Below are 111,756 nucleotides of genomic sequence, written 5' to 3'. Positions count from 1 at the left end.
CCGCCCCGCCGCTGCGGCGGGGGCTTGTCGTCGGAAGGGATCTTCACTCATGAGAGTCGGAAAATCCGAGCGGAAACGGTGTTTTGTGGGCTTACTCACCAATCAGCCGTTCGAGTGAACACCCTTCTGTTCGAGCACGTGTTGGGGACACCGGTGAGGCCCGCACCTGCGGTGACAGGACTCATCCGGCCTTCGGTCCCCGCGTGTTGCGCAACTCGGAGGGGTCGCGGAAAGGAGCCAGGAATACGCCATCGGGGGGTACACCATCCGGTCCGTTTGAGTCGTGAACTGGACGCCGCGGGGCTTCGGCGCCTGCGGGCTCGTCGATGCCGGTCCGTCAACTTCCGGATGGGGGCGGCACGGTGACCCGGGCCGCCCGTCGCTCGCCGTCGAGCACCCGCAGCGCCTGGGCCAGCGTCGGGGCGTGCACCTCGCTCTCGCCCCGCTGATGCATGAGCGCGAGGGCGTCCCGCAGGGCCTCCGCCTTGCCGACCAGCGCCTGAGCCGCCCTCAGGCCCCGATAGGTGTCCCCGGGACGGGACGGATTGATACGGCCGACCAGGTCGACCACGTCGAGATAGCGGTCGATCAGCTCGGCCTCGGCGCGGGTCAGCGCGGGCAGCGGGGGAAGATCCGGGATCATCGGCCGCTCACCTCTCGCCATGCGTCGGGCGCGCGGTCCTGCGGCTCGGCACGATCCGGTCGATCAGCCCGTAGTCCCGCGCCGCCGGGGCGTCGAGGATCGTGTCGCGCTCGACGTCCGCCGCCACCCGCTCCGGGCTCTGCCCCGTGTGCCGTACGAGCATCTCCTCCAGGATCCCGCGGGTGCGGACCAGTTCCGCGGCCTGGACGGCGAGATCGCCGGTCCGCCCCTCGACCGGCTCCCGGATCGCCGGCTGGCCCAGGAGCACGCGCGCCCCCGGCAGCGCGAGCCGCTTGCCCGGGGTCCCGGCGGCCAGCAGCACCGCCGCGGCCGCCTCCGCCCGGCCGAGGCAGACCGTCTCGACGTCGCAGGTCACGAACCGGATCGTGTCGTAGATCGCGGTCATCGCGCCGAATGAGCCGCCCGGGGAGTTGATGTACAGCGAGATGTCCTGCTCGGGCGCCTGGTGTTCGAGGTACATGAGCTGCGCGGTCACATCGCTCGCCGAGGTGTCGTCGACCGGGGTGCCGAGGAGGACGATGCGCTCGCCGAGCAGCTTCGCGTACGGATCCAGGGTCCGGCGCCCCGCGCTCGTGCGTTCGGTGAACTCGGGCAGGACGGAGCGTGCGGACGGGCTGTCCATGGCGCGCCTCCTCAGGTCGACGTCTGTAAAAAATGTACAGGACGTACGTCGACGGGGAAGGGGGCCATGCTGAGAGCGAAACGGCGGATGCCTCGGCGGCCCGGCGGCCCGGCGGCCCGAGGGCGTCGCGTACGCCCGGCCAGGGGGATCTCGCGCCCCGCGGAGTGCGCGAGGCCCGGTCTAAGCTGGACGTCATGGCCTACGAGATTCCGGTGACGCAAGCCAGGGCTGAGCTCGCCGAACTGATCAACCGCGTCGTGTACGGCGGTGAGCGCGTCGTCGTGACGCGGCACGGCAAGCCGCTCGTCGCCCTGGTCTCCGCGGCCGACCTGGAGCGCCTCGAAGAACTCCCTGACCCCGCCGACGGCCAGGTGGTCAGCTCGCTGTCCAGCGTCCGTGACGTGGCCTCCGGGCCCCGCGAGCGCCAGCGGTTCGGCATCGCCGCGGAACACCGGGGGCCCAGCGCCTCGTAGCCGCTCGCGCGGTTTTCCGGGCGGCTCCCGTGGTGTGCGTGGTGCGCCGCCGTATACGGTCCGGCCCTCGGCGGTCCCAGCGCGTCCCGGTGCGCCCCCGCGGTCCCCTCGGCCGGAACCGGCCAAGCGGGACGGTGTCGCGGACCCGAGCGGCTCCTCCGGACCGGCCCGGACGCGATCACAGGCTGGTTAACGTCCTCGAAACTCCGGCCAACTAGCGTGCCCCTCCACGCCACCAGGGGTTTCGGTGGCCGCGGCCACCGGGCCCCGCACGGTCCGGAGCGAGGATGTGAGGTGGGACGTCGTGCAACTGACCCCGCACGAGCAGGAGAGGCTGCTGATCCACGTGGCGGCCGATGTCGCCGAGAAGCGCCGGGCCCGCGGGCTGAGACTGAACCACCCCGAGGCGGTCGCCCTGATCACCTCGCACATCCTCGAGGGCGCCCGTGACGGCCGTACCGTCGCCGAACTGATGTCCTCCGGGCGCAGGATCCTCACCCGGGACGACGTCATGACGGGCATCCCCGAGATGATCCACGACGTCCAGGTCGAGGCGACCTTCCCGGACGGCACCAAGCTGGTCACCGTCCACGACCCGATCGTCTGACGGGGGAGAACACCGTGATTCCGGGAGAGATCCTCTTCGCCGACGGACCCGTCGTGTTCAACGAGGGCCGTGAGACCACCCGCCTGACCGTCCTGAACGCCGCCGACCGTCCCGTTCAGGTCGGCTCGCACTACCACTTCGCCGAGGCCAATCCCGGCCTGGACTTCGACCGCGGCGCCGCGCGCGGCAAGCGGCTAAACGTCGCCGCCGGCACCGCCGTGCGCTTCGAGCCCGGGATCCCCGTCGAGGTCGAACTCGTCCCGATCGCCGGCGCCCGTGTGGTGCCCGGACTGCGCGGGGAGACCCGGGGTGCCCTGGATGCCTGAGATCTCACGGGCCGCGTACGCCGATCTGTTCGGTCCGACCACCGGCGACCGCATCCGGCTCGCCGACACGGACCTCCTGATCGAGATCGAGGAGGACCGCTCTGGCGGGCCCGGTCGCGCCGGTGACGAGGCGGTGTTCGGCGGCGGCAAGGTCATCCGGGAATCCATGGGCCAGGCACGCGCCACGCGCGCCGAAGGCACCCCGGACACCGTCGTCACCGGCGTCGTGATCGTCGACCACTGGGGGATCGTCAAGGCCGACGTCGGTATACGCGACGGCCGGATCTCGGGCATCGGCAAGGCCGGCAACCCGGACACCATGGACGGGGTCCATCCGGACCTGGTGATCGGTCCCGAGACCGAGATCATCGCGGGCAACGGGCGGATCATGACCGCGGGCGCCATCGACGCCCACGTCCATCTGATCTGTCCCCAGATCGCCGACGAGGCCCTCGCCTCCGGCATCACCACGCTCGTCGGCGGCGGCACCGGCCCCGCCGAGGGCTCCAAGGCGACCACCGTCACCCCGGGGCCCTGGCATCTGGCCCGGATGCTGGAGGCGATGGAGGGCTATCCGGTCAACTTCGGGCTGCTCGGCAAGGGAAACACCGTCTCGCACGAGGCGATGCTCTCCCAGATCCGGGGCGGTGCGCTCGGGCTGAAGATCCACGAGGACTGGGGCTCGACGCCCGCCGCGATCGACGCCGCGCTCACCGTCGCCGACCGCACCGGCATCCAGGTCGCCATCCACACCGACACCCTGAACGAAGCCGGGTTCGTCGCCGACACCCTCGCCGCCATCGCCGGACGCGGGATCCACGCGTACCACACGGAGGGCGCGGGCGGCGGGCACGCGCCGGACATCATGTCCGTGGTCTCCGAGCCCCACGTCCTGCCCAGTTCGACCAACCCGACCCGGCCCTACACCGTCAACACCGCCGAGGAACACCTCGACATGCTGATGGTCTGCCACCATCTGAACCCGGCGGTGCCCGAGGACCTGGCCTTCGCCGAGTCCCGTATCCGGCCGTCCACCATCGGGGCCGAGGACATACTCCACGACCTCGGTGCCATCTCGATCATCTCCTCCGACTCCCAGGCGATGGGCCGTGTCGGCGAGGTCGTGATGCGGACCTGGCAGACCGCCCACGTCATGAAGCGGCGCCGTGGCTCCCTGCCGGGCGACGGCCGCGCGGACAACCATCGAGTGCGTCGCTATGTCGCCAAATACACGATCAACCCGGCGCTCGCGCAGGGGCTCGCCCGCGAGATCGGTTCGGTGGAGACCGGGAAGCTGGCGGACCTGGTGCTGTGGGAGCCCGCGTTCTTCGGGGTCAAGCCGCACCTGGTCGTCAAGGGCGGCCAGATCGCGTACGCGCAGATGGGCGACGCCAACGCGTCCATCCCGACACCCCAACCGGTGCTGCCCAGACCGATGTTCGGTGCCATCGGGCGGGCTCCGGCCGCCAACTCGTTCAACTTCGTGGCGCCGCTCGCCATCGAGGACGGACTGCCGGAGCGGCTCTCGCTGGGCAAGCGGTTCGTCGCCATCGAGTCGACGCGGGCGGTGACCAAGGCCGACATGCGGGAGAACGACGCCCGGCCCGAGGTGCGGATCGACCCCGACAGCTTCGCCGTGCACATCGACGGGGAGCTCGTCGAGGCGACTCCGGCCGCCGAACTGCCCATGGCCCAGCGTTACTTCCTCTTCTGATGTCCCGGGCGGCACTTCTCGTCCTGGCCGACGGCCGCTTTCCCGCCGGAGGGCATGCGCACTCCGGCGGGGCCGAGGCCGCGGTCAGGGCCGGGCGGATCACCGACGGGGCGAGCCTGGAGGACTTCTGCCGGGGGCGGCTGCACACGAGCGGACTCGTCTCGGCCGCGCTGGCCGCCGCGGGTGCGCTCGGGTCCGATCCGGTGGCCCTGGACGCGGCCGCCGACGCCCGCACACCCTCGCTCGCCCTGCGGGTGGCCGCGCGCCGTCTGGGCCGGCAGCTCGTCCGGGCGGCCAGGGCGACCTGGCCCTGTGCCGAACTCGACGCGCTGGCACGGGAGTTCCCGAAGGGGGCGCATCAGCCGGTCGTGCTCGGCGTGACCGCGCGGGCCGCCGGGCTCGGGCCCGAGGACGCCGCGTACTGCTCCGCGTACGAGTGTGTCAGCGGGCCCGCGTCGGCGACGGTGCGGCTGCTGAGCCTCGACCCGTTCGACGCGACGGCCGTGCTGGCCCGGCTCGCGCCGGAACTGGACGTCGTCGCCCACGCGGCGGCGAGTGCGGCGCGACGGGCTCTCGACGAGGGGTTCGACGTGCTGCCCGCGGCGTCGGCACCCCTGCTGGAGATCGGTGCCGAGGCGCATGCGGCCTGGCCGGTACGGCTCTTCGCGTCCTAGGCCGTGTCCGAACCTCCGGCCCCGAACCCGATCCCGAACTCGACCGACACTGGAGTCAGCGTGCATCTCGATCACCCTCACGGCGGGCCGTCCGCGGTCAGTGCCGACGCTCACCGGCCCGACGGCAGGCGCCGTGCCCTGCGCATCGGGCTCGGCGGCCCCGTCGGCTCCGGGAAGACCGCGACCGTCGCCGCGCTCTGCCGGGCGCTGCGCGACGAACTGTCCCTCGCCGTCGTCACCAACGACATCTACACCCGCGAGGACGCCGAGTTCCTGCTGCGGGAGGCCGTCCTGCCGCCCGAGCGCATCACCGCGGTCGAGACGGGCGCGTGCCCGCACACCGCGATCCGGGACGACATCTCCGCCAACCTCGAAGCGGTCGAGGACCTGGAGGACGAGATCGGGCCGCTCGACCTGATCCTCGTGGAGTCAGGCGGCGACAACCTCACCGCGACCTTCTCCAGGGGACTGGTCGACGCGCAGATCTTCGTCATCGACGTCGCGGGCGGCGACGACATCCCGCGCAAGGGCGGCCCCGGCGTCACCACGGCCGACCTGCTCGTCGTGAACAAGACGGACCTCGCGCCGTACGTCGGCTCCGATCTGGCGCGGATGGCGACCGACGCCAAGACCCAGCGGGCCGAACTCCCTGTGATCTTCCAGTCGTTGCGCACCGAACCCGGTGTCACTGCGGTCGCGGGCTGGGTACGGGAACGGATCGCGGAGTGGACCGCGTGACGACGGCGGGCATGCGCGCGACCGCCCGGATCGAGGCCGCCGCCGACGGACGGGGCGGAACCTCGCTGCCGGTGCTGGACGGTGAGGGACCCCTCGCCCTGCGCCGCGTCCGCGGCAGTGCGCCCGAGGCGCGCGTGATGCTGGTCGGAGCGATGAGCGGACCGCTCGGTGGTGACCACCTCGCCGTCGAGGCCCGGGTCGGACCGGGCGCGCGGCTGAGGGCCGGCTCGGCCGCGGCCACCATCGCCCTGCCAGGACAGGCCAAGGGCGAAGCGCGCTACGACGTCCGCCTCCACGTCGCCGACGGCGGCGAACTGTGCTGGCTGCCCGAGCAGTTGATCTCCGCCAAAGGCAGTGAGCTGACCGTCACCTCGTGCGTCGACCTCCGGGGAGCCGCCCGGCTCGTCTTCCGTGAGGAGCAGGTGCTCGGGCGGGTGGGAGAGGACCCCGGACGCCTCACCAGCCGCCTCACCGTGCGCCTCGACGGACGGGCCCTGCTCGACCAGGAGTTGGTCTGCGGTCCCGGTGCCCCTGGTGGCTGGGACGGTCCCGCTGTCCTGGCGGGCCACCGGGCGCTCGGGCAACTCGTCGTCGTACGACCGGAATTCGTGAAGAACACGCCGGCCGCACGCCCGCTCGGGGAGTACGCCGCCCTCACCCCGCTGGCCGGACCGGCCGTGCTCGTGACGGCGCTCGCCCCCGACGCGCTGCGGCTGCGACGCCTGCTGGGCGAAGCGATGCGTGAACTCACGTAGCGTCAATTGTGCGCTGGGGAAGGTGAATTCACGTCTTCTTCACCGCTCACCGGAACACGGCATACCGGCTATCGGATTGGTAAAGAACACCGGTCGCGTCTGTTCTCAGGGACCTCACAGCCGAAAGGATCCCCGTACCAATCGCAATGATGTACGGGGAGGTCACACTTGAGGTCCAAGAGACCGACGAAACGAGTGGCAGCGTTCGGTTCGGCCGGCGTGCTCGTCACGGCGACCCTGATAGCCGGAGCCGTCGCGGCGCCGTCGGCCACCGCCGACTCGCGGCACGGCCAGGGCTACGGCCAGAACCGTGAGCAGCGTGGAGCGGCCGTGGCCGCCGAGCGTGCCGCCAAGGCCGGGATCGACTGGCAGGACTGCCCGGCCGACTGGGGCTTCGAGAAGCCGATCCAGTGCGGCTGGGTGAGCGTGCCGCTGGACTACGCGCACCCCTACGGCAAGCAGCTCAAGCTGGCCGTCGACCGCATCGGCAGCACGGGTACCAAGGAGGAGCGCCAGGGCGCGCTCGTCTACAACCCGGGCGGTCCCGGTGGCTCGGGCATGCGCTTCCCGCGCCGTGTCACGACCAAGAGCCCCCTGTGGGTGAACACCGCCAAGGCGTACGACTTCGTGGGCTTCGACCCGCGCGGCGTCGGCCACTCGGCGCCCATCTCCTGCATCGACCCGCAGGAGTTCGTCAAGGCGCCCAAGGCGGACCCGGTCCCGGACTCCGTGGCCGACAAGCTGGCGCAGCGCAAGCTGGCCGCGGAGTACGCCGACGGCTGCGCCGAGCGCACCGGCAAGGCCGTGCTGGCGCAGATGACCACGCCCAACACGGCGCGCGACCTCGATGTCATCCGGGCCGCGCTCGGTGAGAAGAAGCTCAACTACCTGGGCGTCTCGTACGGCACGTACCTGGGAGCCGTCTACGGCACGCTCTTCCCGGGCCATGTGCGCCGCATGATCGTCGACAGCGTCGTGAACCCGTCGCGGTCGAACATCTGGTACCAGGCGAACCTGGAGCAGGACATCGCCTTCGAGGGCCGCTGGAAGGACTGGGAGGACTGGGTCGCCAAGAACGACGCGTCCTTCCACCTCGGTGACACCCGCGCCAAGGTGCAGGACCAGTGGCTGAAGCTGCGCGCCGCCGCGAAGAAGAGCCCGCTGGGCGGCGTCGTCGGCCCCGCCGAGCTGATCTCCTTCTTCCAGAGCGCCCCGTACTACGACTCCTCGTGGGTGCCGGTCGCCTCGGTGTTCAGCAAGTACGTCGCCGGTGACACCCAGGCGCTCGTGGACGCGGCGTCCCCCGACCTGTCGGACACCGTGGGCAACATCTCCTCGGAGAACGGCAACGCCGTGTACACGGCCGTCGAGTGCACCGACGCGCAGTGGCCCACCAGCTGGAAGAAGTGGGACCGGGACAACACGAAGCTCAACGCCCAGTACCCGTTCATGACCTGGGCCAACGCGTGGATGAACCTGCCGTGCGCCACCTGGCCGGTCAAGCAGCAGTCCCCGGTGGAGGTGAAGACCGGCAAGGGCCTGCCCGCCGTCCTCATCGTGCAGTCCACCAATGACGCGGCCACCCCGTACCCGGGTGCCGTCGAGCTGCACAAGCGCTTCAAGGGCTCCCGCCTGATCACCGAGCAGGGCGCGGGCTCGCACGGTGTGACCGGTCTGGTCAACCCGTGCATCAACGGGCGGGTGGACTCCTACCTGCTCACCGGCAAGACGGACGCCGCCGACGTGACGTGCACCCCGCACGCCATTCCGCAGCCGTAGTCCCGACAGCACGAAGGGGGCGGCCGGGAGACCGGCCGCCCCCTTCGCCGTGTACGGCGCGGGCGTCTGTGACCTGTGGCCTCAGCTCATCGGCATCTTGGGGAACCTGCGCCCCGACTCGGCCTTCCGCTCGGCCTCCTCGGCCTTGACGACGGCCGCGTACTGGTCGACGTACTCCTGCTCGGACAGGGACAGGATCGCGTACATGATCTCGTCCGTGATGGCGCGCAGGACCGCCTTCTCCCCCTCCATCCCGGCATAGCGCGAGAAGTCGAGGGGCTTGCCGAAGCGGATCACCACGGGGTGGATCCGCGGGAGCTTGCGGCCCGGTGGCTGGGCCTCGAAGGTGCCGATCATCGCGCAGGGAATCACCGGGGCCTGGGCCCGCAGGGCCATGACCGCGACGCCGACCTTGCCCTTGTAGAGCCGCCCGTCGTGCGAACGGGTGCCCTCGGGATAGATGCCGAGCAGCTCGTCCTTGCGCAGCACTCCGAGGCCCTCGCGGATCGCGGCCTGGCCCGCCTCCTTGCCGGAACGGTCCACCGGGATCTGCCCGATGCTGCGGAAGAACGCGGCGGTCAGCCGCCCCTTGATGCCGGGTCCGGTGAAGTACTCGGCCTTCGCGAGGAAGGTGATCCGGCGCTTCAGGATGGCCGGCATCAGGAAGTGGTCCGCGAAGGACAGATGGTTGCCCGCCACGATGGCGGGACCCGACGACGGTATGTGCTCAAGGCCCTCGATCCGAGGCCGGAAGACCAGCCTCAACAGTGGACCCAGAAGCACATATTTGAGCACGTGATAGAACACTGGGGCGCTCCTCTTTTTCCCCTGGGGAGCGATCAGTTTAGGCGCGGCCGTCGCCGGGCGTAACCGCTGCGGTGTCACTCTCTGTGGCCTCTTGGCCGGTATCAGACCCCTTGCGTCAGAACTTTCTCAAGAGAACCGAGAGCCGACCGGAGTTCCTCGGCCGTGATGGTGAGCGGCGGCGCGAGACGGATGGTCGAGCCGTGGGTGTCCTTGACCAGAATCCCCTCGTCCATCAGGCCGCGGCTGATCTCCCGGCCCGTGCCGATGGACGGGTCGATGTCGACGCCCGCCCACAGCCCCCGGGACCGGAAGCCCTCGACGCCCCGGCCCACCAGAGCTGTCAGCCCCTCCCGCAGGACCACGCCGAGCTCGGCCGCCGCGCGCTGGTACTCACCGGTCTCCAGCAGTCCCACGACCGCCGAGCCGACCGCAGCGGCCAGCGGATTGCCGCCGAACGTCGAACCGTGCTCGCCGGGCCGCAGCACCTCCAGCACGTCCCGGCGCCCGACGACCGCGGAGACCGGCACGATGCCGCCGCCGAGCGCCTTGCCGAGCAGCAGCAGGTCGGGGACGACCGACTCGTGCTCCACCGCCAGGGTGGTGCCGGTGCGGCCGAGGCCGGACTGGATCTCGTCCGCGATGAACAGGCAGCCGGCACGCCGGGTCAGCTCGCGGACGCCGGCGAGATAGCCGTCGTCCGGGATGACCACGCCCGCCTCGCCCTGGATGGGCTCGATCAGCACCGCGGCCGTCGTCTCGTCGATCGCCGCCTCCAGCGCGGCCAGGTCGTTGTACGGCACGACCCGGAAGCCGGGCGTGAACGGCCCGAAGCCCGTGCGGGCCGTCTCGTCGGTGGAGAAGCTGACGATCGTGGTCGTACGGCCGTGGAAGTTGTCGGCCGCCACCACGACGGTGGCCCGGTCGGGCGCGACGCCCTTCACCTCGTACGCCCATTTACGGGCCACCTTGATGGCGCTCTCCACCGCCTCGGCGCCCGTGTTCATCGGCAGCACCATGTCCAGGCCGGTCAACGCGGCCAGGGACTCGGCGAATCCGGCCAGCTGGTCGTTGTGGAAGGCCCGCGAGGTCAGGGTGAGCCGGTCCAGCTGGCGGTGGGCCGCCTCGATCAGCACCGGGTTGCGGTGGCCGAAGTTGAGGGCCGAGTAGCCCGCCAGCATGTCGAGGTAGCGGCGCCCCTCGACGTCCTCGACCCAGGTGCCCTCGGCGTGCGCGACGACCACCGGCAGCGGGTGGTAGTTGTGCGCCAGGACGGGCCCCTCGGCCCGGATCAGTTCCTCGGAGCTGCGCGCACCGGCGCCGGCGGGAGCGGTCGTACGGGCGGGAGCGGTCATGAACGGATCTCCTGTGTGCAGCACTTGATGCCGCCGCCGGCCTTGTGGAACTCCGACAGGTCGACGGGGACGGGGACGTAGCCGTGGGTCACGAGCTGGTCGGCGAGGGCCTCGGCGCGCGGCGCGATGAAGACATGACGGCCGTCGGACACGGAGTTGAGACCGAAGGCGAGGGCGTCCTCCCGGGTGGCGAGCACCGCGTCCGGGAACAGCCGGCCCAGCGCCTCGCGGCTGCCCGGCGAGAACGCCTCCGGGTAGTACGCGATGTTGTCGTCGTCGAGGACGAACAGGGCGGTGTCCAGGTGGTAGAAGTGCGGGTCCACCAGTCGCAGACCGATCACCGGGACGCCGAAGAACTCCTGGACCTCGCGATGGGCCTCGGGCGTGGTGCGAAAGCCCGTGCCGGCGAGGATGTAGCGGCGCGTCGGGACGAGATCGCCCTCGCCCTCGCACACCGACTCCGGACGGTAGACGTCGAAACCGGCCGTCTTGAACCAGGTCTCGTAGGCCGTGGACTCGGGGCGGCGCTCGGGCGCGTGGAAGGACGAGCCGAAGACCCGGCCCTCCAGGACGAGAGCGCAGTTCGCGGCGAAGACCATGTCGGGCAGACCGGGGACCGGCTCCGCGGAGTCGACTGTGTGGCCGTGGGCGCGATAGGCGCTGATCAGCGCCTGCCATTGAGCGCGCGCGAGTCCCGCGTCCACCGGGGTGTCGGGACGCATCCACGGATTGATCGCGTACTGCACGGCGAAGTGTCTGGGTTCGCAGACGAGAAAGCGCCGGGGGCGCGGCACACGGCTTTCGGACACAGAGAGGTTCCTCCGCTTCCTGCGGTGTCATCTGGTGGGATGTCTCAACGGTAAGAAGCGGGGGACACGGGCGACAAGCGACAAGAGCTGCGCGTATACGCAACACTGCTGCGTGATCGGCCCGGTCAGCGCACGTTTCCTGCGTCGTCCGGGGCGGCCTGGGTCGCTCCCGCCTCCGGGGCCTCGGGCAGCAGATGGGACAGCACCATGTAACTGATCGTCTTCCGGATGAACGGCTCCACCCGGATGCGCTCCAGCACCTCCTCGAAGTGCTCCACGTCGACGGCCCGCACATGCAGCAGCGCGTCCGCGCCCCCGGTCACCGTCATCGCCGCGGTGATCTCCGGATGGTTGCGCACCACCTCCGCCAGCCGCCGGGGCGGCGCCGCGCCCTCGCAGTACACCTCCACGTACGCCTCCGTGCGCCAGCCGAGCGCCGCGGGCTTCACCGTGGCCGTGAACCCGGTGATCACACCCGTCTCGCGCAGCCGGTCGACCCGGCGCTTGACCGCCGTCGCGGACAGTCCGATCGCCGCGCCGATCTCCGCGAAGCTCGTCCGGGCATTGGCCATCAGGGCTGTGACGATCTTGCGGTCGAGCTCGTCGAACATCGCGGGCTTGCTGTTCATTGCCGCACTGTATCCAGCGGCGACCGCCGGCCGGCCGGGCGCGAGGAGCGTGTCCGGCACATGTCCAGCCGCGCGAATCGCTCCTACACTCCACTCTCATGCTGCGCGCGCTCGCCGTCGACGACGAACAACCCTCCCTCGAAGAGCTGTTGTACCTGCTGAACGCCGACCCCCGGATCGCCGGCGCCGAGGGCGCGAGCGACGCGACCGAGGCGCTGCGCCGGATCAACCGGGCCCTGGAGAGCGGACCCGGTGGACCCGAGGCCATCGACGTCGTCTTCCTCGACATCCACATGCCCGGCCTGGACGGGCTCGACCTGGCCCGGCTGCTCGGCGGGTTCGCCCGGCCGCCGCTCGTCGTGTTCGTCACCGCCCACGAGGGCTTCGCCGTCCAGGCCTTCGACCTCAAGGCCCTGGACTACGTCCTGAAGCCCGTACGCCGCGAACGGCTCGCCGAGGCGGTCCGGCGGGCCGCCCAACTGCGGGACACCACACCCCTGATCCCCGTCCACGAGCCCGACCCCGACCACATGTCCGTCGAACTCGGCGGAGTGACACGGTTCGTGGCCGTCGAGGACATCACCCACGCCGAGGCCCACGGCGACTACGCCCGGCTCCACACCGCGCAGGGCAGCCACCTGGTGCGCATCCCGCTGTCCACCCTGGAGGAGCGCTGGCGCTCCCGCGGCTTCGTCCGCATCCACCGTCGCCACCTCGTCGCCCTGCGCCACATCGGCGAACTCCGCCTGGACGCCGGTACGGTGAGCGTCCTCGTCGGCTCCGTCGAACTCCAGGTCAGCCGCCGGCACGCCCGCCAACTGCGCGATCTGCTGCTGCGCCGGACCACGAGCTGAGGAGCACCGCGTGCCGCAGGACCCCACCGAACGCCGCGTGGTCGTCACCGGAGTGCCCCGGCGCACCGGCCGGACCCCCGGCCCCCACCGGCCGCGGGCCGAGATCGACGAACAGACCACACTCGGACACACCTACGTCCGGTCCCTGATGCGCAGTCAATTACGAGCGGCCTGCTCGACGTTCGCCGTGCTGATCCTGCTCGTCGGACCGCTGCCCCTGGCCTTCGCCGCGATGCCCGACGGCGCCACCCTGGAATGGGCCGTCCTCGGCTTCTGCCTCTACCCGCCGCTGGTGCTGCTGGCCCGCTGGTACGTACGGCGGGCGGAACGCAACGAGAAGGACCTCGTGCGCCTGGTCGAGGACCGCTGAACCGTGAACGAGAACTACTCCGTCCCCGCCGTCGCCCTCGTCGTCGTCGCGACCGTCCTGGTCGGCGCGTTCGGGCTGCGCATCTCCCGTACCACCTCCGACTTCTACGTGGCCTCCCGCACCGTCGGCCCCCGGCTCAACGCGGCCGCGATCAGCGGCGAGTACCTCTCCGCCGCCTCCTTCCTGGGCATCGCGGGACTGGTGCTCGTCCAGGGGCCCGACATGCTCTGGTACCCGGTCGGCTACACCGCCGGCTATCTCGTGCTGCTCCTCTTCGTCGCGGCACCCCTGCGCCGCTCCGGCGCCTACACCCTGCCCGACTTCGCGGAGGCCCGGCTCGGCTCCCGGGCGGTCAGACGGCTCGCCGGGGCCTTCGTCGTCGGTGTCGGCTGGCTCTATCTGCTGCCCCAACTCCAAGGAGCAGGACTGACGTTGGCGGTGCTGACCGACGCGCCCGACTGGTTCGGCGGAGTCCTGGTCGCCGTCGTCGTCGTGGCCACCGTCGCCGCGGGCGGCATGCGCAGCATCACCTTCGTCCAGGCCTTCCAGTACTGGCTGAAGCTCACCGCCCTGCTCGTCCCCGCGCTCTTCCTGGTCCTCGCCTGGCAGTCCCACGGCGCACCCCGCGACGCCTTCGGGGAACCACCGGCCTTCCGCGCACAGCGCCTCGTCCGGGTCGGCTCCACGCTCGACCTGGTGCTGTCAGGGCCGCTCACCGTCACCGCCACGGGCACCGTCGACGGGCGGCGGTACGAGGACGAGCGCGTCAAGCTCCCGGGAGGCAGCCACCGCATCGCCGGCGGCACCCGGCTGACCTTCGACCGGGGTTCCCCGGTCCCGGCCGCGGAACGGGGCGGCGACGCCACCCTGTCGACCTCCCCGTCCGCCGGACACGGGGAACGCCCCCTCTACGCCACCTACGGACTGATCCTCGCCACGTTCCTCGGCACGATGGGCCTCCCGCACGTCGTCGTCCGCTTCTACACCAGTCCGCACGGCGTCGCCGCCCGCCGCACCACCGTCGCCGTGCTCGGGCTGATCGGCTTCTTCTATCTCCTGCCGCCCCTCTACGGGGCGCTGGGCCGGCTGTACGCCCCCGAACTCAGCCTCACCGGCGACGCGGACGCCGCCGTGCTCCTGCTGCCCGACAGGATGATCGGCGGCGTCAGCGCGGACCTGCTCGGGGCGCTCGTCGCGGGCGGCGCCTTCGCCGCGTTCCTCTCGACGGCGTCGGGACTGACCTTGGCGGTCGCGGGCGTGCTCACCCAGGACGTGCTGCCCGCCCGGGGCGTACGGCACTTCCGGCTCGGCACCGTCCTGGCCATGGCCGTACCCCTCGCCGCGAGCGTGCTGGTCGGCGGGCTGCCCGTCGCCGACGCGGTGGGACTGGCGTTCGCCGTGTCCGCCTCCTCCTTCTGCCCGCTGCTGGTCCTCGGCATCTGGTGGCGGCGGCTCACCCCGCCCGGGGCGGCGGCCGGAATGCTGGTCGGCGGAGGCGGGGCCCTCATGGCCGTCGGCGCGACCATGGCGGGATACCCCGGGACGAGCGGTGCCCTGCGCACACTGCTGGCCTGGCCCGCGCTGTGGTCGGTGCCGCTCGGATTCGTGACGATGGTGCTGGTGTCGCTGGCCACCGCCGCCCGCGTACCGGCCGGGACGGAGGCGATCCTCGCCCGCTTCCACCTCCCGGAGGAACTCACCGACGACCAGGTCAGGGCCGCGGCGGGCGGAACCGCGGGTGCGGGTGCGACAGCCGGGACGGTGAGCGGGTGAGCGGGTTCGTCGCCGGTCTGTGCGTGGCCGTCCTCCCGCTGCTGGCGGCGGGATTCTGGCTCGGCCGGCACACCGCGCGGCCCGAGAGCTCGGGAGGACTCGGCACCCCGGTCGAGCACGCCACCTTCCAGACGCTGCACACCGCCTCGCTCGCCGCGCCCCCGCTGCGCGCCGGACTGACCGAGGAGACCGCCCGCCGGTCCGCCCGGCGGCTGCGCACCCTGCTCGGCACGGACGCCCTGTGCCTCACCGACCAGGAGACGGTCCTCGCCTGGGACGGCGTCGGCGCCCACCACCGTACGGAGATCATGGAACGCCTCGGCGGCCCGCTGGAGACCGGACGCGGCGAGGCCTTCCGGCTGACCTGCGACGAGCCCGACTGCCCGCTGCGCTGGGCCGTCGTGGCACCCCTCACCGTCGACGAACGCGTGCACGGGGCGATCGTGGCCTGCGCGCCCCGCGAGTCCGCGGTCCTCGTACGCGCCGCGGGCGAGGTGGCGCGCTGGGTCTCCGTACAGCTGGAACTGGCCGACCTCGACCGGTCGAGGACCCGGCTGATCGAGGCCGAGATCAAGGCGCTGCGGGCGCAGATATCCCCGCATTTCATCTTCAACTCGCTCGCCGTGATCGCCTCGTTCGTGCGGACCGATCCGGAGCGGGCCCGGGAGCTCCTGCTGGAGTTCGCCGACTTCACCCGCTACTCGTTCCGCAGGCACGGCGACTTCACCACCCTGGCCGACGAGCTGCACGCCATCGACCACTACCTGGCGCTCGTGCGCGCCCGCTTCGGCGAGCGGCTGTCCGTCACCCTCCAGATCGCCCCCGAGGTGCTGCCGGTCGCGCTGCCCTTCCTGTGCCTCCAGCCCCTGGTGGAGAACGCCGTCAAGCACGGTCTCGAAGGCAAGACGGACAAGAGCCACATCAGCATCACGGCCCAGGACGCCGGTGCCGAGGCGCTCGTGGTCATCGAGGACAACGGCGTCGGCATGGATCCCGAGCGGCTGCGCCGCATCCTGTCGGGCGAGGTCGGCCCCTCCGGGGGGATCGGCCTGTCCAATGTCGACGAGCGGCTGCGCCAGGTGTACGGCGATGATCACGGCCTGGTCATCGAGACCGCGCCGGGAGCGGGAATGAAGATCACCGCGCGGCTCCCCAAGTACCAGCCCGGCGTCCACTCCGCGGCCGGGCGTCCCCGGCAGTGAGCCGCCTGCCCCGCCGCGGCCCTGGCCGTGCGCCCCGGGCCGGGATCAGGCGCTGCTGGAGGCCACCATCCCCAGCGTGATCAGACCCAGCACGACCCAGCCGAACCACAGCCAGCCGTTGCTGCCCAGCGCCACCGTGTAGGCCGTCACCACGACGAGCCCGCCCACGGTGAGCGCCCCCATCGTCTTCGTCGAACCGGGCATCGCGACACCCTCCTCCAGGCGGGTCCGCGACGCGGGCCGTGGCCTCTGGGGCCATTTTCACCCGGAGGGAGTCACATCGCCAGGGCCGTGCCGGTCTCCGGGGCCACGGCGACGGGCCGCGGCCTCAGTGACCGCGTGCGTTCAGGGAGGCCAGATAGGCGTTGTAGGCCTCGAGCTCCTTGTCGCCGTCGCGGTCCGCGGCACGGTCCAGACGCCTGGCCTGCCGCTGTTCGGAGTTGTACCACTGGAAGAGCAGGGCGAGCAGGACGAGGACCGAGGGGATCTCGCTGAACGCCCAGGCGATCCCGCCGGCGGCGGTCTGGTCGGCGAGCGCGTCGAGGCCCAGGGAGGCGGGCGGGTTCTTGTACGACTCGACCATCGGCCCCGAGGCCATCATCAGGGAGATGCCGAAGAACGCGTGGAACGGCATCCCCGCGAACAGCTCCAGCATCCGCATCAGATAGCCCGGCCGGTGCGGGCCCGGGTCCACGCCCATGATCGGCCAGAAGAAGAACAGGCCGACGAGGAGGAAGTGGCACATCATCACGATGTGACCCGCGGTCGAGCCCATCAGGAAGTCGAAGAGGGGGGAGAAGTACAGCCCGTAGAGGCTCGCGATGAACATCGGGATCGTGAACGCCGGGTGCGTGACGATCTTCATGTACCGGCTGTGCAGGAACATCAGCAGCAGTTCGCGCGGCCCCTTGGTGCCGCGCTTGGCGGCCACCGGCAGCGCGCGCAGCGCCAGCGTGATCGGCGCCCCGAGCAGGAGCAGGATCGGGGACAGCATGCTGATCACCATGTGCTGGACCATGTGCACGCTGAACATGACCATGCCGTAGTCGTTCAGCCGGGTGCACATGACGAGCATGACCGTCAGCACGCCGGTCACGAAGGCGGCCGTACGGCCCCACGACCAGGCGTCGCCGCGCCGGGCCAGCCGGACGACTCCCCAGCCGTACGCTCCGAGCCCGAGCAGGCAGGCGACGAGGAAGAACGGGTCGGCGGACCATTCGAGCCCCCGTCCCAGCGTGAACGGCGGCAGATCCATGGTCATGCCGTGCCCGCTGTGATCCATCCGCCGGCTCCTGTTTCTGGGGGTGCCTCCGAGGCCCTTTTAAGGCACTGGGGAGGTTGTGCGCTGTCTGTCCGCACCAGACTAGAACCGCCCCCGGCCGCGGCTGCGACCGGGGGCGGTTCTCCCGCGTATGTCTCAGAGCACGCACTCCGCCTCGGCGTAGCGCTCGTCCGGAACGGTCTTCAGGGTCTCGACCGCCTCCGCGAGCGAGACCATCACGATGTCGGTGCCGCGCAGCGCGGTCATCATCCCGAACTCGCCCCGGTGCACCGCCTCCACGGCGTGCCATCCGAAACGGGTCGCGAGGACGCGGTCGTACGCCGTCGGGGTGCCGCCGCGCTGCACGTGCCCGAGGATGACCGGCCGGGCCTCCTTGCCGAGCCGTTCCTCCAGCTCGATGGAGAGCTGCCGGGCGATGCCCGCGAAGCGCTCGTGGCCGTAGATGTCCTTGCCGCCCTCGTCGTAGCGCATCGAGCCCTCGCGGGGCTTGGCGCCCTCGGCGGCGACGACGATGGCGAACCGCTTGCCCGCCTCGAACCGCTCGCCGACCCGCGCGGCCAGCTCCTCGATGTCGAAGGGCCGCTCCGGCACGACGATCGCGTGGGCGCCCGCGGCCATGCCGGAGTGCAGTGCGATCCAGCCGGTGTGGCGGCCCATGACCTCCACGATCAGGACGCGCTGGTGGGACTCGGCGGTGGTCTTCAGCCGGTCCAGGGCCTCGGTCGCGACGCCTACGGCCGTGTCGAAGCCGAAGGTGACGTCCGTGACCGCGATGTCGTTGTCGATGGTCTTCGGCACCCCGACGATCGGCAGGCCGCCGTCCGAGAGCAGCCGGGCCGCCTTCAGCGTGCCCTCGCCGCCGATCGGGATGATCGCGTCGAGCCCGAGGTCCGCGACATGGCCCTTGGCCCGCTCCACACCGTCACGCAGATGCGCGGGTTGGACCCGGGAGGAGCCGAGCATGGTGCCGCCGCGGGCGAGGATGCCGCTCACCGCGTCGAGGTCGAGCTTGAGGTAGTCGCACTCCAGGAGACCCTTCCAGCCGTCCCGGAAGCCGATGACCTCGTCGCCGTGGTCGACGACGGCGCGGTGTACGACCGACCGGATGACGGCGTTCAGGCCGGGGCAGTCGCCGCCGGACGTGAGGACACCAATGCGCATAGCCCGAAATACCTTCTCAACGTGGTCCGGGGACCGGACCACGTTGTCCGGCGAGGATCGGCGTCAGCCTACCGGCGGAAGGGGGCCGCGCCCTACCGTGCGTCCGCCTGCTGGACGCCCCCGCTCACCTGTGCGGATGCCGTTTCAGACGCGCTCCGGGCGGGGCTCCGTGGGTCCCTCTCCTCGTGTTTCCCGAGACGACGGAAACCGTTCTTCCCCGGGAAACGCGAAGAGGAACCGTTCCTCCTTGAGGAACGGTTCCTCCGGCCCGCCGGAGCGGGGGTGCTACGCGGGCTGCTGGGCGGACGCGATGCGCTCGGAGCGCAGCGCCTCGTACCAGCGGTCGTCGGTCGGCGGCAGCGCGTTGACGTCGAGGGCCAGCTTCAGCAGCAGGTCCGCGATCTGCGGGTTGCGGGCGAGGACGGGTCCGTGCATGTACGTGCCGAAGACGGTGTCGTTGTACGCGCCCTCGGTGCCGTCTCCCGTGCCGTTGCCCTTGCCGAGCCGCACGTTCGCGAACGGGCGGGCCGTGGGTCCGAGGTGGGTGACGCCCTGGTGGTTCTCGAAGCCGGTCAGCTGGGGCAGACCGAGGCGCGGGTCGATGTCCGCGAGGACGTCGCCGACGCACCGCTCGCCCTCGCCGCGCACCGAGATCACGTCGAGCAGGCCGAGGCCCGGCTCGCGCTGGCCGAGGTCGTTGATGAACTCGTGCCCGAGGATCTGGTAGCCGGCGCAGACGGAGAACACGATCGCGCCGTTGCCGACCGCGCGCTCCAGACCGCCGTCGCGGCGCAGCCGCTCCGCGGCGAGCCGCTGCGGCCGGTCCTCGCCGCCCCCGATGAGGTAGATGTCGCCGGAGGTCGGGATCGGCTGGTCGCTGCGCACGTCGACACGGGCCACGTCGAGGCCCCGCTGACGCGCCCGGCGCTCCACGACGAGGGCGTTGCCCTGGTCGCCGTAGGTGCTCAGCAGGTCCGGGTAGATCCACACCAGGCGCAGGCTGTTGTCAGTCATTCTCTTCGTCCTCCGTGGCTCAGTTGCCGACACGACGCCTCAAGTCCTGGAATGCGGTGTAGTTCGCGATGACCTCGATGCGTCCGGGCGGTGCCATCTGCACGGCCTGGTCGAGGGTGTCGCAGACCTGGAACTGCTGGTTGGCGACTTCGAGGCGGACGGCGAGGTCGAGCTTGCGGTCGCCGAGGACGAAGATCGGGTGTCCGGTCAGACGGGTGTAGTCGACGTCCCACAGCCAGGAGGTGTCGGTGCCGTCGGCGCCGCGCGCGTTCACCGACAGGATGACCGGGGTCGGCGGCGGGTCGATCAGGGAGAAGGTCTCCAGCCAGCCCGCGGGGTTCTTGGCGAGCAGCAGACGCAGATCGCGCTCCATGAACTGGACCACGTCGTAGCGTCCGGCGACGGCCTGCACCTGGTACATGCGCTCCAGGGCGACCTGCGGGGGGACCCCGAAGACGGCGGCCACGGCGGCGGAGGAGGCGGCGTTCGCCTTGTTGGCGCGGCCCGGCAGCTGGAGGTGGATCGGCCACGCGGAACCGTGCGGGTCCAGGACGTGGTCACCGGACAGCGCCCAGGTCGGCGTCGGACGGCGGAAGCCGCACTCGCCGCAGAACCAGTCGTCGCCGGGGCGCTGCATCACACCGCCGCACGACGGGCAGGACCAGGCGTCTTCCTTCCACATCTGGCCCGCCGCCACCCACATGACGTTCGGCGAGGAGGACGCGGCCCAGACGACCAGCGGGTCGTCCGCGTTGGCGATCACGACGGCCTTGGAGCCGGCCAGTCCCTCGCGCCAGTGCTCGGCCATCATCCGCGTCTCGGCGGCGCGGTCGAGCTGGTCGCGCGAGAGGTTCAGCAGCGCGATGCACTTCGGGTCGGTGTCGCGGGCGACACCGGCGAGGTACTTCTCGTCGACCTCGATGACCGCGAACTTGGCGTCCGAGCCGCCGGCCAGTGCCGAGGTGATGCCCGCGGGCATGTTGGCGCCGAGCGCGTTGGACACGACCGGGCCCGCGGCGCGCAGCGCCTCGGCGATCAGCCGGGTCGTCGTGGTCTTGCCGTTGGTCGCCGACACCAGGATCACGTCCAGGTGCGTGGCGAGCCGCGCCAGCAGGTCGGGGTCGAGCTTGAGCGCCACCCGGCCGCCGATCACCGATCCGCTGCCGCGTCCGGCGGCTCGCGAGACGGCTGCCGCCGCCTTGCCCGCCGTCACGGCCAGCTTGGCCCGCGGCGACAGCGGGTCCGAGTTGCCTGACATCGTTTCTCGATCCTCCTTGCGTACGCGCCGCGCCCCTGCCCCCGGCACATGTGGGGGTCAGCCTATCGAGATCCACACACGGGCCCGAATCGCGGCACCACCTCGGTGCCGGCGCGACATGCGCGCGCCTACCAGGACCGTACCCTTGCCGCCATGCGACACGGTTCCATCCCCGGCACGCGCGGGCGCGTCCGGCCCCTCATCCTGCTAGGTGACCCCGTCCTGCGTACAGCCTGCGAGGACGTCACCGATTTCGGCCCCCAACTCGCGGAGCTCGTCGAGGACATGTTCGCGACGATGTACGCCTCCGAGGGCGTCGGGCTCGCCGCGAACCAGATCGGCGTCGGCCTGCGGGTCTTCGTGTACGACTGCCCGGACGACGACGATGTCCGTCATGTCGGGCATGTGGTGAATCCTCGATTGGTCGAGGCGGACGGTGTGGTCCTGCGCGGACCGGAGGGCTGCCTCTCGCTGCCCGGCCTGGAAGCCGGCACCGAGCGGTTCGACCACGCGGTCGTCGAGGGCCGCACGGTCACCGGCGAACCGGTCACCGTGCACGGCACCGGCTGGTTCGCGCGGTGCCTCCAGCACGAGTGCGACCATCTCGACGGCGGGGTCTACGCGGACCGGCTCACCGGGTGGCGCCGGCGCCGCCTGTTGCGCAAGGTGGCGCGAGCCTCCTGGAGCGGCTGACGGGCGGTCGGTCCGGGGTTGCGACGGTCTCGGGGGGCCGGGGCCGCTGACGGGGTGTCCGTGTGAAGCCCCGTCAGAACCCGGTGGGACCAGGTGCGAACCCGCCCTGAAGCCGGTTGGAACCCGGTCAGAAGCCCGGGCCGCCGACCCGGTCGCCCGCCGCCGCGAGGCGGCCCCACAGCAGGTCGGCCAGGCTCCGCACCAACTCGGCGCGCGTGCAAGGGCGTTCACCCAGCCACCAGTCACCGGCCGCGTGCATCATGCCGACGATGCCGTGGCCCCACACCCGTGCCAGCTGCTGGCTGCCCGGTCCGAGGTCCACCCGCTCCTCGATGACCTCGGCCAGTTCCTCGCCCATGCGGCGCAGCACGGGCGCCGAGTACTTGCCCACGTCGAATCCGGGGTCGCCCGGCTGGCCGCCCTCCGCCGGATGCATCAGGAACCGGTAGACCTGCGGCCGGGCCTCGATGGCGGCCAGATACGTATCGAGCGTCGCCTCGACACGCTCACGCCGTGCGGCCGGGGCGTCCAGTGCCGCCCGCAGCGCTTCGAGGAGCGCGTCCGTGTGGCGCTTGGCGAGCGCGGCGTAGAGGCCGCCCTTGTCCCCGAAGTGGCGGTACAGGATGGGCTTGGTGATGCCGGCCTCGGCGGCGATGGCGTTCATGGAGGCGCCGGGGCCGTCGCGCAGCACCACTCTGTCGGCGGCTTCCAGCAGTTCGCGCCGGCGGCGGTCGGCGGACCTCTGCTGATCGGTCCGCTGTGTGGTGTCCATGTGCTCTCCCCACCCGTGGTGATTCGGTGACGCCTGCGCAAACTAACACTGACCGGCGTATGGGTATCGAACGGGATGCCGAGCCGGGCTCGGGAGTTGACTTTTCCTACTAGCCAGTAACAGACTCCAGTTACCGCAAGTAACAGTTTAGTGCAGCGCTGGAGGGGACATGGCCGAGTTCACCATGGAGCTCAACGACGAACAGAAGGAGGTCCGGGACTGGCTGCACGGCTTCGCCGCCGATGTGATCCGCCCCGCGGCCGCCGAATGGGACGAGCGTGAGGAGACTCCCTGGCCGGTCATCCAGGAAGCCGCCAAGGTCGGCATCTACTCCCTCGACTTCTACGCCCAGCAGTACTTCGACGCCACCGGCCTCGGCATCCCCATGGCGATGGAGGAGCTGTTCTGGGGTGACGCGGGCATCGCGCTGTCGATCGTCGGCACCGGCCTCGCCGCCGTGGGCGTCCTCGCCAACGGCACCGAGGAGCAGATCGGCACCTGGATCCCCCAGATGTACGGCGATGCCAACGATGTCAAGGTCGCGGCCTTCTGCTCCTCCGAGCCCGACGCCGGCTCGGACGTCGCCTCGATGCGTACGCGCGCCGTCTACGACGAGGCCAAGGACGAGTGGGTCCTGAACGGCACCAAGACCTGGGCGACCAACGGCGGCATCGCCAACGTCCACGTCGTCGTCGCGGTCGTCGACGCGGAGCTCGGCTCCAAGGGCCACGCCTCCTTCATCGTGCCCCCGAACACGCCCGGCCTGTCCCAGGGCCAGAAGTTCAAGAAGCACGGCATCCGCGCCTCGCACACCGCCGAGGTCGTCCTGGAGAACGTCCGCGTCCCCGCCTCCTGCCTGCTCGGCGGCAAGGAGAAGCTCGACGAGCGGCTCGCCCGGGCCCGCGAGCGCGCCAGGGCGGGTGGCGGCGAGCGGGTGAAGAACGCCGCGATGGCCACCTTCGAGGCCTCCCGCCCGGCCGTCGGCGCCATGGCGGTGGGCACCGCGCGGGCCGCGTACGAGGTCGCCCTCGACTACGCGATGACCCGTGAGCAGTTCGGCCGCCCGATCATCGACAACCAGGGCGTCGCTTTCCAGCTCGCCGACATGCGCACCTCGATCGACGCGGCCCGGCTGCTGGTCTGGCGGGCGTCCTGGATGGCGGTCAACGGCAAGCAGTTCACGGCGGCCGAGGGCTCGATGTCCAAACTGTTCGCCAGCGAGACGGCCAAGAAGGTCACCGGCCAGGCGATCCAGATCCTGGGCGGCAACGGCTACACCCGCGAGTACCCGGTGGAACGCATGCACCGCGACGCGGCCATCTACACGATCTTCGAAGGCACCAGCGAGATCCAGCGACTGGTGATCGCCCGCACCCTGTCAGGAATGCCGATCCGCTGACCCGAGTCACCGGCAGGACGCGCACGGTCCGCCCCGTGCCGCGCTCCCGGGCCGGGACGCCGGTGATCACCGGCGTCCCCGGGCCCCGCGCCGAGTACGGCACCGTCACCCCTCCGGACCTGCGACGTCGCGTCGGACCGCTGGGAATCGGGTGGGGGCGTGCACTCTGGTCGCGGGGGCTCGGAGTCGGGTGGACCGAAGGAGTGCGTGATGGCGCGGACGGCCAGGGAACTGCTGGAGGGCGTCACCGGGCAGCTCGCCCCCGACCCGCATGCCAACCGGCTGCTGCCCCTGATCGCCCGGGGCGCGGCCCAGCCCGGCACCCTCGCGGCCCTCGCCCTGGAACAGCGCCATGTGATCGCCGCGGACCGACGGGCCTTCGTTCACCTGGCCGAACGCTCGGCCGCCGACCCCGCGAGCGCCGCGTTCTTCGAGATGCTCGCCGAGGGCGAGGCGGTCGCGGCTGACCGGCTCGGCGCGTTCGCCGCGGCGGTCGGCGCCGACGAGGCACGGGCGGCGGAGTACGAACCGCTCGCCGACTGCCAGGCCTACCCCGCGTACGTCGCCTGGCTAGCCCTGAACGGGGAGCCGGCCGACGTGGTCCTCGCGCTCGGCGCCAACCTCGCCGCGTGGGGCGGTTACTGCGAGACCATCGCCGAAGCCCTGCGCCGGCACTACGGCTTCGACGACGAGGCCTGCGGCTTCTTCGACCTCTTCGCCGCGCCCGCCCCGGACCTGGAGAACCGGGCCCTGGCCGCCGTGCAGGCCGGCCTCGACGCCGACCGCGTCTCACGGGACGACGTCCTGCGCCAGGGCCGGCTGCTCCAGGCCTACGAGACGAGGTTCTGGCACGCGCTGTGGGAGCTGGACCAGCGGGTCGCCTGACCCCGGCACCGCCGGTCCGGCCCGGCGGTGCCGGCCGTCCGGTTCGGCGGTGCCGCCGCGTTCAGCGGCCGCTGGGACCGCTGCTGTGCGCGATGCAGGCCACGTCGATCCGGTCGGCCAGCTTGGCCAGTTCGATCGTGAGCGCGGCCACCGTGTCCTCGTCGAGGCCGTCCTGACCGGCCTCCACCAGATGCAGCCACCGGCCGCCCACCGTGCGCAGCAGCTTGCTGACGTCGGAGGCGGCCACCTGCAACGTGCCGCGGTCGTCGACGATCAGAGGGAGGGTCACTTCGCGGTTCACACGAGGGATCGTAGCTGCGGAACGCTCACGCTCCGTGCCATACGGTGGTGATGTTGCAGAACTCGCGGATTCCGTGTCCCGACAGTTCACGCCCGTAGCCGGACCGCTTCTCCCCGCCGAAGGGGAACGCCGGGTGGGAGGCCGTCATCCCGTTGACGAACACCCCGCCCGCCTCGGAATCACGCACGAACCGCTCCACCTCGGCCTCGTCACGGGTCCAGATCGTCGAGCTCAGCCCGAACGGGGTGTCGTTGGCGAGGGCCACCGCCTCGTCCAGGTCCTCGGCCCGGTACAGCGTGGCGACCGGCCCGAACGTCTCCTCCAGGTGGATGCGCATGTCGGGCGTGATGTCGGTGAGCACGGTCGGCGTGTAGTACCAGCCGGCGCCGAAACCGTCGGGGCGTTCGCCACCGCACAGCACCGTCGCGCCCTTGTCGACCGCGTCGTCCACCAGTTCCTCCAGGTCGGCGCGCCCCTGCTCGGTGGAGAGCGGCCCGATGTCGGTGTCCTCCTCCAGCGGGTCGCCGATCCTGAGGGCCCGCATGCCCGCCGTGAACCGCTCCGCGAACGCGTCGAACACGTCCGCGTGCACGATGAACCGCTTCGCGGCGATGCACGACTGCCCGTTGTTCTGGGCACGCGCGGTGACGGCGATCGTCGCGGCGCGCTCCACGTCGGCGGACGGCAGCACGACGTAGGGGTCGCTGCCGCCCAGCTCAAGCACCGTCTTCTTGACCTCGTCCCCGGCGACCGAGGCGACCGCCCGGCCGGCCGGTTCGCTGCCGGTGAGGGTGGCCGCCTTGACCCGCGGGTCGCGCAGGACACCCTCGACGGCCCCCGACCCGATCAGCAGCGTCTGGAAGCAGCCCTCGGGGAAGCCCGCGCGCCGGAACAGGTCCTCCAGGTACAGGGCGGTCTGCGGCACGTTCGAGGCGTGCTTGAGCAGGCCCACGTTGCCCGCCATCAGCGCGGGCGCGGCGAACCTGACCACCTGCCAGAGCGGGAAGTTCCACGGCATCACGGCGAGCACGGGGCCGAGCGGCCGGTAGCGCGCGAGGACCCGGGAGGCCCCGGAGTCCATGGCGTCCGCGGGGGCGGCCAGCTCGTCGGCGAGCAGGTCCTCGGCACGGTCGGCGTACCAGCGCATCGCCTTGGCGCACTTGGCGGCCTCCGCCCTGGCCTGCTTGACCGGCTTGCCCATCTCGGTGGTCATCACCCGGCCGATGTCGGGCACGTCCTCGTCCAGGAGGGCGGCCGCCACGTGCATGAGCCGCGCCCGCTCGGCGAAGGGGGTGGTGCGATACGTACGGAACGTGGCGTCGGCGGCAGCGAGCCTGCGCTCGATCTCCTCGGCGCCGAGGGCGTCGTACGTCTTGAGCGTCTCGCCGTTCGCCGGGTTCACCGTCGCGATGGGCATGGCCGACCTCCTGAAAGCTGACTGTTCCCCGACCCTCCCGCGCGGTGCGGCGCGGCGCAACGCGGGCGGCGGGCTTCGCGGGCGAGCCGGCGCTGCTTGCCGAACGCCGACTCTCAGGCCGAGTGCTCCGCCAGCCGGTCGAGAAACACGCTCTGGGCGGTCACCAGCAGATCCCTGGCCCGCTCCGGGGTCATCCACTCCACCCGGTCCAGCTCGGGGAACTCCTGGCGCCGTCCCGATCTCGGCGGCCACTCCATAGTGAACGTGCCGGGAACCACGGCCGCGGGATCGAGGTCGGCCTCGATCGCCCAGGCCGTGACGACCTTGCCGTTCGTCTGGGTGACCTCGCCGAGAGCCAGCGGCTCCCCGTCGGGCGGCGGCAGTCCGAGCTCCTCCCGGAACTCGCGCCGGGCGGCGTCCCAGGCGGTCTCGCCGGGCTCGTACTCGCCCTTGGGAAGGGTCCAGGCCCCGGCGTCGCGCCGTGCGAAATACGGGCCGCCCATATGGCCGACCAATACCTCCACGCCGTGATCGGTGTGCCGGAACAACAACAGTCCGGCGCTCCTCTTCGCGTGCTGTCCCGCGCTCATCGTGGCAGTCCTCCGTTCATCGCGTCACCTCCGGGTGGGCCGCCAGCAGGGTGTCCACGGTGTCGGCCCCGGCCGCCGGCTTGTCCTCGCGATAGCGCACGACCCGGGCGAAGCGGAGGGTGACACCGGCCGGGTAGCGGGTGGACCGCTGAAGACCGTCGTAGGCGATCTCGACGACGAGCTCGGGCCGTACGGTCACCACGTGACCGTCGTCCGTGACGGCCAGCTCCCGGAACCGTGCGGTCTGCCAGGTGAGCATCGCGTCGGTCATGCCCTTGAACGTCTTGCCGAGCATGACGAAGGAGCCGTCGTCGGTACGGGCGCCCAGGTGCAGGTTGGAGAGCTTGCCGGTGCGCCGCCCGTGGCCCCACTCGGCCGCCAGGACCACCAGGTCGAGGGTGTGCACGGGCTTGACCTTGAGCCAGGCGGCACCGCGCCGGCCCGCGCTGTACGGGGCGTCGAGGGCCTTCACGACGACGCCCTCGTGCCCCCGGTCCAGGGTGTCGGCGAGAAAGGCCTCGGCCCGTCCGGCGTCCTCGGGTCCCCGCACGAGCGTCCGCCGGACCCGCATCGGCTCGGGAACCAGCCGTGCCAGCTCCGCGTGCCGCTCGGTGAACGGCAGATCCAGCAGGTTCCGCCCGTCGACGGACAGCGCGTCGAAGAAGACGGGGGAGACGGGCACGGTCTCCGCGGCCGCCGCCACGTCCACGCGCGACCCCACCCGGGCGGCCGTCTCCTGGAAGGACCGCGGCCGCCCCCGGTCGTCCAGGGCGATCACCTCACCGTCCAGGATGAACCGATCGACCGGCAACTCCCGTGCAGTAGAGGTGAGTTCGGGCAGCCGGTCGGTGATGTCGTCGAGGGTGCGGGTGTAGACACGGATCTCATCGCCGTCCCGGTGCAGCTGCACCCGGATGCCGTCGAGCTTCTCCTCGACCGCGCAGGCGCCGAGCTTGCCGACCGCCTCCTGGACGGAGGACGCGGAGTGCGCCAGCATCGGCAGCACCGGACGGCCCACGGTGAGCCGGAACCCGTCGAGCGCCTCCGGCCCGTCCGCCAGGAGGGCGCGCGCCACCGCCCGCAGCGAGCCCGCCAGCATCACCGCCCGGCGTACGTCGCCCGCGGGGGCGCCGGTCGCCTCCGCGAGCCCCTCCACCGCGAGCGCGTCCAGCGCGCCCTGGCGCACCTCGCCGGTCAGCAGCCCGATCAGGAAACGCTGCTCCTCCTCGGTGGCCGCCCCCATCAACTCGCCGACCAGACGGGCCCGTTCGGCCTGGGAACCGGCGCCGGAGACCTCGCCGAGCACGGTGAGCCGGGCGTCGACCTCGCGCACGGTGAGCGTGGGCTCGGCGGCGGGGGCGACCGGTCTGCTCAGCACCTTCCAGCCGACGCCGATGCGGCCCTGCGGCAGCCGGCCCGCCAGATAGGGGATCACGATCGGCGCGTCGTCCGCCTCGGCGTCCCGGAACAGCCCGGCGAGCAGCGCGGTCTTCCGGGACCGCGCCGAGGTGGCGGCGACCTCCTGGGACACATGGGCGAGCCGGCTCAGCAGCATGCAGCCATCGTGCAACGCGAGCGCCCGCTTCACACCCGTACGCGCAACGCGAGCGCCCGCTCCACACCCGTACGGCATCCGGCGCGTGCCCCTGAGCCGTGTCTCAGTCCGTTCCGCGCGCGATCGCCGCGTCGAGGTCGGCGAACAGGAGCTCGCCGTTGAGCGTGGCCGCCGCGCGGTATCCGCCGCTCGCGGCGTTCACCACCTGCTCCGCGAAACCGGCGGCGTTGCCGGCCGCCCAGACGCCGGGCACGCTGGTCAGCCCGGTCGGGTCGGTCACCGGGTAGGCGCCGAACGGCGTCTCCCGCAGGTCCGCGCCCAGCCGCTCCAGCAGTCCGGTCCGCGGCACCGGGCGCGGCGCCACGAACAGCACCGAGCGGTCGTGCGTGGTCCCGTCCGTGAGCCGTACGCCGGTGAGCCGGTCGTCCGCGACCACCAGCTCCGCGACCTCGCCCGGCACCACGTCGGCGCCCGCGGCGGCGAGCCGGCGCAGATCCTCGTCGGAGAGCTCGTCCTCGGCCACCGTGTGCAGGAACAGCGTGACGTCCTTCGACCACTGGCCGACCATGAGTGCCTGGTGCACGCTCATCGAAGTGGTGGCCAGCACGCCGAAGGCCCGGTCGCGCACCTCCCAGCCGTGGCAGTACGGACAGTGCAGCACATCGCGTCCGAAGCGCTCGGCGACTGCGGGCACCGGCGGCATCTCGTCGGCCAGCCCCGTCGTGACGATCAGCCGGCGCGCGTGGACGGTGGTTCCTGAGCCGGTCGTGAGGTCGAACTCGCCTGCGCCGTCCCGGACGGCGTCCACCACCCGGCCCCGGACGATCTCCACCCCGTAGCCCTCGACCTCGCGCCGGCCCTCGGCGAGGAACTCGGCGGGCGGCATGCCGTCGCGGGTCAGATAGCCCTGTAGGTGCGCGGCGGGCGCGTTGCGCGGCTCACCCTCGTCCACGACGAGCGTGCGGCGCCGCGCCCGTCCGAGGACCAGGGCCGCGGAGAGCCCCGCCGTGCCGCCGCCGACGACGACCACTTCGTAATTCCCGGGCACGGTCCCGGTCATGGTCATGGTCTCGGTCATGGTGACCACCTCCACCCAGACGGTCGCCCGAGGTGCGTCGGATTGACAAATGGCTTTGCCGATTCTGCAATAGGGGGATGAGTAGAGCGGCCCACGCGGGCGAGAGCGGTACCGGCGGGCACGATGCGGCCGGTGAGGTGACGACGGACGCGGTCCTCGCCGAGGTGGGCCCGCGGCTGCGGCGGATCAGGAAGGAGCGCGGGGCGACCCTGGCCGGCCTGTCCGAGGCGACCGGCATCTCGGTGAGCACGCTCTCGCGTCTGGAGTCGGGCCTGCGCAAGCCCAGCCTGGAACTGCTGCTGCCCATCGCGCGGGCCCATCAGGTGGCCCTGGACGAGCTGGTCGGAGCCCCGCCCGTCGACGACCCCCGGGTGCGTGCCGAGCCGATCGTGCGGCACGGCAGGACGTACTGGCCGCTGACCCGCCAGCCGGGCGGACTCCAGGCCTACAAGGTGCTCGAACCGAAGCGGACGGCGGAGCCCGATCCGCGCACGCACGAGGGCTACGAATGGCTCTACGTGCTCTCCGGGCGGCTGCGCGTGGTCCTCGGCGAGCACGACGTGGTGATGGAGGCCGGGGAGGCGGCGGAGTTCGACACCCGCGTGCCGCACTGGTTCGGGTCGACGGGGGAGGGGCCCGCCGAGTTCCTGAGCCTGTTCGGGCCCCAGGGCGAGCGGATGCACGTACGGGCGCGGCCCAAGGCGCGGTCCAAGGAGGACTGAGGGCGGGCGGCGGGGCGGCGGTACGACCTGGGGCGCCGGCGCCGTCGTGGCGAAGACGACGGCGGTCCGCTGTTCCCAGGGTGGCAAGCGACCGCTTAGTATGCGAAGGACCCCGGTCAGCCGACACAGTCCCCCTGGAGGCCCCGCATGCAGGCATGGCAAGTGCACCAGAACGGCGAGCCCGCGGAGGCGATGCGCCTAGTGGAGGTGGACCGGCCGACGCCCGGTGACGGCCAGGTCCTGCTCAAGGTGCGCGCCGCGAACATCAACTTCCCGGACGCGCTGATGTGCCGCGGCCAGTACCAGGTCAGGCCGCCGCTGCCGTTCACACCGGGCGTGGAGATCTGCGGCGAGACCGAGGACGGCCGCCGGGTGATCGCCAACCCCGCGCTGCCGTACGGCGGCTTCGCCGAGTACGCGGTCGCGGACGCCGCCGCCCTGCTGCCGGCACCCGACGCCCTCGACGACGCCGAGGCCGCCGCCCTGCACATCGGCTACCAGACCGGCTGGTTCGGCCTGCACCGCCGGGCCCGCCTGGAGGCCGGCGAGACGCTGCTCGTCCACGCGGCCGCGGGAGGGGTCGGCAGCGCCGCCGTCCAGCTCGGAAAAGCGGCGGGCGCGCGCGTCATCGGCGTCGTGGGCGGCACGGACAAGGCGGCCGTCGCGCGCGAACTGGGCTGCGACGTCGTCGTCGACCGGCGCTCCGAGGACGTGATCGCCGCCGTCAAGGAAGCGACCGGCGGACGCGGCGCGGACGTGATCTACGACCCCGTCGGCGGCGAGGCCTACACCCAGTCCACCAAGGTCGTCGCCTTCGAGGGCCGGATCGTGGTCGTCGGCTTCGCGAGCGGTTCGATCCCGAGCCCCGCGCTGAACCACGCCCTCGTCAAGAACTACGGCGTCCTCGGCCTCCACTGGGGCCTGTACAACACCAAGAACCCGAAGCTCGTCCTGCACTGCCACGAGCAGCTCACCGAACTGGCCGCACGGGGCGCGATCAAGCCGCTGGTGAGCGAGCGGGTGCCGCTGAGCGGGGCCGCGGCCGCCGTGCAGCGGGTCGCCGACGGAGTCACCACCGGACGGATCGCCGTGGTGCCCACACTTCAGAACGGAGCCGCCGCATGACCGACGCAGCCGAACTGCGCCGCCGCACGCAGGAGTTGCTGGCCGCCCACCCGCCCGGGGAGACGGACCGGCTGGACTTCCTGAAGGCCCGCTTCGACGCCGGGCTCGCCTGGGTGCACTACCCCGAGGGCCTCGGCGGACTCGGCGCCCCGCGCCGCCTCCAGGCCGTCGTGGACGCCGAACTGGCGGCCGCGGGCGCGCCCGACAACGACCCCCGGCGGATCGGCATCGGCCTCGGCATGGCCGCCCCGACCATCCTCGGCTTCGGCACCGAGGAGCAGAAGCGCCGCTTCCTGCGCCCCCTGTGGGTCGGTGAGGAGGTGTGGTGCCAGCTCTTCAGCGAGCCCGGCGCCGGTTCGGACCTCGCCGCCCTCGGCACCCGCGCGGTCCGCACGGACGGCGAAGGCGGCGACTGGGTGGTCAACGGGCAGAAGGTGTGGACCTCCAGCGCCCACCTCGCCCGCTGGGCCATCCTCATCGCCCGCACCGACCCGGACGTGCCCAAGCACCGGGGCATCACCTACTTCGTCTGCGACATGACCGACCCGGGCGTCGACGTGCGCCCGCTGCGCCAGATCACCGGCGAGGCCGAGTTCAACGAGGTCTTCCTCACCGACGTCCGCATCCCCGACGCCCACCGCCTCGGCGAGGTCGGCGACGGCTGGAAGGTCGCGCAGACCACCCTGATGAACGAGCGCGTCTCCATCGGAGGCATGCGCATCCCGCGCGAGGGCGGCATGATCGGCCCGGTCGCGAAGACCTGGCGCGAGCGGCCCGAACTGCGCACCCACGACACGCACCAGCGGCTGCTGAGGCTGTGGGTCGAGTCAGAGGTCGCGCGCCTCTCCGGCGAACGGCTGCGCCAGCAGCTCGCCTTGGGCCAGCCCGGCCACGAGGGCGCCGGCATGAAGCTCGGCTTCGCCCGGCTCAACCAGGAGATCAGCGGCCTCGAAGTCGAACTCCTCGGCGAGGAAGGCCTGTTGTACGGGGACTGGACGATGCGCCGGCCCGAACTCGTCGACTTCACCGGCCGGGACGCCGGATACCGCTACCTGCGCTCCAAGGGCAACAGCATCGAGGGCGGGACCAGCGAGGTCCTGCTGAACATCGTCGCCGAACGCGTCCTCGGCCTGCCGTCCGAGCCGCGCACCGACAAGGACGTCGCATGGAAGGACCTCGCCCGATGAGCCAGGTGAGCACCGAGCCCGATCTGCTCTACACCGAGGAGGAAGAGGCGCTGCGCGCCGCCGTCCGCGACCTCCTCACCGACCGCTGCGCGGCGGCGGACGTCATCACCCGCAGCGAGTCGGGCACCCCGTACGACCCCGAGCTCTGGAAGGCCCTCGCGGAGGGCATGGGCCTCGCCGGACTGCTGGTGCCCGAGGAGCGGGGCGGCCAGGGAGCCACCCACCGCGAAGCCGCGGTGGTCCTGGAGGAACTGGGCCGCGCCGTCGCTCCCGTGCCCTATCTGACGAGCGCCGTGGTCGCGACCGAGGCGCTGCTGGCCTGCGAGGGGCCCGTCGCGGACGAACTCCTGGCAGAGCTCGCCTCCGGCCGGACCGTGGGCGTCCTCGCCGTCGCGCTGAACGTCGGACCGGGCACCGCCCACCGGACCGTCCGCCTGGAGAACGGTTCCCTGCACGGGGAGTTGACGGGCATCGCCGACGCGGCCGCCGCCGACGTCCTGCTCGTCCCGGCGCAGGACGGCGGGCTGTACGCCGTCGCCGCGGACGCCGTCACCGTCGTCGCGCAGGTCAGCCTCGACCAGACCCGGCCGCTCGCCCGGATCACCTTCGACGCGGCCCCCGCGCGACCGCTCACCACGGACGCGGCGGGCGCCGTACGGCGGGCGCTGCGGGCCGGGGCCGGGCTGCTCGCCTCCGAGCAACTCGGCATCGCCGAGCACGCGTTGACGGAGACGGTCCGCTACCTCAAGGAGCGCAGGCAGTTCAACCGGCAGGTCGGCGGATTCCAGGCGCTCAAGCACCGGCTGGCCCAGGTGTGGCTGGAGGTCGTGGGCACCCGCGCAGCGGCCAGGAACGCCGCCGACGCCCTGGCCACCGGCAGCGCGGACGGCGACGTGGCGGTCGCCGTCGCCCAGGCGTACGCGGCACCCGTCGCCGTCCGCGCGGCGGAGGAGGCGCTCCAGCTGCACGGCGGCATCGGCATGACCTGGGAGCACCCGGCGCACCTCTGGCTCAAGCGCGCCAAGGCCGACTCGATCGCCTACGGCACGGCGGGCGCGCACCGCGAGGCCCTGGCCGCTCTGGTCGACCTGCAAGCACCCTGACCCGTTCCGCGAGGAGCCCGTCCCCACCCGGGGCGGGCTCTTCGCGTGCGCGGGGCCGGAGTCCGCTCCTCCCGCCGGGGACCGGGACCCGGTCGTTCCGGGCGCCCACGGCCGACGGCGCAACTCCACCCGTTCGGGGGACACGTCAGCCGCCCGGGCGAACCCTCCGCTACGCCACACTTACGGCCGAACGCCGCGAAGTGGACGTGGCGGAGGAGGTTGACGATGGCCATTTCCATCTCTGCGGTGCTGTTTCTCCTGGTGCTGGCGGTGATCTTCCTGCGCAACGGAGGGCTCAAGGTCTCCCACGCCCTGGTCTGCGCCCTGCTCGGGTTCCTGCTGGCCAGCACGAGCATGGCCCCGACCATCCACAGCGGTCTCACCGCGACGGCCGACATCGTGGGCAGCCTGACGCCCTGACCGGCCGGCGCGTCAACGGGTCTCGAACACCCCGATGCCGTTGGGGACGGGACGCTCGGCGCCGACGCTCGGATGGTTGAGGACCCTGACGGCGTCCGCCCCCGCCCGCCGGGCGACCATCGTGGTGGATCCGCCGCCGTCCAGACTGAAGGCGTCCACCGACCCCAGCCGTTTCATGGCCCGGGTGACCTCGGCGATGGTGAGCCCGGCCCGGAATCGGGGGGCGCCGTCCAGGGCGAGGAGCTGCATCCGGTGCCCGTGGTCGGAGAAGCCCACCGCGGTGCGTACGGCGGAGGTCCTGTCGTCCAGGCCCGGCAGCGGCACTCCGCGGGTCATCATCGGATAGCCGCCGATCGCGAAACGGTAGGGCACCCGGGAGGACTTCGCGACCAGCCGGTACCGCACCCCGACCCGCTCGCCCACGGACAGCTTCCGCAGTTTCCGGGCGCCCGCCTCGCGGCCGACCAGCACGGTCGTGCCCCGGGCGATCGGCCCGCTTCCCGGAGTTCCCGCGGTGGACACGACCCGCCCGCGGCGCAGCGTCACCTCGTAGGTCTCGGTGCTGCACGGCGCGGCCCGGTCCGTGTCCGTACCGCAGGTCGCCCGGACCCGCGAGACGCCGCCCCAGTCCGCGGTGAACTCGCCGACGGAGCCCACCGGGAGCGCGTACTGGTTGAGACCCCGGAGCCGCCAGGTGCCGGCGGCGCTGCGGACCGACCCTTGGAGGGCCACGGCGTCCAGCCGGGCCCGGCGGTCGGTGCCCACACCGAACACGTCCTCGGTGTTCGTGCCGGGCGGCAGCGCCGGTCCGAACCGCTGGCCGTCGGGGACAGCCCCCTTCAGGGCGCGACCGCTCGCGATCGCCGGACCCACCGTCGCGCCCGTCGCCTCGACGCCCGGATGCTGCGTCTCGGTGATGTCGAAGAAGTCGCCGTTGACCCCGGCGACCGCGCCCCGGGAGTCGGCCAGTTCGGACACGGGTGCCCGGGACGCCACGGAACCGGGATGGAGGAGATCGACCCGCACACGGGGATTGCGCAGGTCGACGGTCAACACATGCGCGCGGGCGACACCTTTGGCCGCCGGGATGTCCAACTGCGTGTAGGTGATACCCGGCGCGAGACGGTTCGTCCTCTCCGCGCCGCCGGCCGGTGCCGCCCCCGTCAGGGCCGCACCGGCCAGCGCTCCGCATGCCGTGAAGACCGTCAGCGCCGTTCTGAACCGTCTGTCAAGACGCGTCACCGTGCCCCCTGATGTCTCGTCAACTCTGCAAGTACTCAGGGAAATTGCATCAGAGACGAGAAGCGGGGACGGTTGCTAGGCGCCGACGACGCGGGAACGGATGAGAAAACGCACTCCTTCGGGTGCTTCCAGGGAGAAGCCGCTGCCACGGCCCGGCACGACGTCCACGATCAGGCGCGTGTGGGACCACAGTTCGTACTGGCTCTTCGACATCCAGAAGGACACCGGCTCCGTGACGCCCGCGATCTCCAGATCGGCGAGCAGGACATCGGAACCGCCGGTGCGGAACTCGCCTGCGGGGTAGCACATGGGCGCGCTGCCGTCGCAGCAGCCGCCCGACTGATGGAACATCAGGGGACCGTGCTCGGTGTGCAGTCGCCTCAGCAGTTCGGCGGCCGCGGGTGTCAGCTGCACGCGCGGGACGACGTCCATCGGCTTCCCCCTCGGGTCTCGCGGCTGTCGCGGACCAGCCGACCACCCCGGACGTTGCGAGAGGGTTGCAGCCCCCGGGCACGACCCCGGACACCGACCCGGGCACATGACCGCGGGCGCGGCCCCGGGCAATCGACTACGGGCAGACGACTACGGGCGCGACCCCGGGCAGACGGAAGAGGCCGGTCCTGGCGACGCCCGCGTGATGCGGGTCGTCACCGGGGGCCGGCCCCTTGGAGGGTCGGGCCGCGGGCCCGCGCGACGGCGGCGGGCCCGGAGACGGGTCAGCAGATGCGCGGAAGCTGCTCCCCGAGCGGCATGTCCACCACCCGGGTGCCGCCCAGACCGGTGGCCGCGACCACCATGCCGGGATGGTCGGGCACGCACTGTCCGATCGCCACGGACTCCTTGCCCAGCGGATGGGCCCGCATCGCCGCGAGCACGGCGTCGGCGTGCTCGGCCGCAACGAACGCCACCAGCTTGCCCTCGTTCGCCACGTACAGCGGGTCGAGGCCGAGGAAGGCGCAGGCGTTGGCGACCGTCTCCGGGACGGGCAGCGACCGCTCGTCGAGCCGGACGCCGACCCGGGCCGCCGCCGCGATCTCGTTCAGCGAGGTGGCCAGACCGCCGCGGGTCGGATCGCGCAGCACATGGACGTCCGGACAGACGGCCAGCATGTCCGCGACCAGACCGGCCAGCGAGGCGGTGTCGCTCTGGATCTCGACGCCGAACTCGAGCCCCTCCCGCACACTCATGATCGCCACCCCGTGCACGCCGATCGGCCCACTGACCAGCACCACGTCACCGGGGGCCGCGCGCTGCGGGCGGATGTCGACGCCGTCAGGGATCAGGCCGATCCCGGCGGTGTTGACGAAGACGCCGTCGCCGTGACCGGCGTCGACGACCTTGGTGTCACCGGTCGCGACCAGCACCCCCGCCGTCCGCGCCGCCTCGCCCATCGCCTCGGCCACGCGCCCCACGACGGAGAGCTCGACCCCCTCCTCCAGGATGAACCCGCAGGAGAGATACGCCGGTACGGCTCCCGCCATGGCCAGGTCGTTGACCGTGCCGTTGACGGCGAGGTCCCCGATGCTGCCGCCGGGGAAGAACAGCGGCCGGACGACGAACGAGTCGGTGGAGAAGGCGATCCGGGCGCCGCCCATCAGCAGATGGGCGGAGTCTCCGAGCTCGGCGAGCACCGTGTTCCCGAAGGCGGGCGCGAACAGGTGCTCCACCAGTTCCGCGGAGAGCGTGCCGCCACCGCCGTGCCCCATCACGATCCTGTCGTGGTCGCGCAGCGGCGCCGGGCAGGTCCAGGAGGAGAAGTCGACGGGAGCGTATGCCGAGTCAGCCAACGGAACTCGCCTCCTTGTCCGGGGTGTCAAGACGCCGGTAGAGGTAGTACGCGGCGCACGCGCCCTCGCTGGAGACCATGGTGGCGCCCAGCGGGTTGCGCGGAGTGCACTCCTTGCCGAACGCGGCGCACTCGTGCGGCTTGATGAGCCCCTGGAGCACCTCGCCGCTGCGGCACACGGTCGACTCCTCGGTCGCGATGCCCGTCACCGAGAAGCGGTGCTCGGCGTCGAACTCGCGGTACTTGGGCGACAGTCGCCAGCCGCTCACCGGGATCATGCCGATCCCGCGCCAGGCCCGGTCGGTCACCTCGAAGACGTCGGAGAGCATGGCCCGCGCCGCGGGACTCCCCTCGGGCTGCACCGCGCGCGGATAGGCGTTCTCCACGGTGTGCTGCCCCGCCTCCAACTGGATCACCGCCCGGCGGATGCCCTCCAGGATGTCGAGCGGCTCGAAGCCCGTCACGACGATCGGAACCCGGTGCCGCTCGGCGAGTTCGGGGTACTCGGCCGTGCCCATGACCGTGCAGACGTGCCCGGCGGCGAGGAACGCCTGCACCCGGCAGTCCGGCGAGTTCATGATGGCGTCGATGGCCGGGGGCACCCGCACGTGCGAGACCAGCAGGCTGAAGTTGGCGATGCCCAGCTTCTTGGCCTGGTACACGGTCATCGCGTTGGGCGGTGCCGTGGTCTCGAAGCCGATGCCGAAGAACACGACCTGCCGGTCGGGGTTCTCCTGCGCGATCTTCAGCGCGTCCAGCGGCGAGTAAACGACCCGGACGTCGGCGCCCTCGCTCTTGACCTTGAACAGGTCGCGTCCGCTGCCGGGCACACGCAGCATGTCGCCGAACGAACAGAAGATCACGTCGGGCCGGGAGGCGATCTCCAGCGCCTTGTCGATGATCTCCAGCGGGGTCACACAGACCGGGCAGCCCGGCCCGTGGATCAACTGGATCTCCTCGGGCAGGAGCTGGTCGATGCCGTGGCGGATGATCGAGTGCGTCTGGCCGCCGCAGACCTCCATGAGGGACCAGGGCCGGGTGGTGACCGCCCTGATGTCGTCGAAGAGCCGCTTGGCGAGGGCCGGATCGCTGAACTCGTCCAGGTACTTCATGACCGCGCCTCCTTCTCGGCGCCCTCCAGGGGCGGACGTCCGGTTCCGGCGGGGCGTTCGGCGCCGGCGTCCCGGGCGGCCTTGCCCCAGGCGTCGCCGAACTCCTCGTCGAGGACCCCGAGGTTCTCGAAGAGCTCCAGGGTCTGCTTCGCCGATTCCTCGTCCAGCCGCTGCAACGCGAATCCCACATGGACGATGGCGTAGTCACCGACCTTCATGTCCGGTACGTACTCCAGACACACGTCCTTGACGACACCGCCGAAGTCCACCTTGGCCATCCGCGTCGCGTCTCGTTCCTCGATCTCCAGCACTCGGCCGGGTACGGCCAGACACATGACTCGCTCCTGCCTCACTCGTACGCTCGGCCGCGCCGGTCCAGTGACCGTGCGGCGACGGCCAGTTGGCCGAGGGCCAGACCTCCGTCGTTGGGGGGAACCCTGTGGTGCCTCAGCACGGTGAAGCCGTCCCGCTCCAGGACGGCCCCGCAGCCCTCGGTGAGCAGGGCGTTGCAGAACACCCCGCCGCTGAGGGCGACCGTGCCGATCCCGGTCCTCTTCCGTGCCACCGTGCACACCTCCAGGACCAGGCCCGTGACGGCCCGATGGAACCGGCGGGCCACGGCACCGGCCGTGACACCTGCCCTGACGTCCGCGACGGCGGCGGCCAGGACCGGCGCCGGATCGGCGACGATCGGCGCCCCGGGGTCCTCAGGGACCGCTCTCAGCATGAACCGGTACGCGTCGTCGCGCTCGTCGTCGCCGAGCGGACCCGCCGGATCGGCCAGCGCCGCGTTCTCCAGTTCCATCGCCGCCTGCGCCTCGTACTCCACCCGGTGACACACCCCCGCGAGCGAGGACACCGCGTCGAAGAGGCGTCCCATGCTGGACGTGGGAACGCAGTTGAGCCCGCGTTCCAGCTGCCGTTCGAGCAGCCGCCGCTCCTCCGGCGTGGCCGCCGCCGCGCACGGCAGCTCGTCGTGCCAGGGCAGTCCCGCGGCCCGCAGATGCGACAGCGCCATGCGGTAGGGGTTGCGTACGGCCGCGTCGCCGCCCGGCAGAGGGACATAGCCCAGATGGGCGAACCGCCGGTATCCGTCGTAGTCGGCGAGCAGCACCTCGCCGCCCCACACGGCACCGTCGTCGCCGTACCCGGTCCCGTCGAAGGCGACCCCGATCACCGGTGCCGAACCGTCGAGACCGTGCTCGGCCATCGCCGAGGCGACATGGGCGTGATGGTGCTGCACCTGAAGCAGGGGCAGTCCGCGGGCGGCGGCGGTGCGCCGCGCCCACTGGGTGGAGCGGTAGCCGGGATGCCGGTCGGCGACGATCAGGCGCGGTGTGACGCCGGTGAGGCCGGTCAGATGGCCGGTGGCCCGCTCGAAGGCGTTCAGGGTGGCCAGGTCGTCCATGTCCCCGACGTGCGCGGACAGCCAGGCGTAGCGGCCGTCCCCGGCGCAGAAGGTGTTCTTCAGGTCCCCGCCCACGGCCAGGGCCGGGACCACCGGCACCGGGAGCGCGACGGGGAAGGGGGCGTAACCGCGCGACCGGCGCACCGGGAGCTCGGCGCCCGCGCACACCCGTACCACCGAGTCGTCACAGGGCACATGGACGGGCCGGTCGTGGCCGAGCCAGGCGTCGGCGAGCCCCGCCAGCCGGGTCAGCGCCTCGGCGTCGTCGGTGACGATCGGCTCGCCCGAGCGGTTCCCACTGGTCATCACGAGGACGGCGGGACCCGGCGGATCACCGGGCAGACCGAGCAGCAGCCGGTGCACCGGTGTGTACGGGAGCATGAAGCCGAGGTCGGGGCTGCCCGGCGCGACGCCCGCCGCGATCTCGTCGCCCGACTCCGCCCGCCGCCGCAGCAGGACCACCGGTTTGCGCGGCCCGAGGAGCAACTCCCGCTCCTCGGGCCCGACATGGGCCAGTCGCCGGACGGTGTCCAGCGATCCGGCGAGCACCGCGAAGGGTTTGCCGCCGCGGTTCTTGCGCTTGCGCAGGGTGCGGACGGCCGCGGGGTCTCCCGCGTCGCACGCCAGGTGGTAGCCGCCGATCCCCTTGACCGCGACCACGGCGCCCTCGGCCAGCAGCCGGCGGGCCTCGGCGAGCGCGTCCCCGTCGCGCAGTTCGCCCGGGTCGTCCGCCCCGGTGCGCAGGGTCAGCCGGGGACCGCAGGCGGGGCAGGCGATCGGCTGGGCGTGGAACCGCCGGTCGGCCGGGTCCGCGTACTCACGGGCGCAGTCCGCGCACATCGGGAAGCCCGCCATGGTGGTGCTGTCCCGGTCGTACGGCAGCGAGGTCACGATGGTGAACCGCGGGCCGCAGTGCGTGCAGGTGATGAACGGGTGCCCGTACCGCCGGTCGGCGGGGTCGGCGAGTTCGCTCAGACAGGCGTCGCAGGTCGCGGTGTCCGGGGAGACCAGGGTGCGGCCCGGTCCGCCGGAGGACGGGCGGATGGTGAACACCGAGCCGTCGTTGCCCAGGGGCACCGTCTCGTGCTCCACCGACTCGACGACCGCGAGCGGCGGCGGCCGCGTCCCGATCCGCGCGCAGAACTCCGCCACGCCGTCGGCCGGGCCCTCCACCTCGGCCTCGACGCCCCGCGCGTTGTTGGTGACCCAGCCCGTCAGCCCGAGGTCCTGCGCGAGGGTGTAGACGAAGGGCCGGAACCCCACTCCCTGGACCACGCCCGTGACGGTGACGTGCCGGCGCTCGCGCCCCGGGGAGCTGTTCACCGGGTCTGTCCCCGCACGCCGGGGCGCGTGCGCACGTCGGCGTGATCGTGCCCGCCGGTGTGCTCGTGCCCGCCGGCCGGGTGGTACCCGCCGGTGTGCTCGTGCCCGTCCGCCGAAGGGTGTTCGCGGACGTTCTCGTAGTGGTGATGCCGCTCGTGCTGCCGCGCCAGCACCGGTACGTGCGTCTCCTCGCCCGCCGCGCAGCGCAGGACGTGCGCCAGCAGGGCGTCGACCCCCGCGCCGGTACGGGCGGAGGTCTCCAGCACCGGAACCCCGGGATTGACCTGCCGGACACCCCGCAGGAACGCCTCCCGGTCGAAGCCGACGGCCTCCGCGATGTCGGTCTTGGTGACCACGACCAGCTGCGCGAGACCGAACGCGGTCGGGTACTTGACCGGCTTGTCCTCGCCCTCGGTCACCGAGGCGAGCGCGATGCGCAGGGTCTCCCCGAGGTCGTAGGAGGCGGGACAGACGAGATTGCCGACGTTCTCGACGAACAGCAGCCGGGTGCCCTCGGGCAGCCAGCCCTCAAGCCGCCGCTGGAGCATGCCCGCCTCCAGATGGCAGAGCCCGTCGGTGAGGATCTGCCGCACCGGCGCGCCGGAGCGGGCCAGCCGCGTCGCGTCGTTCTCGGTCGCCAGATCGGCGGTGACGGCGGCGGCCGGGGTGCCGCCCGCCACGGCGCGCGCGAGCAGCAGTTCGAGCAGGGCCGTCTTGCCGCTGCCCGGACTGGACAGCAGATTCACCGCCACCGTGCCGCGGTCACCCAGATAGCTCCGCAGGGCCAGCGCGTTCTCGTCGTTCTTGGCGAGCACGGCCTGATGCAGGTCAACGGTGCGGCACATGGCTCGCCTCCTCGTCGCGTACCTCCGGGGGACCGTCGGCCAGCGTCACCCGGACGATCTCCAGCTCCCGGCCGCCGAGCAGGGTCAGCGGAGCCCCGCACCCGGCGCACCACAGCACCGGAGGCATGCCGGTCGGCGCCTCGCGGCCGCAGGCCTCGCAGCGGCCCCGTGCCTCGACAGTCTCGATCAGCAGCCGCGCACCCGCCAGCGCGGTCCCCTCGGCCGCGAGCCCGAACGAGAAGTCCAGCGCCTCGGGCACCACCCCCGCCAGCTCACCGATCCGCAGGGTCAGCGATTCGACCGCGCGGCCCTGATCCCGTACCGCCTCCTCGACCTGTTCCACGACCGCGACGGCGATCGACAGCTCATGCATCACCCTCACCTCCCGCCGCCCCGCCACGACGCGGGGCCGCCTCGCCCGGATGTGAGGCGCGCGCATGGCTGGTTACCCTGAGAACACGATGACCGGGCAAGAGGTCGAGCGACGCGCTCTGCTCACCCCGGTGCTGCTCCTGTTGCTGGCCGAACGCCAAGGTCATGGCTATGAACTGGTGCAGCGCCTGGGTGCTTTCGGCTGCGGCGACGCGGACCAGGCGCATGTGTACCGGCTGCTGCGCGGCATGGAGAGCAGCGGTGAGGTCACCTCGCACTGGCACGCCTCGGAGAGCGGCCCCGCGCGCCGTGTCTACGCGATCACCCAGCAGGGCGCCATGAACCTCGCCCTGTGGTTCGTCCGCCTGGGTGAACTCCACGGCACCCTGCATCTCTTCCTGGAGCGGTACGTACAGCTCGAGGACGTCGGCGGTCGCGCCGGGCGCGACGGCGGGAGTCCGCGCGCGGGGGCGCGTCCACCGGATCACGCACGGCCGCCCGATCATTCACGTCCGCCGGATCACATGCGCCGCATGCGCAAGTAGCGGCGGATGTCGGAGAGGTTCCTCGCGACTCCGTAGGCCACTACGAGGCCCGCGGCCAGGCCAATCCATTGCCATTCCATCCTTGCCTCCATCGTGGTCAGCTCCGCTGGGGTACGGAGGTGGCGCGGCGTACCAGGTCGAGCACCAGGCCGGCGGCGGCGTCCACGGCGGCGGCCACCGGGGGAGTCAGCCCCATGCCCTCACCGGTGTCCTGGGGGACGCAGCCGATGACGTACACCTCCCGCGGGAGGGTGCCGCCCGCGCCGGCGTGCAGATCGTGCAGCAGGGCCAGCACGGTGGCCGGATCCATGGCGTGGGTGTCCAGCGGGCCCGGTGCGGGTCGTGCGGCGGGGGGTTCGGGGCCGACGTCGATCGTGTGGAGGGTGCCGGGCGGTCCCTCGCGGGCGACGATGTCCACCAGGACGAGCGTCCGGTAGCCCTCCAGCAGCCGGTAGGCGAGGTGCACCCCGCGGATGCCCGCGTCCATCAGCTCGACACCGGGCGGCAGTTCGGGCGTCCGGGCGGCGAGCCGCCGTACGGTCTCCACACCGAACCCGTCGTCGCCGAGGAAGACGTTGCCGACTCCGGCGACGAGGACCCGGCCCCTGCCGTGCTCCTGGGTCCCATCGGACGGGCCGGTGCGATCGGATCCGGTCATGACGCCTCCTCCGGGTCCGGCAGCGGGGCCACTTCGTCGGGCTTGAAGTACAGGAATCGGCCCTGGGCCCTGCGTACGTCGGTGCCGGGGTCGTCGTCCACGACGACGGCGAGATGCGTCTCGCCGTCGAGATCGCCGACCACGGCCTCGACCGTGGCGTGCCGGCCGTGCAGGAAGGCGTCCTGGGCGTCGGAGCGCCGGGCGCCGGGGGTGAGTCTGACCCTGCTGCCGGCCCGTACGGTCGCGCCGTCGATGACGACGGCGGCGGGCACCTCGTCGGCCCCGGCGTCCTGCGCCGGGTCCCACCATGGATGGCCCGGGCCCTGAGGCAGACTCAGGCCGGTGTCGGGAGCGGACGGGACCGGCTCGCCCGGCGGGTCCTCGCCGGTGATCTCGCGCAGCCCCCGGATCGCCCCGTGCAGCCGTTCGCGGACCGCGTCCGGCATGTCGTCCACCAGGTCGATCACCCCCGCTGCGCGGGCGTCCGTGCCGCGGGCCTCGCGCTTCTCCCGGTCGGTGAGCGCGGCCGTGCGCAGCGAGAGGATCTCGTCGATCTCGGTGGCGTCGTAGAGGGGCCCCGGGCTCTCCTCGGCGACGGCGGGGTGGTCCTCCAGGATGATCGGCGAGGACAGCATGACGTCGTCCGTGCCGGGCGGGCCCGCGAGCACGGGCCAGGTGCGGTCATTGTGGCAGCCCGCCACGGCCGGACGCGCCCATTCCGGCGGGTCCGTCAGCGACAGGAACCGGCCCCCGGGGATTCCGAGCAGCAGATGGGTGCCGATCAGGCTGTGGGCGAGCGCGGTCTCCCGGTCGGTGCCGGCGTGTTCCGGTACGGCGGTGGTGTTGTGCACCGTCACCGTGAGCCGCAGTACCCGGTAGGGCCCGGCCAACTCTTCGACATGAGGGCGTAGTTCACCGGTCAGTCGTCGTCTGCGCCGCACGAGCCGGCCCACCGTCCGGCCCTCGGCCTCGGTCACCGGCTCGTACTCGACGGCGTCCGGGAGGTCGAACCGTACCGCGTGCGCGGGGGCTTGGTCACCCGTCAGTTCGTCGAAGGTCTCGTGGATCAGGACACGCTCCTCGTGCCCCTCGTCCCAGGGGACCAACACCCGGTCGGAAAGCTCCAGTTCGGGAACCTCCGTGTAGCCGCCGTCGGCGTCGAGCCGTTCGACGGTGCGCCGCCTGACGTGCAGGAAGCGCAGTTCGGCGTGCAGCCGGTCGCCCTTGCGGGGTTCCAGCAGACACTCGGTGCGCTGGACGGAGTGCTCGCCGGTCGTGGCGGTCCACGCGGGCGGCACCAGGACGCCGAACTGCCAGCGCAGCTGGTTCTTGGCGGCGGAGGCGCGGTAGGGGTAGAGGACGTACCCCTCGAACAGGACGGCGTCCGCGATGGTGCGGGCCTGTTCGAAGCGGTCCTCCAGGGGATTGCTCATCTCAGTCGGCCCCCTTCGCTTCGGCCTTCGCCTCGGCGGTGGCGAGGAGTTCGTCGAAGACCCGCTCCCAGGACGGCAGGGCGCGCGCGGAACGGTAGCGGCGCAGCGCGTCGAGCACGTCAAGACGTACCCGCAGCCAGCCCGAGTTGGGGAAGTACTGCTCGATCATGTTCCGCCACACGTCCACCGGCATCCGGTACGTCGTCTCCTTGTGCCAGGGCACCGGCTCGGCGCGGAAGCCGTCGCGGCCGGTGAACACCGTGCCGGAGAACAGCAGGAGCAGCGGCACCTCGCCCCGCGTCAGCGCCCGGAAGTACGAGGCGGACGCGACCTCGGTGTCGTAGGTGCAGGGGACCGGGAGATCGACCTCGGTGGAACCGGTGAACCCCGGGACCGTGATGGAGGTGTGCGCGAACTGCAACGGCTTGAGCGTGCTGTTCCAGCGGCTCGGCTCACCGAACAGGTCGCCCAGCATGCCGACCTCCTCCGGCTCGTACGAGCGTCCGGCCGGCTCGATCCGGATCTGGCAGCGGAGTGCGAGGGCGTGCACCGGCTGGTGGTCCGCCTCCTCGATGCGCAGCCCGAACAGCAGCGTGGGGCCGGCTCCGTACGGCTCGGGCCGCACGCCGGTGCAGGTGAACTGGAGATCGCTCACGGGGCGCCCCCGGACCGTGGGGCGGGGTCCTGGCCCTCCTGGCTCCTCGGTTCCGCCGACGGGACGGTGGGTCCGGGGGACGGGGTGGTCAGGGGCCGGGCCGCGGCGGTGATCCGCTCCAGGAACTCCGCGATGTCCGCGCGGGCCTCGGCGCCGCCGTCGAAGCCCTTCCAGTGCAGCCGCATCCGGCCGACCAGTTCGTAGCAGACGTCGACCGGGACGAGCGTGCACGTCACCGAGCCGGCCCGTCCGCGGTGCAGCAGCAGTGCCTCCACGTCGGGTTCCAGCAGCTCCGCCAGCCGGCTGCGGCCGAGCACCGCGTCCCAGGTCGCCGGGTCGAGCTCGCTCTCGGTGGCGCCCGCGGGGCTCGGATAGAAGGCCGCGAGCCGGCCGAGCTCGGAGTTGCGGAAGAAGAAGGCGAGCGCGACCGGGATCTGGAGCCGGTTCCAGTCCGCCTCGTCCAGCGCGAATCCGGGATCGGTGAGATAGCGGGCCGGGACCGCCCGGAAGCGGCCCTGACCCGCGCCCGGCCGGGTGAAGAGCAGATGGCAGGGCGGGCAGGAGCACTTGAGTGACCGGCGGGAGGTGTCGACCAGATGCCGGTGCTCGGCGGGCAGCGGCTCCCCGCACAGGTCGCAGCGTTCGCCCTCGGGCGGCGGCCTGCGGGTGAACTGCCTGAGGATGTCGGTGGTCACGGTCCTGCCCCCAGCAGCTCGCCGGGCAGCGCCACCCGCACCGATCCGTCTTCCTCCAGCAGCGGTACGGGATCCAGATGGCCCTGGTCGCCCCGGCCGGCCCGGCGCACGTCGAACGCGGCGCCGCAGTCCGCGCACCGCAGCAGTTCGCCGTCGAGGACCGCGGGGGCCAGGCCCGCCGCGCACAGGGGGCAGTGGGCGCGGTAGGCGTACAACTGTCCCGGCAGACGCACCAGCAGCAGCGCGCGGCCGGCGACCTCGGTGACCCCGGTGGTGCCGTCGCCCACCGGCAGTGCGTGCGGGCCCAGTTCGTACCAGCGGGCCGTCTCGCCCGGTTCCGCGGACGGCGCCGCCTGGCCGGGGGCGTCGTCCGGCCGGTGCGGCAGGATCTGGAGCAGCGCGGGCTGCGGGTCCTCGGCGGTCATGCCCTCGACCTCGATGTGGGCGACCTCGGGGGCTATCCGGGCGACGGCCTCCTCGATGGTCCAGCGCACGGTCTGGGTGGAGGAGGGACAGCCGTCGCAGCTGCCGCGCAGTCTCAGACGCAGCGTCGGACCGCCGTCCGCGTCGAGGTCGAGCCCGGCCACCTCGACGTCGCCCGCGTGCGAGCCGAGGTAGGGGCGGACCTTGTCGAGGGCGCGGCCCACCCGGGTCGCGGTGTCCTCGGGGTGCAGATCGTGCAGGATCAGCAGGTCACCGACGAGTTCGTCGGCGGTGAGGACGGCGAGGGGGTCCGCGCCGTCGGGCGCGGAGCGCAGCAGGCGTACGGCCCGGGCCAGGCCTTCGCCGTAGAACTCCATGAGGCAGCGCACCAGTTCGTCCGCGATGTCGCGCGCCTCCGGTCCCGCCCGCTGCGCCAGCTCGTCGAGCAGCGCGCCTATCCGCTCGCCCGTCTCCTGTCCGGCCATCGGCAAGCCCCTCTCCTGAGGCTCCTGGGGAAGGTCGTACCGCGATGAACGTCGTGTCGACATGAACGTCGTGTCGGACGGCGGATCGCGATGAACGTCGGATCCCGGGAAGGTCAGACCGCCAGTCCGCTCAGCCCTGTGGGCAGGTGCGTCTGCTCCACGGTCCGCCCGCCGCCGACGTACATGTGCACACCGCACGGCAGACACGGGTCGAAGCTGCGGACGGCCCGCATGATGTCGATGCCCTTGAAGTTCTCGGGCGGGTTCTCCTCGAAGATGGGCGTGTTCTGCACCGCGTCCTCGTACGGGCCCGGTGTGCCGTAGCTGTCGCGCACACTGCCGTTCCACGGGGTCGGCGGGTACGGGTGGTAGTTGGCGATCTTGCCGTCCCTGATCACCATGTGGTGGGAGAGCACACCCCGGACCGCCTCGGTGAAGCCGCAGCCGATCGACTCGTCCGGCACGTCGAACTTCTCCCAGGTCTGGGTGCGTCCGGCGCGTACCTCCTCCATCGCCTGTTCGGCGAAGTACAGGGCCGCCGCGGCCGCGTACGCCTGGAAGTAGGTGCGGGCCCGGTTGCGTTCGAGGGCGTTGCTCCACTGCGGGATCGTCCACTCCAGCGCCATCTCCGGCTTGGTCATCGTGCGCGGCAGATTGATCTGCACGCTGTGCCCGGTGGCCTTGATGTAGCCGATGTCGACGAGCCCGGACAGGGCCGTGGACCACAGCCGGGCGATCGGGCCGCCGCCGGTGTCGAGCGCCAGATGGTCGGTGCCGTCGAACCAGCGCGGCGACATGACCCAGCTGTACTTGTCGTCGAAGTCCCGCTTCTGCGGGGCCGGGATGGTGTGCTGGTTCCAGGGGTGCCGTTCGTCGACCGGGTTGCCCAGCGGGTCCCGTTCGACGAACTTCTCCATGCCGGACCAGTCCTCGTAGTACGAGCTGCCGAGCAGGATGCGGATGCCGAGGTTGATGTCGACGAGGCTGTTGGTGACCAGCTTGCCGTCCACGACGACCCCCGGGGTGACGAACATCCGCCGGCCCCAGTTCTCCATGTTGGCGTACTGGAAGTCGCAGTACTCCGGGTCGTTCAGCGCGCCCCAGCAGCCCAGCAGCACCCGGCGCCTGCCCACCTCCTCGTACCCGGGCAGGGCCTCGTAGAAGAAGTCGAAGAGGTCGTCGTGCAGCGGGACGACCCGCTTCATGAACTCCACGTAGCGGGTGAGCCGGGTCAGGTAGTCGGTGAAGAGCTGGATGGTCGCGACCGTGCCGACACCGCCCGGGTAGAGCGTGGAGGGGTGCACATGGCGGCCCTCCATCAGGCAGAACATCTCCCGGGTGTAGCGGCTGACCTGGAGCGCCTCACGGTAGAACTCGCCCTCCAGCGGGTTGAGCGAGCGCATGATGTCGGCGATCGTGCGGTAGCCGTGGTCGGCCGCGTGCGGGGCCTCGGTGCGCTCGGCGAGTTCGAGCACGCCGGGATTGGTCTCGCGGACCATCCGCTCGCAGTAGTCCACGCCGACCAGGTTCTCCTGGAAGATGTTGTGGTCGAACATGTACTCCGCGGCCTCGCCGAGGTTGATGATCCACTCGCCGAGGTGCGGGGGCGCCACCCCGTACGCCATGTTCTGGGCGTACACGGAGCAGGTGGCGTGGTTGTCGCCGCAGATGCCGCAGATCCTGCTGGTGATGAAGTGCGCGTCACGCGGGTCCTTGCCGCGCATGAACACGCTGTACCCGCGGAAGACGGACGAGGTGCTGTAGCACTCCGCGACCCGCTTCGCCTTGAAGTCGATCTTGGTGTGGATGCCGAGACTGCCGACGATGCGGGTGATCGGGTCCCACGACATCTCCGTGAGGCCGTCACCGGCCGGCTTGTTCGTCGCCGTCGCCATGGTGCCGCGCCACCTTCCTGTCGAGTGTCTGCTCAGCGGGCGACCGTGGTCACCACGGGGCCTTGTAGCCGGTCGTGAGCTCCTCGCTCCGGCCGCGCCACTTCGGTTCCTTGTCGACGGTCTTCGCGGTGATGTTCCGCAGCCGCCGGATGACGGATCCGTAGATGCCGCTCGCCGTCGCGGACACATGGCCGCCCGGCGGCTCGTCCATGAACGGCATGAACTTGTCGGGGAAGCCGGGCATGGTGCAGGCGATGCAGATCCCGCCGACGTTCGGGCAGCCGCCCACGCCGTTGATCCAGCCGCGCTTGGGCACGTTGCACTTCACCACCGGGCCCCAGCAGCCGAGTTTGACCAGGCACTCGGGAGATCCGTACTCCTTCGCGAACTGCCCCTGCTCGTAGTAGCCGGCGCGGTCGCAGCCCTCGTGGACCGTCGCGCCGAACAGCCAGGTCGGGCGCAGTTCCTCGTCCAGCGGGATCATCGGTGCCGCGCCCGCCGCCTGGTAGAGCAGGTAGAGCAGTGTCTCGGAGGCGTTGTCCGGATGCACGGGGCAGCCCGGGATGCAGACGATCGGAATGCCCGCCTTGGACTTCCACTCCCAGCCCAGGTAGTCCGGCACGCCCATCGCGCCGGTCGGGTTCCCGGCCATCGCGTGGATTCCGCCGTACGTCGCGCAGGTGCCGATGGCGACCACCGCGAGCGCCTTGGGGGTGAGCCGGTCCAGCCACTCGCTGGTGGTGATCGGCTGGCCGGTCTCGGGGTCGTCCCCGAAGCCGCACCAGTAGCCCTCGGGCTTGACGCGCTCGTTGGGGATGGATCCCTCGACGACCAGCACGAAGGGTTCCAGTTCGCCCCGGTCCGCCTTGAAGAACCATTCGACGAAATTGTCGGCGCCCTCCACGGGCCCGCACTCGAAGTCGATCAGGGGCCAGTGCACCGCCACCTTGGGCAGTCCCGGCAGGGCGCCGAGCGCCAGTTCCTCGATGCTCGGCTGGGTCGCGGCGGTGAGCGAGACCGAATCCCCGTCACAGCTCAGCCCCGCGTTGATCCAGAGAATGTGGACGGTCGGGTCCTCCTGCGCGTCGTCCTGCGCGGCCGGGCCCGCCGTCGTCTCGGTCGGGGCGTTCATGAGCCCTCCTGGAATCAGCTCATTCTGGTCATACCTGTCCAAACAGCCTCTCCCATGGTTACCGCCCGGGAACGCCACCGGTAAGTGCGAAGCGGCCCTATCGGTGCCCCGCACCCTCGCCCCGCGTGATGGCGCGAAATGTTCGCAAAATTGCTGGGTATTTTGTTAACAATCTTGTAGCGTGCGTGACGCCTTGGGCCCGAGGCGTCAGTGGATCCCCCGACACGCAACAAGAGGAGACCTCATGCAGTCGCTCTCGGAATCCTCCGGTCGAGCAGCCTCCGTCCGTCCGGCGGGTGCGGCGAAAGGGCGCGGCCGCGGGTCTCGCGCCCGGGGCATGGCGATAGCGGGCTCACTCGCCCTGACGGCGTTCGCCGTGCCCTCGTCCGCGATCGCGGACCCGGGGCGGGCCCCCTCCCGCGTCCACGCCGAGGACCCGCAGGACGCGGCCCTGGCCTTCGACGCGGACACCTACACCACGCTCACCGTCACGGTCGACGGCCGGCCCCTCACGGTGCGCGCCTACACCGAACTCTGCTACGTCGCCGCCCCGGTCGCCGCGGCCGCCCAGCAGTCCGGCATCTTCGGTTCCACCACCATCGCCAACACACGCTGCGGCTACGAGAGCATGAACGTCTTCGTGCCCGAGAGCGCCGTCGCCGACCAGCGCGCCCCGATCTACTTCGCGGTGAACAACGCGGGCTGGATGGCCAGTTACCTCAGAGCGAGTGTCACCGACGGCGCCTCCTACAACAGCGCCACCAGCAACGTCGGCGCGGCCCTGAAGGCCGGCTCGGTCTTCGTGGACGTGGCCAACCGCAGTCGCGGGCTGATCGGCGCCGACGGTTCCTCGCCGGGCAAGGCCCCGGCCGCGGTGGTCGACGCCAAGGCCGCGGTCCGCTACCTCCGCCTCAACGACGCCTCCATGCCCGGCAGCGCCGAGCGGATCGTCGTCAACGGCACCAGCGGCGGCGGGGCGCTGTCCGCGATCCTGGGCGCCTCGGGCAACAGCCCCGCGTACGACTCCTACCTCGCGGCGATCGGCGCGGCGGGCATCGACGCCAAGGGCCGCAGCACCCTGCGCGACGACGTGTTCGCGGTGAACGCCTACTGCCCGATCACCGACCTCGGCAACGCCGACGCGGCCTACGAGTGGCTCTACAACGTCCTCGGCACCCGCGACGCGACCGGCTCGAACGCCACACCCGAGGACGCGGCCGAGATCGCGGCCGGCTTCCCGGCGTACCAGCGGAGCCTCAAGCTCCGTAACCCCGACGGTTCCCGGCTCACCGCCGACGACATGCTCGACACGATCAGGAAGGAGGTGATCCGCTCCGCGGAGACCTATATGAAGGGCGATCCGGCCAACACCGTCCCCGCGCTCGGGGCCACCTTCGACATCACGTCCGGCGGGCCCGGCGGTACCACCACCAAGTCGTACGTGAACGACTGGATCGACGCCGACAACGCGACGGACACGGTGCGGTCGGTCGACATGGCGAAGTACCTGAAGTTCGTGGCCACCCAGGCCACGCTGAAGACGACGCCCGCCTTCGACGCCGTGGGCGTGCACGGGAACACCACCAGCGGGACCGAGACCAACCTCTTCGGCCCGTACACCCAGAAGTACATGAACTACACCGAGTGGAGCTGGAACCACAACGACGTCGCCGGTGACGGCAGCGGCCCGGACGACACCGGTCTGACCTGGGGCCAGTACATCGCCCGCGGGAGCACGACCCTCGACGACCAGATCCACCTGATCGACCCGATGGACTTCATCGGTACGAAGGCCGACACCGCGCCCAACTGGTATGTCCGCAACGGCACACGGGACCGGGACACCTCGTTCATCGTCTCGGTCGATCTGGACCGCGCGCTGGAGGCGGACCAGCAGGTCAGGAACGTCGACTACCGGCTCGCCTGGAACCAGCCGCACGCCGGCAACTACGACGTGCCGGAGGCCATGGCCTGGATCGCCGAGGTGGTGAAGAAGGCCGGCGACCCGCTCATCACCCGTCACCACCGTTCCGCAGGACACTAGCGTCCGTCCAGATCGTCATGTACCCTTCTCCCTCCCCGGGCGGTCTCGTCCAGGAGCGGGTGGTGAGCGTGTGCAGCCGCCCGCTCACGATCGCGTGACGCGGCAGCCGGGCGCCGAACTCCGCGGCCAGCGCCTCCAGCAGCGGCCGTTCGGCCCCGGCGCCGTCGTCGCCGTCACCGAAGAACCGGTCCGGGTCCAGTGCCTCCGGTATCTCCCCGCTCCGCCGGACCTCTCCGTCCGCGAACGTGAACGCGTACTCCTCGGCGCCCTCCCGCGCCACCGACAGATGGAAGAACGGCTTGCCGTGCCGTGCCCTCAGGCCGCACCACACCACCACCGCGCGGGTTCCGGCGCCGGCATCCGGGGCCGGGGAGACGAACCGCCGCCCGTCGAACGGGGCGGGGTCGCCGTCGAAGGCGAAGCTCCAGCGGCCGCCGGCCCGGCCGACCGTCATGAGCGCCCTGTCGTCGTACGAGGAGAACTCCCGTCTGCCGAGGAGTGATCCGCGGCGCGCCTCCCAGGCGGTCAGGGGCGCGCTCAACTCGGCCTCGGCCCCGGCCTGGTTGGGGTACTCGGCCTGGTTCGTGCCCCCGGTTCCGGACTCGGCCCGGTTCGTGTCCCGGCCGTCGTTCCCGGTCGCGTCCTCGCCGTCGTTCCCCTTCTCGTGCGCGAGGCGTCCGGGCAGTTCGCGCGGCTCCACGCCCTCCACCAGGACGAAGCGGTACGACGTGCGGTCGCCACCCCGGTCCGGCTCCGCGAGCCACGCAAGCCCCGGCGGGTCGAGGTCCGGTGTCACGTCCGGCGCGGCACCGGCCTGTCCTGCTCTCGGCGTGGACAGCAGTTCCCGGCCCCGTTCCGGGGTAAGCAGCGGTCCGAGCAAGGGGTCGCCCACCCATCCGAGCGGTGCCAGGTGGTCAGGGCCCAGTGGCTCCCACAGGGGCACGGCGTTCCTCAGCGTCCGCCACGCCTCGTCGCCGTCGCCCCAGCGCGCCAGTTCACGCGCCCGCTCGACCGCCTCCCCGAACGGACCGGCAGGCGCGTACCGGTAGGTGCCGTCTCTCACCTGGCCCAGCGTGGCGTGGGCGAGTGACACCAGGGCCTCGTCGGCGCCCCGCAGGTGGAACCTCAGCGTGGAGTCGTCGCGCGGGTGCGCCGCGTGTTCGGCCACCAGCAGCGGCAGCAGCTCGCCGGCGTACCGCGGATCCGCCACCAGGTCCTCGAAATAGACCATGTGGGACTGACCGAGCAGACGCCGTATCTGGTCACCCAGCCCGGTGGCCGACGGCCTGCCGTACTCCCGCGCCTCGTCCAGCACCGCCAGGGCCCGCTCCCAGCCGCCGCACAGCGCTTCCAGCCGGGCCTTTTCCACCCGGGCGTCGAGTGCCCGGGTCGTGTCGTTGACGAACTCCGGCGCCCCTTCGCCGTCGTGCGACCGCAGCCGGTGGAACTCCCGGTGCATCTCCCGCATGAACTCACGGAAGTTGGCGTGCCGTTCGGGCGGTGCGGCCCGCCAGCTCGCCCAGGTGTACACGGCCCACTCGCCGTCCTCGTCCACGTCCTCGGGATCCATGAGCACGTACGTGGCGTCGGACGTCACGTCGAGCTGGAGTCCGCGTCGCCAGATGTCCACCTCGCGCCGCTCCTCAGGACCGGCGTCCTCCTCCAGATACTCCTCGAACGAGGCCCCGAGGCCCGATGCGTCCTCGTGCCAGCTCGCGTCCCGCGTCCCCGCCAGTAGCCACACGAATCCACCGGCGTGCCGCCACCCGTCGCTGACGGAGAGGAACTCGCGGTACGACGACGGCATCCGGCGGCCCAGGCGCTCCTCCATGGCCGCGATCCGTTCCTCGGGCGCGGGCGGTAAGCCCAGCCACCGCGCCTGCCGGGCACCTTGTTCGTCCTCGCCGAGCACCTCGTCCTCGGGTAGTGAGTCCGCCCACTCCTCGCTCCACCGGAGCAGGAAGGACCGCCAGTCGATGGCCATGGATTCGCTCATGAACACGATGCTGCCACCCGCCACTGACAACGGCCGTGGTGAGGCCGCGGTGCCCTCAAGGGGCTCACCCGGTGTCAGATATCGCCCATACCGTGCCATTAGGTGGATATGACCGAATTGCCCCCAGGGTGTCGGACGTCACTGGGCCGGGCTCGACGCGGCCAACTCGGCTGCGGGGCAAGAAGTTCCAGGAGGCGCGGGCGCGCTTTCGCGCCGACGGGGCACTTGCGGAACGAGTTCGCCTCGCGCAGAGTCCATCACCGTTCAGTCCGTCATTTGCTCTCTTGTTCCGCAAATGGCCCAGCTGTCGCATGGGGGCGAAAGGTCACGCGTACATGCCAATGAATTGCACAACGGACAACCGGAAACACCGCCGTCCTCGCGCCATGCGGACGAAACTGGGTGCGCTCGCGGCCGCCACCGCCGCGCTCGCCGGGGGCGTGCTCACGCAAACGGATCAGGCCGAGGCCGCCACGCCCGGCGTGGTGGTCGACTCCCTGTCCGTGGTGTCGGCCCCGAACGGACAGTCCAAGGCCACCGCCACCGTCCACGGCGTCAAGACGATCAAGCTCCAGGCGCTGACCGTCGCCGTTCGGTCCGCCGACGGCGCCAACCGCGACTTTCCCGGAGCCGTCGCGACGACACTGGGAACCCGGTCCACCACCTTCACGTCGGGCTCCCGCGCCTTCCCCGCCGGTACCTATACGTATTACGTCGCTTACAAGTCCCACGACCAGTGGCACAGTCTCTCTCCGGTGAAGTCCTTCACCACCGGTGCCGGCACCGGCACCGCGGCACCCGCGCCGACGGCCTCGGCTCCCTCGGGCACGGCCACGCCGACCGCGTCCACGCCGGCGCCGTCCACACCGGCACCGACGGCGACGCCCAGCTCGACCGCACCGTCTACTTCCGCGCCGTCCTCGACCGGCGCCGCGCCCGTCGGTATCCCCGGCACGTGGCACTCGGTGTTCGCCGACGAGTTCAACGGCGGCGCCCTTGACGCCTCCAAGTGGAACGCGAACTGGTTCGGCTGTCCCACGTGCGTCACCAAGCCGCCGAACTCCGCCGAGGGGTCCGCCTATTCGCCGTCGCAGGTCACGGTCGGTGACGGATCGCTCCATCTCAAGCTCGCCCAGCAGCCGACCACCGTCGGCGGCAAGACGTATCCCTACGTCTCCGGCCTGGTGACCAGCAACGGCAAGGCCCAGTTCACCTACGGCGCCTTCGAGGCCCGCATCTACACCCCGTCGTCCGGTTCGCAGATGGCCAACTGGCCCTCTTTCTGGGCCGACGGACAGAACTGGCCGACGGACGGCGAGCTGGACGTCTTGGAAGGCCTGGGCGGCTCCGCCTGCTACCACTTCCACTCTCCGGCGGGCGGCCCGGGAGGCTGTGCCTCCGGCACCTACTCCGGTGGCTGGCACACGTTCGGCGCCGACTGGAAGCAGGGCTCCGTCACGTACTACTACGACGGAAAGCAGGTCGGTCAGATCACCTCGGGGATCACGTCCGCCCCGATGTACCTGATCCTCAACAACGCCGTCAACCCGAGTCACAGCGGGACCAATGTGGCCCCCGCCGACATGCAGGTCGACTACGTGAGGGTCTGGCAGCACTGACCCCACGCACCTGCCGGGGCGCCGGCCGCATCGAGCGGCCGGCGCCCTCCGGGCTGTCGGCCCCCGGGCGGCCGGCACCCGTGTGACGGCGCGGTGCTCGAGGCGCGCCGTCCCGCGTGTCTACGGTCCGGCCGCGACGGCCTGTTCCGGCGCCCGCCCGGAAGCCTCGGCCTCCGCCACGAACCAGTCGACCGTCTGCCGAAGCCCCTGCTCCAGGGGCACCCGAGGCTGCCAGCCGAGCGCCTCCCGGGCCCGGGTGATGACCGGGCGCCGGCGGAGAGGATCGTCGACGGGCAGCGGAAGGCGGCGCAGCCCTGCGCCGGATCCGGTGATCGCCGTCACCAGTTCCGCCAGTTCCCGCACCGTGTGCTCCTCCGGATTGCCCAGATTGATCGGGCCAGGCTCGGCGGAGTCGAGCATGGCCACCAGGCCCTGGACCAGGTCGTCGACGTAGCAGAAGCTGCGCGTCTGGGTGCCGTCGCCGAAGATCGTCAGCGGCTCGTCCCTCAGGGCCTGCCTGATGAAGCTGGAGATCACCCGGCCGTCGTACGGACGCATGCGGGGGCCGTAGGTGTTGAAGATCCGGACGATCCCGGCATCGACCCCGCTGCTGCGCCGGTACGCCATGGAAAGCGCCTCCGCGAAACGCTTGGCCTCGTCGTAGACGCTGCGAGGGCCGATCGGATTGACGTTCCCCCAGTAGGCCTCGTCCTGCGGATGCACCGCGGGATCCCCGTAGACCTCGCTGGTGGACGCCAGGACGAAGCGGGCCTTCTGGGCCTCGGCCAGCCGCAGCATGTTCTCCGTTCCCCGGCTGCCGACCGCCAGCGTCTCCAGCGGATGGCGGTGGTAGTCGGCCGGGGAGGCGGGAGACGCGAGGTGGGCGACGGCGTCGACCGTACGGGGGAAGCGGAACCGCTCCGTGACGTCGCACGGGACGAAGTGGAAGCCCGGCAGGTTCAGCAGGCGGGCGATGTTGGCCTTCCGGCCCGAGGAGAAGTTGTCCAGGCAGTAGACGGTGTCACCTCTGCGGAGCAGTTCCTCGCACAGATGGGACCCCAGGAAGCCGCTGCCACCGGACACCACCACACGCATGAGACTCGTCCTTCCGCTCAGCCGAGCCGCGGACGGCCCGGGGCGCTCAGCCGCCAGCCCGCCGCCCGCCAGGTCCCGGCGTCGAGGGTGTTGCGGGCGTCGACCAGGGCCGGGCTGCGCACCACCGTGGCGAGGGCGGCGGGGTCGAGCTCCTGATACTGGGGCCACTCGGTGAGGTGCAGGACGACATCGGCCTGCTCGCACGCCTTGGTCACGTCCAGGGCGTATTGAAGTTCGGGGTACACGGCCCGGGCGTTGTCGATCGCCTCCGGGTCGTGCACGCGGACCCGGGCTCCGCGCAGGCGCACCGTCTCCGCGACCGCGAGTGCCGGGGAGTCCCGTACGTCGTCGCTGCCCGGCTTGAAGGCGGCCCCCAGGACCGCCACGTCACGGTTCTCGAAGCTCCCGCCGACGCAGCTCTCGGCGAGGTCGACGGTGCGCCGGCGCTGGCGTGTGTTGATCTCGTCGACCTGGCGGAGGAACGCGACCGACTCGCCTCGGCCGATCTCCTCCGCCCGCGCGGCGAAGGCCCGGATGTCCTTGGGCAGACAGCTGCCGCCGAAGCCGAGGCCGGGGGCCAGGAAGGAGGGGCCGATACGGGAGTCGCCGCCCATCGCCGCTGCGAGCGTGAGCACGTCGGCGCCCATGACGTCACAGATCTCGGCCATGGCGTTGATGAAGGAGATCTTGGTGGCCAGGAAGGAGTTCGAGGCGACCTTGACGAGTTCGGCGGTGACGGTGTCGGTGGCGATGAACGGCGCGCCGGCCGCCGTCAGGGGGGCGTAGACGGCGCGCAGCCGCTCCTCGGCCCACGCGGACCGTACGCCCGCCACGATGCGCTCCGGCCGCAGGGTGTCCTGGACCGCGGATCCCTCGCGCAGGAACTCGGGGTTCCAGGCGATCTCGGCGCCGGTGGCGCTCAGGCGTGCGGCCAGCCGGTCCGCCGTACCGACGGGCACGGTGGACTTGCCGACGACCAGGGCCTTGTCGTGGCCGGCGGCGCCCAGACCCGCCGCCAGCGCGTCCACCACGGCCTCGACATGGCGCAGGTCGGCGGCGCCCGAGTCGGGCCGCTGCGGGGTGCCGACGCAGATGAAGTGCGTGTCGGCGAACCGGGCGGCCTCGTCCAGCGACGTGGTGAAGCGCAGGGTGCCCGCGTTCACCGTCCGCTGGAGCATTCCCGACAGGCCGGGCTCATGGAACGGGGGGTGCCCGGCGGCGAGCGCCGCGACCCGCTCCTCGTCGACGTCGACGCCGAGCACCTCATGGCCTGTCTCCGCCATGCAGGCGGCGTGGACCGCTCCGACGTACCCGGTGCCGATGACTGTGAGGCGCATGTCTCTCTCCGAGGGGATCCGTCCGTATATTTACGACGTATACGTACATGGTCGCCCCAGGATGGGCTGAGGTCAACGCGCGACGGAGAGAAGTCCGCGGACCCGACGGTGTCCGGCCGTGCGTGTCGGCCCGGACTGCCGTGGTGCGGGGGACAGTTGCCGGTTCCGGCGAGGAGTGCGGGTGCGTCGGTGCCCGGCGGGGGAGTGCCCGCCCCTCTCCGGGAAGCTTCCCCGGGAAGGAACTAACATGGACGAAGTTCGTAGATCCACTCAAACGTTTCGGATCGCCCGCCCTCCTTGTCGCAGGCAAGCAGGGGTCGTGCCGCTGACAGCCCGGCAAGGTCAGGTATGAAGACACCCGCCAAGATGTCCTCGCTCTCCGGTCTGCTGCCCCTCTACTTCCCGCGCGCCCTGGCCGGTCTGGACGACCGTCTGCGGGCTCACTGGCTCGTACGCGGCGCCGGTCCCAGGGACATCACCGTGGTCCGGCGCCCCTCCCTGCCCAAGGCGGGCCTGCTGGTGTTCGCGCTGCGGCACGGCGCCGACAGCCTGGTGATCAAGCACCCCAGGGACGAGGCCGGCGCGGCCGTCACGGCGCGGGAGCGGGAGGTCCTGCTGGAACTCGCCGACGACACCCGGCTCGCCCCCTGGCGTGCCCTCCTGCCCCGGGTCGTCGGCTCGCCCGGCCCCGAAGGCACCCTGGCCCAGGCCGCGCTCACGGGTGTCCCGGCCGAGCGGCTGCTCCTGGACACCTTCCGGGACCCGTACGCCGCCATGGCCCCGGCGCTGCGGCTGCTGGCGGATCTGCGGGCCGCCACGGGGCGTCCCCGCAAGGCGGCCGACCGGGCCCCCGCCTGGTGCGAGGAGCAGCTGACGATCCTGTTCGCCGGGATGCCCGGTTACCGCTCCGGCCGCAGAGCGGCCGAGTTCGAGGCCCTGCGCCACCGGCTGGACGCGGCCCTGACCGGTGCGGTGCTCACGGAGGGCTGGACCCACGGCGACTACCACCCGGGCAACGTGCTGCTCGGACCGGCCCCGCTCCGGGTGACCGGTGTCTTCGACTGGAGCAGCGGCCGCGCCGACGGTCCGAGCGAGATCGACGCCTACTCCTTCGTCCTGGCTCTGCGCAGCACGCTCACCGGCCGCCCGATGGGTGGCCTGGTCGCCGAGACACTGCGCGCCGGCCGGGTGCCGGACGCCGACCGCGCCCTGCTCGCCCTGGCCGGTCTCGACCCGGACGACGGTGTCGTCGATCCGGTGGCGATTCCCCTGCTGAGCTGGCTGTGGCACGTGGTGAACAACGTCCGCAAGTCCCCGAGGTTCGGCCGCAGTCACGGGTGGCTGACGCACACGGTCGCGCCCGTGCTCGGCGAGTGCGCCCGGTGGGCGGCCGGGGACCGCGCCCGCCCATGACATCGCGGGGCGCGGTGCTCGGTGTGCTCATGCTGCTCCTGCTGGCATGCGGTGCCTGCGGTCCCACGTCCGGAACGGCGACGCCCCGGCCCGTGGCACCCGGCCACTGGCGGCTGGTCATGCACGACGAGTTCGACGGTTCACGCCTCGACACGAAACGCTGGGCCACGTGCTACGACTGGAACAAGCGCGGCTGCACCATCAGCACCAACCATGAGCTGGAGTGGTACCAGCCGGGTCAGGCCGTCGTGGGCGGAGGGAAGCTGCACCTCGACGCCCGGCGCCGGGCCGTCCGCGGCAGCGACGGGAAGATCTACCCCTGGGTGTCCGGCATGATCTCCACCGGCCGGGACGACTGGTACGCCAAGCCGCGGAAGACCTTCACCTACGGCTACTTCGAGGCCGCGGTCCGCATCCCGGCGCAGGGCGGGATGACTCCGGAGTTCTGGATGATGCCCGCGAGCCGCTACACCCCGCCCGAGGTCGACATCATGGAGTTCCTCGGCACCACGCGCACGCTGTCGATGTTCGTGCACTGGAAGAACGCCGAGGGCGCCGAGAGGAAGGCGCGGGGGACCTTCACCGCGAGCGGCTTTCCCGACGGCTACCACCTGTTCGGGCTGCTCTGGGAGAAGGACCGACTCGTGTGGTACGTCGACGGGATCGAACGGTTCCGGGTGACCGAGCCCGAGCGCATTCCCCACGTGCCGATGGAAGTCATCCTGAACCTGGCCGTCGGTCTCCCCTACGCCCCGCCGCCGGGCACCGACTCGGCACGCATGCTCGTGGACTGGGTCCGGGTCTGGCAGCATTGACGGTCCGTCAGCGGACGTCCGTCAGCGGCCCGTCAGTGAACTCCGCTTCCGGGGTGGCGATTTGCGGCCCCTCGGTGAACTCGGCTTCCGGGGTGGCGATTTGCAGCCCGTCAGTGGACCCGCGTCCATGGCGTCCGGTCGACCGCGCGTGTCAGGCGGGCAGCGCCCGGTAGGGCAGCCCGACCACCGCTCTCGCCCGGCGGTAGGCCCGCCAGCCCCTGGTCCGTGCCCCTTCGGCGAACGGGGCGACGGGTGCCCCCTCGCCACCGGTCCAGAGCGCGAAGCGGTCCCGGCCGGTGTCGGCCCGCACCATGAGCCGGGCGAACCGCAGCGGATCGTCCGTCCCCGAACTGAAGGCCGAGTCCGCCCGGATGGCGGCGGCCGACGTCCAGCCGGCCTCCCGCACCAGCGTGCGCACGGTGCGGCTGGAATAGCCGTGCGGGTAGGCGAAGGCGTCTGCGCGGTGCCCGAGCGTGTCCTCGATGTCCCGCTTGCACGCGCCCACCTCCTCCCGCACCGACGCCCGGGGCAGCGTGTCCAGCTGAGGATGTGTCACGGAGTGCCCGCCGATCTCGACGCCGGCCGCGTCCAGTTCCCTGACCTGGGCCCGGTCGAGCGTGGCCACGGACGGGAAGGGCCCGCCGCCCGACGGCCGGCCGGAGGCGCTCAGGGCGCCCGTGGTCACGTACAGGGTCGAGGGAAGTCCCCGGGCGGCGAGCAGGGGAGCCACCGTGGCGGCGAAGTCCGCGTAGCCGTCGTCGAAGGTGAGCACCGCCGACCGCGGTGGCACCGGAGGACCCCCGAGCAGGGCGGCGACCAGCCGGCGCAACGGGACGACCCGCAGTCCGCTGTCGGCGATCAGGTCGAGGTGCTCCGCGAACGTCCGCGGACTCACGGTGTAGGGGGCCAGCCACGAGGGCGAGTCGTCCGACACCGCGTGATACAGGAAGACGGGGACGACGCTCATGACCCGGCTACCACGGTCGGCGTCGCCCCTCCGTGCCGACGCCGGGAGAAGAGCCGGGATCCCAACGGCCGGACCGATCCGACGACATAGCCGGACACGGTCGCGCCCACACCTCCGGACAGCGCCCCGATCGTGCGCAGCGCGCCGGGCCGGCGGATCCGGGTCACGTTGCGGGCCAGGGCCCGAGAGATGGTCGACCGCACATAGACCCGCTCGTTGGCCAGGGCCGGTCCCCGGCCGCAGCGCTGTGCAACCAGCGCCTTGGACAGCCCTTCGATGTAGCAGCGGTTGCGGAAGTAGGCCCAGCTGGTACGGGACGCGGGGACCCGGTGCCGTATCTCGGCGGCCGGCTCGTACAGCAGGACGGACCGCGGGTCGCGGGCGGCGAGCCGCAGACACAGGTCCGTCTCGTCGCAGCTCGCCAGCGGACGGCTGCCCACGCGTCCGAGGGCGTCGAGGAAACCGCCCACGATGATCAGTTCGCTTCTGCGGAAGGACATGTTGGCGCCGATGAAGTTGCGCACGGGCGCGGCGTGGCGGGGCTGTCCCCGGTAGGAGCAGCCCACCACCCAGTCGAACTCAGGGGGGAACCACACCGGTCGCCCGGTCACCCACCACGGCCGGACGAACCCGCCGACCCCCACCACGCGGGGGTCGCGGTAGGGCGCCAGCAGACGGCCCGTCCAGCCGGGTTCCGCGGTGGCGTCGTCGTCGAGGAACGCCACCACGTCGGCCCGCGACACCGAGACTCCCGTGTTGCGGCCTCCCGACAGACCGCGGCGCCTGTCGTTGGGGACCACGTGGACGCCGGAGAGTTCGCGCCGGGCGAGCTCCAGGAGTTCCTGGTTGTGGTCGACCACGAGCACGACCTCGTCGGCGGGCGGGTCCTGGGCCAGTACCGACCCGATCGCGGCCCGCAGATCGTCCCAGCGGTCCAGGGTGTAGGCACAGATGACGACCGTCAGCGTGGGGACGGTGCGTTCGGTGGACAGGGCGCTGTTCATGATGACCCTTCGGCGACGGGGACGAGCCAGCGGGACCGGGACACGATCAGGAACGCGGCGATCACGCACTGGGTGGCGAGCCAGGCGATGCCCGCGCCCGCGAGGCCGACCACGGGCAGGAGCAGATGGGTGAGCCCGAGGACCAGGACGCACATCGCGACCTGGAGCCACACCGCCCAGCGGAGCCGCCGCTGCGCGCGGGCCACGTCGATGGCCACGCTCAGCAGCAGGTTCGGCAGCGCGGACAGGGCCAGCAGCCGCAGCAGCGTGGTTCCTTCGGCGGCGTAGGAGGCGCCGAAGATCGACAGGATCTGCGGGGCCGCGACGACCAGCACGACGGTGAGGCCGCCCAGCAGCAGACCCGAGTGGCGCAGGACGCGCAGGGAGTGCTCCACGAGTCGTTCGGGCCCGCGCACGGATTCGGCGAGCAGCGACGTGCCCATGTTGCGGGCGATCAGGTAGGGCACGTAGGCGACACCCCAGGCGACCGAGTAGAAGGCGCTCTGCTCGGCACCGCAGTTGTTCAGCACGATCAGCGGGACCACGGTGTATCCGGCGACCCGGAACAGGGAGCCGAGATAGTCGGCCGCGGCGTACCCGAGCATGCGGGGCGGTGGCGGCGCGGTCGCCGTCTCCCGCTCGTGCCGGGGAACGCCCCGGCCCATGAGGACGGAGTTGGCCACGATCAGCGAGACCACGAGGGCTCCCGCCCACGACAGGAGTATCCCGGAGAAGAAGCCCAGGGCGGCACCGAGGCCGAGCAGCAGGATCTTCACCAGGGCGAAGATCAGGTTCTCGCCCACGACCCAGCCCGGCATGCGGATCGCGGTGAGCGCGCCGTCCTGGAGGACGAAGACGGCGTAGCCGGCGGTCGCCACCACGAAGCAGGTCGCGGTGACCGGTGTCAGCAGGAAGCCGAGTCTCGGTGAGATCACCGGCACCAGCGCGAGGAACGCCAGGGACACCACCACACTGAAGGACACACTTGCCGCGTAGCAGGTGAGGATCATACGGCGGCTGCGGCGGCCGGCGGTCGGCACGAACCGCACCAGGAAGTCGTTCAGGTTGAGCTGCCCTATGCCGGTGAGCAGGAGGGACGCCATGAGTGCCGAGTAGCTCAGGCCCACGGTCCGCTCGTCGTACCAGTGTGTCGCGAAGGTCCAGAAGAAGAAGCCGAGGCCGGCGTTGACCAGGGAACTGACCGCGAGGACGTGTCCCGTGCGCAGGACGGGCTCTCGCGGGAGCACGGCGGCGACACCGGCGCGCAGCATGCTCAGAGGCCGTCGTCGCACACCGGCGCCTCCCGCCGCCGAGTCGGTCACCTGACTGGTGTCCAAGCCGCTCACCCCGTCATCGGATTCCGGCGCCGGCGCCGGTGAGGCGTCCGCGGAGGTAGCCGCAGGGGCCGTAGAGCATCCCGCGCACCTCCAGGAGCGCCAGGTGCCGGGACCAGCCGGCCTCGGGATCGGCGCCGCGGACGCGGGACCGGGTCATCGCGTAGCGGATGCCGCCGGGCAGCCTTCGCAGCAGGGCGGGCAGCCGACGGGGGTTCCTCAGCAGCGCGCCCGCGAGGTAGGCGCCGAGGCCGGCGCCGTAGCCGAAGGCCTGCGCGGCCACGGCGTCCATCGTGCGGCGATGGCAGTGCCAGACGATGGCGCCCGGCTGGTAGGCGAGGGTGTGGCCGGCTGTCAGGGTCTCGAAGAAGGCGAGCAGGTCGTCGCCGCCCCGGCCGGGGGTCCCGGCACCGGTCGCCGTGTCGAAGCCGCCCAGGGCGCGGAGCACGGTGGTACGGAAGGCCATGTTGGCGCCGGAGCCGAAGCGTCCGGCGGTGAAGGGGAACAGCGGCTCGGCGGGCGGCGGATCGGACAGTGACCAGGTGCGCGGCACGTACCCTTTCGCGAAACCGCCCTGGCGTTCCAGGGCGGTCTGGGCCTGGGTCTCCAGTTCCGCGGGCACGATCAGTCCGGTGACACAGCCGATCCGCGGGTCGCGCGCGAAGGTTTCGGCCAGAGCCGAGAGCCATCCGGGGTCGACGAGCGTGTCGTCGTCCGTGAAGGCGACGATCGCTCCGCGTGCCCGGCCGAGACCCAGGTTGTGCGCGCGGGCCAGCCCGGCGACGGGCTCGCGGACGTAGTGGACCCGTCCGGTGAACTCCGCGCGGACCAGGACTTCGGTCGTGCGGTCCGCCGGGGCGTTGTCGACGACGATGATCTCGAACTCGGGGTAGGCCGAGCGCAGCAGTGAGCGCAGGCAGTGCCGCAGTTTCTCCGGCCGGTCACGCGTGGCCACGACCACGCTGATGACGGGGGTCCGCCGGGGCGCGTGCCGGCGGACCGTGTCGTCCGAGGGTCCGGTCCGGTGGGCGCGGTGGTGGGCGAGCTGCCCGGCGAGTTCCAGGCGGGCGGTGTCGGCGAGCGCCCGCCACAGGCCCTCGGGTCCTGAGGCGTTCCCGGCGCTCACCATGCCCAGGGGGCGGCCGTGCAGTCGTACGAGCGCCCGTGCCTGTCCTTGGGGCCGGGCGGGCCCCCGGTCGCCCGGCAGCCGGAACTCCCCCGGACGGGCCAGGTCGATGTCGACCACCGCCAGCGGGGGCCGGACCCGAGGGGAACCGGCCGGGGCGTGGCTCACGACGCGCTCCGCTCGGGCCGGTCCGCGGAGGACCGGGCACCCGGCCGTTCGGAGAGCAGGGTGCGCAGCACCCGGCGCCCGTCGGATATGGCGTGGAGGTTCGAGCAGCCGCTGCGCCGGGGGAGTTCCAGGCTGGGGACCTCGGCGATGCGCAGACCGGAGCGCAGAGCGTGCACGATCATCTCGGCCTCGATCTCGAAACCGACGGCGTGCAGGTCGAGTTGGTCGAGGAAGCTGCGCCGGAAGGCGCAGAAGCCGTAGCAGAGGTCGGTCAGGCTCGCGTCGTAGAGCCGGTTGGCGGCGAGCAGGAGTACGTGGTTGCCCAGCTTGCGGAACCGGGTGATGTCGAGCGAGCCGCCGCCGGCGACGAACCGCGAGCCCTTGACGAAGTCGTAGCCGTGTTCGAGGAAGTGCACGAAGTGCGGGATCTCCGCCGGCGACATGCTGCCGTCGGCGTCCATCATCACCACGTAGTCCCCCTTGGCCGCGAGGAAGCCGGTGCGCAGCGCGTTGCCCTTGCCGGGGCCGTTCTGCCGCACGTTGCGCACGGTCGGCAGGCAGTGCTGTGCCATGGGGACCGTGGCGTCGGTGGAGTCGCCGTCGACGAGGATGACCTCGTCCACGCACGCCGGGATCTGCTCGAAGACCCACGCGATGTTGCGGGCCTCGTTGAGGGCCGGGACGACCAGGCTGACGGTGGACTGCGTGGACTGTGTTCCGGTCTCCCGCTCGTCACTGAGGATCGGGTCCTTGTACATGATCATGCATCTCCGAGTGCGCCCATACGGCATATGTTTACGACGTATATCTACACCTTCACCCGATTTGCGGCCGACGTCAAGCGAGGGGATCCGAGCGGCTGTGTCATCGGGATTCCGGGAGCTCGGAGCGGCTGTGTCACTCGGTCGCCGGAGGCTCGGACCGGCTGTGTCAATCGTCGGCCGGGGGCTCGGAGCGGCCCGTGTCGGCCCTCCGCGAGTCCGGTTCCTGGGTGTCCGACGAGTCCCGGCGGCGGTCTCCGCGGGGCCGGGGGCACAGGGCCAGGGCCGAGGTGAGGGCGGCGAGGACGAGCAGCGCCCGGGTGACGGTGAACACGCCGCCGAGGAACAGCGGCTCCACGACGAGCACGGCGATCGACAGGCTGAGCGCCAGGGTCAGGACACCCGTCTCCAGGATCGCGGTGCGGTCGGAGAGGCGCGCGGCCCCCGACCGTACCCACCGTGACGCCGCCAGCCCGGGACAGGCGAGCAGGAACGCCGTCGTCACCGCGACACGCACGAACGAGGCGTCCGGCAGGAAGGTGACCACGAGCAGGGTCACCCAGCCGGACAGCGCGAGTCCCCAGCGCAGGGAGGTCATGGCCCGCTCAGCTCTTCGCGCCCTGATACCGGTAGACCACGGCGTCCTTGCTGCGGTAGACGGGGATGAAGCCCGGGGTCTTCGCCAGGGCCGAGTCCAGGCGCTGCACGGTGCCGCCGGGCAGGATCCCTCGCTCGTAGAGGTCGGCGGCCTGGGCCCGGCTCAGGATGATGTAGGCGGGCTGCTGCGGACTGGCCCGCTGGATGAACCCTTCCAGGCCCTTCACCGGGTCCTTGACCAGACGCTCCCGGTCCTGGAGGTCCTGCTCGTCCATCTGCACCTGGGGATTCTCGTCGTAGCGCAGGTACAGGCCGGGCACCGCCGAAGTCAGGGAGACGATCGTGGACCCGGGTGGCGCGGTGGCGGCGACGAAGCGGCCTGCCGCGACCTCCTCCCGCGTGAAGTAGTTCGCCGATTCCTTGCCGTAGTAGCCGAACATGAGTCCCCCGAGCAGGGCCAGCAGCAGAGGATAGGCGGCCAGTGCCCGAAGGTGCGGGCGTGGGCTGGGCTGTGGAGGCGCGGTCCGCGGCGAACGGATGCCTTCCTCCGGCCGTGTGCTCCCCTCCGGCCGTGCGATCCCCTCCGGCGGTGTCCTCCGCTCCGACCGTGTGCTCCGCTCCGACCGTGTGCTCCGCTCCGACCGTGTGCTCCGCTCCGACCGTGTGCTCGGCTTCAGGAGGAGGATCGCGATCAGGAGCGAGGCCGCCGGAAGGGCGAAGAGGTACGCGCGAAAGATCATCTCTCCGCCGTAGGCGTTCGCCGCCAGCAGGGGCAGCGGAGCCACGACGAGCAGCGGCAGCGCGGTGCGCCGGACCCAGGGGTAGGTCAGGAAGGCGATGGCCGCCAGCACGAAGACCGCCGCGGACAGGCCCCGGTCCACCCAGGACACCACGACCTGGCCCGGGGCCGCGGTGCCGAGGGCGGCCAGCCCGGAGACGACGTTGGTGTCGGGTTTCAGCAGGGAGTTCATGAAGTCGCCCAGGTTCTGCGAGAGATACGGGCGGGCGACGGTGGCGTCCCAGACGACGGCCAGGACCACCGTGCCGGCCAGGACGGGCAGGACGACCCGTCGGTTGCGCCGCGGGAGCGACAGCACCACCAGCGCGCTGATCAGCATGAACGGTGTCAGAGGATGTGAGGAGATGATGACGGCCGCGATCACCATGACCGCCACGAAGCGGCCGACGGGCCATCGGGCCGTGCGGGCCTCTCCGGTGCGGCTGCCGTCCGTACGGGTGCCGCCTGTGCGGCTGCCGCCCGCGCGGTACAGCACCGAGGTGGGCAACTGGCCCATGACCAGGGCGATCACCGTGACGAAGAGCAGGAACGCGAAGGCCTGGGGCGCGAAGTAGTCCTGGCCCACCCAGGAACACGAGTAGTAGACCCAGGCCGCCCCCCAGAGCAGCCGGCGATCGCGCGTCACCGTCCGGTAGAGCAGCAGCAGCGGACCGAGCAGCACCGCGTTGAAGACGGGCGGGGTCCACGTCGCGTAGCCGAGCGCCGAATGCAGGCCCGTGGCTTGCACGAAGAACGCGTTGAGGTCGAAGAAGCCGGGCCACTGGTTGTAGATGGCGAGCTTGTCCGCGTGGGGCACGTCGCCGTGGTGGCGGATCACCGCGTCGACGACCGCGACGTGTTTCCACGCCCAGCTGTAGCGAAGTGTCGGATAGAGCAGCGTGGGGGTCGCGTGGATGACCGCGATCAGCCCCAGGACGTATCCCGCGAACCATCCACTGCCGGTGCGCCGGTCGGTCAGGGCCAGACAGAAGCCGAGGGCGAGCAGGCCGAGGGCGACCCAGTAGAGCACCGGCAGCACCTGGAGCAGACCGTAGTCGCGCATGCCGGCGAGATCCACGTGGCGCAGGGACAACAGCCAGAGCGTGAGGGCCGCGGGAAGGACCAGGCGTGTCGCCCACGTGAGTGCCGTGGCCGGGCCGGAGGGGCACCGGTCGGCGGCGGTGGTGCCGGGCCGCCGGGCCATGGCGTTGGTGAACGACGCCACGCGCCCGCCCGTCAGCGTCTGGAGCTTGCCCATGAACAGGTCTCCCGGGGGACCGGCGCTCCGGCGGCGGCCTTCCTGACGCGCGACGCCGACTCCTCGCGGCGACCGGCCGTCCTCCCACCTCGGCCGACGGAGGCGTTGACTCGACGCATGGGGCACCTTCCGGATCCGGCCCGTCGGTCTCCCGCCCCGGCGTGACGGTCATCGTCGGTACGGCCTTCGGCGCGTCCGCTCGTCGGTCCGCGTCAGCGCCGGATGTCGACCAGTAAGAGGTATCAATACCGATTGTGACGATATTTCCGATTGCTGCAAGTGGCAGCTCACAGCGGCCACCCGCGCCGGGCGCCGGAACGATGCCCGGACGGGCAAGCGAAGCGGTGCCCGGACAGAGAGCGGTGAAGCGACAGGTGAGAGGCGTACGACAGGGTGCGGGGCGCCGTCCCCGGAGAGGGCTCCTCGCCCCGGGACGCCGTGCGCGGAGGGCGCTCCTCGCGTCGGCGGCCGTGCTGGCGGCGCTCTTCTCGGCCACGGGCTGTGACGGCTCGACGGCTCGGAACGGGCTTCCCCGGCCGGACCACATCGTCGTGGTCATCGAGGAGGACCAGTCGTACGACGCCGTCATCGGCAACACGGATGCCCCGTACCTCAACCAACTGGCCCGGCGGGGCGCGTCGCTCACCCAGTACTACGCCCTCACCCACCCCAGTCAGCCCAACTACCTGGCGCTCTTCTCGGGCTCCTTCCTGGGGGTCGACAACGATTCCTGCCCGCACGCGCTCACGTCCCGCAATCTCGGTTCCCAGCTCCTCCAGGCCCATCTGACCTTCGTGGGCTACGCGCAGAGCCTGCCGCGCGTCGGATTCACCGGCTGCGCCGACGGTGCCTACGTACGCCGGCACAACCCCTGGGTGAACTTCGACAACCTTCCCCCGTCCGCGAACCGCCCGTGGACCGACTTCCCCCGCGACTTCACTCGGCTGCCGACGATCGCGTTCGTCGTCCCCGACCTCGAACACGACATGCACGACGGGAATGTGCGGCAGGCGGACGACTGGCTGCGCGACAGCCTCGGCGGTTATGCGGACTGGGCGATGACCCACAACAGCCTGCTGGTCGTCACCTGGGACGAGGACGATTCCAGGGGGCCCAACCACGTCCCCACCATCCTGATGGGTGAGCACGTCCGGCGAGGCGACGACGACCAGCCGAACAACCAGTTCGGACTGCTGCGCATGATGCTGGACGCGTACGGTCTCAAGGCCCTCCACCACAGCGACGACGTGGAACCCGTCAACGTGGGATGACGAGCGGACCGAAGCGCTCTCGCGGTGTCCTGTGGTCCGACGCGCTCTCAGAGATCCTCAGGGATCCTGAAAGCCGATCAGGCGTTTGACGGCCGTCCGCAGCCGGCGGTCGGCCGCCGAGACGGGAAGGCGTTCCCGGAGCAGCCGCGGGGAGGGGAAACTCTCCGCCCCGAACCCCGCCTTGAACTCGGCGAGAGAGGACCCCGGTGCGGACTCTCCCATGTCGAACGTCCGGCAGGCGGCCTCGCAGGCGTCCTCGATCGCCAGCCGGTACAGGAGCGGGACGGCGCGCACCGGATGGGCCAGTTCCCGGTCCATGGCGCTGCGCCACATCTTGGCGTGACCACCGTGGCGCAGGACGATGCACGCCCCGGCGGGCTCACCGGCGCGCCAGGCCATCCAGATCGCGCACCCCTCACCGAACCGTGAGGCCACCTCTTCCAGCCGCCCCACGGGGAACTCCCGCGTTCTGCGCCGGCGGGCCAACGCCAGCGGCTCGTGCTGCTGTTCGGCCCAGCGCACGATCGACTTCCGGTACAGGTCGTAGAAGGCGGGAACGAGCCGGCCGGTACGGTCCACCTCGGTCTCGACGTCCGAACGCTCGGCCCGGCGGACCTCCCGTCGCATACGGCGTCCGAAGCGCCGCTCCCATACGGTGCCGAAGCCGCCGTCGAGGTTCACCATCTGGGTCATGTGGGGCTGGACGTCGAATCCGGTCGCCGCGTTGGCCCAGAGGGCCTGGTCGGCGGGCCGCAGCCGCACGGCGACCCGGAGCGCGCGCAGCCGCGCGAGGTCGGCGAAGACCGCGCGTGCCTCCGCCGGACTCACACCCTGCGGGCACACCGGCCCCCCGATGCCCCACTGGGCGGGCCAGGACTCCTCCGCGCCCAGGATTCGGGGCAGGTGCCTTCTTCCCACGAGGGGGAGCACGAGCCGCCGGCCCGTCTCGAACACGTAGAGGCGGCTCGCGTCGCGGTACGGCCCGGTGGCGCACAGGCAGTCCAGCCACAGCGGAGTCTGGCTGGGGTTGGTGTCCTGGTCCTTGCCCGCCAGCTCCCACCAGACGTCACGTGGAGCCGGTGTGGTGACCTGCGCGAGACCGGCCGGAGTGCCGATGAGGAGATGAGCAGGTGCGTTCACGGGCCTCTCCCGCCGGGCGCGGGCCCCGCGAGGACGACGCTCGCGGACCGAGGACCCACGTGCCCACGTCCGATGCTAGGCGGGGCACCCGGGCCGGGCATCTCGGTGAGGGCGGGTGCCACCGGGGTGGGGCCTCTCGGCGGGACGGTGCGTTGCCCGGGCCGGGCCTTCCGGTGGGACCGGCTGTCACTCGTCCTTGAAGCCGATGAGACGCTTGACCGCACCCCGCAGGAGCTGATCGCCCGCCGTCAGGGGAAGCACTTCCCTGCGGTAGCCGAACGACGGGTGGCCGCGAGCGCCGAGCCGTTCCTTGAAGACGCTGACCGAGGACTCGGGCGCAGAGTCGCCGAAGTGGTAGAAGCGGCAGCCGGCGGCGCAGGCGTCCTCGATGGCGAGCTTGTGCAGCAGTGTGGTGGCGCGGATCGGATGCGCCAGTTCCTTGACCATGCCGCTCCGCCAGTACTTGGCGTGAGGCCCGTGGTGGAGCACCATGATGGCCGCCACCGGCTGACCTTCGTACGAGGCCAGCCACACGGCGCAGGACTCCGCGAACGTCTCGGCGACGGCCTGGAACTTGCGCAGCGGATCGATCCGGTTCCTGCGCCAGCGGGCGAGCGCCAACGGCTCGTTCGCCTGCTGCGCCCACCGCGCGATCGAGTGCTGGTAGAGCGCGTAGAAGGCCGGCACCAGGCGCCCGGTGCGGTCGACCTCCACGTCGACCCCTGCCTTCTCGGCCTTGCGCACCGCCGTTCTGACCGATCCCTTGAACTGGCCCCAGACGTCTCCGAAGCCGCCGCCGAGCTCCAGGACGTACGTCGTGTGGGGCAAGGTGGTGAAGCCGGACGGCACCGAGGACCGCCACACCGGGTCCGCGCTCGGCCCGAAGCGTACGGACACGCGATTCGCGGGAAGCCGGGCCAGATCCTCGAAGACGGCGCGCGCGTGCCGCGGGGCGGGTGCCTCGGCTGCGACCGGCCCTCCGATGCCCCACTCGGAGGGCCACGCGTCCTGGGCGATCAGACGGGCGGGCCAACCGCGTCGGCGGGCCAGCGGCACCACGAGCCCGCCGGAACCGCCGAACTCGTAGAAGCGACTGGCGTCGTCGTAGGAATCCGTCGCGCAGATGCAGTCCAGCCAGCCAGGGGTCTGGGTGATCAGTGCCTCGTCGCTCTCGTCTACCAGACGCTGCCACACATCCCGGGGCGCCGGAGACGTCACGCGGACAGGGCCCCGGATCGACGAGGTTCGAGAGCCCGAAAAGCGCATGGCGCCAGTTCCTCCCGCGTCGCGGACGGTTGGGCGGTGCGGACCTTCTCCCACCAAGGGTGCTCTGCCGCCCACCGGGCCGCACCTCGGGCAGGGGCACCGGCCGTTCGGCTCGGCAAGGCCGAATCGGGCGTCATCAACAGGGTCGGATCAGCTCACATCGAAAGGGCCAAATTGTGGGAGATTGCCAAGAAAGGTACTGTTTTGTTGCTCTGACATGGCACTACGAGCGACCACATATCGCCAGTCGATAGAGGTATCCGTGGACCAGTTGGCCGGAACTCAGACCTCCACGCGCATGGTGCGCCTCCATCAGCGATTCCCCTCGCTCCGGTTCCTGCACGACGCGCGCCGCGTGATCGACGACGGGATCGATCAGTTCCGGCTCAAGCTCGACGCGCTGCCGGACGGCGTCTACCAGCCGGTCCCCGGCATCCGCGTCCGTAAGGCCAAACGATCCGTCGGTACGGGGTCGCGCTGGGCGGCGATGGAACCGCTCGTCGAGCGGCTCGGCGTGGAGAGCGCGCTGGACGTGGGCGCGAACGTCGGCTACTTCCCGATCAGGCTCGGCCAGCGCGGCATTCCCTCCGTCGCCCTGGAGGCCGACCCGAAATGCGTCCGGACGGCGATGACGGCCGTGCGCCGGAACGGGCTCGACAACGTGGCGGTGATGAGCCTCGAGTTCCGGCCCGACACGTTCGGGCTGCTGCCGGCGACGGACTGCACCCTCCTGCTGTCCCTGTGGCACCACCTCGTACGGGAGTTGGGCCTCGACACCGCCACTCAGCTGCTGCGGGGACTCTGGACCCGGACCGGCAAGGTGATGTTCTTCGACAGCGGCGAGGACGAGATGCCCGGGTCGTTCGGGCTGCCGCGCATGGTGCCGACGCCCGATGCCTGGCTGACGGAGTACCTGGAGAAGAACTGCGCGGGCGGCCGGGTCGAACACCTCGGCCGTCACCGCGCGTTCGACGCCGACGGCCTCCCCACGGACCGGGCGCTCTTCGCCGTGATCCGGGAGACGTCCGACGCCTAGCGCCCGGTGCTTCTACGGCGAGGTGGGCGTGTCGGGGAGCGCAGCACGAGCAGGGTGATCTCGCTGGGGGCGAAGATGCGGAACGGCGGGCCCCAGAATCCGGTGCCGCGGCTGGTGTAGAGGAGGGTACGGGCGCCGTGGCGGCTGAGGCCGGCGACGGTGGGCTGGTCGATGCGGACCAGGTGGTGGAAGGGCCAGATCTGGCCGCCGTGGGTGTGGCCGGAGAGCTGGAGGTCGATACCGGCGGCCGCCGCCCGGTCGACGAACTTGGGCTGGTGTGCCAAGAGCAGGACGGGCAGATCGGGGTCGGCGCCGTTCAGGGCTCCGTCGAGATGGGCGCGATGGCCCTCCAGACCGGAGGACTCGGCGGTGACGTCGTCCACGCCGGCGACCACGAGGGTGTCGCCCCCGCGTTCCAGCAGCAGATGGCGGTTGCGCAGCGGCTCCCAGCCAAGCTCGTCCATCAGGTCGACCCAGCCCTGGGCCTCGCTGTAGTACTCGTGGTTGCCGGTGACGTACACACGGGCCCGGGTGGCCTTCACGGTGCCGAGCGGGGTGGCCTGGGCGCGACGGCGTTCGGCCGTGCCGTCCGCTATGTCGCCGGTGTGGCAGACCAGGTCGGCTTCCAGGGTGTTCACCGTCTCGCACACCCGTTCCGACCAGCGGGCGCGATCGAGCGGTCCGTAGTGGGTGTCGGTGATGAGGGCGACCCGGGTGCCGTCCAACCCGGCACCCAGCCGGGGGAGCCGCACGTCGAGGCGGCGCACCCGGGGCACGCGGCGTGCCTCGGCGTATCCCCAGCCGAGCAGGACGGCGGTGACACCGAGGACGGCCCACGTGACGATCCGGGCCCGGTCCTGACTCTCGCCCACCCCGGCCAGGGTCAGGGCGAGCCGCAACAGGACGCCGAGCAGGACGGACCAGGTGAACAGGACCCAGCTCGCGCCCAGCAGGGTGTCACCGACGATCGCCAACCGGTCCTGCTGACGGCGGCCGTGACCGCGCACCATCGCGAGCGGCATACCGACGAGACCGAGGACGAACAGGGCGGTACCGGCGAGCGTGACGGGCAACGCCCAGTGCTGGCCCGTGTACAGCAGCACCCAGCAGGGCACGGCCCACAGCAGAACGGGCGCGATCAGCGGGATGAAGCGCATCAGACGGTGCAGCCGGCTCGGCCGCTCCCGCGCTTCGCTGTCGGCGGGACGGGTGTTGCTGGTGTCGGTCACGCTTCCCCTCTCTGACCGGACTGCCGTCCCGCGCACTGTATCCGGTCGCCCCCGGGCCGACCGGACGGGTGTTCAAGGGATGCTTCGCGGTCGCGCTGTCCGAGCCGCGACGGCGTGTCCGCGCAGAGTGGTTCCCCTGTCGGCCGCCCGGAGCGCGAGGGAGCCTCCGGGCAACCGACTCGGGGGTCTGTCGGGGGTCTAGAAGAAGCCCAGCTTCTTCGGCGAGTAGCTCACCAGCAGGTTCTTCGTCTGCTGGTAGTGCTCCAGCATCATCTTGTGGTTCTCCCGGCCGATGCCGGACTGCTTGTAGCCGCCGAACGCCGCATGCGCCGGATACGCGTGGTAGCAGTTCGTCCAGACGCGGCCGGCCTGGATGGAACGTCCGGCCCTGTAGGCGGTGTTGATGTCCCGCGTCCAGACACCGGCGCCGAGCCCGTACAGCGTGTCGTTCGCGATCTTGATGGCGTCGTCGAAGTCGTCGAAGGACGTCACCGAGACGACCGGGCCGAAGATCTCCTCCTGGAAGATACGCATCCGGTTGTCGCCCTCGAAGATCGTCGGCTGGACGTAGTAGCCGCCCTTCAACTCCCCGTCGTGCTCGATGCGTTCACCACCCGTGAGGACCTTGGCGCCCTCCTGCCGGCCGATGTCCAGGTAGGAGAGGATCTTCTCCAGCTGGTCGTTGGACGCCTGGGCGCCGATCATCGTGTCCGTGTCGAGCGGGTGGCCGGGCTTGATGAGCTCGGTGCGGGCGACCGCCGCCTCCATGAACTCGCGGTAGTGCCCGCGCTGGACGAGGGCGCGCGAGGGGCAGGTGCACACCTCGCCCTGGTTGAGCGCGAACATCGTGAAGCCTTCGAGCGCCTTGTCGCGGAAGTCGTCGTTCTGTGCCCACACGTCGTCGAAGAAGATGTTCGGGGACTTCCCGCCCAGCTCCAGCGTGACCGGCTTGATGTTCTCCGAGGCGTACTGCATGATCAGCCGCCCCGTGGTGGTCTCACCCGTGAACGCGACCTTCGCCACTCGCGGGCTGGAGGCCAGCGGCTTGCCCGCCTCCACGCCGAAGCCGTTGACGATGTTCACCACACCCGGCGGGATCAGGTCCGAGATCAGGCTCATCAGGTAGTGGATGGACGCCGGTGTCTGCTCGGCCGGCTTGATGACGACCGCGTTGCCCGCCGCCAGCGCCGGGGCCAGCTTCCACACCGCCATCAGGATGGGGAAGTTCCACGGAATGATCTGCGCGACCACACCCAGCGGCTCGTGGAAGTGGTACGCGACGGTGTCGTCGTCGACCTCGCTGAGCGCGCCCTCCTGAGCACGGATCGCCCCCGCGAAATAGCGGAAGTGGTCGATCGCGAGCGGGATGTCGGCCGCCAGCGTCTCGCGGACCGGCTTGCCGTTCTCCCAGGTCTCGGCGACCGCAAGCTTCTCCAGGTTCGCCTCCATCCGGTCGGCGATCTTGAGCAGGACGTCGGCGCGGGCGGTCACGGAGGTGCGCCCCCACGCGGGTGCCGCCGCGTGGGCCGCGTCCAGCGCGCGCTCCACGTCCTCGGCGGTGCCTCGCGCGACCTCCGTGAACGGCTGCCCGTTCAACGGGCTCGGGTTCTCGAAGTACTGCCCACGAGCCGGCGCCACGTACTCTCCGCCGATGAAGTGGTCGTACCGCGCCTGGTAGGAGACGATCGCGCCCTCGCTGCCGGGCGCCGCGTAACGGGTCATGCTGGTTGCCTCCCGGGGAAGCGCCGCCCGCCGTTGGGCAGCTCTCGCCGCGAGGCTAGGAACGCGGACGTTGCAACGACGTTGCGCGCCCCCACGACCGACATCCAGCGACCACGGCCCCGATGGACAACCGCCGCGCCGCCGTGGCCGTGCAGCCGTGCCGCCGTACAGCCGTACAGCCGTAGCGCCGTGCAGCCGCGCCGCCGCGCCGCTGTCAGTGACGGGTGGCCGTCGGCCTCGTAGCCGCTGCCCGACGGGTCCGCCGGCGGGGAGCGAGATCACCCCAGGGCGTCAGCGCGGCCGCTGCCGGACCCGGACGTCGCGCGCGGAGTGCGCCCATCCCGCCGGTGCGCCCTGCTCGGACTCCAGCTCGGCCAAGCGAGCGTGCACGGCCGCCGCTGGACGCAGCGCGGACAGCGCCCGCCAGACGTCCAGGTCGTCCTCGCCCCAGGGCGCACGGGCCCAGTCGGCCAGCAGGTCGGGGTCCCGCCGGGCGATGATCGCGGTCCGCAGCCCGTCGGCGAGCCTTCGCCGCAGCTGCACCACCGCCGGCGCCGTCGAACCCGGCAGCAACGGACCCGCGTACACCGCCGCGGCCGCCGTCACCGCGCCGGTCCCGAGCCGCCGCTCCACCACCGCCGCGTCGGACTCCACCGGCCGGGTGAGCCGGTAGGGGCGCGAACCCAGCAGGCCCGGACCGAGGATCCTGCGCAGCCGCGCCAGTTCGGCCCGCAGCGTCACGGGCGTCACCGACTCGTCCTCGTACAGCGCGCACTGCAACTCGTCACCGGTCAGGCCTTCCGGATGCCGGGCCAGCAGCATGAGGATCTCGCTGTGTCTGCGGCTGAGCCTGATCTTCCGCCCGTCCGCGACCAGTTGGGCCTCGTCACGCCCGAGCACGGTCAGTTCGAGGGAGTCGGACAGGGCCCGCGGCGGCGCGAGCAACGCCAGATGGGCCTCGGCGGCCCGCGCCACCGCCTGGACGAAGCCGAGGCTGTGCGGATGCGCGAGCCCGTCCCCGCCGGTGATGTCCACCGCGCCGAGCACCCGCCCCGTCCGCGGATCGTGCACGGGAGCCGCCGCGCACGTCCAGGGCTGCACACGCCGGATGAAGTGCTCGGCCGCGAACACCTGCACCGGCCGGTCGACGGCGACCGCCGTGCCCGGCGCGTTCGTCCCGACCGCCGACTCCGACCACCGGGCGCCCGGCACGAAGTTCATCCGTCCGGCCTCCCGCCGTGTCCCCGGATGGCCCTCCACCCACAGGAGCCTGCCCTGCGCGTCGCACACGGCCAGAAGGTGCTCCCCGTCCGCCGCGAACGTCCCCATGAGCTCCCGGAACAGGGGCATCACTCGCGCGAGCGGATGCTCCGCCCGGTAGGAACCGAGCTCCCCGTCCATGAGCTCCACCCTCGCGGTGCCCTCCGGGACGACGCCGGCCCGAGCCGACCGCCGCCACGAATCCGCCACCACGTCACGCACCGGCCGCGGCACCGTGCCGGCCTCGGTGAACGACTCGTACGCGCGGTGCATCAGCCGACCCCGCTCGGCGGGATCGGTCCCCGGTTCCAGGGCCACCCAAGGATCGGTCAACTCGGCCTCCCGGAAGGCGATGCGACTGGGTCCCATCGTCACTCCCGGTGCGGGCCTGGACAACCCGTGTGACGCTCCCCTTCCGCCCGGTGCCTCGCGGCGCCCCGCTCGGGCCGCCGCGAGGCCGCCGCAGGTCAGGCGAAGTTGACGAGTCGGATGTACCGCGTCCAGTCCCAGTTCGGCCCGGGATCGGTGTGATCGGTGCCCGGCACCTCGTAGTGACCGAGGATGTGGGCGCGGTCCTTCGGGATCCCGTACTGGTCGCAGATCGAGGCGGTGAGCTTGGCCGACTCCTCGTACAGGGCGTCGGTGAAGTAGGCGGGCCGGTCCACCCAGCCCTCGTGCTCGATGCCGATGCTTCTGGTGTTGTAGTCCCAGTTGCCCGCGTGCCAGGCGACGTCGCGCTCCCTCACGCACTGGGTGACGTGGCCGTCGGCCGAACGCACGAGGTAGTGCGCGGACACCTTCTTCTGCGGATTCTGGAAGATGGACAAGGTCGTCACGTACGAGGCCTGGGTGACGTGGATGACCACATAGTCGAGTTCGTAGCTGTAGGGGCGGTCGGAGGCGGTGTAGTTGGAGCCGGTTGCCGGAATCCACTCGGCGCCCGGATAGTCGACGGCCGCCGATCGCGCGGACGCCTTGACGTCGGGGAGCAACGCGTAGGGGAGGGCCGCGAGGGCTGCTCCCTTGAGCAGCCGTCGGCGGCTCGGGAACGACCGTGCTCGCTCCATGGAGAGTTGGCCTTTCGTAGTGGGAGGGGGGAGGTGGGAGGGGAGGGAGTAGGTGTGTGGTGGAGGGTGGAGGGTGGGAGGCGGACCGGAATCCGCAGTCTGGAGCCCGGAGCCCGGAGCCCGGAGCTCGCAGCCCGCAGCCCGGAGCCCTGGATGTCGGAGGGTGCCGGAAGCGGAGCACACCGGTCTTGCGCCTGCCGCGTCTGGCAGCGGACGCTTGACCGCCGTGACCGCCGTGACCGCCGTGACCGCCGTGACCGCCGTGACCGCCGTGACCGCCGTGACAGCGTTGCCCCGTTGCCCCGTTGCCCCGTTGCCCCGTTGCCCCGTTGCCCCGTTGCCCCGTTGCCCCGTTGCCCCGTTGCCCTGTGGGTCGTGCAGTCGTGCAGTCGTGCGGTCACGAGGGCCTGGGTGGCCGCGTGTCGCGTGGTCAGTGCCGAAGTGCCGTGGCCGTGTCGCGCAGTCGGGTGTGGAGCCCGCGATGGGTCTCACGCGCGGGCAGCCATTCCTTGCGTAGCTTGGCGACGCATGTGTAGTTGGTGTCGCAGACGTTCGCGACGGGTGACTCGACCGTCTGTGTCGCGAACTGGTACGCGTCCAGCTCGCTGAACCCGTAGTCGCGCACCAGCCACTGAACGAGGTCGAGCTGGGATATCCGGAAGGCGTCCTCCAGCGGGCGGGCCGAGCCGGTCGAGATGATGTGGGTGTCGGACTCGATGCGCGGCCAAGGGGTGACGATTCCCTTGAGGAGTTCGACGATCACCACCGTGTTCATCGCGCACTCGACGGCGACTCCGCAGGTCTCGCCCTCTCCCTGGCGCGCGTGCCCGTCGCCGAGGCTGAGCAGGGCGCCTTCGACGTTCACCCCGAGATAGCAGGTCACTCCGGCGCGCATCTCCGGCGTGTCCATGTTGCCGCCGTGCGCGTCGGGGACCAGTGCCGAGCGCACCTCCAGATTGGCCGGCGCGACACCCACGGTGCCGTGCATCGGATCCAGCGGCAGTTCGATCCGGAGGTCGCTGTCCCGCGCGCTGAACAGGGCGGTCCGCCGCTCCTGGTCGAGCTGCCAGATCCACACCGTCTCCGGCAGTGGCGGCTGGAGGGACGCCGTGGTGTGGGTGGAGGTCAGCGCGCCGAACAGGGGGACGGTCGTCGACGCCGCCCAGTCTCGGGCTGGTTCGATCGAGACGAAGTGGACCGCGACCGTGTCACCCGGCTCCGCTCCCTCGACGTGGAAGGGCCCGGTCTGCGGATTGAGGAACGGGAACTCGCAGACCTCGGAGACCAAGTCCTTCTCGGAGCGCACCCGTCCGGCGAAGCAGTCCTCGGTGTAGAGATCGAGCACGGTGCCCGGCGCGATGCGTGCCACGGGCGGCGCACCGCCGAACGTCCAGGCGAACTCGCCCGGCGACGGGCGCACGGTCAGGATCCGGGTGTCGCTCATGGCTGCACGGCTCCGCTCTGTGAAGGGGCGGGGGTCGAGGTCTCGTCGAGGTGGACACGGGCGGTCGCGGCTATGCGCTCCGGGTGGCGGCGCAGCAGGAAGATCAATATCACGGCACCGGCCGACATCCAGGCACCCACGATCGGCCCGGCGTACGACAGGGGTGGGATCAGCTCGGTCACGAAGTCGAGGACCGGCGGACCCGCCGCCTCGCGCCGCAGACCCGGAACCGTCTCCGCCCCCATCCGAACCCCCCGATCCGACCCGAACACAGCCACCGGCAGGACGGCTGCGCCTCGCGTGAATTACGTTACGGCGTTTGCCGGTTGAGCAGGAAGGGCCGGACGCGAGTCCGTGGACGGCCGGCGAACTGTGGACAACTCGATCACCCACACGTGGGAACGTCCTCCGCACGAACCGTGCGACGCGCACCCCGCACCCCGCACCCCGCTCGGCGAACCGCGATCCGCGAGCGGCGAACCGCCGAGCGCAACCGCGAACCGCCAAGCATTGACCCGCAGACCCGCAGACCCGCAGACCCGCAGACCCGCAGACCCGCAGACCCGCAGACCCGCAGACCCGCAGACCCGCAGACCCGCAGACCCGCCGTCCGCCTAGGACCGGCCGCCCACCGCCGCCGGATCGTCGAGCACCGCGCGCACCACCGAATGCGCCGCACCGAGCAACGGCCCCTCGGATCCCAGAAGCGAGACGGAAACGGGACAGGCCGGGCCTGCCGTCCGGCGCGCCAGCTCGCCCTCCAGCGAGGGGAGCAGCCAGGGCGCGAGTCCGGCGAGGGCGCCGCCGAGCACGACCGTCTCGGGGTCCAGGAGATTGACCGCCCCGGTCAGGGCGATGCCGAGCGCGGTGCCCGCGTCGTGCAGGGCACGGCGTACCCCGGGATCGCCCTCGGCGGCGAGCCGGGACAGCAGCCCGACCCGGTCCTCGCCCGGTTCGAGGCCGGCGGCCCGCAGTACGGCCTCCTCTCCCGCGTACTGTTCGAGGCATCCGCGTCCGCCGCACGGGCACTCCGGCCCGTCCGGACGCACCGGGACGTGCCCCAGTTCGCCCGCGAAACCACGGGTCCCGCGCATCAGCCGACCGTCCACCAGCACGGCGGCACCGATGCCGATCTCCGCGGACACATGCAGGAAGTCACGCGGGGTCGTCTCACGGAGCCAGAGTTCCGCGAGGCCGCCGAAGTTGGCTTCGTTGTCCACGGTCAGGGGCCACTCGGCGGGCAGCAGCTCACCGAGGTCGGTGTCGTGCCAGTCGAGGTTCGGGGCCTGGACCACGGTCCGGGCGTCACGGGCCACGAGTCCGGGGACCGCGACGGCGAGACCGGCGGGCCAGAGACCTTCCCGGTCGGCGTCCGCGACGACCTGACGTACGAGGGCGGTCAGTTCCTCGATCACCGGGCCGGCCGGCCGACCCCGGTTCGTGCCGTGGCGCACGGCGCGGGCCCGTACGGCGCCCCGCAGATCGACGGCGCACACGGCGAGATGGTCGACGCCCACCTCCGCGCCGATCCCGGCGGGGCCGTGCCCGCTGACCGCGAGCGCCGAGCCGGGCCGTCCCACTCTGCCCGGCCGCTCGGGCCCCAGTTCTTCGAGGAGTCCTGCGCGGATCAGCTCGTCGACGAGGGTGGACACGGCCGCCCGGGTCAGACCGATGTGGGAGGCGACGGCGGCACGCGACAACGGTCCCTCGTCGCTGACGGTGTGCATGACGCGGGAGAGATTGCGCCGGCGCATGCCCTGCTGGTTGTCGGGCAGCCGCCGGCCGGAACCGGCCGGATGGGACTCGTGCAGCGGTGCGGTCATGCTTCCGTCAGTCCTCGTCCGGCCGGTCCCGTCGGCCTGTCTCGGTGCCGGTGTCGGCCCCAGCGGGCGGTCCCGCGTCGAGGCGTGGGCCCGCATGGAGGGGTGGTCCCACGCCGAGAGGCGTTCCCGCGTCGAGCGGGCCCACCGGGCCGCCCCGGCCGGGTACCGCTCTCGCGGCACCCGGTGCCGTTCGTGAGTGCCAGGCCGGCGTGCCTGGTCATGGTCAGTTCCTGTTCGGCTCCCGTTCGAGCAGCGGGGCCGCGTCGGAGAGTACCCCGGTGATCCGGGCGAGCGTCTCCTCGTCCCGCTCCACGGCCTCGAACACCGGCCCTTGGGCCGTGCCCCAGCGCCTGGCCACCGCCGCCGGGTCCTCGCCCGTCAGCAGGCCCGCCGCCTGGGCGGCGGCGCCGAGCGCGACCAGTTCCTTCGCCTCGGGTACCTGCACGGGCCTGCCCGAGAGCCGGCGAACCGTCTGCTGCCAGGCCTTGCCCCGCGCCCCGCCGCCGATGAGCAGCAAGGGCTCCGAACGGTCCGCGTCCGCGTCCAGTACGAGGTCGAGGGCGCCCAGCAGGGAGTGCACGGCGCCGTCGTACGCGGCCTGGAGCAGCTGACCGCCCGTCGTGTCGTGCCGGAGTCCGTGCAGCAGGCCCGAGGCGTGCGGCAGGTTCGGTGTGCGCTCGCCGTCCAGGTAGGGGAGGAAGGTCACCGACGAGCCGGCCTCGACGGCCTCGCGGTCGAGGCCGAGCAGCGCGGCGAACCGGTCGACGGCCAGCGTGCAGTTCAGCGTGCAGGCGAGCGGGAGCCAGTCGCCGTGCGCGTCCGCGAAGCCCGCGACCGTGCCGGTCGGGTCGGTGGGCCGGTGTCGCGAGACGGCGTACACGGTCCCCGAGGTGCCGAGGCTCACCACCGGGGTGCCGGGGCGCAGCCCGAGGCCGAGGGCGGCGGCCGCGTTGTCCCCCGTTCCGGCCGCGACCAGGGTGCCCCTGGAGAACGGCAGCTCACCCCTGGCGTGCACCGTGCCGGCCACCTCGCCCGGCCGGACGACGCGGGGGAGCAGGGCGGGGTCAAGACCGATGTGGGCGAGGACCTCCTCGTCGTACGCCTCGGTCCCCGAGGCCCACCAGCCGGTGCCCGAGGCGTCGCCGCGGTCGGTGGTGCCCTGCCCGGTGAGCCGCTCGGTGAGGTAGTCGTGGGGCAGCCGGACGGCGGCGGTCGCCCGGACGGCGTCCGGCTCGTGCTCGGCCAGCCAGGCCCACTTCGTGGCCGTGAAGGAGGCGGCGGGCACGCTGCCGGTCCGCTCGGCCCAGGACTTCGATCCGCCGAGCTCCTCGACGAGGCGACGGGCCTGCGGCGCCGAGCGCACGTCGTTCCAGAGCAGGGCGGGCCGTACGGGTTCGCCGTGGGCGTCCAGCGTCACCAGCCCGTGCTGCTGCCCGCCGATCGACACCGCCGCGGCCTCGTGGGCGGCGTCACCGCACTGGCGCAGCGCTTCGCAGAGCGCGTCCCACCACTGACGGGGGTCGCTCTCGCGCCCCGCCCCGGTGGAGACGGTGTGCGGCGCCTGTCCGCTCGCCACCACCTGTCCGGTCGACGCGTCGACGACCAGGGCCTTGGTGGACTGGGTGGACGAGTCCACCCCGACGACGAGCGGACCCTCGGCTGCTGACATCGGGCTCTCCCTCTTCCGCGGCTCCGCGGGATCTGTGCCGGTCACGGGCGTTTCCGGACCGTCGTGGCCCGGGTCCCGCAGTTCGTTCCTGGACCGATGTGACCAGGTTTCCTCCTTCGTCTCTTCCCAGAGACGCGTCCGCATACTAATTTGTAAACTGCCATGACGAAATAGTCCGAGCTAACAAGGAGCCGCGGCATGAACTACCAGCCCACCCCCGATGACAGGTTCACCTTCGGCTTGTGGACCGTCGGCTGGCAGGGACGGGACCCGTTCGGCGACGCCACCCGGCGCGCCCTGGACCCGGTCGAGTCCGTACAGCGCCTGGCCGAGCTCGGCGCGTACGGTGTGACCTTCCACGACGACGACCTGATCCCCTTCGGATCCTCGGACAGTGAGCGCGAGTCGCACATCAAGCGGTTCCGCCAGACGCTGGACGCGACCGGCCTCAAGGTGCCGATGGCGACCACCAACCTGTTCACGCACCCCGTCTTCAAGGACGGCGCGTTCACCTCGAACGACCGTGACGTGCGCCGCTACGCGCTGCGCAAGGTCGTCCGCAACATCGACCTGGCGGTCGAGCTCGGCGCCGAGACGTACGTCGCGTGGGGCGGCCGCGAGGGCGCCGAGTCCGGGGCCGCCAAGGACGTGCGCGTCGCCCTCGACCGCATGAAGGAGGCGTTCGACCTCCTCGGCGAGTACGTGGTCTCGCAGGGCTACGACCTCAAGTTCGCGATCGAGCCCAAGCCGAACGAGCCCCGCGGCGACATCCTGCTTCCCACCGTGGGTCACGCGCTCGCCTTCATCGAGCGCCTGGAGCGCCCGGAGATGTACGGCGTGAACCCGGAGGTCGGCCACGAGCAGATGGCCGGTCTGAACTTCACCCACGGCATCGCGCAGGCCCTGTGGGCGGGCAAGCTCTTCCACATCGACCTCAACGGTCAGTCCGGCATCAAGTACGACCAGGACCTGCGGTTCGGCGCGGGCGACCTGCGGTCGGCCTTCTGGCTGGTGGATCTCCTGGAGAGCGCCGGTTACGCAGGCCCGAAACACTTCGACTTCAAGCCGCCGCGGACCGAGGACTTCGACGGCGTGTGGGCGTCGGCGGAGGGCTGCATGCGCAACTACCTGATGCTGCGCGAGCGCGCGGCGGCCTTCCGGGCCGACCCCGAGGTGCAGTCGGCGCTGCGTGCCTCGCGCCTGCACGAGCTGGCGCAGCCCACCGCCGAGGACGGCCTGGCGGGGCTGCTCGCGGACCGCGCTGCCTTCGAGGACTTCGACGTCGAGGCCGCGGCCGCGCGTGGCATGGCCTTCGAGCAGCTGGACCAGCTCGCCATGGACCACCTCCTGGGCGCGCGCGGCTGAGCGCATCGCCGCCTCGGGAACGGACCCGCCCCGCGGCGGGTCCGGCCCGTGGTCCGCTGCGGCCGATCTTCGTGTGGATTTTCCCGGAATCATGCGATCCAGGGCATGAGTCCGTATCAACTTCCGCACAGGGGTCGCGCGATGACAGGATTCGAGGCGACTCTGGGTGGTATGGCCATGCCGCCCGAACCATCTCAGCCTCCAGGATCGCCGGGAGATCCGCACCGTCCTGGGGGTGATGCTCAGAGCCCGCGTCCGGGCGGCTACGGCCCTCCGTCGTCCGGGGGCTACAGTCCCCCGTCCTCAGGCGGCTACGGTCCACCGTCGTCGGGAGGCTATGGACCTCCGCCTTCCGGCGGTTACGGTCCTCCGCCGGATGGTTTCGGATCTCCTTCAGGAGACGACGACACTTCCCTCGGGGGCTACGGTTCGCCCTCGCAGGGGAGCGGGTGGCCACCTGGACACAGCGCTGGACACGGCGGTGGAGGATGGCAGCCTCCCCCTCCGCCGCCCGGATCCCCGCCCGGATCTCCGTCAGGGCCGCCGGACGGCCCCGGCGGTCACCGCGGCGGGCGCCGCCGCACCAGCGTGCTTCTCGTGATCGCCCTGGTCGTCGGTGTCGCCGTCATCGTCGCCGTGGTCGTGGCCACCACAGGTGGCGGCGGCAAGAACAAGAAGTCCCCCGCCGAGAGCACCGGACCGTCGCCGCGCCCCTCGTCGAGTCTCCCGTCCGGACTGCCGTCGCTCCCTTCGAGCCTGCCCACCGTCGTGCCGTCGCTTCCTTCGAGCCTGCCCTCCGGGCTGGTGCCCAGCGACCTGCGATCACTCTTCCCGTCCCTCGCGAACGACGAGGTGCCCTACTACATGCTCAGCAAGGGCGATTGTTTCGACACGGACGACACCCAGCCCGGACAGGCCGCCAAACGCGAGTGCACGCAGCCGCACGACGCGGAGGTCGTGAAGGTCACCGAACTCAACGGCACCTATACGACGGACGTGGCCCTCAAGAAGGCGGCGTCAGCCCTGTGCGCGGTTCCGCTGGAGCGCAAGGCCGCCCAGCAGTCCGCCGGTACGGTGCGCGGCACACTCGTGCAGTACCCGGACACCGGGACCTTCGGGACCGGCATCGACAAGGTCGCGTGCAGCCTGGCCGCGGGCGTCGGCGAAGGCACCCACAAGCTCACCGGGCCGCTGAATTGAACGGCACGCGTGCGTGGACGCCGTCCGTCGTCCACGCACGCGTGCCGCGCCGAAGGGGCGGCGGGATCAGATCCCGTGCGGCAGGCGCACGTAGGTGACGGTCGTCTCGACACCGCTGTCCACGAGCCGTCCCTGCGCGTCGAAGGCGCCCGCTCCGTCGGTCATCCCGAAGTCGTTGTCGTTGATGACGGCGAGCGTGTCGTGGTCCACGCGCGCGACGCCCTCGATCTTGCCGGGAACTCCCGCGACGGTACCCAGATCGACCACGAGACGCTTCTCGAGCACCGGGACGCCGGCCGACGCCGGGTCGTCCAACTGCTCCAGCGAGGGTGACGTGGTGTCGTCGTCCCACGGGCCGCCGAGGATGTCGGCCTCCCGTGTGAGCCGTACCGACTGGAGACGGGCAGCCTTGTCGGTGCGCTCCTCGACGAGCAGCCGGTCACCGCCGACGGCCACCACGGAGGAGATCTTCAGTTCGGACGTGTCGTCCTCGCCGGGGTCGACCACGTCGACCGGGTCCAAGCGGTACGCGTACTCGGCGGTCACGGCGTGCTTCCTGGGGGAGAAGCGCAGCAGCCGCGTGTTGCGCGACGTGTCACCGGCGTTCGCGTCGGGCAGCGAGAGGGGGCTCTGAAGCGCCATCACCAGATCACCGTCGGGGAGTTGGGTGAGCCCTTCGAGACCGCGGTTGGTCTTGCGGTGGAGCAGAACGGCCGGCAGCGCCTCGATGACCGGGTAGTCCGCGCCGGTCAGCTTGAGACCCTTGGGAACGTAACGCGCGAGGACCTTCCCGCGCGCGGAGACGTGGACCAGGGACGGGCTGTACTCGTCGACCAGCCAGAAGGAGCCGTCCTTCGCCCGCACGATGCCCTCGGTGTCCAGGCCGTTAGCGTTGTACGGAAGGGGGGCCTGGGCGTCGTAGGAGTACGGTGCCTCGTCGCGCCCCGCCTGGTTGGACAGCCCGGTGACCGCCTTCCCCGAGGATGTGGTGATCGGGATCGCGCCGATGACCTTCACGCTGTCACCGCACACCCGGATCTTCACGATCGCCGGGTCGAAACCCGGCACCGGGAACGTCCGGCGCTTCTTGCCGTCCACCTTGATCTGGCCGTTCGGGCCCCGGTCGGTGACCGTCCAGAACTCGCCCCTGCGCCCGGCCGGGTAGATGTCGCTGCCGATGCCGCCGAGATCGACACCTCGGTCGTCGTCGACCGTGCCGGGCAAGAGGGTGTTGCTGAAGGTGCCGAGGGGGATGTTCCCGAGCGTCGCGGTGTGCGTCACCCGCGGCTGCGCGGGGCCGGACGTCGCATCCGCGGAGCCGGCCGTCACGAGAGCGGCCAGTACGGCGAGCGGCACGCCCAGGGCGACGGACCGGTGGACGAACTGTTTGCCGGCGACATGCGGGGACATCAGGCCTCCTGAGTCACAAGTACGTTGACAGCGGCCACAGTTGGCCCTGACGCCGAACGGCTCACGACCTGGGGGTGAACGCCGCGCGTCGACCGATCGTCGAGCTCCCTCCGCCGGGACGGGTGCGGCCGACGAGGCGCCCAGGGGCTGCCCGGGTGCCCTCAGGGTCGACCAGGGGTGCGTATCAGGGACGTATCAGGGTCGCGGTCCGGAACCGTGGGACGCGGGGACCCGTTCTCAGGACAGAGAGCGGCAGCAGCCGCGGAGGAGGCGACACATGTCGAAGAACGCGAAGATCGCCGCAGGAGGTGTGGCGGTCGGCCTGATTCTGTTGATCTGGCTGCCCTGGTGGGCCGCCTTCCTGATCGTGCTGGGAGTTCCGGCGGTCGCGTATCTGGCGCTGGACCCCTCACAGCGGCGCAGGCTGCGCCGTGTCACCCGCAAGGAGCTCGGCCGCTGAGGCCGGCTGCCGAGCTCGGCCGCTGAGGAGCGATCGCCCGGCGGTGATCCGTCCGTCGGGCGATCCCCGGTTCACGGTGAGTCGACTGTCCCCCCCCGGCTCACCGAGACCGGTGAGCTCCGGGAGGGCCGGGAAGACGGGCGCGGGACACCGGTCGAAGACCGCGTCATCCGGGGATTCCGGGTGACGCGGTCACTCAGCTGGGGCGGACCGCCATCTTGTCCAGTGCCTCCAGGAGGCTGGGCAGCTCCGGCCCGCGACCGACGGGGAGAACCTCCCCGGGTTCATCGTCGAGCAGTACGAACGCGATGTCGTCCGTCCTGGCGACGAGGGACCAGCCGGGGCCGTCGGCGCGCAGGGTGCGGGCGTCGCCCGTGGCGAAGGACGAGCGGACGCGGCCCAGCGGCGGCGGCGTGTCCACGTACGAGCGGGCCTCGGCGAGGACGCGGCGGATGCCGGCACGGTTCACGGCTTTCCCGTCCTTCTCGCCGTCGCCCTGCTTCCCGTCCTGGCTCGAAGCGTCCTGAGCGTCGTCGGAGGCGCCCTCGGCGCCCTCCGCGGCCGCGAACTCGCTGTCGTCGATCTGCTCGCGCCACGTCGCCCACTGAAGGGCGATCTCGTCCGCACCGAGGCGTCGCTGGGCGGGTCCCCAAGAGGCGGTGTCCGGCGGGCTGAGCGGAGGCCGCTCCGTGAGCTCGGCCGACGGATCGTGCGGCGCCGGCACCCCGGGGGCCGAGACGGCGACCGCGAGGGGCCAGCCGGGCAGCGCGGCCACGACCGTCCGCTCGTCCGGCGACAGTTCGTGTTCCATCCCGCAGTCCCAGGACGCGATGGCGACGGCGACCAGGGAGACGTCGTCGATGACGACGGTCCAGCGCGCGCCCTCTCCGTCCTGGCCGAGCACCAGCCCGTACCCCTCCGCGAGAGGTGCGAGGTCGAGCGTCGCGCAGGCCTCCGGGTAGTCGTCACCGAGAACGCTGGGGAACTTCGCCGGCGTCAACAACACCGCCGTCAGTACGTACAGCGCGTCGTCGTCCCCGGTGGCGACGGCGTCTTCGTCCGTCCCGGCCATTTCCAGCCTCCCGATCGCTCCATCTGTCGGCGCACCCTAAGCGACGGGAAGGCGCTTGTCACGGGCCCGAAACCTGTGCGGAGCTGCAAGTATCCGGCTGGACGGGGGCGAAACGCCCTCACGGGCCCGCCCGGTCAGGCGGCGGGCAGTCCGAGCAATGTGCGGGCGACGGCCTGCGGCGACTCGTCGCGCTCCCGGGCGAGGGCGACAACTGCCCGGCAGGCAAGCTCGTTCACACCGAAGGACAGTGCCTCGGGCGACACCCAGGCGGCTGCCTCGTCTATCTGGTCCTGGTCGTCCTCCGCGCACGCGGCCACGTACACCGCGGCCGCCTCGAACAGGTTGTATGTGCGCTTTCTCTCGTCCCGGGCCGTCCTCCGCGAGGAGCCCCCGGGCTCCTCCGCCTTGGTCCTGCGCCCGATCGAGCGGAGCCTGCCGAACATGCCGGTCATCCGTCACCATCCCCTGTCCGATCGCCGATCGTGCAGTAGCTGCTACTCAACGTAGACATGGAGTCGCGGCGACAGAAGAGGGGCGGCGCGGTGAAGAGGAACCTCCGTATCAGCGGCCGGCCGCGGAGAGCGCGGAGAGCGTGGGTCCGCAGCCGGCAGGGTCCCCCGAGCGGTCAGCCCCGGCGGGCGGCCAGCGCGAGGAAACGGGCGTCCTCGTCCACGTACGAGACCATGTCCCAGCCGGAACCGGCCAGCAGGGGCCCCAGGTTGTGCTCGGCGCGGAGGTCGTCCGGAGTGATCCGCCGGCCTTGGCGGGCCGCGAGCGCCGCCCGGCCGATCGGGTGGAAGAGGGCCAGCGTGCCGCCGGGCCGTACCACCCGGGCCAACTCCGTGAGATTCGCGGCCGGGTTCGGAAGATGTGCGACGAGCCCGGCCGCGAACACGCCGTCCAGCGACTCCGTACGCAGCGGCAGGGCCGTGACATCGGCCAGGAGCAGCCGCCCCTCACGATCCCGTCCGGCCTGGACCGCCGCCTCCAGCATGGCCGGGGTCAGATCGGCTCCGACGACCACGCCGGTGTCGCCCACGGCCGCGCGCAGCGGGGGCAGGGCGCGCCCGGTGCCGCAGCCGGCGTCCAGCACCCGATCGCCCGCGCGCAACCGCATCCGCGCCACCGCGGCCGCGTAGGCGGGGCCGTCGTCGGGGAAGCGGCTGTCCCAGTCGGCGGCGCGGGCACCGAAGAACTCCTGGACGTGCGTGTGGTCGTCGCTCATGTGCCGCATGATCTCTCACCGACACGAAGGATGACGCGGTGCACACGTTCGAGCCCGACGCGATCGCACGGGTGCACCTCTTCGTCACTTTGCAACAGCTTTCGAAACGCGCCCCAGTTGTGCGCCCCAGCGCGCACTAGCGTCCCGGGGCCATGGGACACCTGGACCACGCCGCTTTCGGCTGGCTGACCCCCGTAATGTCGTTTGCGATGGCCTGCACAGGCTCCGCGCTGGCGCTGCGCTGCACGGTCCGCGGCCTCGACGCCTCCGGACGGTCGCGCCGCAACTGGCTGCTCACGGCGGCCTCGGCCATGGGTACGGGCATCTGGACGATGCACTTCGTGGCGATGCTCGGCTTCGGTGTCACCGGCACCGAGATCCGCTACGACGTGCCTCTGACGATCTTCAGCCTGCTGGTCGCCATGACCGTCGTCGGCGCGGGCCTCTTCGCCGTCGGCTACGGCCGTGACCGACGCCGTTCACTCGCCCTCGGCGGGCTCACCGCCGGGTTCGGCATCGCGAGCATGCACTACCTCGGCATGGCGGCGCTGCGCCTGCATGGTCAGGTCCGCTACGACCCGGCACTCGTCGCCCTCTCCGTCGTGATCGGCGTGATCGCGGCGACCGCCGCACTGTGGGCCGCGATCTCCATCAGGTCCCCCGTGGCGGTCGCCGTCGCCTCCCTCGTCATGGGCGGCGCGGTGAGCACCATGCACTACACCGGAATGATGGCCGTGAGCGTGCGCGTCAGCCCCTCGGGCGACGCGCTGTCCGGCGCCACGGCGATGCAGTTCATCTTCCCGCTCGCCGTCGGACTCGGTTCCTACCTCTTCCTGACCGCCGCGTTCGTCGCGCTGTCCCCGATGTCCGGCCGAACCGAGACGTCCGTGCCCGCTCGGCGCCCGGCCGACGGCGTCGTCCGCTGACGCCGCTCCCGGAGCCGCGCGGCCCCGACGGCACGCCCCGAACCTCTCGGATCGAGGAGACCATGCGTACACCCCGAAGGACCACCACAGGCGGCCCGCAGCCGCCGCCCCCGCGCCGCGGCCGTCGCGCGCACGCGGGCCCGCCGGCCGAGGAGGGCACGGGCATCGGGGACCTCCTCGACACCGTCCCGCCCGAAGCACCCACGCGCGTGGGAGGGTGGCGGATCCGGCCCCGTACCGTGCGGGCCAAGATCGTGAGCCTGCTGATGGTGCCCATCGTCTCCCTGCTCGCCCTGTGGGCCTACGCCACCGTGAGCACCGCGCAGGACGTCGCGCGGCTGCGCGAGTCACAACGCGTGGACTCGACGGTCAGGGCCCCCGTCGACGCCGCTGTCGCCGCGCTCCAGGCCGAACGCACGGAAGCGGTCCGTTACGCGACCGACCCCGCCACGGTGTCGCCGAGCGACTTCAAGGATCTCTCACGACTCACCGACAGTGCCGTGGCGAGGCTCCGCCTGGGAGACCACAACACCGTCGCCGACGGCGCGGACCTGCCCGGCGGGGTCGCCGAACGCCTCGCCGCCTTCGTCGCGGACGCGGGGCGGCTGCGGTCGCTGCGCACCGGTGTACTGGAGCGCCGCACCGGATGGGAAGTGGCGTACGGCGAGTACACCCGGACCATCGCGACGGCATTCGGTGTCGACGGGGCGCTCACCGGCATCTCCGCCGCGGCCATGGGCTCCGACGCGCGTGTCCTGCTGGAGTTCTCCCGGGCCGGCGAGGCGCTCGCCCAGGAGGACGCCGTGCTCGGCGGAGCCCGGCTATCCGGGACGCTCGACGGCGAACGGCTGAGGCTGTTCACGGGGGCCGTGGACACGCGCCGCACCCTGACGGACGCCTCGACCCCGGACCTCACCGGGCTCCGGCTGAGCGCCTGGAACGACCTCGTGGAGGGCAGCGCGTACGACGACGTGCGCACCATCGAGGACAGGGTGATGGCCGCGCGCCCCGGAGCCAAGGCACTCGACGCCGCTCCGGAGGCCGTCTGGAGCATCGCTCACGAGCGGGTGAGCGAGGGCATGCGCACGGCCGAGGCCGACGCGAGCCGCGGCACCGCGGACGCGTCCGACCCGCTCGGGCACGCCCTGCTCACCCCGGCCGGCGCCGCGGTCCTCTTCGGCCTGGCCGCCGTCATCGCCTCGCTGATCATCTCCGTACGCATCGGACGCGACCTCGTCGTCGAACTCGTGGCACTGCGCGACGGCGCCCTGGACATCGCCCGCCGGAAACTCCCCGAGGCCATGCGCAGACTGCGCGCGGGCGAGGCGGTCGACGTGGACGAGGAGGCCCCGCCCGCGCGGCGATCGGAGGACGAGACCGGGCAGGTGGCGCAGGCGCTGAACACCGTCCACCGAGCCGCCCTGCGTGCCGCGGTCGAGCGCGCGGAGCTGGCGGGCGGCATCTCCGGGGTCTTCGTCAATCTCGCCCGCCGCAGCCAGGTACTCGTGCACCGCCAGCTGAATCTCCTGGATGCCATGGAGCGCAGGTCCGAGGACCCGGACGAGCTGAGCGACCTGTTCCGGCTCGACCACCTCACCACGCGGATGAGGCGGCACGCGGAGAGCCTCATCATCCTCTCCGGAGCCGCGCCGGGGCGGGCCTGGCGAAGGCCCGTCTCGCTCATGAACGTGGTCAGGGCGGCGGTCTCCGAGGTCGAGGACTACGCGCGCGTGGAGGTACGCCAATTCCCTGAGGCGGCCGTGGCCGGCGGAGCGGTCGCCGACCTCACCCATCTCCTGGCGGAACTCGTCGAGAACGCCGCCCAGTTCTCGCCCCCGCACACCCGAGTGCGCATCACGGGGGAACCGGTCGCGAACGGCTATGCGATCGAGATCGAGGACCGGGGTCTGGGCATGGGGAAGGAACGGATCGCCGAGGCCAACCTGCGCATCGAGCGCTCCGAGGCGCTCGACCTCTACGACAGCGACCGGCTCGGCCTCTTCGTGGTCAGCAGACTCTCGGCTCGGCACGCCATCAAGGTGCACCTCCAGGCCTCGCCCTACGGGGGTACGACCGCGGTCGTGCTGCTGCCCACGGCGCTGCTGCACGAAGGCCCGGTGGAACGTTCCCTCCCCGAGGCCGAGACGGACGGGCCGCTGGAAAGGGAGTACGCGCGCGTGCCGGTCACTCCGGGAAACGACGCCGTCCGGGCCGTCGGCGAACGGCCCGCGCTGGTCCCGACACGACCGAAGGCCGCTGCGGATCCGGCGAGCGCATCACGGGTGACCCCACCCGCGCCGAACGCTACGACGGAGACCGCGCCCTCGGGTGTCGCGTCACTTCGCCTGCACCGCACCCAGGAGGACTCCGAGAGCTCCGGTGGGCTTCCCCGCCGGGTCCGCCAGACGAGTCTCGCCCCCCAACTGCGAGGACAGCGTGCCGAGGAGCCGGCGGAGCCCCCGGACTCCCCGGGAGACGACGAGCGCACACCCGAACTCGTACGGGCCCGCATGGCCGCGTACCGGGCCGGCTGGGCACGCGGCGGCGGCCGGTCACCCGGCATCGGCGCCACCTCTGGCCGCGCAGCGGGCAGCGACAGCAGCGAAGGAGACCCCTCATGATCCAGGATCCGAGCCAGGCCGGTACCCAGCGGTCCGGTGAACTCGACTGGCTGCTGGACGACATGGTGCTGCGGGTGACCGAAGTTCGGCACGCCGTCGTCCTGTCGAACGACGGACTGGCGGTGGGAGCCTCCACCGGCCTGCGGCGCGAGGACGCCGAACACCTCGCTGCCGTCGCCTCCGGATTCCACAGCCTGGCCAAGGGGGCGGGCCGCCACTTCGGCGCGGGAGGGGTGCGCCAGACGATGGTGGAGATGGACGAGGGCTTCCTGTTCGTGGCCGCGGCGGGGGACGGCTCGTGCCTCGCCGTCCTGACGGCCGTCACCGCTGACATCGGCCTCGTGGCCTATGAGATGGCGCTCCTGGTCAAGCGAGTCGGCGAGCACCTCCACGCACCGCCCAGGGTCGCCGCACAGCCGCCCGCGGCGGGATGACCGGGGACAGGCCTGTGCAGATGACCGAGGACACGCCGGACATCCCGTCATGGCCGGACAGCCAGTGGTACGACCAGGAGGCGGGACCGCTCGTCCGCCCCTACGCCGTGACGGGCGGCCGCACCAAATCCGGTCCGGCCGGGACACGTCTGGACCTGATCGCCCTGGTCACGCTCGGCCGGACAGCGGCGGGAGCGGACGAGGACACCTCGCTCGGTCCTGAGCACCGGAGCCTGATCGAACTGTGCCGGGCCGAGACGCTGTCGGTCGCCGAACTGGCAGCGGGCACCGGCCTCCCCGTAGGAGTGGTCAGGGTGCTCCTGGGGGATCTCGTGGAACGCGGCCGCGTCACCGTCAGCCGGCCCGTGCCTCCCGCGGAGCTGCCCGACGAGCGAATCCTGCGCGAGGTGATCGAGGGGCTGAGGGCGCTCTAGGTGATCCACAACGGTCGGCATCACGGCCATGGGTGCTCACTCCCAGGCGCGGAACGGGTGCGTTCCGGTCGCATCCGGGAACATGCGGTCCAACTCGGCCCGGCAGAGCCTTGGTTGTCATGATGCTGGCTTCGCAGACCCGTACCGAAGCATCGATGCCGGCCGCCGCCGGCACTCCCGAGAGAAGTGATCCATGGTCTCCGAGAACTCCGACGCCACGGGTGACGACCCGACCGCCCTGGCGCTGAAGATACTGGTCGCCGGCGGCTTCGGCGTCGGAAAGACCACCCTGGTGGGCGCGGTCAGCGAGATCCGGCCGCTGCGCACCGAGGAACTGCTGAGCGAGGCCGGCCGGCCGGTCGACGACACCGACGGCGTGGGCCGGAAGACCACCACGACCGTGGCCATGGACTTCGGGCGCATCACCATCCGGTCCGGCCTGTCGCTCTACCTCTTCGGAACACCCGGCCAGGACCGCTTCTGGTTCCTGTGGGACGAGTTGTCGACCGGTGCCCTGGGGGCCGTCGTCCTCGCCGACACCCGACGGCTCGAGGACTGCTTCCCGGCGGTGGACTACTTCGAGAACCGTCGCATCCCCTTCGTGGTGGCCGTCAACCGTTTCCCGGACGCTCGCGCGTACGGTGCCGAGGACGTCTCACGTGCCCTCGACCTCGATCAGGGGACACCGGTCGTCCTCTGCGACGCACGCGAGCGCGACTCCGGGAAGGAGGTGCTGATCCGGCTCGTCGAGTACGCGGGCAGAGTGCACACCGCCAGGCTGCTCGAATCGGTCGGCTGAGGCGGTGGCCTTGCCGCGTCGGCACTGTCGGGCGCGACGGCCCGCCGTCCCGAGTCCTGCCCGATGCAAGGGCCGACCGCCCGGCATCCTCTCCGGCGCGACGGGTTCGCACCTGCTCGTCGGCCATCTTCTCTGCCATGCCATCCGTGTGCCTTGCCGGGACGGCGGCAGTGGGGAAGGCTTGCTGGTCGAATCCTCCGGCCAGGGGGACGGCACACGGGGAGACCGGAACATGGAGCAGAACACGAGGCTCGGCTGGCTGCTGGACGACCTCACCGAGCGCGTCGAGCACGTTCGGCACGCGCTGGTGCTGTCCAACGACGGGCTGGTGACGGGCGCGAGCGCAGGACTTCGGCGCGAGGACGCGGAACACCTCGCCGCGGTGTCCTCGGGACTGCACAGCCTGGCCAAGGGCTCCGGGCGCCATTTCGGCGCCGGGCAGGTGCGGCAGACCATGGTCGAGTTCGACGAGGCGGTGCTCTTCGTCACCGCGGCCGGATCGGGGAGCTGTCTGTCCGTCCTCAGCGGGGCGGAGGCGGACATCGGACAGGTCGCCTACGAGATGACGTTGCTGGTGAACCGCGTCGGCGAGCACCTTCGCGTGGACGCGCGGCACCCGGAAGGCAAGCCCGCTTCGGACTTCTGACCTGCTGAAACGTCGCCGCGGCCGAGGTTTTCCACAGGCTCGCCACGATGTCCGGCAATCCGGATACGGTTTTTCCCGAGGCGAGCGCAGACCGGCGCGAGCCTCCCACACCACAGGGGAGACCGTCATGTCCGGGACCACCATCACGCAGTCCGCCACCGTCTCGCTCAGCCGGGCCGCACGGGAACTTGAGCTCAGGCGAGGCGAGTTCGACCTCGCTCTGCACCTCGGCTGTGTCCGCTCGGTTCCCGACGAGGGAGGCGGGGGACGCAGGGTCACCCGTGCGGAGATCGACCGGGTGCGAGCCGACGGCGGCTTCCCGGAGACGCTGCGCGAGCGGGTCAAGGCCGTCGGCACCACGGAGGGCGCGGCTCTCCTGGGCGTCACGAACACCCGGTTCACCCGCCTCGCACGCCTGGGACTTGTGGTGCCGGTCAAGGTCTACCTGAACCGCTACAGGGCAGTCGTCTGGCTCTACCTGGCCGAGGAACTGAAACAGTTCGCCGCCGACCGGCAGAACGCGCCGCTGATGAGCGGTCGGACACCCACAGGCCTCCGGGATCAGTTGGAAGACGGTCTGGACCTGCGTCCCCGCAACTGGCGTGGCCGGCACCTGGGGTTCCTGCTGCGGCAGACCGATGATCCCTGGGCCCGCGCCGCCGCGGTGGCGTCCCTGCTCGACCCCGTCCAGGTGTCCGAGATCGTCGAGGACCCCTCTGAGCGCGCCCATCTCAACCGCCTCCGGCCCGCGCCCGTTTCACAGGCCGCGCCCGACTCGCCCGGAGCCCGCGTCATCGAGCGCATCACCACGGCGGACGACCCGGACGAGATCGGCTGGCTGAGGGCGGACCTGGGGCAGAGTGTTCTGGAGGCCAGGGAAGACCGCCCGGCGCCCCGCCCGGCAGCGGACGACACACCGCTCCCGGCACCGGCCCCCGTACTTGTCTCGTCAGTGGGGATGCCGACGGGCGCTCCATCGTCATCGGCCCCGACCGCACCGGCCGGTACCACCCACTCTGTGCGAGGACGCGTCGCCGCGGATCTCCCGATCACGCGGCGTGAGGCCGCGAGGTCACGGAGGCTGCTGACCTGGCTGCGGGGAAGGACCCCGGACGTCACGGCCTACAGCGCCCGGAACAGTCCTTCCTGCACGACCGAGACCAGCAGGCGTCCTTCGAGGTCGTAGATGCGCCCACGGGCCAGCCCACGGCCACCCGTCGCGATCGGCGACTCCTGGTCGTAGAGGAACCACTCGTCCGCACGGAACGGCCGGTGGAACCACATGGCGTGATCCAGCGACGCCATGTCGAAGCCGCGCGGTCCCCACAGCGGCTCCACCGGGATGCGGACAGCGTCCAGGAGGGTCATGTCACTGGCGTAGGTGAGAGCGCAGGTGTGCACGAGCGGGTCGTCGCCCAGCGGTCCGACGGCACGCATCCATACGGCGCTGCGCGGCTCGGCGCCCTTGATCTCCTCGGGCGTCCAGCGCAGCCGGTCCACATAGCGGATGTCGAACGGCTGGCGTCGCGCCATGCGCTCCAGCGTTTCCGGCAGAGCTCCCAGATGCTCCTTGATCTCCTGCGTCACCGTCGGCAGGGACTCAGGGTCCGGTACCTCACGGGCCGGCGGCAGTTGGTGCTCGAAGCTCCCTTGCTCCGGCTTGTGAAAGGAGGCGGTCAGATTGAAGATCGTGCGGCCCTGCTGCACCGCGGTGACACGGCGTGTGGTGAACGACCGCCCGTCCCGAACCCGTTCGACCTGGTACACGATCGGCACGCCCGGCCGGCCAGGACGCAGGAAGTACGCGTGCAGCGAGTGCACCGGCCGGTCGCCCTCCGTGGTGCGGCCGGCGGCGACCAGCGCCTGGCCCGCCACCTGGCCGCCGAAGACCCGCTGGAGCGACTCCTGCGGGCTGCGCCCGCGAAAGATGTTGACCTCGATCTGCTCCAGGTCGAGCAGGTCGACGAGCCTTTCGGCCGGGTTCGTCATCGGTGGGATTCTCCTGTGCTCACAGCTGGCCGACGTCGGTGACCTTGACGATGGCACGGCCCTCGGCGTCCGAGGCCGTGAGGTCGACCTCCGCGCTGATGCCCCAGTCGTGATCGCCGTTCGGGTCCGCGAAGGTCTGGCGGACGCGCCACAGACCGTTCTGCGGCTCCTCCACGATCGAGAGGAGCTTGGGCCCGCGGGCGTCGGGGCCGGTGCCGAGGTCCTCGTACTCGTCCCAGTACTTGTCCATCGCCTCGCCCCACGCGTCGGCGTCCCAGCCGGACTCGCCGTCCAACTCGCCGAGTTCGTCGACGTGGTCCAGCGCAGCCAGCTCGACCCTGCGGAACATCGCGTTGCGGACCAGGACACGGAAGGCGCGTGCGTTCGCGGTGACGGGCTTGACCTGGTCGGCCTTCTCCTGGGCCTCCTCGGCCGTCATCACCTCGGGGTTGGCGAGCTGCTCCCACTCGTCGAGAAGGCTGGAGTCGACCTGTCGCACCATCTCGCCCAGCCAGGCGATCAGGTCCTCCAGGTCCTCGGACTTGAGGTCGTCCGGGACGGTGTGCTCCAACGCCTTGTAGGCACTGGCCAGGTAGCGCAGGACGATGCCCTCGGTGCGGGCGAGCTCGTAGAAGGAGACGAACTCCGTGAAGGACATGGCCCGTTCGTACATGTCACGGATGACGGACTTCGGCGACAGCGGGTGGTCGCCGACCCACGGATGGCTCTTGCGGTAGGTGTTGTACGCGTGGAAGAGCAGCTCCTCCAGCGGCTTGGGGTACGACACCTCCTGGAGGCGCTCCATGCGCTCCTCGTACTCGATGCCGTCGGACTTCATCGCGGCCACGGCCTCGCCACGGGCCTTGTTCTGCTGAGCCGCGAGGATCTGCCGCGGTTCGTCGAGCGTGGACTCCACGACGGACACCATGTCCAGGGCGTACGACGGGGACTCGGGGTCCAGCAGGTCGAAGGCGGCGAGAGCGAACGTCGACAGGGGCTGGTTGAGCGCGAAGTCCTGCTGGAGGTCGACCGTCAGCCGTACGATGCGGCCGGTCGGGTCGGGCTCGTCGAGCTTCTCCACGATGCCGCCGTCCAGGAGCGAGCGGTAGATCGCGATGGCCCGGCGGATGTGCCGCAACTGCTGCTTGCGCGGCTCGTGGTTGTCCTCCAGCAGATGCCGCATCGCGTCGAAGGCGTTGCCCGGCCGTGCGATCACCGAGAGCAGCATCGTGTGCGTCACGCGGAAGCGCGAGGTCAGCGGCTCGGGATCGGAGGAGATCAGCTTCTCGAAGGTGCTGTCCGTCCAGCCGACGAAGCCCTCGGGAGCCTTCTTGCGGACCACCTTGCGGCGCTTCTTCGGGTCGTCGCCCGCCTTGGCGAGCGACTTCTCGTTCTCGATGACGTGCTCGGGCGCCTGAGCGACGACGTAGCCCGCCGTGTCGAAGCCCGCGCGCCCGGCCCGGCCGGCGATCTGGTGGAACTCACGGGCGCGCAGCGTACGCACCCGGGTCCCGTCGTACTTCGTCAGCGCGGTGAACAGCACCGTGCGGATGGGGACGTTGACGCCGACACCGAGGGTGTCCGTGCCGCAGATGACCTTCAGGAGACCGGCCTGGGCCAGCTTCTCCACGAGCCGCCGGTACTTGGGCAGCATGCCGGCGTGGTGCACCCCGATCCCATGACGGACGTAACGGGACAGGTTCTGGCCGAACTTGGTGGTGAACCGGAAGTTGCCGATGAGCTCGGCGATCTGGTCCTTCTCCTCACGCGTGCACATGTTGATGCTCATCAGCGCCTGCGCCCGCTCCACGGCCTGCGCCTGGGTGAAGTGCACGATGTAGACCGGGGCCTGCTTCGTGGCGAGCAGTTCGGTGAGCGTCTCCGTGAGCGGGGTGAGCACGTACTCGTAGGAGAGCGGGACGGGCCGGGTCGCCGAACGGACCACAGCCGTCGGGCGGCCGGTGCGGCGCGTGAGGTCCTTCTCGAACATGGCGACGTCACCGAGCGTCGCCGACATCAGGATGAACTGAGCCTGCGGAAGTTCCAGGATCGGGATCTGCCAGGCCCAGCCGCGGTCGCCCTCGGCGTAGAAGTGGAACTCGTCCATGACGACCTGGCCGACGTCGGCGTGCTTGCCGTCCCGCAGCGCGATGGACGCGAGGACCTCGGCGGTGCAGCAGATCACCGGAGCGTCGGCGTTCACGGAGGCGTCGCCGGTGAGCATGCCGACGTTCTCGGTGCCGAACATCTTGCACAGCTCGAAGAACTTCTCCGAGACGAGCGCCTTGATCGGTGCCGTGTAGAAGGTGACCTGGTCCTTGGCGAGCGCGGCGAAGTGCGCACCCGCGGCGATCATGCTCTTGCCCGAGCCGGTGGGCGTCGAGACGATCACGTTCGCCCCCGAGACCACCTCGATCAGCGCCTCCTCCTGATGGGGGTACAGCGTGAGACCGCGCTCCCCGGCCCACGACTCGAAGGCTTCGTAGAGGGCGTCGGGGTCTGTGGTCTGCGGCAGCTGATCGATGAGGGTCACGCCCCCATCTTGCCTGTCGATACACGTGATGGGGGAATCGGATGTTCGGGGAAAGATCACGACCGCTACGCTGTGGCGCCGGTGACGCGTCGGCGTGCACGGGCAACTGGACAGCGTTACAAGAGAAATGGGGCGGGGAACGGCCATGATGGGACCAGCACACTCACTGTCGGGGGCCACGGCCTGGCTGGGCGTCGGAGCGGCTGCCGCCGCGACCGGCCACACCATGCCCTGGCCGGTCCTGCTCGTCGGCGCCCTGATCTGCGCGGGTGCCGCTCTCGCCCCGGATCTGGACCACCACGCCGCCACCATCTCGAACGCCTTCGGACCGGTGTCGCGAAGGCTGTGCGAGATCGTCGACAAGCTCTCCTACGCCGCCTACAAGAGCACCAGGAAGCCGGGCGACCCCCGGCGCAACGGCGGACACCGCACACTGACGCACACCTGGGTGTGGGCGGTGGCGGTCGGATCGGGCACGGCGGTCCTGGCGATCACCTGCGGTCGCTGGGCGGTCCTCGGCATCCTCTTCGTGCACATGGTGCTCGCCATCGAGGGTCTGCTGTGGCGCGCCGCCCGCGGTTCGAGCAGCAACGTCCTGGTCTGGCTGCTCGCCGCGACGACCTCCTGGATCCTCGCGCAGACCCTGGACAAGCCGGGCAACGGCTCGGACTGGCTGTTCACCGCGCCGGGCCAGGAGTACCTCTGGCTCGGTCTGCCGGTCATCCTCGGCGCCCTGGTGCACGACATCGGGGACGCGCTCACGGTGTCGGGCTGCCCGATCCTGTGGCCCATCCCGATCGGCCGCAAGCGCTGGTACCCGATAGGCCCGCCCAAGATGATGCGCTTTCGCGCGGGCAGCTGGGTCGAGCTCAAGGTGCTGACGCCGGTGTTCATGCTGCTGGGCGCCGTGGGCTGCGCGGCCGCGCTGAACTTCATCTGAGTCCTGCGCCTCCCAGGGGCCCGGCCCGGGCGGCGGGGCGTTCGGCGCCCGACACGGGGCGGCTGTCGCGCTCAGCCGCCCTCGCCTGCGCCGGGCCCCGGCTCCCCGCCTCCGAAGCGTCGCTCGAACTGGGCGATGCGGCCCTCCGAATCCACCGTGCGGGCCTTGCCCGTGTAGAACGGGTGGCTCTCCGAGGAGATCTCGACGTCCACGACCGGGTAGGTCTCGCCGTCGTCCCAGTCGATGGTCCGGTCGCTCGTCGCGGTGGACCGCGTGAGGAAGGCGTAGCCGGCGGACCGGTCGCGGAACACCACGGGGCGGTAGTCGGGCTGCTTGTCCTGCTGCATGGCAACTCCTTGGGGCAGGCGCGGGACGTGGGTCGGTCAGCCGGACACGGCGTCCTCGTCGACGATGTGCATCGCGGCTTCCTCCGCCGAGGCCGCGGCGCCGTCGATGCCGATGTCCGTGGCGATGAGCCCGCTCTCCTCGTCCTCGTGCGCGCCTTCGTTCGGGGCCACCAGACGGCCGGAGCGGAGGGCGCCCACCTCGTTGTCGAGGGGCTCTCCGTCGGTGCCCTCGCAGTCGCCGATGCCGTCCCCGTCGGATCCGGCGATGTCGGGCAGCTCGTCGGCGAGGCGCTGGTCCAGGGTCTCGCCCGCACTGCGTTCCGAGGCGGTCACTCCGCGGTGCTCCACCGCCCAGGGCCGCTCCGGCGGGGACCAGCCGCGGTCCAGGGGGTCACTGACACCGTCCGTGATCAGTGTGTCCTCGGCGTCGAGCAGCCCCGCGTCGTCCTGTACCTCGGATCCGTCGGGCTGGTAGACGTCGTCTCCCCATCCGTCGGCGCTGTCCACGGGTACCTCCAGGGGATGCGGTCGGGGCCGCGGTCACCGTGTTCGACGGCGGGCGCGCGGGCCCGAGGACACAGGCGTCGCTCCCCGCGAACCGGTTGGTTCCCGGGAGTCCCCCGAGCGGGTGCCCACAACCAGCCTTCCACCCCCCTTCGGCACCGCGCAACGCCACAGGGGCCGACCAGCAGTTCCGCGAGGACCGATGTCCCGCCCGCCCGGCCCTCGGCGGGACAGGTGGCGAGACACGTGACGGGCACGCCGGCCCGCCGGGTACCCGGTCCGTACGCGGTGGCCGGTGCCCCCGGCGGGCACCCGGATCGGCCGGCCCGCTCACCCGTGCCACGACCTCCACAGCGCCGCGTACGCCCCGTCGGCCGCGACCAGTTGATCGTGGCTGCCGAGTTCGCTGATGCGGCCGTTCTCGACGACGGCGATCACGTCCGCGTCATGGGCCGTGTGGAGGCGATGGGCGATCGCGATGACGGTGCGGCCGTCGAGAACGCGGGCCAGCGAGCGTTCCAGATGCCGGGCGGCCCGTGGGTCCAGGAGCGAGGTGGCTTCGTCCAGGACCAGGGTGTGCGGGTCGGCGAGGACCAGCCGGGCCAGCGCGATCTGCTGGGCCTGGGCCGGAGTGAGCGCGAACCCGCCCGAGCCGACCTCGGTGTCCAGACCGTCGTCCAGCACCCGTACCCATCCGGCCGCGTCGACCGCGCCGAGAGCAGCCCACAGTTCGGCGTCGACGGAGGCGGCGACTGCGCCCTCCTTCGGTGCCGGACCGGGAGCCGGGGCCCCTTCCAGCTTCTCGTCCTGACGCTGATCCTGCTCCTGCTTCTCGTCCTGGTGCCGACGGGAGCGCGGAACGGCGAGCAGCAGGTTGTCGCGGAGGGAGCCCACGAACACATGGTGCTCCTGGTTGACCAGGGCCACATGCGCCCGGACCTCCTCCGCGGGCATACGGGACAGCTCAGCGCCGCCGAGCGTGATCCGGCCGTCCCGGGGCGCGTAGATTCCGGCGAGCAGCCTGCCCAGCGTGGACTTGCCCGCACCGGACGGGCCGACCAGGGCGAGCCGGGTGCCGGGCGGAACCTCCAGGGAGACCTCCCGCAGCACGTCCACACCCTCCCGGTAGCCGAAGTGCACTCCGTCGGCGTGGACGTCGCGCCCCTCCGGGGCCACGGCGGGATCGCCCGCGTCCGGCTCGATGTCGCGGACGCCGACCAGGCGTGCCAGCGAGACCTGCGCCACCTGAAGCTCGTCGTACCAGCGCAGGATCAGTCCGACCGGGTCCACGAGCATCTGGGCGATCAGCGCGCCCGTCGTCAGCTGGCCCACCCCGATCCACCCCTGGAGGGCGAGCCATCCGCCGATCATGAGGACGGAGCAGAGCACGGTCACATGGGTGATGTTGACGACCGGGAAGAGCACCGACCGCAGCCAGAGCGTGTAGCGCTCCCACGCCGTCCACTCCCGGATCCTGCGGTCCGACAGCTCGATGCGGCCGGTGCCCAGCCGGTGTGCCTCGACGGTGCGTCCGGCGTCGACCGTCTCGGCGAGGACGGCGGCGACGGCGGCGTAGCCGGCCGCCTCCGAGCGGTAGGCGGCAGGAGCCCGCTTGAAGTACCAGCGGCAGCCGATCACCAGCACCGGCACGGCGACCAGGACGGCGGGAGCGAGCACCGGGGCGGTCACGGCGAGACCGCCGAGCAGGAGCGCCGCCCACACCACACCGATGGCCAGCTGGGGGACGGCTTCGCGCATCGCATTCCCGAGCCGGTCGATGTCGGTGGTGATGCGGGACAGCAGGTCGCCCGTCCCGGCCCGTTCCAGGACGCCGGGCGGCAGACCGACGGACCGGACGAGGAAGTCCTCACGCAGATCCGCCAGCATCCGTTCGCCGAGCATCGCACCACGCAGCCGCACCTGCCGGACGAACACGGCCTGGACGAGCAGCGCGACGACGAAGAGGGCGGCGGTGGCCCCCAGATGGAGGTCGCGGGCGTGGTCCGAGACCCGTTCGACGACCGCGCCCAGCAGATAGGGGCCAGCCATCGAGGCCACGACGGCCACCGTGTTGACGGCGACCAGGAGCAGGAAGGCCCTGCGGTGCCGCCGGAACAACTCGGTGACGTAGGCGCGTACGGTCGCGGGCGCGCCGACGGGCAGCGTGTTCGCCGTCGTCGGGGCGGCCGGGTCGTACGCCGGTGGCGCCACGCCGATCATGCCTTCTCCTCGATCTCTTTCAGTACGCCGTCAAAAACGGCCTCGTCGTCCGCGGTCACCTCGCCGAGAGCGGCCCGGCCGGCGAGTTCTCCGGCGGCCTCCTCCTCGGTCTCCCGGGTCACCACGGCCCGGTACCGCGGCTCGCTCCGCACCAGTTCGCGGTGCACGCCGACCGCGACGACCTCGCCGTCATGGACCAGGACGACCCGGTCGGCGTGGTCCAGCAGCAGCGGTGAGGAGGTGAGGACCACGGTCGTGCGCCCGGCGCGCAGGGTACGGACCCCGTCGGCGATCCGGGCCTCGGTGTGCGAGTCGACCGCGGACGTGGGCTCGTCCAGGACGAGCACCTCGGGGTCCGTGATCAGGGACCGGGCCAGCGCGAGACGCTGGCGCTGGCCCCCGGACAGGGACCGCCCGCGCTCGGTGACGCGCGCGTCCATCGGATCCTCCGTGCCGAGCGAACCCTGGGCGAGCGCTTCCAGGACGTCGCCGCACTGCGCCGCGGACAGGGCAGCCCCGGCGCTCACGAGACCCGACGCGGGCACGTCGAGCAGTTCGCTCAGGGAGCCGGACAGCAGCACCGGGTCCTTGTCCTGGACGAGGACGGCGGTGCGGGCGCACTCCAGAGGCAGCTCGTCCAGCGGTACGCCCCCGAGGACCACCGACGCGGTTCTCGGTCCGCCGTCGGGCCTCTCCTCGTCCGGTTCGGAGGCATGGCCGCCGAGCCGCTCGGCCAGCAGGCCCGCCGCGTCCGGGTCACCGCACACCACGGCGGTGAAGCGGCCCGCGGGAGCGAGCAGGCCGGTCACCGGGTCGTACAGATCGCCCCTCGGGACCTGCGCGGCGAGCGAACCGCCGCTGTCCATGGCCCGTTCGAGGGACAGCACCCGTGCCGCTCGCCTGGCCGACGGGCGTGAGAAGGAGTACGCCATGGCGATCTCCTCGAAATGGCGCAAGGGGTAGGTGAGCAGCATGACGGCGCTGTACACCGTGACGAGTTCGCCGACCTCGATCCCGCCGTCCCTGGCCAGTTGTACGCCGCGCCAGACGACGGCGATCATGAGCAGACCGGGCAGAAGCACCTGGATCGCCGAGATGAGCGACCACATGCGCGCGCTGCGCACGGCGGCCCGGCGGACCTCCTGGGAGGCGCGGCGGTAGCGGTCGAGGAAGAGCTCCTCGCCGCCGATTCCGCGCAGCACCCGCAGGCCCGCCACGGTGTCGGAGGCCAGCTCGGTGGCCCGGCCCGCCTTCTCCCGCTGGAAGTCGGCGCGCCGGGTGGCACGGGGCAGCAGCGGCAGCACGGCCAAGGCCAGCACCGGTACGCCCACGGCGACGATCACACCAAGGGCCGGCTGGTAGAGCGTCAGTGCCACACAGACCACCACGACCGTCACCGCGGCCGCCGTGAAGCGGGACACGGCCTCCACGAACCAGCCGATCTTCTCGACGTCGCCGGTGGAGACGGCGACCACCTCGCCCGCCGCGACGCGCCGGGTCAGGGCGGAGCCCAGCAGCGCGGTTCTGCGCGCCAGCAGTTGCTGGACGCGCGCTGCCGCGGTGATCCAGTTGGTGACCGCCGTGCGGTGCAGCATGAGTTCGCCCAGGGCGATGCACACGCCGCACACCGCCATCAGCCCTCCCGTCAGGGCCAGCCGGGTGCCGGAGCGGTCGACGACGGACTGGACGGCGAGGCCGACGCAGAACGGCAGCGCGGACACGGCCAGGAAGTGCAGCAGACCCCAGGCCAGGGCCTTGAACTGTCCGCCGAGCTGATTCCGCCCGAGCCACCACAGGAATCGGGGACCTGAGCGTGCGTCGGGCACACCCGGATCGGGATACGGAAGGTCTTGGATCTGCATGACGTCCCAGTGGCTCGTGTCAGGCGGTGGAGAGTGCGACGGATTCCGGCAGCCGTGGCCGGGGCCGGCAGCAAACCGTGAAAGGTTCGCGTCGCGGCGTGGTCGAATGCAAACGGTTTTCCGCGCCGGCGGAAAGAACCGGCCCCAGCGCTTGCGACGGGCCGGGACGGGCGGGGAGGGCGATTCGCCCGATAGCTGGTGCGAGGATGGGCGGCATGCGAAAGAACGGTGCGATGCGTACGGGGTTCGCGGCCATGGTCTGCGGGGCGATCGCGGTCACCCTCTCGGCCTGCGGCGCGGAGGGCGGAAGCGACGGCGGTGTGAAGGGCCATGCGGGGGGCCGCGGCGAGGCCGCCCGTACGAGTGCGCCCGCGGTGGACCCCACACGCATCCCGGACGTGGGCGACCGCCTTCAGCAGCGGATCCCCTCCGACTCCCGCCAGGTCCTGGCGGTGTACGGCGACGGCAAGGACTCCGCCGACTCGACCGCCGTGCTGTACACGAAGTCCGGCAAGACCTGGGAGAAGACGCGCAGCTGGGCCGCGCACAACGGGAAGAAGGGCTGGACCCTCGACCATCACGAGGACGACAAACGCAGTCCCGTCGGTGTGTACACCCTCAGCGACGCCGGTGGTGTGCTCGACGACCCGGGCGCCCGGTTGCCGTACACGCAGTCCGAGACGTTCCAGGCACCGCACTACTGGGCCAAGTCGCACTGGCACGACTTCGACTACGTCATCGCCATCGACTACAACCGCCTCAAGGGCAATCCGCCGGACGATCCGACCCGGCCCTGGGGTGACGAGAAGGGAGGCGGCATCTGGGTGCACATGGACCACGGCAGCGGCACATCCGCTTGCGTGAGCCTGCCGAAGCCGGCCATGGAGTACCTCCTGCGCACCCTCGACCCCGAACAGCACCCCGTGGTGGTGATGGGAGACAAGGCGGACCTGAAGGACTAGGTCGTGTCCGCAGGGCCTATCGCCTGTCCGGTGGGCCGGGGCGCGTCGCGTGTTCCAGGGTCAGGAGGGCGGAGCGGTAGTCGCGGCCCGTCGCGTGATCCATGCCCACCTCGCACATGCGGTTGGCCGACAGATGCGCGTCGAAGGCGCGGGAGGTCACGAACGCCGCCTCCTCGCGGGTGGCCGACTCGGTGAGTTCCCTGTGGAGCATGCCGCGGTCGCCCGCGAAGGCGCAGCACCCGGCGTCCTCGGGCACCACCACCTCGTCCGCGCATGCCTCGGCCACCGCGCGCAGTTGTTCCTCGTCTCCCAAGTGCCGCATGGAACAGGTCGGATGGAGGACGGCGGAGCCGAGGGTGCGGCGCACGGTGAGGTGGGGGAGGAGTTCCTCGGCGGCCCACACCAGTGAGTCGGCGACCCGCAGTTCGGCGTGCAACTCCCGGTTGTCGGCGGTCAGATGCGGTACGACCTCGCGCGCGATGCCGAGTGTGCACGACGAGGCGTCCACGACCAGCGGCAGTCTGCCGCCGGCCGTCCAGCCCCAGGCCGCCTCGACGATGCGGTTGGCCATCACGGCGTTGCCCGCGTCGTACCCCTTGGAGTGCCAGATCGTCGCGCAGCACGTTCCCCGTACGTCGTCCGGAATCCACACCGGCCTTCCCGCGCGTGCGGAGACCGCGACGACGGCCCGCGCGAGCGACACGTCCCCCGGACTGCCGAAGATGCGGTTGACACAGGCCGGGTAGTAGACGGCGACAGCCCCCACGCGCGCGGTGCGGGGCATGGCGGAGGGAGCGGCCCCGGGCATCCGCGGCAGCCATTCGGGCATCAGATCGGGGCGTACGGCCCTGCGGACCATCCGCGTCACGGCGTTCACCCGCCCGTCTCCGATCCGGTCCGCGGCGGCGACGGCCAGCCGCGCCGAGACTTCGAGCGCTCCGAAGTGCCGCGCGGCGAACGCGGCCGTCTTCTCCTCGCGCGGCGTGTGCCGTGCGTGCCGGAACGTCCTCATCAGGGCGCCCGTGTCGATGCCGACAGGGCAGGCCAGTCCGCAGGTCGAGTCGCCCGCGCAGGTGTCCACGGCGTCGTATCCGTAGGCCTCCAGGAGGCTGCTCTCGACCGGGGAACCGTCGGGCTGGCGCGTCATCTCACGGCGCAGCACGATCCGTTGGCGCGGTGTGGTCGTCACGTCCCGGCTGGGGCAGGTCGGTTCGCAGAAGCCGCACTCGATGCAGGGGTCGGCGATCGCCTCGATCCGCGGGATCGTCTTCAGGCCCCGTACGTGCGCACGCGGATCACGGTCGAGCACGATGCGGGGCGCGAGCACGCCGTCCGGATCGATCAGCCGCTTCGTCCGCCACATCAACTCCGTGGCTCTGGGCCCCCATTCGAGTTCCAGGAAGGGCGCGATGTTGCGTCCGGTGGCGTGCTCGGCCTTCAGGGAGCCGTCGAAGCGGTCGACGGTGAGCCGGCAGAACGCGTCCATGAAGGAGGCGTACCGTTCCACGTCGGCGGGCTCGGACGCGTCGAAGGCCAGCAGGAAGTGCAGATTGCCGTGGGCGGCGTGGCCCGCGACGGCGGCGTCGAAGCCGTGCCTGCTCTGGAGGCCCAGCAGCGCCTCGCAGGCCTCGGCCAGCCGCTCCGGCGGTACGGCGAAGTCCTCCGTGATCAGGGTCGTGCCGGACGGGCGCGCTCCGCCGACCGCCGTGACGAACGCCTTGCGGGCCTTCCAGTAGCCGGCGACGGTCTCCCGGTCGCGGGTGAGGGAGTTCGTCACCGAGGGCACGGGGGACACCAGCGGCAGCCCTTCCAGCACCGCGCGGGCCCGTTCCTCGTACGCCTCCTGCGCGGTCTCGTCCGGGGCGCGGAACTCCACGAGCAGCGCGGCCGTCGGGCCCGGCAGGTCGGCCCAGTCCCCGGGCACGCCCTCGACGGCCACGGAGGCGCGCAGGGTGTTGCCGTCCATCAGCTCGACGGCCGAGGCGCCGGCCGCGGTGAGCAGCGGCACGGCGGCGGCCGCGGCCGGCAGCGAGCCGAAGAAGAGCAGTGCGGCGGAGACCCGGCGGTCCAGCGGCAGGGTGTCGAACACGACCTCCGAGATGAACCCGAAGGTGCCCTGCGAGCCGACCATCAGACCGCGCAGGATCTCCACGGGCGTCGAGCCGTCCAGGAAGGCGTCCAGACGGTAGCCGTTGGTGTTCTTGATCGCGTACTTGGCCCGGATGCGGTCGACCAGCCCGGCGTCCGCCTCGATCTCCGCCTTGAGCGCCAAGAGACCGGCGCACAGGGCCGGTTCCGCTCGCGCCAGCCGCGCGTCGGCGTCCGGTTCGGCCGTGTCCACGACCGTGCCGGACGGCAGGACGAAGGTGAGCGAGGCGAGGGTGACGTAGGAGTTGCGGGTGGTACCTGCCGTCATGCCGGAGGCGTTGTTCGCGACCACGCCGCCGACCGTGCAGGCGATCGCGCTGGCCGGATCGGGGCCGAGCACGCGCCCGTGCCGCACGAGCGCGGCGTTGACGCGGGCCACGGTCGTGCCCGGGGCGATCCGGACCCGGGCTCCGCCGTCGAGGACCTCGATCCCGGTCCAGTGCCTGCGGACGTCGACGAGGATGTCCTCGCCCTGCGCCTGGCCGTTGAGCGAGGTGCCGGCCGCCCGGAACACCACCTCGCGGCCCCTGCCGTGGGCGTACGAAAGGACGGCCGAGACGTCGTCGATGTCCTCGGGGACCACCACGACGCGCGGCACGAAACGGTACGGGCTGGCGTCGGAGGCGTAGCGCACGAGGTCGGAGATCCCGGTCAGCACCTTGCCGGCGCCGAGCAGGGCGGTCAGTTCGCCGCGCAGTGGCTCGGGAGTGCCCCCGGCCCGGTCCTCGGGGACCCGGTCGGCCGCCGGGGCACCGGGACGCGCGTCGGGACGCAGCTTGTCGGGGTCGGGCTCCAGCAGCGGCATCGGACCACTCCTCACAGGCTCACCGAACAGCGCTGCCCGGGCCGGCCACCCGAACCCCCGGACCGCCCACCCGAGCTCCTGGATCGGTCGCCCGGACCGCCCGACCGCCCGACCGCCCGACCGCCCGGCCGCCCGGATCGGCCGCAGGGCCCGCACGGACCGCCCGGACCGGCCGCACAGGGCCGCCAGACGCATCGCCCCGGCCGCCGAGGCAGACGCCGCCGGTCCGAGCGGCGCGACTCAGGAGAGGCGTACCGCGCCGAGTCCGCTCAGCAGCGGTGCTCCACCCTCGGCATGCCGTCGACCAAGGTGTCCAGCAGTCCGCCGAGCACCTCGCGCTGTTCGTCCGTCAATGGAGCCAGGATCTCGTCAGCGGCGCTTCGGCGCACGGCGCGCAGCTCTCGGAGCGCCTTGCGTCCCTCGTCCGTGACCTCGATACGGATCACCCGGCGATTGGTCGGATCGGGTACCCGGCGCACCTTGCCGCTCGCCTCCAGGCCGTCGACGAGTGTGGTCACCGCGCGCGGCACCACTTCGAGACGCTCGGCGAGATCGGCCATTCGGGGCGGTGAGGCGTAGTGCGCGAGGGAGCGCAGCAGCCGGGACTGAGCGGGGGTGATGCCCAGCTCGCGCTGCTCCAGATGGCGCTTCTGGATGCGGTGCACGCGGCGTGTCAGACGCAGCAGCTGCTCGGCGAGCAGGCCGTCGGCATCGGGGGTGGTCATGCGGGAACAATATCAGGATGCCGTTCATTGTGAGTATAGGTAACAATGAGCTGGGATCCGTCAGTCGTCGGATCCCCATCGATGTCCCGTCGTCGAGGTTCCCGTCGCCGACGTTCCCGCCATCGATGGTCCTGTCTTCCCAGTTTCCTAGGAGTCCATTGCGTCCCGAACAGCCCGCCTGGAACCCGCCACCCGCCGACAAGGACCAACCACGGCAGGTGCGCCGCATCCTCCGCCTCTTCCGGCCCTACCGCGGCCGCCTCGCCGTCGTCGGCCTGCTGGTGGGCGCCGCGTCCCTCGTGGGCGTGGCCACCCCCTTCCTGCTGAAGGCGATCCTGGACACCGCGATCCCCGAAGGGCGTACGGGTCTGCTGACCCTGCTCGCGCTCGGCATGATCGCGAGCGCTGTCCTGAGCGGCGTCTTCGGCGTCCTTCAGACGCTGATCTCCACCACCGTCGGCCAACGCGTGATGCACGATCTGCGCACCGCCGTCTACGGCCGTCTCCAGCGCATGTCGCTCGCGTTCTTCACCAGGACACGCACGGGCGAGGTCCAGTCCCGCATCGCCAACGACATCGGCGGGATGCAGGCGACCGTCACCTCCACCGCCACCTCGCTGGTCTCCAACCTCACCAGCGTCGTCGCCACGATCGTCGCGATGGTGGCCCTGGACTGGCGCCTGACCGTCGTCTCCCTGCTGCTTCTGCCGGTCTTCGTGTGGATCAGCCGCCGGGTCGGCAACGAACGCAAGAAGATCACCACCCAGCGTC

The 111,756-nt window shown here is 71.5% G+C and carries 105 protein-coding genes (1 of these 105 cut by a window edge); 40 read left to right on the top strand and 65 right to left on the bottom strand.

Going from position 1 to position 111,756, the window contains the following annotated elements:
- Positions 1-337: 337 nt before the first annotated feature.
- The gene (locus ACZ4AA_RS10330) at positions 338-643 is read right to left on the bottom strand and encodes a hypothetical protein (RefSeq protein ID WP_467598570.1); all 306 of its coding nucleotides are present in this window, start codon (positions 641-643) and stop codon (positions 338-340) included.
- 7 nt (positions 644-650) lie between these two features.
- Positions 651-1,286: an ATP-dependent Clp protease proteolytic subunit gene (locus ACZ4AA_RS10325; RefSeq protein WP_467598566.1), complete on the bottom strand. Its 636-nt coding sequence runs from the start codon at positions 1,284-1,286 to the stop codon at positions 651-653.
- A gap of 194 nt (positions 1,287-1,480) precedes the next feature.
- Between ACZ4AA_RS10325 and ACZ4AA_RS10320 the strand changes: the two genes are divergently transcribed.
- The 8 genes from ACZ4AA_RS10320 (at position 1,481) to ACZ4AA_RS10285 (ending at position 8,352) form a co-directional block, all read left to right on the top strand.
- Positions 1,481-1,759 (top strand): type II toxin-antitoxin system Phd/YefM family antitoxin, encoded by a 279-nt coding sequence (locus ACZ4AA_RS10320; RefSeq protein WP_467598563.1) that lies wholly within the window; start codon positions 1,481-1,483, stop codon positions 1,757-1,759.
- Between the two features lie 304 nt (positions 1,760-2,063).
- Entirely contained in the window at positions 2,064-2,366 is a 303-nt protein-coding gene (locus ACZ4AA_RS10315) for an urease subunit gamma (protein WP_467598558.1), read from the top strand.
- Positions 2,367-2,380: 14 nt separating this feature from the next.
- Positions 2,381-2,692: an urease subunit beta gene (locus ACZ4AA_RS10310; RefSeq protein ID WP_467598555.1), complete on the top strand. Its 312-nt coding sequence runs from the start codon at positions 2,381-2,383 to the stop codon at positions 2,690-2,692.
- Positions 2,685-4,406 carry an urease subunit alpha gene (locus ACZ4AA_RS10305; RefSeq protein WP_467598550.1) on the top strand — a complete coding sequence of 574 codons (1,722 nt, stop codon included), beginning with the start codon at positions 2,685-2,687 and terminating at the stop codon, positions 4,404-4,406. The genes ACZ4AA_RS10310 and ACZ4AA_RS10305 overlap by 8 nt, the downstream gene beginning before the upstream one ends.
- Positions 4,406-5,080 carry an urease accessory protein UreF gene (locus ACZ4AA_RS10300; RefSeq protein WP_467598545.1) on the top strand — a complete coding sequence of 225 codons (675 nt, stop codon included), beginning with the start codon at positions 4,406-4,408 and terminating at the stop codon, positions 5,078-5,080. Before ACZ4AA_RS10305 ends, ACZ4AA_RS10300 begins: the two co-directional genes overlap by 1 nt.
- Before the next feature lie 60 nt (positions 5,081-5,140).
- Positions 5,141-5,818 (top strand): urease accessory protein UreG, encoded by a 678-nt coding sequence (gene ureG / locus ACZ4AA_RS10295; protein ID WP_467598542.1) that lies wholly within the window; start codon positions 5,141-5,143, stop codon positions 5,816-5,818.
- Positions 5,819-5,829: 11 nt separating this feature from the next.
- Positions 5,830-6,573 carry an urease accessory protein UreD gene (locus tag ACZ4AA_RS10290; RefSeq protein WP_467598960.1) on the top strand — a complete coding sequence of 248 codons (744 nt, stop codon included), beginning with the start codon at positions 5,830-5,832 and terminating at the stop codon, positions 6,571-6,573.
- Between the two features lie 168 nt (positions 6,574-6,741).
- Complete coding sequence (locus ACZ4AA_RS10285; RefSeq protein WP_467598539.1) at positions 6,742-8,352, top strand: alpha/beta hydrolase; 1,611 nt, start codon at positions 6,742-6,744, stop codon at positions 8,350-8,352.
- Positions 8,353-8,433: 81 nt separating this feature from the next.
- Here ACZ4AA_RS10285 and ACZ4AA_RS10280 read toward each other — a convergent pair whose 3' ends face one another.
- The 4 genes from ACZ4AA_RS10280 to ACZ4AA_RS10265 form a co-directional block, all read right to left on the bottom strand.
- Positions 8,434-9,159 (bottom strand): lysophospholipid acyltransferase family protein, encoded by a 726-nt coding sequence (locus tag ACZ4AA_RS10280; RefSeq protein ID WP_467598535.1) that lies wholly within the window; start codon positions 9,157-9,159, stop codon positions 8,434-8,436.
- A gap of 101 nt (positions 9,160-9,260) precedes the next feature.
- On the bottom strand, positions 9,261-10,511 hold the full coding sequence (gene rocD, locus ACZ4AA_RS10275) for an ornithine--oxo-acid transaminase (RefSeq protein WP_467598532.1): 1,251 nt from the start codon (positions 10,509-10,511) through the stop codon (positions 9,261-9,263).
- Complete coding sequence (ddaH, locus tag ACZ4AA_RS10270) at positions 10,508-11,320, bottom strand: dimethylargininase (RefSeq protein WP_467598529.1); 813 nt, start codon at positions 11,318-11,320, stop codon at positions 10,508-10,510. The genes rocD and ddaH overlap by 4 nt, the downstream gene beginning before the upstream one ends.
- 125 nt (positions 11,321-11,445) lie before the next feature.
- On the bottom strand, positions 11,446-11,949 hold the full coding sequence (locus ACZ4AA_RS10265; protein ID WP_467598526.1) for an Lrp/AsnC family transcriptional regulator: 504 nt from the start codon (positions 11,947-11,949) through the stop codon (positions 11,446-11,448).
- Positions 11,950-12,047: 98 nt separating this feature from the next.
- On the opposite strand from ACZ4AA_RS10265, the gene ACZ4AA_RS10260 reads away from it, so the two are divergent.
- Genes ACZ4AA_RS10260 through ACZ4AA_RS10245 form a run of 4 tightly spaced genes read left to right on the top strand, consistent with a single transcriptional unit; the run spans position 12,048 to position 16,148 of the window.
- Entirely contained in the window at positions 12,048-12,803 is a 756-nt protein-coding gene (locus ACZ4AA_RS10260) for a LytR/AlgR family response regulator transcription factor (protein ID WP_467598524.1), read from the top strand.
- Between the two features lie 10 nt (positions 12,804-12,813).
- On the top strand, positions 12,814-13,173 hold the full coding sequence (locus tag ACZ4AA_RS10255; protein ID WP_467598521.1) for a hypothetical protein: 360 nt from the start codon (positions 12,814-12,816) through the stop codon (positions 13,171-13,173).
- A 3-nt stretch (positions 13,174-13,176) separates the two neighbouring features.
- A complete protein-coding gene (locus ACZ4AA_RS10250) occupies positions 13,177-14,946 on the top strand; it encodes a sodium/solute symporter (protein WP_467598518.1) in 1,770 nt (589 codons plus the stop codon).
- The gene (locus ACZ4AA_RS10245; protein WP_467598515.1) at positions 14,943-16,148 is read left to right on the top strand and encodes a sensor histidine kinase; all 1,206 of its coding nucleotides are present in this window, start codon (positions 14,943-14,945) and stop codon (positions 16,146-16,148) included. Before ACZ4AA_RS10250 ends, ACZ4AA_RS10245 begins: the two co-directional genes overlap by 4 nt.
- A gap of 45 nt (positions 16,149-16,193) precedes the next feature.
- On the opposite strand, the gene ACZ4AA_RS10240 is transcribed toward ACZ4AA_RS10245, so the two are convergent.
- The 5 genes from ACZ4AA_RS10240 to ACZ4AA_RS10220 form a co-directional block, all read right to left on the bottom strand.
- Positions 16,194-16,352: a hypothetical protein gene (locus tag ACZ4AA_RS10240; RefSeq protein WP_467598512.1), complete on the bottom strand. Its 159-nt coding sequence runs from the start codon at positions 16,350-16,352 to the stop codon at positions 16,194-16,196.
- A 124-nt stretch (positions 16,353-16,476) separates the two neighbouring features.
- The gene (locus ACZ4AA_RS10235) at positions 16,477-17,430 is read right to left on the bottom strand and encodes a cytochrome c oxidase assembly protein (protein ID WP_467598509.1); all 954 of its coding nucleotides are present in this window, start codon (positions 17,428-17,430) and stop codon (positions 16,477-16,479) included.
- A gap of 135 nt (positions 17,431-17,565) precedes the next feature.
- Positions 17,566-18,591: a 6-phosphofructokinase gene (locus ACZ4AA_RS10230; RefSeq protein ID WP_339127949.1), complete on the bottom strand. Its 1,026-nt coding sequence runs from the start codon at positions 18,589-18,591 to the stop codon at positions 17,566-17,568.
- Positions 18,592-18,876: 285 nt separating this feature from the next.
- A complete protein-coding gene (locus ACZ4AA_RS10225; protein ID WP_467598505.1) occupies positions 18,877-19,605 on the bottom strand; it encodes a type 1 glutamine amidotransferase in 729 nt (242 codons plus the stop codon).
- Between the two features lie 19 nt (positions 19,606-19,624).
- Complete coding sequence (locus tag ACZ4AA_RS10220; protein WP_326789155.1) at positions 19,625-20,863, bottom strand: MurT ligase domain-containing protein; 1,239 nt, start codon at positions 20,861-20,863, stop codon at positions 19,625-19,627.
- Positions 20,864-21,016: 153 nt separating this feature from the next.
- Here ACZ4AA_RS10220 and def point away from each other — a divergent pair, with 153 nt between their 5' ends.
- On the top strand, positions 21,017-21,556 hold the full coding sequence (gene def, locus ACZ4AA_RS10215; RefSeq protein ID WP_467598500.1) for a peptide deformylase: 540 nt from the start codon (positions 21,017-21,019) through the stop codon (positions 21,554-21,556).
- 127 nt (positions 21,557-21,683) lie between these two features.
- Here def and ACZ4AA_RS10210 read toward each other — a convergent pair whose 3' ends face one another.
- Positions 21,684-22,328, bottom strand: a complete 645-nt coding sequence (locus ACZ4AA_RS10210) for a TetR/AcrR family transcriptional regulator (RefSeq protein WP_467598497.1) — start codon at positions 22,326-22,328, stop codon at positions 21,684-21,686.
- Positions 22,329-22,497: 169 nt separating this feature from the next.
- Here ACZ4AA_RS10210 and ACZ4AA_RS10205 point away from each other — a divergent pair, with 169 nt between their 5' ends.
- The gene (locus tag ACZ4AA_RS10205; RefSeq protein ID WP_467598494.1) at positions 22,498-23,727 is read left to right on the top strand and encodes an acyl-CoA dehydrogenase family protein; all 1,230 of its coding nucleotides are present in this window, start codon (positions 22,498-22,500) and stop codon (positions 23,725-23,727) included.
- Between the two features lie 210 nt (positions 23,728-23,937).
- The gene (locus tag ACZ4AA_RS10200) at positions 23,938-24,612 is read left to right on the top strand and encodes a transcriptional regulator (protein ID WP_467598492.1); all 675 of its coding nucleotides are present in this window, start codon (positions 23,938-23,940) and stop codon (positions 24,610-24,612) included.
- A gap of 61 nt (positions 24,613-24,673) precedes the next feature.
- On the opposite strand, the gene ACZ4AA_RS10195 is transcribed toward ACZ4AA_RS10200, so the two are convergent.
- The 5 genes from ACZ4AA_RS10195 to ACZ4AA_RS10175 form a co-directional block, all read right to left on the bottom strand.
- Complete coding sequence (locus ACZ4AA_RS10195; RefSeq protein ID WP_467598489.1) at positions 24,674-24,913, bottom strand: DUF6213 family protein; 240 nt, start codon at positions 24,911-24,913, stop codon at positions 24,674-24,676.
- 25 nt (positions 24,914-24,938) lie between these two features.
- Positions 24,939-26,330, bottom strand: a complete 1,392-nt coding sequence (locus tag ACZ4AA_RS10190; protein WP_467598486.1) for an NADP-dependent succinic semialdehyde dehydrogenase — start codon at positions 26,328-26,330, stop codon at positions 24,939-24,941.
- Between the two features lie 113 nt (positions 26,331-26,443).
- Positions 26,444-26,920, bottom strand: coding sequence for an NUDIX hydrolase (locus ACZ4AA_RS10185; RefSeq protein ID WP_467598484.1), 477 nt, complete (start codon positions 26,918-26,920; stop codon positions 26,444-26,446).
- Between the two features lie 16 nt (positions 26,921-26,936).
- Positions 26,937-28,475 carry an ATP-dependent DNA ligase gene (locus ACZ4AA_RS10180; RefSeq protein WP_467598481.1) on the bottom strand — a complete coding sequence of 513 codons (1,539 nt, stop codon included), beginning with the start codon at positions 28,473-28,475 and terminating at the stop codon, positions 26,937-26,939.
- Positions 28,476-28,578: 103 nt separating this feature from the next.
- A complete protein-coding gene (locus tag ACZ4AA_RS10175) occupies positions 28,579-29,553 on the bottom strand; it encodes an NAD(P)/FAD-dependent oxidoreductase (protein WP_467598478.1) in 975 nt (324 codons plus the stop codon).
- Between the two features lie 137 nt (positions 29,554-29,690).
- On the opposite strand from ACZ4AA_RS10175, the gene ACZ4AA_RS10170 reads away from it, so the two are divergent.
- The 5 genes from ACZ4AA_RS10170 (at position 29,691) to ACZ4AA_RS10150 (ending at position 34,110) form a co-directional block, all read left to right on the top strand.
- On the top strand, positions 29,691-30,275 hold the full coding sequence (locus ACZ4AA_RS10170; RefSeq protein WP_467598957.1) for a helix-turn-helix domain-containing protein: 585 nt from the start codon (positions 29,691-29,693) through the stop codon (positions 30,273-30,275).
- A 147-nt stretch (positions 30,276-30,422) separates the two neighbouring features.
- On the top strand, positions 30,423-31,400 hold the full coding sequence (locus ACZ4AA_RS10165; RefSeq protein ID WP_467598475.1) for an NADPH:quinone oxidoreductase family protein: 978 nt from the start codon (positions 30,423-30,425) through the stop codon (positions 31,398-31,400).
- Entirely contained in the window at positions 31,397-32,587 is a 1,191-nt protein-coding gene (locus ACZ4AA_RS10160) for an acyl-CoA dehydrogenase family protein (RefSeq protein WP_467598472.1), read from the top strand. Before ACZ4AA_RS10165 ends, ACZ4AA_RS10160 begins: the two co-directional genes overlap by 4 nt.
- Positions 32,566-33,690 (top strand): acyl-CoA dehydrogenase family protein, encoded by a 1,125-nt coding sequence (locus ACZ4AA_RS10155; protein ID WP_467598469.1) that lies wholly within the window; start codon positions 32,566-32,568, stop codon positions 33,688-33,690. The genes ACZ4AA_RS10160 and ACZ4AA_RS10155 overlap by 22 nt, the downstream gene beginning before the upstream one ends.
- 225 nt (positions 33,691-33,915) lie before the next feature.
- Entirely contained in the window at positions 33,916-34,110 is a 195-nt protein-coding gene (locus ACZ4AA_RS10150; protein WP_037616685.1) for a hypothetical protein, read from the top strand.
- A gap of 12 nt (positions 34,111-34,122) precedes the next feature.
- Here ACZ4AA_RS10150 and ACZ4AA_RS10145 read toward each other — a convergent pair whose 3' ends face one another.
- The 8 genes from ACZ4AA_RS10145 to ACZ4AA_RS10110 all read right to left on the bottom strand — a co-directional run bounded on the left by ACZ4AA_RS10145 (position 34,123) and on the right by ACZ4AA_RS10110 (position 42,199).
- On the bottom strand, positions 34,123-35,352 hold the full coding sequence (locus ACZ4AA_RS10145) for a phosphodiester glycosidase family protein (protein ID WP_467598465.1): 1,230 nt from the start codon (positions 35,350-35,352) through the stop codon (positions 34,123-34,125).
- Between the two features lie 75 nt (positions 35,353-35,427).
- The gene (locus ACZ4AA_RS10140; RefSeq protein WP_467598462.1) at positions 35,428-35,784 is read right to left on the bottom strand and encodes a DUF779 domain-containing protein; all 357 of its coding nucleotides are present in this window, start codon (positions 35,782-35,784) and stop codon (positions 35,428-35,430) included.
- 284 nt (positions 35,785-36,068) lie between these two features.
- Positions 36,069-37,058 carry a hydrogenase expression/formation protein HypE gene (gene hypE, locus ACZ4AA_RS10135; RefSeq protein ID WP_467598954.1) on the bottom strand — a complete coding sequence of 330 codons (990 nt, stop codon included), beginning with the start codon at positions 37,056-37,058 and terminating at the stop codon, positions 36,069-36,071.
- Between the two features lie 73 nt (positions 37,059-37,131).
- On the bottom strand, positions 37,132-38,250 hold the full coding sequence (gene hypD / locus ACZ4AA_RS10130) for a hydrogenase formation protein HypD (protein WP_467598460.1): 1,119 nt from the start codon (positions 38,248-38,250) through the stop codon (positions 37,132-37,134).
- A complete protein-coding gene (locus ACZ4AA_RS10125; protein ID WP_467598456.1) occupies positions 38,247-38,585 on the bottom strand; it encodes a HypC/HybG/HupF family hydrogenase formation chaperone in 339 nt (112 codons plus the stop codon). Before ACZ4AA_RS10125 ends, hypD begins: the two co-directional genes overlap by 4 nt.
- Positions 38,586-38,599: 14 nt before the next feature.
- Positions 38,600-40,981: a carbamoyltransferase HypF gene (hypF, locus tag ACZ4AA_RS10120; protein ID WP_467598453.1), complete on the bottom strand. Its 2,382-nt coding sequence runs from the start codon at positions 40,979-40,981 to the stop codon at positions 38,600-38,602.
- The gene (gene hypB / locus ACZ4AA_RS10115) at positions 40,978-41,826 is read right to left on the bottom strand and encodes a hydrogenase nickel incorporation protein HypB (RefSeq protein ID WP_467598450.1); all 849 of its coding nucleotides are present in this window, start codon (positions 41,824-41,826) and stop codon (positions 40,978-40,980) included. The genes hypF and hypB overlap by 4 nt, the downstream gene beginning before the upstream one ends.
- On the bottom strand, positions 41,810-42,199 hold the full coding sequence (locus ACZ4AA_RS10110; protein WP_467598447.1) for a hydrogenase maturation nickel metallochaperone HypA/HybF: 390 nt from the start codon (positions 42,197-42,199) through the stop codon (positions 41,810-41,812). The genes hypB and ACZ4AA_RS10110 overlap by 17 nt, the downstream gene beginning before the upstream one ends.
- Before the next feature lie 64 nt (positions 42,200-42,263).
- Here ACZ4AA_RS10110 and ACZ4AA_RS10105 point away from each other — a divergent pair, with 64 nt between their 5' ends.
- Entirely contained in the window at positions 42,264-42,743 is a 480-nt protein-coding gene (locus tag ACZ4AA_RS10105) for a helix-turn-helix transcriptional regulator (protein ID WP_398458050.1), read from the top strand.
- Here the strand turns inward: ACZ4AA_RS10105 and ACZ4AA_RS10100 are convergent.
- The 8 genes from ACZ4AA_RS10100 to ACZ4AA_RS10065 form a co-directional block, all read right to left on the bottom strand.
- Entirely contained in the window at positions 42,719-42,823 is a 105-nt protein-coding gene (locus ACZ4AA_RS10100) for a DUF6893 family small protein (protein ID WP_467598442.1), read from the bottom strand. The two genes, ACZ4AA_RS10105 and ACZ4AA_RS10100, sit on opposite strands and share 25 nt — an antisense overlap.
- Positions 42,824-42,840: 17 nt before the next feature.
- Positions 42,841-43,401, bottom strand: a complete 561-nt coding sequence (locus tag ACZ4AA_RS10095; RefSeq protein WP_467598439.1) for a hydrogenase maturation protease — start codon at positions 43,399-43,401, stop codon at positions 42,841-42,843.
- Positions 43,398-44,834, bottom strand: a complete 1,437-nt coding sequence (locus ACZ4AA_RS10090; protein WP_467598436.1) for a hypothetical protein — start codon at positions 44,832-44,834, stop codon at positions 43,398-43,400. Before ACZ4AA_RS10090 ends, ACZ4AA_RS10095 begins: the two co-directional genes overlap by 4 nt.
- 1 nt (position 44,835) lies before the next feature.
- Entirely contained in the window at positions 44,836-45,489 is a 654-nt protein-coding gene (locus ACZ4AA_RS10085) for a DUF6084 family protein (protein ID WP_467598433.1), read from the bottom strand.
- On the bottom strand, positions 45,486-46,184 hold the full coding sequence (locus ACZ4AA_RS10080) for a DUF5947 family protein (protein WP_467598430.1): 699 nt from the start codon (positions 46,182-46,184) through the stop codon (positions 45,486-45,488). Before ACZ4AA_RS10080 ends, ACZ4AA_RS10085 begins: the two co-directional genes overlap by 4 nt.
- Entirely contained in the window at positions 46,181-47,092 is a 912-nt protein-coding gene (locus ACZ4AA_RS10075) for a NifU family protein (protein WP_467598427.1), read from the bottom strand. The genes ACZ4AA_RS10080 and ACZ4AA_RS10075 overlap by 4 nt, the downstream gene beginning before the upstream one ends.
- A gap of 113 nt (positions 47,093-47,205) precedes the next feature.
- The gene (locus ACZ4AA_RS10070) at positions 47,206-48,987 is read right to left on the bottom strand and encodes a nickel-dependent hydrogenase large subunit (RefSeq protein WP_467598424.1); all 1,782 of its coding nucleotides are present in this window, start codon (positions 48,985-48,987) and stop codon (positions 47,206-47,208) included.
- A 49-nt stretch (positions 48,988-49,036) separates the two neighbouring features.
- The gene (locus ACZ4AA_RS10065; protein WP_339127920.1) at positions 49,037-50,119 is read right to left on the bottom strand and encodes an NADH-quinone oxidoreductase subunit B family protein; all 1,083 of its coding nucleotides are present in this window, start codon (positions 50,117-50,119) and stop codon (positions 49,037-49,039) included.
- 337 nt (positions 50,120-50,456) lie between these two features.
- Here ACZ4AA_RS10065 and ACZ4AA_RS10060 point away from each other — a divergent pair, with 337 nt between their 5' ends.
- Entirely contained in the window at positions 50,457-52,163 is a 1,707-nt protein-coding gene (locus ACZ4AA_RS10060; protein WP_467598421.1) for a subtype B tannase, read from the top strand.
- Here the strand turns inward: ACZ4AA_RS10060 and ACZ4AA_RS10055 are convergent.
- Positions 52,132-54,159, bottom strand: a complete 2,028-nt coding sequence (locus tag ACZ4AA_RS10055; RefSeq protein ID WP_467598418.1) for an SMI1/KNR4 family protein — start codon at positions 54,157-54,159, stop codon at positions 52,132-52,134. The genes ACZ4AA_RS10060 and ACZ4AA_RS10055 overlap by 32 nt on opposite strands.
- Positions 54,160-54,545: 386 nt before the next feature.
- Between ACZ4AA_RS10055 and ACZ4AA_RS10050 the strand changes: the two genes are divergently transcribed.
- A complete protein-coding gene (locus ACZ4AA_RS10050) occupies positions 54,546-55,778 on the top strand; it encodes a glycoside hydrolase family 16 protein (RefSeq protein WP_467598415.1) in 1,233 nt (410 codons plus the stop codon).
- 120 nt (positions 55,779-55,898) lie between these two features.
- Here ACZ4AA_RS10050 and ACZ4AA_RS10045 read toward each other — a convergent pair whose 3' ends face one another.
- Positions 55,899-56,873 carry a UDP-glucuronic acid decarboxylase family protein gene (locus tag ACZ4AA_RS10045; RefSeq protein WP_467598412.1) on the bottom strand — a complete coding sequence of 325 codons (975 nt, stop codon included), beginning with the start codon at positions 56,871-56,873 and terminating at the stop codon, positions 55,899-55,901.
- Between the two features lie 17 nt (positions 56,874-56,890).
- Positions 56,891-58,210 carry a UDP-glucose dehydrogenase family protein gene (locus ACZ4AA_RS10040; RefSeq protein ID WP_467598409.1) on the bottom strand — a complete coding sequence of 440 codons (1,320 nt, stop codon included), beginning with the start codon at positions 58,208-58,210 and terminating at the stop codon, positions 56,891-56,893.
- Between the two features lie 348 nt (positions 58,211-58,558).
- On the opposite strand from ACZ4AA_RS10040, the gene ACZ4AA_RS10035 reads away from it, so the two are divergent.
- Complete coding sequence (locus ACZ4AA_RS10035; protein ID WP_467598406.1) at positions 58,559-59,623, top strand: phosphotransferase family protein; 1,065 nt, start codon at positions 58,559-58,561, stop codon at positions 59,621-59,623.
- On the top strand, positions 59,620-60,438 hold the full coding sequence (locus tag ACZ4AA_RS10030; protein ID WP_467598403.1) for a glycoside hydrolase family 16 protein: 819 nt from the start codon (positions 59,620-59,622) through the stop codon (positions 60,436-60,438). Before ACZ4AA_RS10035 ends, ACZ4AA_RS10030 begins: the two co-directional genes overlap by 4 nt.
- A gap of 151 nt (positions 60,439-60,589) precedes the next feature.
- Here ACZ4AA_RS10030 and ACZ4AA_RS10025 read toward each other — a convergent pair whose 3' ends face one another.
- The 7 genes from ACZ4AA_RS10025 to ACZ4AA_RS09995 form a co-directional block, all read right to left on the bottom strand.
- Positions 60,590-61,405: a polysaccharide deacetylase family protein gene (locus tag ACZ4AA_RS10025; RefSeq protein ID WP_467598400.1), complete on the bottom strand. Its 816-nt coding sequence runs from the start codon at positions 61,403-61,405 to the stop codon at positions 60,590-60,592.
- Entirely contained in the window at positions 61,402-62,409 is a 1,008-nt protein-coding gene (locus tag ACZ4AA_RS10020; RefSeq protein ID WP_467598396.1) for a glycosyltransferase family 2 protein, read from the bottom strand. Before ACZ4AA_RS10020 ends, ACZ4AA_RS10025 begins: the two co-directional genes overlap by 4 nt.
- Positions 62,406-63,755 carry a lipopolysaccharide biosynthesis protein gene (locus ACZ4AA_RS10015; RefSeq protein WP_467598393.1) on the bottom strand — a complete coding sequence of 450 codons (1,350 nt, stop codon included), beginning with the start codon at positions 63,753-63,755 and terminating at the stop codon, positions 62,406-62,408. The genes ACZ4AA_RS10020 and ACZ4AA_RS10015 overlap by 4 nt, the downstream gene beginning before the upstream one ends.
- Before the next feature lie 4 nt (positions 63,756-63,759).
- Positions 63,760-65,037, bottom strand: coding sequence for a glycosyltransferase family 2 protein (locus ACZ4AA_RS10010; RefSeq protein ID WP_467598390.1), 1,278 nt, complete (start codon positions 65,035-65,037; stop codon positions 63,760-63,762).
- Entirely contained in the window at positions 65,034-65,801 is a 768-nt protein-coding gene (locus ACZ4AA_RS10005; RefSeq protein ID WP_467598387.1) for a glycosyltransferase family 2 protein, read from the bottom strand. The genes ACZ4AA_RS10010 and ACZ4AA_RS10005 overlap by 4 nt, the downstream gene beginning before the upstream one ends.
- 166 nt (positions 65,802-65,967) lie before the next feature.
- The gene (locus tag ACZ4AA_RS10000) at positions 65,968-66,396 is read right to left on the bottom strand and encodes a hypothetical protein (protein ID WP_467598384.1); all 429 of its coding nucleotides are present in this window, start codon (positions 66,394-66,396) and stop codon (positions 65,968-65,970) included.
- A gap of 7 nt (positions 66,397-66,403) precedes the next feature.
- Positions 66,404-68,431, bottom strand: a complete 2,028-nt coding sequence (locus tag ACZ4AA_RS09995; protein ID WP_467598381.1) for a glycosyltransferase — start codon at positions 68,429-68,431, stop codon at positions 66,404-66,406.
- 470 nt (positions 68,432-68,901) lie between these two features.
- Between ACZ4AA_RS09995 and ACZ4AA_RS09990 the strand changes: the two genes are divergently transcribed.
- Positions 68,902-69,702, top strand: a complete 801-nt coding sequence (locus ACZ4AA_RS09990; protein WP_467598378.1) for an alkaline phosphatase family protein — start codon at positions 68,902-68,904, stop codon at positions 69,700-69,702.
- 57 nt (positions 69,703-69,759) lie between these two features.
- Here the strand turns inward: ACZ4AA_RS09990 and ACZ4AA_RS09985 are convergent, their stop codons facing one another.
- Together ACZ4AA_RS09985 and ACZ4AA_RS09980 are read right to left on the bottom strand one after the other, a co-directional pair.
- Positions 69,760-70,842 carry a GNAT family N-acetyltransferase gene (locus tag ACZ4AA_RS09985; RefSeq protein ID WP_467598375.1) on the bottom strand — a complete coding sequence of 361 codons (1,083 nt, stop codon included), beginning with the start codon at positions 70,840-70,842 and terminating at the stop codon, positions 69,760-69,762.
- Between the two features lie 186 nt (positions 70,843-71,028).
- Positions 71,029-72,060: a GNAT family N-acetyltransferase gene (locus tag ACZ4AA_RS09980; protein ID WP_467598372.1), complete on the bottom strand. Its 1,032-nt coding sequence runs from the start codon at positions 72,058-72,060 to the stop codon at positions 71,029-71,031.
- Between the two features lie 346 nt (positions 72,061-72,406).
- Here ACZ4AA_RS09980 and ACZ4AA_RS09975 point away from each other — a divergent pair, with 346 nt between their 5' ends.
- The gene (locus ACZ4AA_RS09975; protein WP_467598370.1) at positions 72,407-73,144 is read left to right on the top strand and encodes a methyltransferase domain-containing protein; all 738 of its coding nucleotides are present in this window, start codon (positions 72,407-72,409) and stop codon (positions 73,142-73,144) included.
- Here ACZ4AA_RS09975 and ACZ4AA_RS09970 read toward each other — a convergent pair.
- From ACZ4AA_RS09970 to xylB, 8 genes are all read right to left on the bottom strand, one after another.
- A complete protein-coding gene (locus ACZ4AA_RS09970) occupies positions 73,141-74,373 on the bottom strand; it encodes a metallophosphoesterase (RefSeq protein WP_467598367.1) in 1,233 nt (410 codons plus the stop codon). The genes ACZ4AA_RS09975 and ACZ4AA_RS09970 overlap by 4 nt on opposite strands.
- Positions 74,374-74,571: 198 nt before the next feature.
- Positions 74,572-76,095 carry an acetaldehyde dehydrogenase ExaC gene (exaC, locus tag ACZ4AA_RS09965; protein WP_467598364.1) on the bottom strand — a complete coding sequence of 508 codons (1,524 nt, stop codon included), beginning with the start codon at positions 76,093-76,095 and terminating at the stop codon, positions 74,572-74,574.
- 291 nt (positions 76,096-76,386) lie between these two features.
- Positions 76,387-77,724, bottom strand: a complete 1,338-nt coding sequence (locus ACZ4AA_RS09960) for a winged helix-turn-helix domain-containing protein (RefSeq protein WP_467598361.1) — start codon at positions 77,722-77,724, stop codon at positions 76,387-76,389.
- 98 nt (positions 77,725-77,822) lie between these two features.
- Positions 77,823-78,422, bottom strand: coding sequence for an N-acetylmuramoyl-L-alanine amidase (locus tag ACZ4AA_RS09955; protein ID WP_467598358.1), 600 nt, complete (start codon positions 78,420-78,422; stop codon positions 77,823-77,825).
- A gap of 430 nt (positions 78,423-78,852) precedes the next feature.
- The gene (locus tag ACZ4AA_RS09950; RefSeq protein ID WP_467598355.1) at positions 78,853-79,866 is read right to left on the bottom strand and encodes an acetamidase/formamidase family protein; all 1,014 of its coding nucleotides are present in this window, start codon (positions 79,864-79,866) and stop codon (positions 78,853-78,855) included.
- The gene (locus tag ACZ4AA_RS09945) at positions 79,863-80,111 is read right to left on the bottom strand and encodes a hypothetical protein (protein WP_467598353.1); all 249 of its coding nucleotides are present in this window, start codon (positions 80,109-80,111) and stop codon (positions 79,863-79,865) included. Before ACZ4AA_RS09945 ends, ACZ4AA_RS09950 begins: the two co-directional genes overlap by 4 nt.
- Before the next feature lie 369 nt (positions 80,112-80,480).
- Complete coding sequence (locus ACZ4AA_RS09940) at positions 80,481-81,689, bottom strand: ROK family protein (protein WP_467598351.1); 1,209 nt, start codon at positions 81,687-81,689, stop codon at positions 80,481-80,483.
- A 223-nt stretch (positions 81,690-81,912) separates the two neighbouring features.
- Positions 81,913-83,358, bottom strand: coding sequence for a xylulokinase (xylB, locus tag ACZ4AA_RS09935; RefSeq protein ID WP_467598349.1), 1,446 nt, complete (start codon positions 83,356-83,358; stop codon positions 81,913-81,915).
- Between the two features lie 198 nt (positions 83,359-83,556).
- Between xylB and xylA the strand changes: the two genes are divergently transcribed.
- Positions 83,557-84,723, top strand: a complete 1,167-nt coding sequence (gene xylA, locus ACZ4AA_RS09930) for a xylose isomerase (protein WP_467598346.1) — start codon at positions 83,557-83,559, stop codon at positions 84,721-84,723.
- A gap of 597 nt (positions 84,724-85,320) precedes the next feature.
- Positions 85,321-85,923, top strand: coding sequence for a hypothetical protein (locus ACZ4AA_RS09925; RefSeq protein WP_467598343.1), 603 nt, complete (start codon positions 85,321-85,323; stop codon positions 85,921-85,923).
- A 66-nt stretch (positions 85,924-85,989) separates the two neighbouring features.
- Here ACZ4AA_RS09925 and ACZ4AA_RS09920 read toward each other — a convergent pair whose 3' ends face one another.
- A complete protein-coding gene (locus ACZ4AA_RS09920; RefSeq protein WP_467598340.1) occupies positions 85,990-87,333 on the bottom strand; it encodes an esterase-like activity of phytase family protein in 1,344 nt (447 codons plus the stop codon).
- Between the two features lie 277 nt (positions 87,334-87,610).
- On the opposite strand from ACZ4AA_RS09920, the gene ACZ4AA_RS09915 reads away from it, so the two are divergent.
- Positions 87,611-87,793 carry a hypothetical protein gene (locus ACZ4AA_RS09915; protein ID WP_385395845.1) on the top strand — a complete coding sequence of 61 codons (183 nt, stop codon included), beginning with the start codon at positions 87,611-87,613 and terminating at the stop codon, positions 87,791-87,793.
- Between the two features lie 196 nt (positions 87,794-87,989).
- Here the strand turns inward: ACZ4AA_RS09915 and ACZ4AA_RS09910 are convergent, their stop codons facing one another.
- The 3 genes from ACZ4AA_RS09910 to ACZ4AA_RS09900 all read right to left on the bottom strand — a co-directional run bounded on the left by ACZ4AA_RS09910 (position 87,990) and on the right by ACZ4AA_RS09900 (position 90,090).
- The gene (locus ACZ4AA_RS09910) at positions 87,990-88,865 is read right to left on the bottom strand and encodes a hypothetical protein (protein ID WP_467598336.1); all 876 of its coding nucleotides are present in this window, start codon (positions 88,863-88,865) and stop codon (positions 87,990-87,992) included.
- A gap of 134 nt (positions 88,866-88,999) precedes the next feature.
- Positions 89,000-89,308 carry a hypothetical protein gene (locus ACZ4AA_RS09905; protein ID WP_467598951.1) on the bottom strand — a complete coding sequence of 103 codons (309 nt, stop codon included), beginning with the start codon at positions 89,306-89,308 and terminating at the stop codon, positions 89,000-89,002.
- A gap of 182 nt (positions 89,309-89,490) precedes the next feature.
- Positions 89,491-90,090, bottom strand: coding sequence for a class I SAM-dependent methyltransferase (locus ACZ4AA_RS09900; protein WP_467598333.1), 600 nt, complete (start codon positions 90,088-90,090; stop codon positions 89,491-89,493).
- Positions 90,091-90,242: 152 nt separating this feature from the next.
- On the opposite strand from ACZ4AA_RS09900, the gene ACZ4AA_RS09895 reads away from it, so the two are divergent.
- From ACZ4AA_RS09895 to ACZ4AA_RS09865, 7 genes are all read left to right on the top strand, one after another.
- Positions 90,243-91,016: an MHYT domain-containing protein gene (locus ACZ4AA_RS09895; RefSeq protein ID WP_467598330.1), complete on the top strand. Its 774-nt coding sequence runs from the start codon at positions 90,243-90,245 to the stop codon at positions 91,014-91,016.
- Between the two features lie 62 nt (positions 91,017-91,078).
- Positions 91,079-93,637: a sensor histidine kinase gene (locus ACZ4AA_RS09890; RefSeq protein ID WP_467598327.1), complete on the top strand. Its 2,559-nt coding sequence runs from the start codon at positions 91,079-91,081 to the stop codon at positions 93,635-93,637.
- Positions 93,634-94,071, top strand: a complete 438-nt coding sequence (locus tag ACZ4AA_RS09885) for a roadblock/LC7 domain-containing protein (RefSeq protein ID WP_467598324.1) — start codon at positions 93,634-93,636, stop codon at positions 94,069-94,071. Before ACZ4AA_RS09890 ends, ACZ4AA_RS09885 begins: the two co-directional genes overlap by 4 nt.
- Positions 94,072-94,091: 20 nt before the next feature.
- Positions 94,092-94,505 (top strand): DUF742 domain-containing protein, encoded by a 414-nt coding sequence (locus ACZ4AA_RS09880; RefSeq protein ID WP_467598321.1) that lies wholly within the window; start codon positions 94,092-94,094, stop codon positions 94,503-94,505.
- A 193-nt stretch (positions 94,506-94,698) separates the two neighbouring features.
- Positions 94,699-95,304 (top strand): GTP-binding protein, encoded by a 606-nt coding sequence (locus ACZ4AA_RS09875; RefSeq protein WP_467598318.1) that lies wholly within the window; start codon positions 94,699-94,701, stop codon positions 95,302-95,304.
- Positions 95,305-95,536: 232 nt separating this feature from the next.
- Positions 95,537-95,950: a roadblock/LC7 domain-containing protein gene (locus tag ACZ4AA_RS09870; protein WP_467598314.1), complete on the top strand. Its 414-nt coding sequence runs from the start codon at positions 95,537-95,539 to the stop codon at positions 95,948-95,950.
- 127 nt (positions 95,951-96,077) lie between these two features.
- Positions 96,078-97,136, top strand: a complete 1,059-nt coding sequence (locus tag ACZ4AA_RS09865; protein ID WP_467598311.1) for a DUF6397 family protein — start codon at positions 96,078-96,080, stop codon at positions 97,134-97,136.
- Here ACZ4AA_RS09865 and ACZ4AA_RS09860 read toward each other — a convergent pair.
- Together ACZ4AA_RS09860 and ACZ4AA_RS09855 are read right to left on the bottom strand one after the other, a co-directional pair.
- The gene (locus tag ACZ4AA_RS09860) at positions 97,073-97,939 is read right to left on the bottom strand and encodes an acyl-CoA thioesterase (protein ID WP_467598308.1); all 867 of its coding nucleotides are present in this window, start codon (positions 97,937-97,939) and stop codon (positions 97,073-97,075) included. The two genes, ACZ4AA_RS09865 and ACZ4AA_RS09860, sit on opposite strands and share 64 nt — an antisense overlap.
- A gap of 19 nt (positions 97,940-97,958) precedes the next feature.
- Positions 97,959-100,472, bottom strand: coding sequence for a DEAD/DEAH box helicase (locus tag ACZ4AA_RS09855; RefSeq protein WP_467598305.1), 2,514 nt, complete (start codon positions 100,470-100,472; stop codon positions 97,959-97,961).
- A 145-nt stretch (positions 100,473-100,617) separates the two neighbouring features.
- Here ACZ4AA_RS09855 and ACZ4AA_RS09850 point away from each other — a divergent pair, with 145 nt between their 5' ends.
- A complete protein-coding gene (locus ACZ4AA_RS09850; protein ID WP_467598301.1) occupies positions 100,618-101,412 on the top strand; it encodes a metal-dependent hydrolase in 795 nt (264 codons plus the stop codon).
- 71 nt (positions 101,413-101,483) lie between these two features.
- On the opposite strand, the gene ACZ4AA_RS09845 is transcribed toward ACZ4AA_RS09850, so the two are convergent.
- The 4 genes from ACZ4AA_RS09845 to ACZ4AA_RS09830 all read right to left on the bottom strand — a co-directional run bounded on the left by ACZ4AA_RS09845 (position 101,484) and on the right by ACZ4AA_RS09830 (position 106,345).
- Positions 101,484-101,759, bottom strand: a complete 276-nt coding sequence (locus ACZ4AA_RS09845) for a type B 50S ribosomal protein L31 (RefSeq protein ID WP_467598298.1) — start codon at positions 101,757-101,759, stop codon at positions 101,484-101,486.
- A 36-nt stretch (positions 101,760-101,795) separates the two neighbouring features.
- Entirely contained in the window at positions 101,796-102,266 is a 471-nt protein-coding gene (locus tag ACZ4AA_RS09840; protein ID WP_467598295.1) for a DUF5709 domain-containing protein, read from the bottom strand.
- 327 nt (positions 102,267-102,593) lie between these two features.
- On the bottom strand, positions 102,594-104,483 hold the full coding sequence (locus ACZ4AA_RS09835) for an ABC transporter ATP-binding protein (protein WP_467598292.1): 1,890 nt from the start codon (positions 104,481-104,483) through the stop codon (positions 102,594-102,596).
- Positions 104,480-106,345 (bottom strand): ABC transporter transmembrane domain-containing protein, encoded by a 1,866-nt coding sequence (locus ACZ4AA_RS09830; protein ID WP_467598289.1) that lies wholly within the window; start codon positions 106,343-106,345, stop codon positions 104,480-104,482. The genes ACZ4AA_RS09835 and ACZ4AA_RS09830 overlap by 4 nt, the downstream gene beginning before the upstream one ends.
- 215 nt (positions 106,346-106,560) lie before the next feature.
- On the opposite strand from ACZ4AA_RS09830, the gene ACZ4AA_RS09825 reads away from it, so the two are divergent.
- Positions 106,561-107,307 carry a L,D-transpeptidase family protein gene (locus tag ACZ4AA_RS09825; RefSeq protein WP_467598286.1) on the top strand — a complete coding sequence of 249 codons (747 nt, stop codon included), beginning with the start codon at positions 106,561-106,563 and terminating at the stop codon, positions 107,305-107,307.
- 16 nt (positions 107,308-107,323) lie between these two features.
- On the opposite strand, the gene ACZ4AA_RS09820 is transcribed toward ACZ4AA_RS09825, so the two are convergent.
- Together ACZ4AA_RS09820 and ACZ4AA_RS09815 are read right to left on the bottom strand one after the other, a co-directional pair.
- Positions 107,324-110,260, bottom strand: coding sequence for an FAD-binding and (Fe-S)-binding domain-containing protein (locus ACZ4AA_RS09820; RefSeq protein ID WP_467598283.1), 2,937 nt, complete (start codon positions 110,258-110,260; stop codon positions 107,324-107,326).
- Between the two features lie 269 nt (positions 110,261-110,529).
- Positions 110,530-110,985, bottom strand: a complete 456-nt coding sequence (locus tag ACZ4AA_RS09815) for a MarR family winged helix-turn-helix transcriptional regulator (protein ID WP_467598279.1) — start codon at positions 110,983-110,985, stop codon at positions 110,530-110,532.
- A 125-nt stretch (positions 110,986-111,110) separates the two neighbouring features.
- On the opposite strand from ACZ4AA_RS09815, the gene ACZ4AA_RS09810 reads away from it, so the two are divergent.
- A protein-coding gene (locus tag ACZ4AA_RS09810; RefSeq protein WP_467598276.1) for an ABC transporter ATP-binding protein crosses the window boundary here: on the top strand, positions 111,111-111,756 show its 5' end (the start). Its footprint extends 1,187 nt past the window's final position; 646 of the gene's 1,833 nt are visible here — the first part of the coding sequence; the start codon lies at positions 111,111-111,113; its stop codon lies off the right edge, out of view.

This window comes from Streptomyces sp. NPDC024698, from assembly GCF_055559015.1.
This window is presented reverse-complemented; position numbering and strand designations above follow the sequence as displayed.

Coding starts and splice junctions, on each gene's coding strand:
- ACZ4AA_RS10330 (WP_467598570.1), bottom strand. CDS start 643: ATGATCCCGGATCTTCCCCCGCTGCCCGCGCTGACCCGCGCCGAGGCC.
- ACZ4AA_RS10325 (WP_467598566.1), bottom strand. CDS start 1,286: ATGGACAGCCCGTCCGCACGCTCCGTCCTGCCCGAGTTCACCGAACGC.
- ACZ4AA_RS10320 (WP_467598563.1), top strand. CDS start 1,481: ATGGCCTACGAGATTCCGGTGACGCAAGCCAGGGCTGAGCTCGCCGAA.
- ACZ4AA_RS10305 (WP_467598550.1), top strand. CDS start 2,685: ATGCCTGAGATCTCACGGGCCGCGTACGCCGATCTGTTCGGTCCGACC.
- ACZ4AA_RS10300 (WP_467598545.1), top strand. CDS start 4,406: ATGTCCCGGGCGGCACTTCTCGTCCTGGCCGACGGCCGCTTTCCCGCC.
- ACZ4AA_RS10290 (WP_467598960.1), top strand. CDS start 5,830: ATGCGCGCGACCGCCCGGATCGAGGCCGCCGCCGACGGACGGGGCGGA.
- rocD (WP_467598532.1), bottom strand. CDS start 10,511: ATGACCGCTCCCGCCCGTACGACCGCTCCCGCCGGCGCCGGTGCGCGC.
- ACZ4AA_RS10265 (WP_467598526.1), bottom strand. CDS start 11,949: ATGAACAGCAAGCCCGCGATGTTCGACGAGCTCGACCGCAAGATCGTC.
- ACZ4AA_RS10260 (WP_467598524.1), top strand. CDS start 12,048: ATGCTGCGCGCGCTCGCCGTCGACGACGAACAACCCTCCCTCGAAGAG.
- ACZ4AA_RS10240 (WP_467598512.1), bottom strand. CDS start 16,352: ATGCCCGGTTCGACGAAGACGATGGGGGCGCTCACCGTGGGCGGGCTC.
- ACZ4AA_RS10235 (WP_467598509.1), bottom strand. CDS start 17,430: ATGGATCACAGCGGGCACGGCATGACCATGGATCTGCCGCCGTTCACG.
- ACZ4AA_RS10230 (WP_339127949.1), bottom strand. CDS start 18,591: ATGCGCATTGGTGTCCTCACGTCCGGCGGCGACTGCCCCGGCCTGAAC.
- ACZ4AA_RS10225 (WP_467598505.1), bottom strand. CDS start 19,605: ATGACTGACAACAGCCTGCGCCTGGTGTGGATCTACCCGGACCTGCTG.
- ACZ4AA_RS10220 (WP_326789155.1), bottom strand. CDS start 20,863: ATGTCAGGCAACTCGGACCCGCTGTCGCCGCGGGCCAAGCTGGCCGTG.
- def (WP_467598500.1), top strand. CDS start 21,017: ATGCGACACGGTTCCATCCCCGGCACGCGCGGGCGCGTCCGGCCCCTC.
- ACZ4AA_RS10210 (WP_467598497.1), bottom strand. CDS start 22,328: ATGGACACCACACAGCGGACCGATCAGCAGAGGTCCGCCGACCGCCGC.
- ACZ4AA_RS10205 (WP_467598494.1), top strand. CDS start 22,498: ATGGCCGAGTTCACCATGGAGCTCAACGACGAACAGAAGGAGGTCCGG.
- ACZ4AA_RS10200 (WP_467598492.1), top strand. CDS start 23,938: ATGGCGCGGACGGCCAGGGAACTGCTGGAGGGCGTCACCGGGCAGCTC.
- ACZ4AA_RS10190 (WP_467598486.1), bottom strand. CDS start 26,330: ATGCCCATCGCGACGGTGAACCCGGCGAACGGCGAGACGCTCAAGACG.
- ACZ4AA_RS10185 (WP_467598484.1), bottom strand. CDS start 26,920: ATGAGCGCGGGACAGCACGCGAAGAGGAGCGCCGGACTGTTGTTGTTC.
- ACZ4AA_RS10180 (WP_467598481.1), bottom strand. CDS start 28,475: ATGCTGCTGAGCCGGCTCGCCCATGTGTCCCAGGAGGTCGCCGCCACC.
- ACZ4AA_RS10175 (WP_467598478.1), bottom strand. CDS start 29,553: ATGACCGAGACCATGACCATGACCGGGACCGTGCCCGGGAATTACGAA.
- ACZ4AA_RS10165 (WP_467598475.1), top strand. CDS start 30,423: ATGCAGGCATGGCAAGTGCACCAGAACGGCGAGCCCGCGGAGGCGATG.
- ACZ4AA_RS10160 (WP_467598472.1), top strand. CDS start 31,397: ATGACCGACGCAGCCGAACTGCGCCGCCGCACGCAGGAGTTGCTGGCC.
- ACZ4AA_RS10155 (WP_467598469.1), top strand. CDS start 32,566: ATGGAAGGACCTCGCCCGATGAGCCAGGTGAGCACCGAGCCCGATCTG.
- ACZ4AA_RS10150 (WP_037616685.1), top strand. CDS start 33,916: ATGGCCATTTCCATCTCTGCGGTGCTGTTTCTCCTGGTGCTGGCGGTG.
- ACZ4AA_RS10140 (WP_467598462.1), bottom strand. CDS start 35,784: ATGGACGTCGTCCCGCGCGTGCAGCTGACACCCGCGGCCGCCGAACTG.
- hypE (WP_467598954.1), bottom strand. CDS start 37,058: ATGGGGCACGGCGGTGGCGGCACGCTCTCCGCGGAACTGGTGGAGCAC.
- hypD (WP_467598460.1), bottom strand. CDS start 38,250: ATGAAGTACCTGGACGAGTTCAGCGATCCGGCCCTCGCCAAGCGGCTC.
- ACZ4AA_RS10125 (WP_467598456.1), bottom strand. CDS start 38,585: ATGTGTCTGGCCGTACCCGGCCGAGTGCTGGAGATCGAGGAACGAGAC.
- hypB (WP_467598450.1), bottom strand. CDS start 41,826: ATGTGCCGCACCGTTGACCTGCATCAGGCCGTGCTCGCCAAGAACGAC.
- ACZ4AA_RS10110 (WP_467598447.1), bottom strand. CDS start 42,199: ATGCATGAGCTGTCGATCGCCGTCGCGGTCGTGGAACAGGTCGAGGAG.
- ACZ4AA_RS10105 (WP_398458050.1), top strand. CDS start 42,264: ATGGCTGGTTACCCTGAGAACACGATGACCGGGCAAGAGGTCGAGCGA.
- ACZ4AA_RS10100 (WP_467598442.1), bottom strand. CDS start 42,823: ATGGAATGGCAATGGATTGGCCTGGCCGCGGGCCTCGTAGTGGCCTAC.
- ACZ4AA_RS10095 (WP_467598439.1), bottom strand. CDS start 43,401: ATGACCGGATCCGATCGCACCGGCCCGTCCGATGGGACCCAGGAGCAC.
- ACZ4AA_RS10090 (WP_467598436.1), bottom strand. CDS start 44,834: ATGAGCAATCCCCTGGAGGACCGCTTCGAACAGGCCCGCACCATCGCG.
- ACZ4AA_RS10075 (WP_467598427.1), bottom strand. CDS start 47,092: ATGGCCGGACAGGAGACGGGCGAGCGGATAGGCGCGCTGCTCGACGAG.
- ACZ4AA_RS10070 (WP_467598424.1), bottom strand. CDS start 48,987: ATGGCGACGGCGACGAACAAGCCGGCCGGTGACGGCCTCACGGAGATG.
- ACZ4AA_RS10065 (WP_339127920.1), bottom strand. CDS start 50,119: ATGAACGCCCCGACCGAGACGACGGCGGGCCCGGCCGCGCAGGACGAC.
- ACZ4AA_RS10060 (WP_467598421.1), top strand. CDS start 50,457: ATGGCGATAGCGGGCTCACTCGCCCTGACGGCGTTCGCCGTGCCCTCG.
- ACZ4AA_RS10055 (WP_467598418.1), bottom strand. CDS start 54,159: ATGAGCGAATCCATGGCCATCGACTGGCGGTCCTTCCTGCTCCGGTGG.
- ACZ4AA_RS10050 (WP_467598415.1), top strand. CDS start 54,546: ATGCGGACGAAACTGGGTGCGCTCGCGGCCGCCACCGCCGCGCTCGCC.
- ACZ4AA_RS10045 (WP_467598412.1), bottom strand. CDS start 56,873: ATGCGTGTGGTGGTGTCCGGTGGCAGCGGCTTCCTGGGGTCCCATCTG.
- ACZ4AA_RS10040 (WP_467598409.1), bottom strand. CDS start 58,210: ATGCGCCTCACAGTCATCGGCACCGGGTACGTCGGAGCGGTCCACGCC.
- ACZ4AA_RS10035 (WP_467598406.1), top strand. CDS start 58,559: ATGAAGACACCCGCCAAGATGTCCTCGCTCTCCGGTCTGCTGCCCCTC.
- ACZ4AA_RS10030 (WP_467598403.1), top strand. CDS start 59,620: ATGACATCGCGGGGCGCGGTGCTCGGTGTGCTCATGCTGCTCCTGCTG.
- ACZ4AA_RS10025 (WP_467598400.1), bottom strand. CDS start 61,405: ATGAGCGTCGTCCCCGTCTTCCTGTATCACGCGGTGTCGGACGACTCG.
- ACZ4AA_RS10020 (WP_467598396.1), bottom strand. CDS start 62,409: ATGAACAGCGCCCTGTCCACCGAACGCACCGTCCCCACGCTGACGGTC.
- ACZ4AA_RS10005 (WP_467598387.1), bottom strand. CDS start 65,801: ATGATCATGTACAAGGACCCGATCCTCAGTGACGAGCGGGAGACCGGA.
- ACZ4AA_RS10000 (WP_467598384.1), bottom strand. CDS start 66,396: ATGACCTCCCTGCGCTGGGGACTCGCGCTGTCCGGCTGGGTGACCCTG.
- ACZ4AA_RS09995 (WP_467598381.1), bottom strand. CDS start 68,431: ATGGGCAAGCTCCAGACGCTGACGGGCGGGCGCGTGGCGTCGTTCACC.
- ACZ4AA_RS09975 (WP_467598370.1), top strand. CDS start 72,407: ATGGTGCGCCTCCATCAGCGATTCCCCTCGCTCCGGTTCCTGCACGAC.
- exaC (WP_467598364.1), bottom strand. CDS start 76,095: ATGACCCGTTACGCGGCGCCCGGCAGCGAGGGCGCGATCGTCTCCTAC.
- ACZ4AA_RS09960 (WP_467598361.1), bottom strand. CDS start 77,724: ATGGGACCCAGTCGCATCGCCTTCCGGGAGGCCGAGTTGACCGATCCT.
- ACZ4AA_RS09955 (WP_467598358.1), bottom strand. CDS start 78,422: ATGGAGCGAGCACGGTCGTTCCCGAGCCGCCGACGGCTGCTCAAGGGA.
- ACZ4AA_RS09950 (WP_467598355.1), bottom strand. CDS start 79,866: ATGAGCGACACCCGGATCCTGACCGTGCGCCCGTCGCCGGGCGAGTTC.
- ACZ4AA_RS09945 (WP_467598353.1), bottom strand. CDS start 80,111: ATGGGGGCGGAGACGGTTCCGGGTCTGCGGCGCGAGGCGGCGGGTCCG.
- ACZ4AA_RS09940 (WP_467598351.1), bottom strand. CDS start 81,689: ATGACCGCACCGCTGCACGAGTCCCATCCGGCCGGTTCCGGCCGGCGG.
- xylB (WP_467598349.1), bottom strand. CDS start 83,358: ATGTCAGCAGCCGAGGGTCCGCTCGTCGTCGGGGTGGACTCGTCCACC.
- xylA (WP_467598346.1), top strand. CDS start 83,557: ATGAACTACCAGCCCACCCCCGATGACAGGTTCACCTTCGGCTTGTGG.
- ACZ4AA_RS09920 (WP_467598340.1), bottom strand. CDS start 87,333: ATGTCCCCGCATGTCGCCGGCAAACAGTTCGTCCACCGGTCCGTCGCC.
- ACZ4AA_RS09915 (WP_385395845.1), top strand. CDS start 87,611: ATGTCGAAGAACGCGAAGATCGCCGCAGGAGGTGTGGCGGTCGGCCTG.
- ACZ4AA_RS09910 (WP_467598336.1), bottom strand. CDS start 88,865: ATGGCCGGGACGGACGAAGACGCCGTCGCCACCGGGGACGACGACGCG.
- ACZ4AA_RS09905 (WP_467598951.1), bottom strand. CDS start 89,308: ATGTTCGGCAGGCTCCGCTCGATCGGGCGCAGGACCAAGGCGGAGGAG.
- ACZ4AA_RS09900 (WP_467598333.1), bottom strand. CDS start 90,090: ATGAGCGACGACCACACGCACGTCCAGGAGTTCTTCGGTGCCCGCGCC.
- ACZ4AA_RS09895 (WP_467598330.1), top strand. CDS start 90,243: ATGGGACACCTGGACCACGCCGCTTTCGGCTGGCTGACCCCCGTAATG.
- ACZ4AA_RS09890 (WP_467598327.1), top strand. CDS start 91,079: ATGCGTACACCCCGAAGGACCACCACAGGCGGCCCGCAGCCGCCGCCC.
- ACZ4AA_RS09885 (WP_467598324.1), top strand. CDS start 93,634: ATGATCCAGGATCCGAGCCAGGCCGGTACCCAGCGGTCCGGTGAACTC.
- ACZ4AA_RS09880 (WP_467598321.1), top strand. CDS start 94,092: ATGACCGAGGACACGCCGGACATCCCGTCATGGCCGGACAGCCAGTGG.
- ACZ4AA_RS09875 (WP_467598318.1), top strand. CDS start 94,699: ATGGTCTCCGAGAACTCCGACGCCACGGGTGACGACCCGACCGCCCTG.
- ACZ4AA_RS09870 (WP_467598314.1), top strand. CDS start 95,537: ATGGAGCAGAACACGAGGCTCGGCTGGCTGCTGGACGACCTCACCGAG.
- ACZ4AA_RS09865 (WP_467598311.1), top strand. CDS start 96,078: ATGTCCGGGACCACCATCACGCAGTCCGCCACCGTCTCGCTCAGCCGG.
- ACZ4AA_RS09860 (WP_467598308.1), bottom strand. CDS start 97,939: ATGACGAACCCGGCCGAAAGGCTCGTCGACCTGCTCGACCTGGAGCAG.
- ACZ4AA_RS09850 (WP_467598301.1), top strand. CDS start 100,618: ATGATGGGACCAGCACACTCACTGTCGGGGGCCACGGCCTGGCTGGGC.
- ACZ4AA_RS09845 (WP_467598298.1), bottom strand. CDS start 101,759: ATGCAGCAGGACAAGCAGCCCGACTACCGCCCCGTGGTGTTCCGCGAC.
- ACZ4AA_RS09835 (WP_467598292.1), bottom strand. CDS start 104,483: ATGATCGGCGTGGCGCCACCGGCGTACGACCCGGCCGCCCCGACGACG.
- ACZ4AA_RS09830 (WP_467598289.1), bottom strand. CDS start 106,345: ATGCAGATCCAAGACCTTCCGTATCCCGATCCGGGTGTGCCCGACGCA.
- ACZ4AA_RS09825 (WP_467598286.1), top strand. CDS start 106,561: ATGCGAAAGAACGGTGCGATGCGTACGGGGTTCGCGGCCATGGTCTGC.
- ACZ4AA_RS09820 (WP_467598283.1), bottom strand. CDS start 110,260: ATGCCGCTGCTGGAGCCCGACCCCGACAAGCTGCGTCCCGACGCGCGT.
- ACZ4AA_RS09815 (WP_467598279.1), bottom strand. CDS start 110,985: ATGACCACCCCCGATGCCGACGGCCTGCTCGCCGAGCAGCTGCTGCGT.